This window comes from Neptunomonas phycophila, from assembly GCF_001922575.1.
Classification (GTDB): Bacteria; Pseudomonadota; Gammaproteobacteria; order Pseudomonadales; family Balneatricaceae; genus Neptunomonas; species Neptunomonas phycophila.
In genome coordinates this window covers 57,672-173,014 of the sequence record NZ_MRCI01000001.1, presented here as the reverse complement: position 1 = coordinate 173,014, position 115,343 = coordinate 57,672, and the positions used below count along the sequence as shown (strand labels likewise).

The window sequence follows — 115,343 nt, the reverse complement described above, 5'->3', positions numbered from 1 at the left end:
GCTCCAAAAAAAGCACCCGTCCTTAGATACCCTTTCTATGGGGATGTCTAACGATATGGAGATAGCAATTCAAGAAGGTGCTACCATGGTGCGCATTGGAACTGCCTTGTTTGGACCCCGTTCTTAAAGAAGAAACGAGGCTCAAACACCGCATATCTTTATTTTTAATGAATAACCGGCTTTAACAGCCATGAGGTATTTTTTGTGACTCAGCCAGCAAAGCAACCTACTCTTGCATTTATCGGCGCAGGCAATATGGCACGCGCTATTATTGGCGGCCTACTTAAAACAGGTTTCCCCGCTGATCGTATATGGGCCAGTGAACCAACCTTAGACCGTATGGATGACTTAAAAGCACAAGGGCTGAATACCACTGACGATAACGCTGTAGCCGTAAAGAATGCTGATTTAATTGTGTTGGCCGTCAAGCCTCAATTATTGAAAGAGGTCTTACTTCCCTTACAGTCAGCCGCTAGCACTGAAGACAAACTTTTTGTATCCGTTGCGGCTGGCATTACTTGTGACAGCATCAACCAATGGTTAGGGGGACAACAAGCCATTGTTCGTTGTATGCCAAATACCCCAGCATTAGTGGGTATGGGCGCGAGTGGATTGTATGCAAACGCCCAAGTATCTGAAGAGCAGAAAACTCAAGCCGACTCTGTTCTTTCGGCTGCCGGCATAACCGCGTGGGTGGATGAAGAGTCGTTACTACACGCTATTACCGCGGTATCTGGCTCTGGGCCTGCTTACTACTTCTTATTCATGGAATCCATGATTAGTGCCGGTATAAAACAAGGATTATCACGTGAGGTGGCGACGCAGTTAACACTGCAAACGGCACGAGGCGCCGCTGAAATTGCGTGCACAAACGACAGTACGCCGGCTGAGCTATGTCGCCAAGTGGCGTCTCCTAAGGGGACAACCGAGCAAGCCATTCTGTCTTTTCAGTCACAACAGTTAGACCAGGTGGTAGAAAACGCAATGGCCGCTTGTGCTGATCGCTCGCACGAATTGGCTAAACTATTAGGCGAGTAATCTTGTCGTTTGAGCCGTAATGCCAAGAAAACTTGCTTACGGTTCATTCATCCCCATAAAGACACTATACTGCGAACAACTCAGGCCTATTTAAAGGATAGATCCAGCTATGGGAACCGATCCAATATCATTGATTATCAGTACATTCGCTCAACTTTACATACACATCATGTTGGTGCGTTTTTTGTTACAAATTTCTGGAGCTGACTATTACAACCCACTATCCCAATCGATAGTAAAAATTACGCAGCCGGTACTGACTCCGCTGCAACGCCTGCTGCCAAAAGTAGGACGGATTGATATATCGCCTCTTATTACCGCCTTTGTCTTAGTTGTGGCCCTTTATTGTGTTCTTCTACTCATTAAAGGATATGCTTTGCAAGAAGGCTTAGGAATCGTCCTGCTTTCGAGTGTTGCTTACACCATTAACGCTATCCTTAATATTTATTTTTACGCTGTGATTGGCTCAGTCATTATTAGCTGGATCGCACCGGGTAGCTACCACCCAGCCCCACAGTTAATTATGCAATTAACCGAGCCTCTGTTTAAGCTTTTCCAAAAAGTCATTCCACCCATTGGGGGCCTTGACCTATCGCCTATTTTTATATTTTTGGCTATTCAGCTTATTCAATCTCAACTAGCGCAATTAATTATTCGTCTGTATTAAGTGATGGCTGCCGTGAATGCTTATCTTAATATAGACAATACAAACCAAGCTTTAACGTTGAGCCACCCCGTTCAGCGTAGAGCGTTTTGCAACGAGCGCCATGTGCCGCTGCCTACCCGGCGGTGCAAGCTCCTTATATATGAGATGTGATGTCCGACTAATTCACTTTTTATTTTTTAGTCGAGGAGCACTCTGATGCCACAAAAAATACCAACAGACTCTATTGGTTACGTCATTCCCCAAGCCATTGATTTTACCGAACCCCTAGCGCTAGCATGCGGGCGAACGCTTGATGCTTACCGTTTAATGATTGAAACCTACGGCACTTTAAACGCTGACGCCTCTAATGCCATTTTGATTTGCCACGCCCTATCAGGCCATCACCACGCAGCCGGATTTCATGAAGGTGATAGCAAACCGGGTTGGTGGGACAGCGCTATTGGCCCAGGAAAAGCCATTGATACTAATAAGTTTTTTGTAGTTTCGTTAAACAATTTAGGAGGCTGCCATGGCTCAAGTGGGCCTAATCAAATAGACCCCGCCACAGGGAAACCTTATGGCCCCGACTTTCCATTGATGACGGTTACAGACTGGGTTGAAAGCCAAGCGCGATTAGCCGACCGTTTAGGCATCCAACAGTGGGCAGCCGTTGTTGGAGGAAGCTTAGGGGGTATGCAAGCATTACAGTGGGCTATTTCTTACCCAGAACGCTTACGTCACTGCTTAGTTATCGCCTCAGCGGCTAAACTTTCGGCGCAAAATATCGCGTTTAACGAAGTAGCACGCCAGGCCATTTCAAAAGACCCGTGTTTCCACAAAGGGCGCTACTATGATGTGGACGATGTCCCGCGCACCGGACTCATGCTGGCCCGTATGGTTGGCCATATTACTTACCTTTCTGACGACGGCATGCGTGATAAGTTTGGCCGCGAAATGAAAACAGGTAAACTCATGTTCGACTTCAATCCGCAGTTTGAAGTTGAATCATACCTGCAATACCAAGGTGAGCGCTTTTCGACGTCATTTGATGCTAATACCTATCTTTTAATGACAAAAGCATTGGATTATTTTGATCCAGCAGCCGAGGCTCAGCACGATTTAGCCAGAGCGCTAGCCCATGTAAAAGCAAAATTTTTATTGGTATCTTTTACAACAGACTGGCGGTTTTCGCCGGAGCGCTCACGTGAAATTTTAGATGCGTTAATCGACGCCGGAAAAGATGTGAGCTACGCCGAAGTTAATGCCCCTCAAGGCCATGATGCCTTTTTACTACCTATTCCTCGCTACATGGATATTTTAAAAGCTTATATGTCACGTGTAGAAGCCGACATACCCGCAACATCCTCCACAACCGCTGAAGTAGAGGCCTAATCATGCGTGCCGATCTTGATATTATCCGTGAGTGGATTGCTCCGTCGACCCGAGTCTTAGACCTAGGCTGTGGAGATGGGGAGCTATTGCACCATCTAATCCAACAAAAGCAGGTAAGAGGTTACGGTCTCGAAATTGATCACAGCAATATAACCACGTGTATATCCCGTGGAGTCAATGTGATCGAAAAAAACATAGACGAAGGCTTAGCCACACTGCAAGACGGTAGCTTTGACTCAGTTATCATGACTCAAGCGTTACAAGTCATGAACCACCCAGATTTGATTGTTGAAGAAATGTTGCGCATCGGCAAAGAGTGTATTGTCACCTTTCCTAACTTTGGCCACTGGCGGGCCCGCTTCTATCTTGCTTTTCGCGGCCAGATGCCTGTATCGAAGTTTCTACCGTACACTTGGTACAACACACCTAACATTCATTTTTGTACCTTTAAAGATTTTGAAAAGCTGTGCGTTGACCAGAATATTCGCATTCTTAACCGCACCGTGGTAGACAATGAGCACCGTGACCGTTGGTGGAACCATTTATGGCCCAACATGCTCGGTGAGATTGCGATTTACCGTATCACGCGTTAATGCGTGAATAACGGTTCATCAAGGCAGACCGAGGATACCTACATGAAAACAATGATGACCTACCTTACCCTTGCGCTAACCGTGGTGATATCCAGCGTTATGCCAACGGCACAGGCTGAACAAACCATAGAAACTGAACAGTACATCATCCATTACAATGCCTTTAACAGCACCTTTATAGCACCCGAGGTAGCTCAGGCAAACAATATTGTTCGCAGTAAATATTCTGCCATGCTCAACATTGCTGTCATGAAAAAAGACGCAAACGCAGAACCTAAGCCCGTTAAGGCACTCATTAATGGCGAGGTTACGAACCGCCTCCAACAGCTTCAAGCTCTGCGTTTTTCTCTCATTAACGAAGGGGATGCAGTGTATTACCTAACTAGCTTCACCTTTGCAGATGCGGATACTCTCGATTTTACGATTACAGTGCAACCGGACCCGAATAAAGAGGCGATCACGCTGCGCTTTGATCAACAGTTTTTCACCGATTAAATAGGCCAAATTTATGACTGACCGTATCGTACTTGCCAGCGGCAACCAGGGGAAACTTAATGAATTTAACGAAATTCTGAGCCAGTTCCAGATTGAGGTTGTTCCACAGTCATTGCTGAATGTTGATGATGCCGATGAAACCGGCTTAACCTTTGTCGAAAATGCCATCATCAAAGCACGCCACGCCTGTGAGGCAACGGGGCTGCCTGCATTAGCCGATGACTCGGGCCTAGAAGTGGATGCACTTAACGGTGCCCCAGGCATTTATTCTGCTCGTTTCTCAGGCCCAGGCAAAGGTGACCAAGCCAATAACGCGAAATTACTCGAATCTTTAGCCAATGTTGCCGAACCTCAACGAACGGCCCGTTATCGTTGTGTTTTGGTGTATATGCGTCACGCTAAAGACCCAATGCCACTTATCTGCCAAGGCACGCTTGAAGGCCGTATTTTAGAAGCCCCTCAAGGCTCCTTTGGCTTTGGTTATGATCCATTATTTTTGGTGGCAGGCACCGATCAAACGGCGGCACAATTATCTCCGCAGGAGAAACACCGCATCAGCCATCGCGGTAAAGCTGTTAAACAATTTTTAGCGCAGATCGATAGTTACCTGTAAGCTGTAACCTTCCCGTTTAAGCCTTTTGAAGCCCTATATGCACACACTACCACCTTTATCTTTATATATTCATATTCCGTGGTGTGTGCGTAAGTGCCCGTATTGCGACTTTAACTCGCATGCCGTTAAAGAAGAAATCCCCGAAGCCGCCTATGTCGACGCCGTGCTTAACGACCTACGCGGCGAACGAGCAGCCGCTCAGGGGCGCTCAATTAGTACTATCTTTATAGGGGGCGGCACACCTAGTCTCTTTAAGCCTGAGGCGATAGATCGCATCTTAACCGCAGCAGATCAAATTATCCCGTTCCAAAACAACATCGAAATCACCATGGAGGCGAACCCGGGCACGTTTGAACAAGCACGTTTTGAAGGCTTTAAGCACGCGGGGGTTAACCGCCTCTCTGTCGGTGTACAGAGTTTTAATACTAACCATTTAAAAGCCTTAGGCCGTATACATAGCAGCACTGAGGCCCGCACGGCGATCAGCGCCGCAAAAGACATGGGGTTTGACCGCCTCAATATCGATTTAATGCATGGCTTACCCGATCAAAGTACCGAGCAAGCCTTATTGGATTTAGAAACCGCCCTCGCATTACAGCCTGACCACCTATCTTGGTACCAGCTCACAATTGAGCCAAATACCGAATTTCATGCCCGCCCGCCCGTCGTCCCTGAAGACGAGCAATTATGGGATATTCAGCAAGCGGGGCAAGCTTACCTAGCCCAACACGGGTTTACGCAATATGAGGTCTCGGCTTACGCTAAACAACCCGCTTCGCGAGCACAACATAATCTGAATTATTGGCAGTTTGGCGACTATTTAGGGATTGGCGCAGGCGCTCACGGCAAGATTACTTACCCACAGCAAGATAAAATTGTGCGGCGCTGGAAGCAACGCTCGCCCAAAGCCTACTTAAACGCCATCACACCGTTAGGGGGAGAGCATGAAATTGCCCATGAAGACCGCCCCTTTGAATTTATGATGAATGCATTAAGGTTAATCGATGGCGTTGACGAAGGGCTGTATAGTTCTCATGCCTTACAGCCTATTGAAACCATCAAAGCACAACTCAATCAGCTTCGTCAGCAAGGCTTACTAGACAAACAACGGTTGCAAACAACGCATAAAGGCCAGCTCTTCCTTAACGACGTTTTAGAAAGCTTTCTGGTCTAGCACGACCTTGATTATCGGCGCCTTCAGCCTGTTACAAACAGGCTCGGCGACGCTGATTAATAGACGCAACCGCGGCGGGGATCTGTGACAAACATGTCACATCGGCAGTTGCTTTGGGGCCACCAGGCCACTTTTCACCTTTGAGATTCACCCAAATAGTCCACATCCCTACCTCAGCCGCTCCTTGAACATCGGCTACCGGGTTATCACCAATATGGATGACCTGCTCTGGACGCAAGTTCTGCGCCGCTAAAACTTGCTCAAAAATATCAGGATGCGGCTTTTCAACACCGGCCTCATCAGCATTGAGCTGGAAGTCCATGCAATGGCCTAAGCCCACTTTATAAATGCTGGCATTGCCATTGCTAATAGCACCTACTTGATACCCCTCCTTTTTGAGACCTTCTACCATGCTTAGTGCATGCTCAAAAAAGCTGACCTCTTGGCGCGCATCGTAAAATACGCGAAAGCTAGCCTCGACCAAATCCACTACTTGCTCCTTCGGATAGCCTGCTTCAAGAAAGCCAGCTTCCAGAGCCGCAAGGCGAACCTGAGTAACACTGTGAGCAATATGCGGAGACGCTTCTACAACCTTAGTCCGTAGCCTGCCCTTTATATCTTCAACGCTGTGGCGTTCAACAAATAACGGCGCATTAGCTTGCATCCAACTAAACAAACGCTCATTAGCCACTTCAATGACAGGGTCAACAGCCCACAAGGTATCATCCAGATCGAACGTAATACATTTAATCATCTTTTTTCCGTGCTCTCGGGTGTGCTTTTTCGTAAACATCCATTAAGTGTTGAAAGTCTAAATGGGTGTACACCTGTGTAGTAGAGATATCTTCATGGCCAAGTAGTTCCTGTACTGCACGTAAATCACCACTAGACTCCAACACGTGGCTGGCAAAACTATGACGTAAACGGTGTGGGTATACTTTACCCTGCGTATGCATACGCTTAGCCCAGTGATCAAACCGCAATTGCACACTGCGCACTGTTAATCGCTGGCCTTTTTTAGCAATAAACAGCGCATCTTGATCTGGCCCCGTATAACTGGCCCACGCTTGTCGATGGGTGATCCAGAGCTGTAATGCACTGACCGCCATGCGGCCCACGGGTAACATTCGAGTTTTATTGCCCTTACCGGTAACAACTAAGCTACCCGCTCGTAAATCGACATCATGAATATTCAGGCTTACTAACTCTGACACCCGCAAACCAGACGAATATACCAGCTCAAGCATGGCTTTATCTCGAGCCGATATAGCATCCTCAACAGGGAAAGACAGCAGATGGCTTAGCTGGTCAGTATCGAGTGTCTCTGGCAAGTGCCTGCCCGCTTTAGGCGCTTTAACTCCCAAAGCAGGGTTAGCATCACTGAGGCCTTCGGCTACTAAAAAGCGATAAAAGCTACGGATAGAAGATAGCTGACGCTGAATACTCTTTGCACTGAGTTCATCACGATGAAGCTCAGCAATAAACGCCCGAATATGACGCTCGCTGACTTGGCCCCATTGGTCTATTCGGCTGTCGGCAACAAAGTCCATCAAACGCTCTAAGTCTCGTCGATAATGGAGTTGAGTATTAGCTGCTAATTGACGTTCACTGTGTAAGAACGTCATAAACTGATCGATTAGCGGCGCTAGGCGGTCAGAGAATGACGTGGAGCTTATCATGCCGGTTCTTCGTGCAGAATCCGACTAACAACGCGGCTTAATACTTCACCGACATAGCTTAGGAATAATGTACCCTGGCTACGTTGGAAATAGTACGGGTCGTGACTACCTATTGCCAACAACCCAATCGCGTCGCCTTTAACTAATGGCACTACTGCCGCCGAATGAACCTCATTGGCCTCATCACCAAATAAAAAACGGTTTTCAACTAACTGCAGTTGTCCACAGGTAGGGAGGTTAGTTTTAATCAAAGACTCGACAACGCCCGCCGTTGAACGAGGGATCATTGTTAAGTTATTTACATTGAGAGGCTGATCGGCAAACAATACCAATGAGGTGGCATCGCCATAAAAATCACGACACAAGCTTTCTTCCAATGCGACCGCTACATCATCTAACGTAGCCGAATCCAAAAGAGCAAGAACCATGCGTTTAGTCTTTTCAAACTGAGAGTCATTATGGCGAGCGATATCAATCAGATCTCCCATATGGAGTGTCAACTGTCGGTTACGTTCGCGTAATAAAGATGTTTGACGCTCTACAAGAGAAACGGCCTTACCCGCGTTATGAGGGACACTCATCACCTCTAACAAAGCGGGATGACTCATGAAGAAGTCTGGGTTCTTGCCCAAGTAGTCAGCCACTTGTTCAGCATCTATTGGCATAACTTCGGCGGCGGCCGTGTCGTTCGTTAAGTGATCGTCATTTGGGGTGTTGCGCGTGTCATCTTGGCTCATAGGTAAATTTGTCCTTCAAAAACACTCGTCGCGGGACCTGTCATTATAACGGGGTCGATTTCGCTGCCTTTCCAAGAGATTTCTAAATCTCCACCTGGTAAGTGCACAGTGACATGGTTATCAAGAATACCTTGAAGCCGCCCGGCTACAACAGCCGCGCATGCACCTGTGCCACAAGCTAAGGTTTCTCCTGCTCCTCGCTCAAAGACACGCAGGCGTATCTCCGAACCGGAAACGACCTGCATAAATCCAATATTAGCTTTCGCCGGAAACTGAGGGTGCTTCTCCAATAATGGTCCTAGCGTTTCAACAGGCGCGGTATCGACATTATCCACGACCAACACGCCATGAGGATTGCCCATGGAAACAGCCGATAGCGATACAGTCTGACCGTCAACATCAACCTCATAAACAGCACGCTTTGTGTCTGCGATAAAAGGGATTCCTGACGGGGACAGCACGGGAGGCCCCATATTGACCTCAACCAGATTATCATCACGTACATTTAAAATGGCACGCCCTTGCGCTGTTTCTACCACAATTTCTCGCTTGCAAGTTAATCGCTTATCCAGCACAAAACGAGCAAAGCAACGAGCCCCATTACCGCAATGCTCCACTTCCGAGCCGTCGGCATTATAGATGCGGTAGCGAAAATCAACATCGGGATCACTGGGCGCTTCTACAATTAGCAGTTGATCAAACCCAATACCAGTATGCCTATTCGCTAGCCATTTAACTTTTTCCTCACTGAGGCGCACGCGCTGTGTAACGAGATCAATCACCATGAAATCATTACCTAAGCCGTGCATTTTCGTAAAACGTACCAACATAGCTTACAACTCGTCTCAGTTACCCGCAGGCAATGTTTGTTCACCACGCATAATGTCGTGCAGTGTCTCACGGGCACGTACTTCGTATACGTTATTATCGTCAACCATAACTTCAGCGGCGCGGCCACGAGAGTTATAGTTTGAGCTCATTACAAAACCGTAAGCACCCGCTGAGCAAACCGCTAGCAAATCGCCCGCTTCGATCGTAAGCGCACGATCTTTTCCAATGAAATCGCCTGTCTCGCAAATAGGGCCAACAAGGTCATAGGTTACTGGTTTGCCTTCCTCTCTAACTGAAACCGGTATGATCTCTTGGTAAGCGCTGTAAAGTGCCGGGCGGATTAAATCATTCATAGCCGCATCAACAATCGCAAAGTTTTTACTCTCGTTGCACTTTAAAAATTCCACTTGGGTCAACATCACCCCAGCATTAGCCACAATAGAGCGCCCTGGCTCAAAAATAAGCCCCAGATCACGGCCCTCTAGCTTTTTGAGCACAGCGCTGATGTAATCTTGCGGCGAAGGCGGTACTTCGTCGGTATAACAAACGCCTAAACCACCTCCCATGTCTAGGTGCTTTATTACAATTCCAGACGCTGCCAGTTTATCTACCAGCACCAACAGCCGATCCATAGCATCCATAAAAGGAGCTATTTCTGTTAACTGGCTACCTATGTGGCAATCCATTCCCACGACATCAACATGTTGCATAGCGGCTGCTTTCGCGTAGATACGCTCAGCTTCATCAATAGCAATACCAAATTTATTATCTTTTAAACCCGTAGAAATGTACGGATGTGTTCCGGCATCAACATCAGGATTAACACGGAACGAAATCGCGGCATTAATACCGCACTGGCCCGCGACATCATTCACACGATCAAGCTCTGCTTCGGATTCTATATTGAAGCAGTGAATTCCGACTTTTAGTGCACGCTCAATCTCGTGAGCTTGCTTACCGACACCAGAGAAAACGATTTTTTCAGGTTTACCGCCAGCCTTTAGTACTCGCTCTAGTTCGCCCAGAGAGACAATATCGAACCCTGCACCCAAGCGCGCTAGCACATTTAGCACCGCCAAATTACTGTTTGCCTTAACGGCGAAACACACTAATGCATCGTGCCCTTCCAATGCTTGTGAATATCCCAAAAAGGCACGTTCAATTGCATCACGCGAATAAACATAAACGGGTGTTCCGAACTCTTTCGCTACGTCTGCAAGGGCGACGTCTTCACAAAAAAGCTGGTTGTTACGGTACTCAAAGTTATCCATCATATTTCTCTACTGCGACTAGACAGCGATCAAGCGTGATTGCGATGATATTGCCGGCTAGCTACTGGTTGATCGTGGCCGCTTCGCGTAACCACTCAAAGGGTCGTTAATTACATTAACTAAATACTATTCGGCGACAGCTTTGCTTGTCGCCTCAAGAGGCTGCGTCTCTTGCCCTTCTGGGGCTTTTTCCGCTTCAGCTTTGGGTAGATACAAAGGCCCTTTTTGGCCACAGCCTGCTAGCAAAAGTATACCTACGAATAAAATACAGCGCTGTTTCACGTTGAGGCCTGCTCATTCAAAAAAATTACTCTGATTATACCCTGTAATCTTGTCTAACTTGAACCTTATGAGCAGGCTAAGCCTCGGATCATTCCGGATTTTGCTGGTATACTAGCAACTACATACTTGCTCTTCGTACTTTTAGGACAGACTCCCGCCATGATGACAGAAAGCGAATTTTACGCCCTCGTAGACGAAACCCTGATTAGCGTAGAAGAAAAACTAGATGACGCTGAAACCGACTTGGACTATTTGATTAGCGGTGGCGTTCTAACCATTAAATGTGAGAATAAAAGCCAAATAATCTTCACTCGCCAGACTCCCGTCCGACAACTATGGCTAGCCACTAAAACGGGGGGATTCCACTTTGACTATGATGCTGAGCTTAAAACGTGGGTACGCGACAGCGACAAAGCAACTATCCGTTCTGTGTTTGAGGCGGCTTTTTTAGATCAAGCAGGCGAGTCACTGAGCTTTGATATTTAAGCGGCGATGAATAAAACAAAGCGCTTGTTCAGACCGGCGGGTTAATCAAGCGCTTTTCCACCTGTAGAAATAACCGGTCTAGCGCACCACGCTGAGATTCGGCATAGGCAAAAGCTGACGCCCCCATGCCCAACAACGGAGCGGGCTCAACCATCATAGAAGCCGTCTTTTCAAGCGCCTGGGACATCGATTCCACATAGGCCATACCACCAGATTCCACCATCGCATCGCAAATAACAGCAAAATTATGATGAAACGGCCCCATAACAACAGGTGTTTTCACGGCTGCAGGTTCAACAGGGTTATGCCCTCCTACATCGATAAAACTACCTCCCATCACCACTACATCAGCGGCCGTATAGAACAATAGCATTTCACCTAATGTATCACCGACCACAACACGCGTGTTGTCAGTAACAGACGCAGGCAAAGAGCGCCTCGCCACGGCCGCCATCCCCAACTGATCGACAAAGTATTGATACACAGACTCAAAACGTTCGGGATGCCGCGGGACTACCAGCAACAACAATTGAGGAAACCGAGCGAGCATCGACTGGCTCGCAGCTAAAAATTGAACCTCCTCATCTGAGTGGCTGCTGGCCAACATGCAAACAAAGCGCCCTGTAAATCGCTGTTTTAATAGCTCTCCCTCGCGCCGTTGGACAGGATCCACATGAATATCAAACTTGATACTGCCAGAAACCGCTATTCGCTCGTCAGGTACACCTAATTGACGAAAACGATCGGCATCAGCATCACTTTGTGCCACTAAATAGCTAAGGCGTCGCATCATAGGATAAGCAAGTGACTTTACACGATGATAGCCGCGTGCAGAACGAGCAGACAGTCGCGCATTAGCCACCATGAGAGGAACTTTCTGAGCTTCGCAGGCAGCCACCATATTCGGCCACAGTTCCGTCTCAACCACTAAACAGCCAAGCGGATTGAGCCGTTTGATAAACCGAAACAGCGCGTCAGGCAAATCATAGGGGCAATAAAAATGCTGTATATGATCACCAAATAACGATTCTGCGCGAGCTTTCCCGGTGGGAGTCATGCTCGTCATTACTATTGGCAAATCGGGATATTGATCCAACAAACGCTGAACCAAAGGAGCTATCGCAATTGTCTCACCCAGCGAAACTGCATGAATCCACAAGGGCGGTCCTGAGCGAGACGAGACTTTAGGAACAAAACCAAACCGTTGCCACCAGTTTCGACGGTAACCAGCAGACTCTCGCCCACGCCACCACAGACGTACCAAGAGTATTGGCACTGCAATATAGAACAAGCACGTATAAACGTATCTTGACCACTCACGCATGCTCTGGCGTGTCCTCAAACTGCAAGTTATGCAACTGCGCATAAGCACCATGTTGAGCAAGCAACTCATCATGGGTTCCTTGCTCAACAATCTCACCCTGATCCATAACCACAATAAGGTCGGCTTTTTCAATAGTAGAGAGTCGGTGAGCTATGACGAGAGTTGTTCTATTTCTCATCACGTGCTCCATCGCCGACTGAATATGGCGTTCTGACTCAGTATCCAGCGCCGATGTGGCCTCATCCATAATTAAGATCGGAGCATCTTTTAAAATAGCACGAGCAATTGCAATACGCTGACGTTGGCCGCCGGAGAGAAGTACACCGTTTTCCCCAACCATGGTGTGAAGTCCATCAGGCAACTTATCCACAAACTCCATCACATGCGCCGCTTTCGCCGCTTGCTTAATCTCTTCTTCGGGTTTGTTCGCTAAATCGCCATAAGCGATATTATCGGCAATTGTTCCGTTAAAAAGTACAACCTGCTGATTAACCAATGCGATCTGGCTGCGCAAACTGGCTAACGTATAGCTTTGTAATGACTGATTATCTAACGTAATTTGCTCTGCATTTGGCACGTCATAGAAACGCGGTAACAAACTCGCTAACGTTGACTTACCACTACCAGAGCGACCAACAAGCGCGACATTCTGGCCGGGCTCAATTGACAGGTTAATATGGTTTAATACATCTTTATCCGTATTCGGATAGCGAAACGACAGATCATTAAATGCAATAGCGCCGGCAACGTTCTTCGCAACCAAGGTACCATTATCATTTTCTGGAGATTCATCCAGTACTTCAAACAAGCTTTGCGCAGCCGCTATACCGCGTTGAATGACGCTATTAACATCCGTTAATTGGCGTAACGGTTTTGTTAACATGCCAGCCGCGGTAATAAATGCAATGAACTGACCGGTATTCATTGTCGACATAATAGACGGCTCCATTGCAAGGTACAGCAATAGAGATAACGCACAAGCCACCATCAGCTGTACAGCTGGGGTGCTTAATGATTGAGTGATCACCAATTTCATATGTTGATCACGGTTCTTTTCACTTACTTCAGTGAAGCGGTTCATCTCAAAATCTTGACCGCCAAACGTACGTACTACTTGATAACCCTTGATTGCCTCCGATGCCGTATTCGTTACATTACCCATTGAGTGTTGTAACTTCTTACTTAAGCGGCGAAAGCGCTTAGAGACAAAAGACACTAAAAAACCAATAAATGGGCCTAAAAATAAGAAAATTAGCGTCAACTTCCAATTCAGCCACAACAAATACCCAAACAAACCAATAACAGTTAACCCTTCTTGAATAACAACTTTCACGGCGTTGGTAGCCGCCCCTGTTACTTGTTCGACGTTATACGTTAGCTTAGAAAGCAGAGTACCCGAGCTATTAGCGTTATAGAACGTGCTCGGTAACTTTTGCATGTGAGCGAAAAGCTCTAAGCGTAAGCAGTGCACCAAGGTACGCGCAATACGTGTGATGAAATAGTTACCCATAAAGGTGCCAAGCCCTCGGATGACAAATAATCCAAGCACGCTTAGCGCCAGCCAACCACGATGCTCTATAGCGTTGTTCTCTATAGCTTGGACAACCGTTTCCATCCACTTAGCGAAGCCCGCTTGGGTGCTGGCATATAAAGCAAAGCCTGCCACACTAAGCAAAAAGAGTGGCCACTGGTGTCTTATGTAAGTCAGTAAGCGCAGATAAAGACGAAGACCACTAATTTCTCGGGTAGTTTGTTTTTTCATTATTCGCAACGTATTGAAATCAAAGACTGCATTGTACACCATAGCGATATCAAATCGCTGGCACTTGTTAGATCATACCTACGCAAATGATCGGTTATAGGGATCTGCTGCAAAACAGATTAGAATAGGCACCGAACGAGAACAATAGGTTAGTAAAAATAGTTGTTATGAAACAAAAGCGCCCAGAAAACTTATTGCATCCAACTTATTGGCCCACCTTCTTAGGACTTGGACTAGTTTGGCTTATTAACAGATTACCGCTACCAGCCCAACATAAGATCGGGCGGTTGCTGGGGCGCATATTGATGTGTATTGCTAAAGATCGTAAACACATCGCTGATACCAATTTATCACTCTGCTTTCCTCATTTATCCCCAAAAGAGCACAACCAGATGCTGAGTGATGTCTTTAAAGACCAAGGTATCGCGATGATCGAGTCTGGAATGGCATGGTGGCCTCAGCCAGAAAAGCTTACACCGCTGGGTGATATTATTGGCTTTGAGCATGTTGAAAAAGCTCAAGCAGAAGGGCAAGGTATCCTTTTCTTAAGCGGCCATTTTACCTGTTTAGATGTAACAGGCGGGATTTTAGCTCAACATATGCGCTTTGATGGAATGTATAGAAAAAACAATAACCCTGTTATCGAAGAGCTAAGCAAAAAGGGTCGCGAAGTATTTTTCGAAGAACTGATCGAGCGTGGCGATATCCGCCGTTTAGTTCGCCGCCTTAAAGACGGGAAGGCCGTATGGTATGCACCGGATCAAGATATGGGTATGAAGCTGTCTGTTTATGCGCCATTTTTTGGCGTGCCTGCCGCAACAATTACCGCAACGGCACGCATAGCTAAAATGTCCAAGGCTGCTGTTATCCCACTATCAATGAGACGCAATGATCAAGGTCGCTACATTATTGAAATGCTTCCGCCATTGGAGGACTTCCCTACTGGCGATGATGTAGCAGACGCCACAAAAGTGAACCAAGTAATAGAAAGCATGATCATGAAGGCACCTACACAATACATGTGGGTGCACAGACGCTTTAAGACACACCCGAAGGGCAAAGCCTTCCTTTACAAATAAGTAAGGCTTTACTCTAAGGCTCACTTTGGAATGGATAAGCCTAACTACGCTCTTTTTTTTCTTTTATTAATGTTTCGAATAAATTTTTGTATTTATTAACAATAACATCCATTGAGAAATTGTTATTAAACTCTGCAAAGCCGCTTTCCGTTAGCTTATCCGCTAAAGCAGTGTCAGACAGCACTCGATTAACCTCGGATGCACAAGCATTTACATCATCTATATCAAACAATAGTCCGTTTTCGTTATGCGTTATTAGCCAGGCAGGGCCGGTACTCGACGCCGCTACAATAGGCGTATTTGTTGCCCATGCCTCTAAAACCACATTACCTAGAGGTTCAAATCGCGATGGGAAAACGCATACATCGGCTAAATCAAACAATTGACGTATATCTTTTCGCAAACCTAAAAACTTAACGCGCTCGGATACACCTAATGAGTCGGCTAGACTTTTTAATTCGTTTTCTAACTCCCCTGTACCCGCTATCAGCAGTGTGGCGTCTGGGATCATAGGTAGTGCTTTAATAACAGTGTCGTGCGCTTTCTTTTGATGCAATCGACCTAAAGCCAAAAGCACCTTATGTCCTGTGGGTATTTCTGGAAGCGAGCTTGATATCTCTAACGTTTCGGGCAGATCACCAAAATTACTAATCATGCTCACTTTCGTTTCTGGCCAGCCATTTGAAACAACGTGATGAACTAAATCTGGCGTATTAACAATTAAATGATCACATTTTTTATAATTCTTTATGTCGTAATAGCCGCCTAGCCGCCCAACAACGACCGCACTTGTTGAAGGGCACTTTCTAGAAGCCCTATTTACCCAAGTAACAATAAGATCTGGCTCAAACTCTTTAACATGCTTTTTTAAAGAGTAATTATAAAACAGAGGCTTTTTTACTTTCCCCATAGGTAAAGTACTAAAATCCACACCAGAAGCTTGAAGCCTTTTCTCACGAGAAGGCTGCTCTTCAATAACAAGTCGCTGAGTAATACTGGCATCTTTGGCAAGCGCGGCTGCAACTTTTTCAAAATAAGTTTCGGCTCCAGCCTCTGATTGAGACAAAAGCATTTGCATTAATTTCATATTATATAGCCATCTCTAAGTTCTTGTTGTATTGCAAAATCAGCCCACAAGCTACCGATAATTAAGCATTCCTACTTTACTCGGCGCTTTCCCACTTTCACACTTAGCAACAAACTCATCTATACGATATTTAAAGCGTTCCACTTTGTTTGATACTGCACGTTTTTTTACAAATGTTGGGAATATCTGAAAAGGAATCGCTGATGCTGATCCAAGGCCGTCTATTACAACTAACCGCTTTATATCCTGATGAGCGCCTTGCTGTACGAGAACATTGTGGGTCAAAATATCTCGGGAAGGTATTAAATTGTGCTCCCAAAAACCGATCAAATCAGCAACCGCCTTCTTACAAGCATCAGAATAGCCATACTCCCAAATATACTGCTTGAGCGATAATGAAATACGCCCGTCATCATCTAAAACAAGCTCCGTTTCTAAGCCAGCCCCTAAGTCTGTTTCAACAAAGCCAAAGCATTGATAAATATGGCTAAATAAATCCCCACCAATCATTTTATGTAGGTCGGTAATAACTTTGAACTCTTCAAGGTTGTCATCAAAAGATGATAGAGGCTTTAAGTTTTTAGGAAAACCTTTCTTTCTACGGCAATCCTCTAGCGTAAAGTCAGGTCTTCTAACCTTGATACACCGGTTAGGATTATCCGGATGAACAAAGCACTGCCTGTTTCCTCCCTGAGCAAACGGGGTCAACTCTTTCAAATATAACGTCATACTTTACAGCTCATCCATAACACCCATAATCTTTCAAAACTCAACGCATCAAAAGCTGTCAGCTACTACAGCAATTCTTTTAATACTACTTCTTCATTACCAAAAAGGACTTTCTTTGCTCGCTTATAAGTACCAGGCATTTGCCCAAAATCAATAGCTTGGTATCCGTCAAGAGCCAAGTCATAAGCCATTACAGTAGCTGTAGGGCCAAGCACAATCAAAATCAGATATTCATCTTTATTATATTGCTTAACCTTATTAACTATTTCATCATATACTTCAAAAGCATTTTTTGCAGGCGCATAAACATAGTCTACACTTTCAACATTATTGAATAGCTCTTCTTCAAAAGTAAATCGGCTATTTTCACCTACAACCAATAAAATTTTACGGCCTTCCCAAAGTTTCTTAATTTTCAGGATACGATTAACCAAATTTTCTTTAGTGTTTTTTGGCAAACCACGAAACACTCCCATTGAAGGGTAACTTCGGTTGCTATCTAGTAAATTTAATACGGGTGAACCGATGCGGATAATAAACTTTTGCCAAATACGTCCCAAACTATCAAAGTCCCTGACGGGGTGAATGGCAACAAGAATATTAGGAACATTACTATTCAACACTTCAATTAACCGACTATTGAGTGAGTGGTTTACATCTTGAAATGACTTATGTTTCTCACCGACCATAAGCTTAAGCTCACCATCACCAAAACGGCAGATGCTACTTTTGTTTTCTAACAAATGTTGAATAGTCTCTTCTTCACTCCAAACTGCAGGGTATCGATCAACAAAGACTTGTATTTCATCTTTGTATAAACCAATTATTTTATCATCAAAAAACTCTCTACATTTCGCCCTTCTTTTTTTACTAAAACAGAAAATAGAAACAACCTGAGATGTTCGTCTTAAAAAAAAACGAGAGATTTTTCTAACCAAAATTTTCATATTAAACCTTCTCGCTCCAGCCCTTACAATTAACAATCAATCCAACAACAAAAACAGCACAATTATCTGCAGATATACCTTTGGAAAAATAAAAAAGCAGAAACCTATTCATTTAAATAAAAAAGTCTGACTGAATCGGAAATTTTTTCAACATCCCCCTTTTCAAGACCATACCAGATAGGTAACCGCACTAAACCAGAGCTCAAAGACGTAGTATATTGGTCAACTCCATTGAAACGACCAAACGAGCTACCTGCTGTAGCCGAGTGCAAGGGAACATAGTGAAAAACAGCCAATATATCATCATTTTTTAGATGTTCTATTAGCCTTGTCCGTTGCTCTAGATCCTTTGTTTTAAGGTAGTACATATGAGCATTATGGGTAAGGTTCTGCGGCACCGTAGGACGTTCAACATATCCTTTCTTTTCTAAATCTTTAAACGACTCATGATAGCGAGACCAAATATCCAAACGAAAGTCATTTATCTCTGTTACCCTTTCCAATTGCCCCCAAAGATAAGCGGCTTGCAGATCACAGGGCAAATAGCTGCTACCTAAGTCGACCCAACTGTATTTATCAACCATTCCTCGAAAAAACTGACTACGATTAGTCCCTTTTTCACGAATTATTTCAGCACGAGCAGAAAACTGTTGGTCATTAATAATTAGCAGCCCTCCTTCACCACCACTGGAGTAGTTTTTAGTTTCATGGAAACTAAAAGCGCCAAGATGCCCAATAGTACCCAAAGGTTTACCTTTATACGTAGACATCATTCCTTGCGCAGCATCCTCTATAACAAACAGATGGTACTTTTCAGCTATTGTCATAATCACATCCATTTCACAAGCAACGCCAGCATAATGAACAGGAACAATTGCCTTTGTTTTAGGAGTTATAGCTGACTCAATTAGATTTTCATCTATATTTAGCGTGTCCGGACGTATATCAACGAAGACTATTTTTGCACCCCGAAGGACAAAAGCATTTGCAGTACTGACAAAGGTGTAGCTTGGCATGATAACTTCATCGCCTGGCTGTATATCAATTAGCAATGCCGCCATCTCTAAAGCATGAGTACATGAAGGTGTTAGCAAAGCCTTTTCACACTTTAATTCTGTCTCAAACCAAGATTGGCAACGCTTACTAAATACCCCATCGCCAGAAATTTTATCGCTATGCATGGCTTGCAATACGTACTGGTCTTCATTACCAGTGTACGGGGGCTTATTAAATGGAATCATTGAGCTTCTCGCTTAAAAACTTTTTTTCGAGCTGCAGTAAACTTTTCTTTCTATCCTTTAGCCGCTTTGCAGGGCTTCCAACATAAATACCCCAAGGCATAGTACTTTTTAGAACCAAAGATAACGCCCCTATAGAACAACCTTCTGCAACTGTGACGCCGGGCATTATTATCGACCCGGCTCCTACTATAACATGCCTTTTAAGGAGAATTTTCGACTTAAATTCATGCTTATATTTTTGCGGCACGGTCGAATTCGTCATCGTCTCGCCCGAGTAATCGTCTGATTGAGTAAACACTTGTACTCGATATGCGAGTGCTGAAAAATCTTCTATGACGATTCCTTTCTCTCCACCCGCCAACAAACAAAATGGTGTGATGTGAACATAGGAACCTATTTTTATGTTTCCTGACACGACACAAAAATCATCAATTCTTGAGCTATCACCAATTTCTATGAGTTCAGGGTCGTAAATGCTAGCTTTATCGCTAATTTTTACATTTTCCCCTAAAAACTTAAAACCCATCTTCTCTAAAGAAGATCGACTGTAGTAAGCCATTTTATCCCTCAAATATAACTTTCAGCTGATCTGCCAACTTTTCTCGGCTGAAGTTTTCTCTAATTATTTTTTTATTAGCAATACGCTCATCATCCGTCAATAGATCTACCGAGAAACTACTAACATCATAAATATTTAACCCCAAAGAGTCTAAAACTTCCCAGGAAGTCACATCGCTTCTAAAATAAACTTTCTTCCCCATACCTAATAGCGAAATAATATTCCCCATACCTTGCTGCCTTTTATGGTTGAAAACTGCAATATCGATATCACCAAGGAACGCCAAGTATTTCTCAAAAGGCATAAAATCGAGCATAGGAAAAAACTTATCACCAAACATGTTATGCCCTGCTTCTATAATAGATGCAGCATGCTTTTTATTCCCATAAGACAATGGCGCATATATAGCTATATTTTCATCTTTATAGGGTTCTAGCATATCCAAAATATCAAAGTGATTATTACTAGGATCAGCTGAATTTCCTATTTGAATATTAATTTTTTTATTCGACTTTTCAGGAACCACAACCTCTGAAAAAAGGTTTGTAGTATACATAATACAGTTAAGGTGCTTTCCTTTAGCTCCATACCATTTTCTAGCCAACTCCACATCACCGTTAACGTAAGTAACAAGAAAACCTAAATCTCGTATAACCTTTCTTCTAAAAAATTCTAGGCGTCTCCATTTACTTCCTTTCTTAGGATCTTGGTACGTATATAAATCCTTTCCCCAGATCACCCAGTAACACTTTTTTAAAGACCATGGCTGAAAAAAAAGACAATAAATAACACGTTTATCGAATAGTCCATGTAAAACAACCCGATCAGCGCGCATCATTTTGCAATAGAGAGCAAATATTGAAAAAAAGTAGCTAATCAGCCCTTTTCCATAATGACTAATATTAGTCCTATCTTTATAAGGATATTTCTTTGAATTCCCCAGAAAAAAAAACTGTTGATTAGGGAAAACAGCTGGCATTTCGTCTGCAACGAAGTCGACAAACGGCGGTATAAATTTATTCAACTTCGCCACATGCAAAATATTTTTACTCATAAACAACCTAAGATAAAAGTTAATTTATATGCCGATAACTATCGACTCGGGCCCCGAATACTCCCATAAAGACACCAGCGTACCGACACATTTTCAAGAACGACTGGTTCCTTGCGAGCCCCCGCATCAATAGCGCCATCAGCAGCATTTTCAAAGCCGAAGCAACTACATGGAACGATGCTGACATGACAATACTAGTTTTGGAGCGACCTCGCTGAGACTTTCGCCAGGCATCCGTGATACCGGCCCTATATTTGCGTTTGGCCAGCCACTTAAGGGTTGCGCGTTGTTTTGGGATTGTTTCATACACAAGCGCTTCATTGCACTGGAAAATTTCAACCCCTTTTGATGTAGCCTGCGTAAAGAAAATAGTATCAGTTCCTCCTGCCAAGGGATTGCTTTCGTCAAATCGCAACTCAAGCTCCGTTACTAAATGGATAGGAATTAATACATTATCGGTAGCACAGGCACTCAGCGCTTCACCCGAAAATCGTTTTCCTCCTTTATAAAGACCCTGTATAGAAGGCGGCAAGTTATCAGGTAGTCGCTGTGAAACCTTTCCATGAACAACAGCTCTCCCACCTTTTTGAACACTGTAATTGTATAAATTAACCAGCCAGTCAGCGGTTACTATTTCATCATCATCAATAAAGACTATAAAATCAGCCCCATGTTGAATGCTCTCTTCAATGGCACGATTTCTTGCGCATGGAATACCTCTCTTGGCCTCCTGCATGTAACGAACAGTGAAAGGTAACGCTTCTGCTGCACGACTCACGCAACCCTCTGAGCTGCCTGATGCATCATTATCAATAACACTGATCGTCACAGTCACTTCATCTGGTACGTTAACGGCCACTAAGCTTTGCAAACAATCTGATAACATTTGTTCACGCATATAAGTACAAATACAAATATTAACGATGTGCATGACGTATCCAAACCCTTTGTAAATGATGCTTTTTCTGAGTAAACATATTAACTACTGATTTCTTAAAAAATAAAACAGGGACAAACTACCATAGTATCAACCTATTCTTTAGACAATCTGGGTAACTCCTGTAATAATTTCTCAAATTTTTGTTTCTAGAGATGCCTCATGACACTCAGCAAGCCATCATTGCACGTTTTACAAGTGTTACCCGCTCTCAATTCGGGTGGGGTGGAACGTGGAACGGTAGAGTTCGCTAATGAGCTAGTTTTAAGAGGCCACCGCTCTACCGTCATGTCAAATGGTGGGCAGTTAGTAAAGGAACTAGAAAATAATGGTTCGACTCATCTGCTTGTACCTGTGCATAAAAAATCACTAACCTCGCTCCTACAGGTTAGACGCGTACGACATATACTTAACGAACTTAAACCCGATGTTATTCATGTACGCTCACGTGCTCCAGCATGGATTATTTGGCTCGCATGGCGCAAGCTTCCCAAAGAAAACCGCCCTCGCTTAGTGAGCACTTTTCACGGTATGTACTCGGTCAATAAGTACAGCGCTATTATGGCAAAAGCAGAGCACTGTATTGCTATATCCAACTGCGTGCAGGACTACATGCTTACGAATTATGAGATTCCCCCGTCCAAAATCACAAGAATTTACCGCGGCCTTGATCCTAAATCGTTCAATTCCAACGCATGTAATCCGCAATGGAGAGCATCTCTTTTACAAGAGTGCCCAGAGCTTGAGAATAAAAAAATTATTTTGATGCCCGGCCGCTTGTCTCGCTGGAAAGGGCAAGAAGCTTTTATCAAAATGATGCATCTACTGATACAAATAAGGCCCGATTGCCATGGCGTTATTGTCGGTTCTGCTGAGCCTCAAAAAGAGCATTACCAATCTGAACTTCTCTCACTGACATCAAGTTTAGAGCTCGAAAATAATATAAGCTTTATGGGGCACCGCTCAGATATCCAAGCTTTCTATGGCTTTGCAGATGTGACCTGCCATATGTCTAATAAAGCGGAACCCTTCGGGCGCACAGTACCTGAAGCCTTGGCATGTGGTTGCCCCGTCGTCGCATTTGATCGAGGAGGTGCTAGCGAATCGCTCAACGCGGGTTTCCCTAAAGGCCTAGTGGAACCAGACAACATCCAAGCCTTTGCCCAACGTATAGCGGAACTGCTTGATACGCACCCAGAATTCTATTTACCCAAAGAGTTTTATCTCAATCAACAAGTAGACAACACATTAGGTGTCTATGAAAAGTTGCTCTCGAACGATGAACAAGCAAACTAAACGCAGACCTTCGAGCCTATTTGCTATACCTTAATTACATCAAATACACTGTAGTCAATTTCTAACAACCACCTATGGCTTACACTGTAGCAGCTACGGAACTTTAAATGAGAATTCTCCATATCGCCTACCAGCAACTTAAACGTTACGGCAAAACTCGCGTTAGCTGGGCTGAAAAAATGACATTTGGTTTAATCAAAAACGACCATTATGTTAAAACCTATAGTGATCGCGATGTTGCCTCGAATGAAGCACCTTTTAAAATTCGAGACTTAGGCAAAAAGGCGGCCAATAAATACCTATTAGAAACGGTTGAATCCTTTGATCCGGATCTTATCATCGCTGGCCATTGCGATATGATCACCAACGAAACATTAGCCGCTATAAAAAAAGCAGCCCCACACAGAGTCATTGTTCATTGCAATAATGACCCTTTATTTGTTCCGTCCAACGTAGAGCGAATCAAAAAACGTGCCGAAGTAGCCGATGCCATTTTTGTTTCTACGGGCCGCAGTGAGCTATCTATTTTTGAAGGATTGGGAACACGCGTGTATCACATGCCAAACCCAACAGACCCTTCCATTGAGACACTCGACAACTCGACTAAAACAGATCTCGATATCGACTTACTATTTTGCAGTAACAGCAACGACTTTACCGAACGCTTGGCAATGGTGGGACGCTTAAAAGAAGCACTGGCCGATGACGTGCGCTTCAGAACATTTGGTAGTTTCGGGGAAGACCCGGTATGGGGGCGTGACTATGACCGTGCTCTATCTCAAACTAAGATGGGTTTGAACCTTAACCGACAAGAAGGAATGTATTGGTATTCATCCGCTCGCATGGCTCAACTAGCAGGGAATGGCATCTTACAATTCACCCACGAATCCCCTCGATTCGACACACTTATGCCAGAAGAAAGCCTTGTATATTTCGCGAACGAGGACGATTTAAAATCGAAAATTCTTGAATTCCAACACGACGACGCTAAACGCCGCTACTGGGCAAGCCGAGCTCGCACGTTCTTCCATCAAGAAATGAACTCAAAATTATATGCACAATATATTGTTGAAGCCGCCACTCAAACCGCATTTAGTCATGATTACGTATGGGCGCGGGACATCCACTTAGACGGCTCAATGAGGTAATGCGCCTATCTTTGTAAGGGGCGCAACTCGAGCAACACGTCTAACTTTCCGTGATGGCTAACGTTCGTCATATAACAGTAAAAAACGAGATGTAATCAACATGGCCTCGAATCCAATCAAAGTAGCTCAAGTACTCGCGGGTGCAGCTAATGGCGGCGCCGAAAACTTTTTTGTGCGCTTAGTCAGCGGTTTAAATGAGCAACCAGAGCTACAAGAAAAAGCATTTATACGTAACCACCAGCACCGCTTAGATGCCTTAAGAGGCAACGGCGTAGACGCCCAGGGGTTCTCCTTTGGTGGCAAGCTAGACCTGTTAGGAGCCTACCGTTTCAAGAAAGCTCTCAACGCTTTTGAACCAGAAATAGTCATGACATGGATGAGTCGTGCCAGCGGTTCCACCCCTAACTCGAGCAAATACATTTTAGTAAACCGCCTAGGCCATTATTACAATCTCAAATACTATAAACACTCTGACTACTGGGTTGGTATTAGCAAAGGCATTTGCCAACACATGATTGATGGCGGCTTCCCTAAAGAGAAAATTGTACATATCCCCAACTTTGCTGATGAGACTCCCGTTACCGCTATCCCACGGGACAGTTTTAACACTCCAGCGGAGCAGCCACTCATTCTGGCAGCGGGTAGGCTCCATACCAACAAAGGCTTCGACACATTACTTCATAGCTTAGAGCGCATACCATCAGCTACCCTATGGTTAGCTGGCGCAGGGCCTGAAGAAGCCAATCTAAAAGCTCTTTGTTCACAATTAGGGTTGGATCAGCGCGTTCGGTTTTTAGGATGGCGCGATGATGTCACCACGCTAATGAAAACCGCAGACCTGTTCGTATGCCCTTCGCGCCATGAAGGTCTGGGATCGATTGTAATGGAATCATGGGCGCATCAATGCCCCATAGTAGCGACTAACTCTCAAGGCCCGGGCGAGGCTATCACTCATGGCGAAAGCGGACTCATCACGCCAATTGACGACAGCAAAGCGTTAGCGGATGCTATTAATGAGGTGTTAGGTAGTGATGATTTACGAAACGAACTGATTCATGGTGCATCACGCGTGTATGCAGAACATTACTCTAAAAAGCGCATAGTAGAGCAGTATATTGATTTTTATCAGAAAATTACTCGCTAGAGACTATCACTGTTTACCTAACCAACCGTAGCCTAAGATAATTTCAGCGCTACGGTCAGCCTCAGCTAACGCTATAGGGTTCTGGCTCGACGCCGGCTTGCTCAAAGAACCAACAAGCTCATCCGTTTTGAGACGCTCAATACCTTTAACAACTCGGCTTTTCTCCGCTGGCAATAGGTTGATTAAGTTAACCACGCAGCCGGCTGTCAATGCTTCATAGGTCATCGAGATACTATCTTCAGTTACCCAACACGTCTCAGTGATAGCGATTGTATTCGGCAGCCAATCACTACTCGTATCCTCAGCCAAAACCAACGTAAATACGCTATCAAGGCCACTCAGGGCTTTTACTAGCGAGTCAGGCGTGCGCCGCGACGTCGCCAATGTCCATTGAGTATCTGGAAAACCAGTTAACACACTTGAGATCTGATCAAGCACTTGCTGATCGTGCCATTCATAATGCTTGGAAGGCCCACCTAAAAGAATCAGACCTGTCCCATGTTGCTTTGGCTGAGCAACCACGCGATTGAGCGCACCTCGCGTCTGAATTACGTTGGCCGGCAATTGGTCGACATCCAATAAATCATGCTCAGGGATAACGCACTGATCAAACCAGCTTATTGGCAAGGAAGGTTTCATAAGCACCACTGTTTTGGCCTTAAAAAAGCGCCCTAGCGCTAACGCTGTCCAGTGTGTTTTGTGTCCAGCGGCCAACACAAGAGCAGTAGGCTTCATGGAAGGCGATGCCCCCCCAAAAAACATACTTTTTATAAGTAGGCTCAGCGCGTTAAATACAGATAAGGGTGGTCGAACTTCAACCGCCAGTGCTGGGTTACGTCTCACTAGCGCCTCAGCCAGCCCCTTGCTTTGATTCACATGACCCGGCTTGCCATCACTGATGATAAGAATATCTGACACCACACTTAACCACTTTTCAATATTTCTCTTTATGATACTCCAGATCACTGACGCACCAAAAAAAGAAACAGATTATTCCATCCTAGCCGCAGCAAACAATTCCATTTTCTGAATAGGGTGATTACAATTTAACCTCTTGGGCCCTCTGCTTTAACAAGCTTAGTCTTATCAGTTTCGCTCACGACTGTGTAATAACGGCTCTCTACATTATTTTTACTACTTTACTTATTAGGAGTTCGCATGGCTGCGTTCGGTACAGTTTTTATGCCTGAAATGGCAATTTCTTGGTTTGACGGTTCTAGCTGGAGCACTCCTGAACTCGTCGCGAGCGACAGCCTACAACTCCACCCCGGCGCGCACGTCTTACACTACTCAAGCACCTGCTTTGAAGGCCTCAAGGCGTTTCGTCATGCTGACGGTTCTGTCAAAATTTTCCGCATGGACAAAAATTTAGACCGTTTTGAGCAAAGTAGCCATTTGCTAGCGCTCCCTCCTATTGATAAAAACGCAACACGCGAAATGATCATAGACACGGTTCGTCGCTTTGCGGCTGATGTTCCTGAAGCGCCTGGCTCCTTGTACATCCGACCAACTCACATTGGTACTGAAGCGGCTATCGGTAAAGCAGCAGCGCCTTCTCTGACCTCTTGTCAGTATATCCTCGTTTCACCTGTAGGGGATTATTTTGCGGGCGGAGTAGCGGCTTTACGTGTACTCATCGAAGACGATGGAATGCGCTGCGCAACACATATGGGCATGATTAAAAGTGGTGGCAACTATGCCAGCGCCTTACTGCCAATAATGAAAGCACGCGCTGAAGTGCAAGCCGATCAAATCTTGTTTTGCCCTAATGGCGACGTTCAAGAAACAGGAGCAGCAAACTTTTTATTGATCGATGGTGATGAAATTATTACTAAAGCGCTTGATGAAAGTTTCTTACACGGTGTTACCCGCGATTCGGTCTTAACTATAGCTCGCGATATGGGCATGCGCATTTCTGAGCGTGACATCACCGTTGATGAGCTATTAGAACGTGCCGCTAAACCTAATTGCGAAGCGGCGCTTTCTGGCACAGCTGCCGTTCTAACACCGGTGGGAACATTTATCCATCACGGAAAAGAAATCAGCATCGGGAACGGCGGCATAGGCGAAACCACGCTAAAACTGCGCAAAGCACTGAATGATATTCAATGGGGCAACAGCGAAGATAAATATGGCTGGCTTACTGAAGTTTAAGTAGGGAGTATTCAGCAGGAGGGGCCAAGCACAAACCTATGCCCCTCCTCTTATTAGCCCCTTCTCAACTTTGTGGCTCATCCACTTTTATAAAACGTTTCCATATGTGAGTCACAGCGGCTCTCAACTCGGTCATTTCAACATCATTCATTGCCTTAGAGCGCTCTTGCAAGGCCAATCGATGCCCTACAGCACGATAACGTTTATAGGCTTCCTGCAAAGTAACCGCGTCGTCTTCTGGTAGCAAACCTTCTGCCTGTAAAACTTCTAAAATCCGAATATTATCGGAATACGTGCACAAAGCAGGGTGTTTATCTGCGTGTGCTAACACGAGATACTGAACCAAAAACTCAATATCAACGATTCCCCCCTCATCTTGCTTTAGATTAAACAAGCCGTCTTCAACATCTTGGGAAGAGGAGCCCAAATGCGTACGCATTTTTTGGCGCATATCGGCCACTTCTTTTTGCAATACCTCGAGATCACGCGGCTTCGCTAAAATTGTTTGGCGCAAGTTGTTAAAATCGCCACTCAACCCAGAAGCGCCGGCAATAACACGAGCACGAACTAGCGCTTGGTGTTCCCACGTCCAAGCGCTGTTATTCTGATACTCTCCAAAAGCTTTTAAAGAACTAACCAGCAAGCCTGAATTTCCCGAAGGTCGCAGCCGCATATCCACCTCGTATAACTGCCCTCCGGCCGTAAACGTATTGAGGATATGTATCATTCGCTGACCTAAGCGCGTGAAGAAAACAGCATTAGCAATCGGCTTCGCACCATCCGTCATAAGATCGGTTTCACAATCATGAATGAACACCAAATCCAAATCTGAGCCATAAGATAACTCGATACCACCCAGTTTGCCGTAGCCCAGCACAATAAAGTCAGGGTCCGCAGGTACGCCAGCCGTTTTCATCGGACGGCCATGTTTTTCTAGCATTAACCGCCACGCTATATCTAACACACTACTTATAATAACTTCTGCAAGCCAAGTCAGATAATCACTGACTTTCATCAGCGGCAAAACGCCGGTAATGTCGGCCGCCGCTACGCGTAAAAGATGTGCACTTTTGAAATAGCGTAACGCTTCCATTAATTGCTCGATATCATCCTCAGGTATGCGTAATAGCTGCTGACGCAACTCGTTGGCTAACGCGGCTTTATCAGTTGGCGCATAAAGAGTACGTGGATCAATGAGTTCATCTAGCAAAACTGGCTTTTTCGCTAACTGGTCAGCAAACCACGCACTGCTAGAGCACAGTTTCACCAGTTGCTGTAAAGCCGCTGGGTTTTCATGCAATAGCACCAGATAAGCAGAACGCCTGAGGATTGCATGAATGAGCATCATTATCCGATTTAAAGTTTGTGTCGGATTCTCGACCTGACTAACTTCTTCTAGTAGCACAGGTAAAACACGTTTAAGCCTTTCAACGCCACCTGGCTGCAACACTTGTACAGTGCGCGAATCACGTAGTTCACTAATCAGTTTCAGCGCGGCTTCTGGGTCATCACTGTATTTATCGCTAATAAACGCTAACGACTCAGCCTCATCAAGATGCCCATTCCACAATGCCAACCAATTACCTTCTTCCTGTTGCTCCTGATCGGCGGACTCTGTTGAAGAGGGAGCAATCACTTCCTCAAAATGAGCCCTAACAATTTCTCGGTGATACTTAAGCTGCTCACTGCATTGCTGCCATGAATCAAACCCCATACTAAATGCCAAGCGTGCTTTGCCGAGATCATCAGTGGGCAGTTCTTGAGTCTGTTTATCGGCTATGGCTTGGATGGCGTGCTCGATATTACGTAAAAAGATATAGGCGGCAATTAGCTCCTCTACAGCTTCTGGAGTCACATCCGATAATTCGGGCAATAAGGGTAAAATTGTCAATAACTCACGTTGCTGCAAACGACTATCGCGCCCGCCCCTGATCAACTGGAATGCTTGGGCTATAAACTCAACTTCGCGAATCCCACCTGGGCCTAATTTAACATTAAGCTCCATCCCTTTGCGTCGCACTTCGCGATTAATCATCTCTTTCATTTCGCGTAATGACTCGAAAGCGCCATAGTCCAGGTACTTGCGGTAAACAAACGGCTTTAGCATTGCCATCAATTGAGCGCCCTGCTCTTTGTCACCCGCGACCACTCGCGCTTTAATCATGGCATAGCGTTCCCATTCACGCCCTTGATCTTGATAGTAGTGTTCCATTGCTGCAAAACTTAATGCGAGCGGGCTTGCTGAACCAAAAGGTCGGAGGCGCATATCCACACGAAACACAAAACCTTCGCCATTCATGGTGTCTAAAGCATGGATTAACTTTTGCCCTAGACGAATGAAAAATTCTTGGTTTTCTAAGGTACGCTTAGCTCCCTCTGTTTCACCTTTCTCAGGGAATGTAAAAATCAGATCAATATCCGATGATAGATTGAGTTCATGTGCTCCGAGTTTCCCCATGCCCAACACGACCATGCGTTGCTGCTGTTTTTCTCCGGTAGTTTCACAGACATGCATGGGTGTACCCCAACGATCGCAAGCTTGCTGATAAAGCACTTCAAGCGCACCATCAATGAGTGCATCAGCCATCCAGCTTAACTCCAACACGGTCTGCTGCATGGTGGCTCTTCGCGTTAAATCGCGCCAAATCAGACGCACCATGGATTGCTGCCTAAGAAGACGCAAAACAGATAGTAAAGAAGGCTCGTCTGTAACCTGCTTTAGCGCCTCCTGAACAAGCGTTTTATATCCGTTTAATGACTGATTTTGATCCAACTGTTCGGCATTGCATAATGAAGCGCCCCATTCAGGATGACGAGCCAATTGGTCAACCACAAAATCACTACCAATCGAAACGGTCAGTAACTCATTGTAGCGACTCGCCGGCCAGTGCGGCTTTACTGATTCCAACAATGGGGATAACCGGTCCCACTGCTTCTCAGCTAATGGAATAAGATCACTGGGTAGCGCGGATAAATTAGGCGTCATAGTTTTCTCTTTTTAAACGGTATAAATAATCAGACACTTATCATGATGGGGAGCTAAAACAACATCTAATCAACACCGGTTCGCCTGATGAAAAAGGCGATAACCTCGTTCTGCTTTACTAATATCACTGGTGACCAAGCACCCAAGTTCAGCTTGCAACTGGTCTTTAAGCATCAGCAAGTCTTCTACCGCTCCTGACTTTAGCTCTAATTCTAACTCGCAAATAGCATCTTTTAATAACTCACCATCGCGCGCGCACTGATAACTCACATCACCTTGATCGAGCGCAACTTCTATCTGCGTGTCGTTTACAGTAACCCACCACACAAGCCGATCAAAATTAGTGGCGAAAATAGGTAACAGTTGACCTTTAAGTTTTTCTACAGGTAATGCATCCGGCCATTGAGCTTGCGCGAGCAAGGTTAAATCTAGATCCGGCTTGTCAAGCAACCACTCCCATTCACCTCTCTGATGCAAGCCATTCATGCTGTGCCCACGCGTTTTAACCGTTTGAATAATATCCTCACCTTGCTCTCGGATACGCAGAGCCACTTTATGCTGCGTGAGAGCAAGCTCGGGCGTATCGTAATACCGATTTACTAGGTGATTTTTACCTTTAAAATCGGCACCTTGCAGTACCTTAAGCGCTAAAACTTGTTCTAGCTTATCGGCAGGAAAAGTCAGCTTCACTTCCGTTTCATTTGCCACTCTATTCATTCCCCATGCAATGTTAATCTCTATTACCTGATCTTTTTTAACATTTAGTTACAATTAGATGATATTTTTACTACAAATACAGGTATCTCACCCTTATACTTGCGCGAAAACTCAATCCTAAACAGGTTTTGGTTATGATTACTAACAATCCGATTATGCAAATGTTTGCACGTTCACCGTTCAAACCGATGCAAGAGCACATCGTAAAGGCACAGGCCTGTGCAGAACAGCTAATCCCCTTCTTTAATGCTGTTATAGCAAACGACTGGGAAACTGCCCGAACAACCCAACATAAGATTGCGGTTTTAGAAGGCGAAGCTGATCGATTGAAAAAGGATGTTCGTCAACACCTACCTAATAGCATTTTCCTTCCGGTACCACGTACCGATCTCTTGGAATTGCTGCGTATGCAGGACAAAATCGCCAACCGCGCCAAAGACATTGCAGGGATAATGTTAGGCCGCGAAATGCCAGTCCCTGAAGTCATACAGCCCATTATGCTTGAGTTTGTTCAATCTGCCTTAGCAACATCTGGACAAGCCGTCACTGCATTATCCGAACTGGACGAACTCGTCAGCGCAGGATTTCGCGGCCGCGAAGTAGAGGTCGTAGAAAAAATGCTAATCGAACTCGATCAACTTGAGCACAAAAATGATGAGTTTGAACGCACGATTCGCTCTCAACTCTTTGCTATTGAACGCGACTTACACCCCATCGATGCTATTTTCCTCTATCAGGTCATTAGTGGCATAGGTGACTTAGCTGATCGCGCCCAACAAGTCGGCAGCCGTTTACAACTTCTGCTAGCACGCTAATCTCAACAAAAAGGCATTATCATGAGCATTATTGCGCAATACGGCGATATCATCGTCATACTTGCATGTGTGTTTGGTTTTTTCATGGCGTGGGGTGTCGGCGCAAACGACGTTGCTAACGCTATGGGTACGTCAGTTGGTTCCAAAGCGCTGACAATGAAACAAGCGATTATGATCGCTATTCTTTTCGAGTTTGCAGGGGCTTATTTAGCCGGTGGCGCCGTAACCGCCACTATTCGCAAAGGTATTATTGACCCCGGAATTTTATCCGGCAATCCTGAACTTCTCGTTTTTGGTATGCTCTCGGCACTGCTCGCTGCAGGCTTATGGTTACTCATCGCTACACATTATGGGTGGCCAGTTTCAACCACCCACTCTATCGTCGGTGCCATTGTAGGCTTTGCTGCCGTCGGCATCTCAGTTGATGCTGTCCATTGGGACAAAGTCTCTAAAATCGTCGCTAGCTGGGTCGTCTCGCCCGTCACCGCAGGCATTATTGCTTTCTTCTTGTTTAGGAGTGTGCAAAAGCTGATTTTAGATACGGATAAACCATTCGAAAATTCTAAAAAGTACGTGCCCGTTTATATCTTTTTAGTAGGCTTTATTATCTCAATGGTGACATTCACCAAAGGGCTAAAGCACATCGGCCTTGATATCAGCTTTGCAAACAGCGCGTTCATCTCGATAGGTGTGGCTGCTATTACCATGTTCATTGGTATCATGATGCTAAAGAAAATCAAAGCAGACCCTACAGCAGATAAGGACTATCATTTCGCGAGCGTCGAGAAGGTATTTGGTGTTCTAATGATGTTCACAGCCTGCGCCATGGCCTTTGCTCACGGCTCTAACGATGTAGCTAACGCCGTAGGCCCTTTAGCGGCCGTCGTAGGCGTTATAAGCTCTGGTGGTGAAGTAGCGCAAAAAACAGCAATGCCTGCTTGGATACTGCTCTTAGGTGGCGCTGGTATCGTAGCTGGCCTCATCATGTACGGTCATAAAGTCATTGCTACCGTAGGTAATAATATTACCGAACTTACCCCAAGTCGCGGTTTTGCTGCCACCTTGGCTGCAGCCACAACGGTTGTCGTTGCATCTGGTACGGGGTTGCCAATTTCTACCACGCACACGCTTGTAGGAGCCGTACTCGGCGTCGGTCTTGCTCGCGGCTTAGCGGCACTCAACTTACGCGTTGTCGGCACCATCTTTGTGTCCTGGGTAGTTACCCTACCTGCAGGCGCACTATTAGCGATCATGTTCTTCTTCATGTTTAAGGGTATGTTCACTTAAGCTTTGTGCTAATACACTGAAACACGCCCACTAAGAAGGCTCGACCCGCTTCCCGAAAGCCTGCACAATAGAGAAAAACTTGTGCAGGCTTTTTATTATGTCTAAATCTATTCCAAGTCTGATCGACATGCTGACGCAGCTCATAGCCACCCCTTCTGTTAGTTGTACAGCACAAGAGTTGGACATGAGCAACCGCCCCGTTATTGATCTACTAGCCACCTGGTTATCAGCAATCGGTTTTGAGATTGAGGTGATGCCGGTTCCCGGCTATGCAGGCAAATACAATCTTATTGCCACACTTGGCCAAGGCCCCGGCGGTCTAGTTTTATCTGGCCATACAGACACAGTCCCTTTCAATGAAGAGAAATGGAAAAGCAATCCGTTCACACTCACAGAGAAAGACCAACGCCTATATGGATTGGGCAGCTGTGATATGAAGGGCTTTTTCGCACTCGCCATAGAGGCCGCCAAGCAGTTTGTAGACCATCCTTTTAAGTCGCCTTTAATCATTCTAGCGACTGCCGACGAGGAGAGCTCCATGTCAGGCGCCCAGGCCTTAGCCGATGCTGGCAAACCCAAGGCTCGTTATGCAGTTATTGGCGAACCCACCAGCTTGCGCCCTATTCGCATGCACAAAGGCATCATGATGGAAGGCATCAAAATCACCGGACGTTCTGGGCATTCATCCGATCCATCATTAGGGGCTAACGCACTCGATGCCATGCATAAAGTATTGGGCGAGCTCATGAGTTTTCGTCAAGAAATGCAAAGCAATTATCGTAACAGCGCGTTTCGTGTTGATGTGCCCACACTCAATTTAGGTTGCATTCACGGAGGCGACAACCCCAACCGGATTTGTGGACAATGCGAACTAGAGTATGATTTGCGCCCGCTTCCTGGAATGGATATGTCGGTGCTACGCGAAGGCATTTATAAACGCGTAAAACCTTTAGAGGCCCAATACGATGTTATTATCGACTGCGCACCCATCTTTAATGGCATTCCATCATTTGAAACGGCTGCCAACGCTGAGCTAGTTCAAATGGCCGAAAAGCTTACCGGCTATACAGCCGACGCTGTCGCCTTCGCAACAGAGGCGCCTTTTCTACAATCGTTAGGCATGGAAACGATTGTGATGGGCCCCGGTAGTATTGACCAAGCCCATCAACCAGACGAGTTCATAGCGCTGGACCAAATCCGTCCAACCGTTGATATACTGAGCCACATGATTAAGCGCTACTGTTTACAATAGCGGACTGAATTTTTTAAGAGGAAACCTCGTTGTCTGACCCAACCGCCACTGACTATGTAAATTGGTTCCGTCATTCATCGCCTTACATTAACGCACATCGCGGTAAAACATTTGTGCTAATGCTAGGTGGCGAAGCGATTATCGACCCTAACTTCGATAACATCATTCATGACATCGCCTTGATGACCAGCTTGGGAATTCGACTCGTCATTGTTCATGGTGCACGACCACAGATTGAGTCACGTCTTGAAGAGCGTGGTTTAGAAACTCGCCTGCATCATGACATGCGCATTACAGATAGCGAATCCTTATTATGTGTTATGGAGTCCATTGGCGTAATTCGTAACCTATTCGAATCCAAACTATCCATGGGACTCGTCAATACACCCATGCATGGTGCTGAAATACGTGCCGTATCGGGTAATTTTATTACAGGCCGTCCCGTGGGTGTCTATGAAGGCGTCGACTTATGCCATACAGGAGAAGTACGACGCATTGATCACAAAGGTATTTGCGCTCAACTTGATAGCGGAAACATCGTGTTGTTATCGAACCTAGGCTTTTCCCCAACAGGAGAAATATTCAACTTATCAGTCGAAGAAGTAGCTGCCCAAACAGCCATTGCATTACAAGCTGACAAGTTAATTTTATTTGGCGGCGAAAGCGGCATTATAGATAGTAAAGGCGAGGTTCGTTCTGAGTTGCTTGCCAAGACAGCTGAGCGCTTCCTAAGCCAGTACCATCAACAACTCGAAAGTACCGACGTTGCGCACTCCGAAGTCTCTAAGTTGCTGTATATGGCAACTATTGCATGCGCTGGAGGCGTCCCGCGTAGCCATTTAATTAGCTACAAAGAAGACGGCGCCTTACTCGCTGAGCTCTACACAAGAGACGGCGCAGGCACAATGGTTATCAAAGAGTCTTATGAACAAGTCCGCGCGGCCACCATTGAAGACGTTGGCGGCATTATCGAACTAATTAAACCCTTAGAAGACAAAGGCATTTTAGTACGCCGCTCACGCGAATTACTGGAGGCGGAAGTCGAGCAGTTTTTTGTGGTAGAACGAGATGGTGCCATCATTGGTTGTGCAGCACTCTACCAGTATGAAGAGTCGAAAATGGGTGAGCTAGCTTGCGTTGCTATTGCTAAAGAATATCAAGGGGGTGACCGGGCAGAGATGTTACTCGCGTCGATTGAAGAGCAAGCGAAAGAGTTGGGTCTTAACGCTTTATTTGTACTAACAACGCGTACAGCCCATTGGTTCATTGAACATGGTTTTGTTGAAGTGGCAATCGAGCAACTGCCTAGCAAAAAGCAAGCGCTCTACAATTTCCAACGTAATTCAAAAGTGTTCTCTAAAGCGCTGCGATAAATACAAAAGCGCTCGGGATTAAATCCGAGTGCTTTTTAACAACCAGTGCTAGCTATTACTAGCCGGTTGGCAAAATTATTTTAAAGCTAGCGCCACCCAAAGAAGACTCACCCACTTCTAGTTGGCCGTCATAACTACTCAATATATCCACAGCCACTGCCAAACCAATCCCTTGCCCTGGCGCTGCGGATGTATCTACACGGGCACCACGTTGCAAGATAATATGCCGCATTTCAGGCGAGACACCAGGCCCATCATCTTCAAGCTCCAAATGCACGCCGTCATCATCACACACTAACGAGACCCGGACCTTTGAGTGGGAATATTTAAAGGCATTTTCAAGCAGATTACCCAGCATTTCCATTAAGTCGCGCTCATCGGCGCCAAACAGAGCTGTTTCGTCCAGCAAGAGAGAGTAATCCACACTTTTCTCTCGGTACACTTTACTTAACGCTGAGGTAATTCGCTTTATTAAGGGCGCTAAAGCTATTGCATGCACAATCGTATTATTTTGGCTACGCACAGCCCTCGCCAATTGATACTGAACTATTTGATCCATCCGACGTACTTGCTCATCCACTACGGATCGGTAACTTTCGTAGCTCAGCTTTTCGTTTCCCGCCCCACGAACAACCGCTAGTGGCGTTTTAAGACTATGCGCTAAATCACCTAATGTGTTGCGATAACGCTCCCGTTGGTTACGTTCACTATGCAAAAGGTGATTCAAGCTATCAGTCACCCCTTGCACTTCTTCTGGATATTGACCAGCTAAACGCGTTGTCTGACCTCGTTCAATTTCATGCAGATCAGCCACCAACTTGCTCAATGGCTGCAAACCCCAGCGAGTCACTAATGTCTGAAGAATTAACGCCAAAATAGTCACGGCAAATAACCAGCCCCACAAGTGGGTGCGATAGCTATTTAATTGCGTTTGCAGGGTGCCGCCTGGCTCTAATAATGAAAATAAATAGCGACGAACCACCCCTTCGGTTTCCCATTGAACAGGGTATTGATAGAGGTAGTAGTTCTGATCCGCCAAGAACTCAAAACGAGTCTCACCGGTTTTCAGCTGAGTACTGAGCAGCTGGGTACGTAACGGCTTATCAATGAACTTGGCCGACGGGGACTCCCACTGCAACTGTCCTAGTTGAGAATGGATAAATGCATACCCGTAACCATCATTTGGGATGGATAAATAATCAGGCACTTTCAACTGATTATCTTTGTAACGTACTTCGCCAATCATGATATACACCTGCAAGCGCATCCTATCTTCTAAGGACGCTTGCAAACTGTAGGCGTAAGAATTCTGCAGAGCATAGCCCGCTACAGTAATAATAACGGGCAACAACAGGAAAGAAGCGATTAATAAGCGCGCTTTAAGGGATCGAGGGTACCAGCGTCCTAGCCGTTTCATCAATAAAGCTTAACGCCGCACTATGAAGATTGCATATCAAAACGATACCCAAGGCCTCTCACCGTAGTAATAGGATTGAGTGTCTGGTCGGGATCCAATTTTTGACGTAAGCGACGTATAAAGACCTCTAATACATTACTGTCCCTATCAAAATCCTGGTGATAGAGATGCTCGGTTAGCTCTGCTTTGGATACTGTCTTACCGGCATTCAGCATGAGGTATTCAAGGGTACGGTACTCGTAACTGGTGAGTTTGATAGGCTTGTCAAAACAAGCAACAACGCGCCCAATCGTGTCTAGGCTTAACGGGCCAAACTCAAGCAACGGTTTAGCATGACCTGCAGCACGGCGCAGCAGCGCGTTTAAACGGGCCAATAACTCTTCCATGTGGAACGGCTTGACCAAGAAGTCATCCGCTCCCGCTTCGAGCCCTTCTACTTTGTCTTGCCAATCACTGCGTGCCGTTAAAATGAGGATCGGAAAGTTTCTTTCTTCTGCACGCCACCGTCTGATCAGCTCAACCCCTGACAACGAGGGCAAGCCTAAATCAACAATTGCTAAGTCATAAGAAAATTCAGAACCCAGGTAAAGAGCCTCTTGACCATCCGCTGTCTCTTCAACAGTATAGCCACGAGATTCAAGCCCGCTGACCAACTGGCGACGTAAATCTGCATCATCCTCAACGACCAACAGCTTCATTCGTTACTCCTGTTATATTTACCTAAATCCAAATCTACCTGCCTGTTTCTGGCGAGTAACTTGCTCACTCGTGGCTGAATGAACCCGTTCCTCAAACTTATTGCATGCAATTTAAGACACTTAATCACAAACAATTCGGCGCGCTTCGCATAACTTACACGATGAGGGTAAGTTTGCAATATATACCGAGTTTTTCAATATTATAATATGTTGTTTATCATCATCTTAGCCTACAAAGGCTGCGAATCGTTGTCATTTCTTGGGTGGCGATGCTTTGTTAGCTTCTTGCTTTTGCAACCTAACAGCTATCATCACAAAACGAATATTGTAAACAAAACCAATCACGAGAACGATAGGCATGGTTACAATAAAAATCTGCCCTAATGTCGGATTAGCAAGCCATTGCCCTGCCCATAAGGATAGTATACTTATCACAAATAAGGGTATGCCTACCCATCTCATTCGTCGTAGCCAATCGTCTTGTTTAATCTGTTTTTTATTCACAAATGACCTCAATCAAATAGTACGAATATTACCGTTAAAACCTTCAAGCATACATCAAGCCACCGAACTTCTATTAGCTCAGCCTGAATCTGTTATAATATCGGCCTAAAAATGCTACTAATAACGCTGTTGAGGGTCTCCTGATGCCTGTTTATCGTTCTAAAACCTCTACCGCTGGCCGCAATATGGCGGGTGCTCGTGCACTGTGGCGTGCGACGGGAATGAAAGATGATGATTTCCACAAACCGATCATTGCCATTGCTAACTCCTTCACCCAGTTTGTACCTGGTCACGTCCACCTTAAGGACATGGGTCAGCTCGTAGCGCGCGAGATCGAAAAAGCGGGCGGTGTGGCGAAAGAATTTAACACGATCGCCGTTGACGACGGTATTGCGATGGGACATGACGGCATGCTGTACTCCCTACCGTCACGCGATATTATTGCCGACTCAGTTGAGTATATGGTCAACGCTCATTGTGCTGATGCACTCGTGTGTATTTCTAATTGCGACAAAATCACTCCGGGAATGCTAATGGCTGCGATGCGCCTAAACATTCCAGTTGTGTTTGTATCTGGCGGCCCAATGGAAGCCGGAAAAACCAAGCTGTCTGAGCATAAGTTAGACCTAGTCGACGCAATGGTTGTCGCGGTTGATGACTCAGCATCTGATGAAAAAGTAGCTGAATACGAACGCTCTGCCTGCCCTACCTGTGGCTCTTGCTCTGGTATGTTTACAGCGAATTCCATGAACTGCTTAACCGAAGCCTTAGGCTTATCATTACCCGGTAATGGCACAACACTTGCGACACACAGTGATCGTCGCCGCCTGTTTGAAGAGGCTGGACATCTCATTGTAAAAATCGCTAAAGATTATTACGAAAACGATAACGAAGCAGTGTTACCGCGTAACGTTGGTAACTTTAAAGCATTCGAAAACGCCATGACGCTCGATATTTCGATGGGCGGCTCAACGAATACCATTCTGCATTTATTGGCCATTGCTTTAGAAGCCGAAATTGACTTTACAATGAAAGACATAGATCGGCTCTCACATACCGTACCGCAGTTGTGTAAAGTGGCACCTAACTCGCCGCTGTACCACATAGAAGATGTTCACCGTGCGGGCGGCATTTTTGCGATTTTAGGCGAACTAGATCGCGCAGGAAATTTACACACCGATATCCCTACTATTCACAGCCCGACCTTAAAAGACGCTCTGGATCAATGGGATATAATGCGCAACCCTAGTCCGGAAGTGATTAACTTTTTTAAAGCCGGACCGGCAGGTATCCCAACACAAACAGCCTTTAGCCAATCGACACGCTGGCCTTCACTGGACGGCGACCGTGAGCATGGCTGCATACGCTCAATTGACCACGCGTTCTCATTAGAAGGTGGTTTAGCCGTGTTATATGGCAACATCGCGCTGGACGGCTGCGTTGTTAAAACAGCAGGCGTGGATGAGTCAATTCTTGTGTTTGAAGGTCCAGCCCATGTAACTGAATCCCAAGACGAAGCGGTTGCTAACATTTTAGCGGATAAAGTTAAATCCGGAGATATCGTCATTGTTCGCTACGAAGGCCCTAAAGGCGGCCCTGGTATGCAAGAAATGCTTTATCCAACGTCGTATATCAAATCGAAAGGATTGGGCAAAGAGTGCGCTCTCTTGACTGATGGTCGCTTCTCTGGAGGAACGTCCGGGCTCTCTATTGGCCATGCGTCTCCTGAAGCCGCCGCTGGCGGGGCGATCGGCCTAGTCGAGAATGGCGACCTAATCCGCATCGACATCCCTAACCGCACTATTAACTTACTCGTTTCAGACGAAGAGTTAGCGCACCGTCGCGCAGCGATGGAAGCAAAAGGCAAAGATGCTTGGAAGCCCGTAAAAGACCGCCCTCGCAAAGTATCTGCTGCATTAAAAGCTTATGCGCTGTTAGCTACTTCGGCCGACAAAGGCGCGGTTCGCGACTTAAGCAAGCTAGATTAACCGCACTATTAATGGGCCGCCTACTTGCAGCGGCTCATTGACACAAACGGAAAGCCTAGGCTTTCCGTTTTTTCTTTGCGCTACACGCTGAGTTAGCCAATCACGATTCTTTGATCACTGGAATAATGGCCCCTTTAGCACTTTCTTGAGTCGCCCCCGGCACTTCAAGTAAGGACACCAAATTCTCGTAAGTCACTGGTCTGCTAAACAAATACCCCTGCCCAACATTACAACGTTGTTCCTCTAAAAAACGACGCTGCACATCAGTTTCTATTCCTTCAGCGACCACCGTCAAATTTAGACGATGAGCCATCGATATAATAGCGGCCGTAATTTCCATGTCATCTTGGTGATTAGGAATGTCCTTAATAAATTCTCTATCGACCTTTAACACGTTGATAGGTAATGTTTTAAGGTAGTTAAAGGACGAATACCCGATGCCAAAATCATCAATGGCTATCGTAAGCCCCAATGCTTGCAGCTCTGTTAGTGTTTCAATAGCCGATGAAATATCTTGCATGAGCAAGGATTCAGTAATTTCCACTTCAATCCAGCCAGGATCAACCTGATATTCTTCAATAATATCTCGAACCATATCAAGTAAGCCTGGATCTCTAAACTGCCGAGATGACAAGTTAATTGCTATCCGTATAGGTGTTTCAGTACGGCTGTTTAAGCGATGAATCATCTCGCATGCTGTGGCAAATACCCACCGCCCTAAAGTCACAATAAATCCGGTTTCTTCGGCGACGGGTATAAACTCATTCGGCGATACTATACCTAGCTCTGGATGCTCCCAACGAATCAACGCCTCGACACTCACGATCGAACCTGTACTCAAATCAACCTGCGGCTGATAGAGCAGGCAAAAATGATCTGCTTCAAGCGCTTTAGGCATTTCCCGCGAAAACTGCAAGTAAGTTTGCAATTGATCATGCAAGCTTTCTGTAAAGCTCCGGTACTGGTTCCGGCCCATTTCCTTAGCTTGGTACATGGCCAAATCCGCATGTTTGAGTAAGGTTTCTGATGAGTTCCCATCTTTGGGTAAACACGCCATCCCTAAGCTCGTACTAATTTGTAGCTCTAAGCCATTAATAAGAAAAGGCTGTGAAATAGCATTTAAGATTTTGCGGGCCACTTTATCAATATGATTGGTGTCTTTAATGGGGTGCACAATAATGGCGAATTCATCCCCCCCCAACCGTGCTGCCACATCATCGTCATGTAAGGTATCTACTAGACGTTGAGCAACCTGAATCAACAATTGATCCCCCACATTGTGGCCTTGGGTATCGTTAATTGTTTTAAAGTAATCAAGATCCAGAAGCATGACTACAGCGGGATCTTCTGGGTTTGCAACATCAATAAGCTCTGACAGCTGCCTAAAGAAGAACCGGCGGTTCGGTAAGCCTGTTAGCTCATCGTATAACGCTAAGCGTTCCATCTGTGCATGAGCGTCTTTCAGCTCGCTAACGTCTTCACACACTATGACAAAATGAGTGAGTTCTTTATATTCATTATGGATAGGAGAAATGGAAACCAGTGACCAGAACATTTCGCCATTTTTACAGCGGCTTTGCAATTCACCGCGCCAGTGCTGCCCTGATAGCACGCACTGCCATAAGGCCTCGTAACGATCGGCACTGATCCACTTACGACTTAATAAGTCTGGCTGCGTCCCTTTTAGCTCGTCTAGTGTATAGCCTGTGGACTCGGTATATTTTGGATTAACGTACTCTATAGCACCGATAACATCGATGATGATGACGCTTGAGCCACTGTAAGTGATAGCACTTGATAACTGCTGAAGTGAGGACTCGATTTGCTTGCGATAGGAGAAATCCTGACAGGTGCCGGTTACCTTAATAATTTTTTGGTTTTCTCTGAATGCCTGAGCGACCAAGTGTATATGGCGCGGAGACTCATCTTCGCTCATCACTCGAAAGTTTAAATCTAGGCGGCCACCAACAGTCAAAATCCCCTCAAAGCGCTTGTTCAATTCATAACGGTCAGCAGGATGGACATGATAAAAAAATTGATCAAGCGTCTCAGGCTCTGGCACTTGAGGTCTCAGCACATCCATGAGGCTTCGCGAACACCAAAATTGGCGTGTGGTTGCATCCCACTCCCAACACCCTAAACGTGCTATTTCTTGCGACTCTTCGAGGCGACTTTCCACTGCACGATACAGGTTGTTTTGCTCTTCAAGCTGTTGGCGCTGATGCCCGAGAGATTCTCGTAGTAACGAAAAAGTCGATGACATCGGCTTTAAAACTAAGCGCTGAAAAACCACAACGCCCAAAAGCCCAAAAATAAGCAAAGTGCCTACTACTGCTCCCTCCACTATCCATACGTAGTGCCGAGCTTTTTTTAAGATAGGCTCTCTATATACCGGGCTGCTTAACTGAAAAGGCGTATCCTCAATGGGAATAATCACCAGATGATAATCATCCGATAATGAGGAGTACGTATCACTACTGCCATCATTAGTGCGCCTTTCCACGGCCATATCCAAGGCAGGATTTAAAGCCGACTCAGTGAGCAGCTCATCTAATGGGACTCCTTCGGCGGTTTTGTGCAGTTGGTCAATATAGCGCACCATTAATGAGCTCAACTGCTCATCATGTTCACGTATTAATGACTGTTCCACATAAGGCAACACTAACCACTCAACAACGACCGCTAAGATGACGCAAACTAACAACAAAGGCGCTAACAACCTAACCAAAGCAAACTTAATGTGTTGCATTAATTAACACCTAAACCTGCCACCAACAGCAATGTCATACGAGGGTTCCCATCACATTATCAGACCACTTCAGGCTGTGACGATACGCTACTTCATAATAAGGCTGCGGCAAGGCTCCACTTAACTGGTTAAACTCACCTCGTTCATAATGCACTACTTCTTCTAGCACAGAGCCAAGTACGCCTTCATGCTTGAGAATAGCTTGTTTAATCTCTTTCTGAATAGGAATGCCTTCTAACAAATCAGGCATTGCCTGATCAAACAGAGCATCTATTTGCGACAGCAAGCCCACCACAAAAAAGTTGAGTGAATCATCATAACCTTGCATTGATGCCAGCAGCTCGCACATACGGCCACGCACCAATAAATTGCGTGTCAGCGCATTAGGGGTTCCGTCTTGAGCTGTCGTAAGGAACAGAAGAACCCAACGTCGCATTTGCTCCATGCCCAAAAGCATAATGGCATGCGATAACGAGGAAATTTCTTTTGGCGTTTTGAATGCAGCAGAGTTGACCACTTTTAAAATTTTGTAAGTTAACGCCGCATCATTAATAGCTATTTGCTCCAAACTATCGCCCGTAGCGCCCTCACGGTTTAGCTCGGCCAGCATTTGCAGCAAAATGACTTTATTACCGCGGATCTTTCGCCCTTTAACGGGTTCGGGGCGGCTCAAGAAATACCCCTGGTATTGAGAGAACCCTATCTCTAAGCACTGTCTAAACTCTTCTTTTGTTTCAACTTTATCCGCTAGCAAATCGAGTTGATAAGGGCGCAAACGTTGAACAATACTCGGTATGTTGGCCAACCCTAATAATTGGATATCAAGCTTGACGACATGGACCGTATTTAACAGAGGATCGAAACGAAGATCACTCGGGTCATAGTCTGCGAGTACAATACGGTAACCACGCTTGGCGTAATCACTTACCTTCTGAATAAATTCCGGTGTAATTGTTGAGCGCCCCAAGATCTCTAGCACAAATAAGTTAGGCGGCAGTTCAGGGAGCTGATCGTTCAACAGTATTTTGTCGGTAACCTTGATGTAACAAGGCAGATGTTGATTTTGTTTACCGACAGAAAGGCTCGCATAACTGTTTGTTATAACATCCAGCGTGGCAGCATCATCACCAATGCTCGCGATGTCAGTACCGTTCGCACTTCTAAAAAGCAGTTCAAACGCAATGATATCCTGATTTTTAGAATAAATAGGCTGACGAGCCATCAGCACATCAAGTGTATCGTCTGCATCCAGACCAGCGGGCGTAGTTAACACAAATATCTCCAAATAAATCTAACGCTTGTACGAGTTATCGACCTTAAAGTAACTAAATTGAGCGATCAATGTTACGTGTTCAGTTGACAGTTTTTCAGCTATCTAGCACTCTCGTTGCATGTACAGTTCAACAAAGGAATCACCATGAGTCAGCAACAAGGAAGTGCAGGCAATGTAATCGCCGCACTTTGTAATGTTTTTGTTCCCGGTTTAGGGCATCTAATCCAAGGGCGATTGTTAGCCGCTATTATGTATTTCATCATCATCTCCCTTGGGTATGCATTTTACATTTTAGTCATTCCTGCAATTTTCGCAGCGATTATTCACTTGATCTGCATCATCAGTGCTGCTCGTTACAAGCCCGCTGAATGACCTGACACCCATCTCTGAATGATAACTTAACAAAGCTAAACTATACTCATAGTGTAATAAAAAAATGAATTCATAACGAAGGAGGCTTGCATGTCAAGCGAGTCGTTATTTAGCTTTACGCAAGAAGATAGCACGCCAAGGCACTCCAAAACGGATCATTGGAAAATCCTGAGCGTCGAAGACGATTCGGCGTATCAAGCGTCGCTCGCTTTTGCTCTAGAAAATCAGCGAATATTCGATCGCTCTATTGTGCTATTGAAAGCCAACTCAGCAAGCGAAGCGGCTGATATCATAGCGACTAATCCAGACCTAAGTGTGATTCTATTAGATGTGGTCATGGAAACAGACGATGCGGGGCTCAAACTCGTTGGTACTATTCGCGAAGTGTTGGGCAATGCCAACGTACGCATTGTTTTACTCACAGGCCAGCCAAGCATGGCTCCTCGTAATGATGTAATGAAACGCTACGATATCGATGACTACTGGTGTAAATCGGACCTTTCGAGCGACTTTCTGCAAACCATTATTGCAGGCAATATTCGAACCTGGAACCACCTCCAAGAGCTAAACCGCGCAAAACAAGGTTTGCAGATGGTTATTGACGCCAGTCAGCAGCTCAGTTTCAAACGTAACTTGCAGGAATTCACCCAAGTTTTACTTGAAGAAATTAGCCGGCTGCTTGGTGTCGAAGATGAAGGCATTGTGTGCAGCCTTATTAATCGCAGCAAAGTACCTTTGGATAAAGCGTGTATTTTGGCGGCGACCGGTAAATACGCCATTTATCAACAGCAGCCTCTATCGTCGATTACCGACAAGCCCCTCTTAACGCTATTCCAAGCGGCCTCTTGGCAGAGGCAGCATATTTTTGGCAATAATGTATCCATTCTTTATTTTGAGAATAAGCAGATACACGATAAAGCCTACATTATTATGGTAAACACGGAACGTGCGTTAAGCGAACATGAAACCTATTTACTTGAAGTCTTTAGCACCAACATCAGCAATGGTTTCACAAATCTCGCGCTCAATAGTCGGCTAAGCGAGCTTGCCTATACCCATGCAACATTGGGGATTCCTAACCGCAATCACTTTTTACGATCAATCGACAATACGAGCGAACAAGACAAACGAACAGCGATCATCGGCGTTGTGAAGATTGATGACTTCAACGACCTTACCCTAACCTTTGGCGAAGAATTCTGCAGCGATCTATTACGCAGCATTTACGAACGGTTAAAATCCACTACTCGTCCCTTAGAACCCATTGCTATTATTTCCCAAGATAGCATTGGCTTATTGCTCAACAATACATCACCCCATGATGCGGCTTTCTTTGAACAACTGCTTACGCCTTCATTTACCATAAGCGGAGCCGGACACAGCTTATCAACCACCGTAGGCATTCTGGATGTTAGCGTAAATAGTAACCAGCCAATACGCGAAGCAGATCGGTTATTACGCCTCGCAGAAGGGACCGTATTAATAGCCAACCGAGAAAAGCTTAATTATCTGCGCTTCGAATCACATATGGAAAGTGATATTTCTACGCGCGCTAAACTACTAAGCGAACTACGCAACGCGATCCATCAGCAGTCCATATTTATAGAAATCCAACCCAAAATAAATTTACATTCCGGCTCAATCACAGGTTTTGAAGCACTAGCCCGCTGGGAGCTTAACAACGAAAGGATTCCTCCTGATACCTTTATACTCTTAGCAGAGACTTCTGGCCTCATAACGAAGCTGGATTTACTGGTTGCCGAAAAAGTGGCCCAAGCTATCCAAAAAATGACGAAAGCAGGCGTAAGTTACCCTATTGCTATTAATGCTTCAGCCCCCGATTTACTCAACAACGATTATCGTCACAAACTCTTTGAAATACTCGATGAATATCACATAAACCCCAACCAAATAGAGCTTGAGATAACAGAAACCAAAGCAATGCGGGACTACCATGTCATAGCACCGCAACTGCGCTCAATGATAGAAATGGGCATGAAAGTGAGCCTCGATGATTTTGGCACTGGCTACTCATCGCTCGCTTACATTACTGACCTAGCAGCCACAGGCCTAAAGATTGATCGCAGCTTTATTCAAAAATTGACACTATCTGAAGCCGACGAAAAAGTTGTGGATATGATTCTTCACCTAGGTCGCTTTTTTGATTTAGATGTAATTGCTGAAGGCATCGAAACGCCAGAGCAAGCTGAACGCCTCAAACAGATGAACTGTCCCTCTGGCCAAGGCTATTTATTTTCACGTCCCATGTCTGTAGACAGCGCCATACAATGGGTCAAACTTCATAACAAACAAGCACCAAAAGGGTAGAAGGGTGCAAGAGCCCAAACGGTTTTCGGCTTCTTTGATTCTGATGGCTATCTTGTTATTAGCCGTGAGCATCGTGGGCAGCTTTATTATCTATCAGAGTCGAGTTCAAGCTCAAATTCAACAACTTGAAGGACAGCTAACGCAACAAGTCTACAATACAACCAAAGCGTTGGCCTATGAATTTGGCAACATCGAAAACATAACCCTATTACTCAAAAGAAGGCTGCTTACCCAAGATGGGCTATTGAATACAACCCCTATCAACCAAAAGCATGTGCTTAAAGAATTTGCCCATTTCCAAAGCATCTCACCATTTATAACCGAAATAACCTGGTTAGCTTCCGACGGGCAAGTACAAATCCATCTAAACGCCACCTCTACCCAAGAAAACAATACCCCTAATGATAGGTATGGCGACGCTTTTATGTCTGCAGCCAGACGCGCGCCAACCACCATAGCGCCGGCCATATTATTAAATGAGGAAAACCGCTATTACATCCTATCAACAGTTACCTCAACCGAATCAGAAGGGCTTCATTCCGGCCTATTTATTATTAGGTTTAACCTAACCCCTCCCACTCAGAACCTACTGAGCGCCCAAAGCGAACGCTTCGATACGTTTCTTATTACGGGAGCAGGAAAACGCAAACTAGTCCCTCCCCCTGAGATCAACTCAGAAGATAAGCATGCGTTTCATTTCTCAAAGAAATACCCTCAAGCGTGGAACAAATTAACACTCGGCCCAGCCGAAGGGAGCTTCGTTCTCAACAACCAACTATGGCAATACCTAAGAAGAACTGTTGCCCTTAGAGAGCACCAAGAGACATTTAACCGAGAAATACTCACAATTGCTGTCGCGTCAAAGCCTGAAGTGCTTTCCAACATAAAATACTCTCAACAGATCATGATAGGGCAGTTTGCTTTTGGGGTTCTCGGCATTGGTTTATTTATCATTTACCGTCTCTATAAAAACAATCAATCCTTCCAGATGCTGCATCGCACTTTACAGAAGGAAAAAAGTAAACTTGAAACTACTTTCCAAGCACTACAAGCTGCTCATGAGCAACAAAACCTATTGATAGAAGAACTTGCCGAAAGCCAAAAACTCTCTTCGCTTGGAATGATGGTTGCCGGAGTAGCCCATGAATTAAACACACCTACTGGCGGCGCGTTAATCTCGGTCAGTACGCTGCAGCGCCAACTTCACGAGCTTCAAGAAGCCATCAATTCAGGGCTTAAACGCAGTGATTTAGACCAATACGTCAACAACGCCGAATCAGGCTTGCAACTAACTGAACATAATTTAAAGCAAGCATCTAAACTCATTAAAAGCTTTAAGCGCTTAGCCGTGGATAGGAATTCTGAAGACATCACTGAATTTACGCTGGATGAGCCTATTCAAGACTTGCTTACCAGCTTACATTCTTTGATTAAAAACGCGAATATCGAGCTAATAACAGACTACCCAGCCCAACTAAAACTTTACAGCCACCCAGGGATTCTATCGCAGGTTATACAAAACTTTATCGAAAACGCTATTAACCACGCTTTTAGTCATCAAACGATCAGCCGTAAAACCATTCGCCTTTGTGCAAAAACCGAAGCCAACCAGCTTATTGTTAGCATCTCAGACAATGGCCAAGGCATTGCGCCCCATGTCTTGCCAACTATATTCGACCCTTTTGTCACAACACGTCGCGGTGAAGGCCATACAGGTTTAGGGCTGCATCAGGTGCACCAATGGGTGCAAAAAATTCTACAAGGCTCCATCAAAGTCAAAAGCACGACCAATGAAGGCACCGAATTCATCATCGCCATACCAATACGCCTGACAACCGATAAAAATTAGCGCGTTACAAAGGCACCAAATCAATCGCATCGGCGGTAGTATCGATCACCGCATCAGCCGCATTACCCACAACAGGAACCACAGAAACAACCGCCCCGCCGACACGCAACGGCACCGTTACCACCTTCGTTAGAACACACCCGTTCAATACAAGCGCCAACATTAGCACTGCTATCAACTTCATCAATGTCTACGCCTTAATATATCACCGTATTAATGCAAAACAGCATAGTGCAGATCTCACAAATGGCAATACAAGACAATGAATAACAAGAACTTAATATACAGCTAGGAATGAAAATCGCTTCGCTCGACTCATAGTTGTCGGGGGGCTATCACCCTCCCGTTCGAGCAATCAATAAGTGACTATATGAACAGAGCAGAAAAGGAAACTAGAAGTGGCGCGCCTGGAGGGATTCGAACCCCCGACCAACAGGATCGGAAACCGGGCAAAGAATGCTGTCAGATGCCGTCTAAGAGACGATCTCCAGACCTCATCATACTTAGGCTGTTACAGTGAATACCGGTGGAACAGCAGCCACAGTGAATTATGCTGTGGCACTGTGACCTGATAGTGTCGTCCATAACACATTAGAAGGTGCCTTATGTGGGAAGCTATGCAACTTAAAATACTTGAGGAACTTATTCCTAGGTTCTAGACTTGATGTGCTGCTCGATCCTGCTATCAAACGAATGCCAGCCGAGACAACACGATACTGCGCAAATGTAATAAGGAAGTTAATATGAAGTTGCAGCTCAACAGCGACCTGGCATCCACTTTTTCACTAGCGGCGCAACAAAACGCCTACTCATTACTGAATCGAGTGCTCCTATCAGCACCGGTTGAAGTCGAAGTTGAATCTTCACAATCTTTCAGAGATATACGTGTTCGTCTCACCAGCTCTCCCATCTACTTTGAGCCTGAAGAGTGGCTAATAGATCGCCTTGAAGCAGGGCAGTCCACAAAGCTACAGGAACGACCACTAAAACCAAACTTCGATAAGCTATCAGGTTTAACGGAAGAAATGCTGGTTCAGCTAACGTTCGCTGTGTCTTATATTGATGGTAATGGGCAAACGCATGAACTCTCGTCACATCATGAAATCAGTTTCTTACCTGCCGATTACTGGGGCGGTGAGTCACGCCAAGCTGAACTGCTAGGTGCGTTTGTTCAGCCTAATGTTCATACAGTTGAAGTACTAACCGCTAAAGTCGCACAGGGGCTTCGCAACACAAGGCAGAACAGCGCAATCGATGGGTATCAATCCAACACTCGTGAGCGACCTTTTTTGTTCGGTGCCGCACTTTGGTCAACAATTTTTAACGAGCGCCTAACCTACTTGTCACCACCAAACGGATGGGCCGAACGTGGGCAGCGTATCCGCCCTGCAGCCGATATATTGGAGCATAAGACAGCAGCCTGCCTCGATACCTCGGTCCTGTTTGCCAGTTGCCTAGAGAATATGGGGTTGAACCCCGTCATCGCTTTTACGAAAACACATGCGTTCGCAGGTTTTTGGTTGATTGATGAATGCTTCCCTGTGCTCACCAATGACGATCCTATTGATCTCCGTAAGCGTATGGATACGTCCGACATTGTGATGTTCGAGACAACACTGGTCACCAATGATTCGCCCGTTACATTCAAACAAGCGATCGAACGCGCTAAGACTTTGCTGGAAGAGGATCAGGAATCTGAGTTCGTGATGTTAATAGACATCACACAAGCACGAGCTCGTCGAGTAAAACCAATTGGAGTCATCGAAGATAACACCAATGGAGAAGCGGATAACAATAGCGAAGATAGTGAGGCAGGCGTAACCATCGGTATAGACTTGCCACCACCTTTACCACCGGTGCGTGCAGGTGATTGGATCTATGAAGAAACCCCTGATACTCGCGTAGATATGTGGCAGCGTAAGCTACTAGATTTAACGAAACGTAATCCATTACTTAATGTAAAAAGCTCTGCTTTGAAGCTCTTCTGTCCGGATTTAGGCAAGCTCGAGGATATGCTAGCCGCCGATCAGGTTTTTAGCTTTGTTTCAGCGGACGAAACACCGATTGTTGATAAAGAGCGTAGTACCGAAGCATTTCGGCTCAGCACAGGCGATGACCTACACAGAGAGTTTGCATTACAACAGCTCGACAACAAAAAGCTCATTGTTAACGACACGTTAAAACGCAAAGAAACGAAGCTCGTTGAACTCCTTCGTAAGGCTAAGAATGATTTGGAAGAAGGGGGCACAAATACTCTATTTCTAGCGATCGGTATGCTTCGCTGGAAAGAGACAGTAGATAGTGAAAAATCATTTCGTGCGCCACTGATTCTATTACCGGTAAAACTAGAGCGTCGTAGCGCACAGGCTAAGGTTATGCTACGCCAGCTCCCTGATGAAGAACCGACCTTTAACCTAACACTCATTGAAATGCTTCAGAGAGATTACGATATTAATCTCGAGCAGTTACGCCACGAACTCCCAGAAGATGATTCTGGCGCTGATGTAGAAGAGATCTGGAATATCGTTCGAGCTGCGATCCGGGATCAACCAGGCTTTATTGTTGTTGAAGAGATTGTTCTTGGCTCGTTTTCGTTTGCGAAATACCTTATGTGGAAAGATCTTCGCGATCGTACTGAGCTCCTTAAACAAAGTCCGTTTGTAGACCACCTTGTAGAGCACCCATCTGATGCCTTCAAACAGGATAGTTCCTTCATAAAGCGTGACGAAGTTGACGACAAGATAACCCCAGAGTTTTTCTACGCACCGCTAAACTGCGATTCCTCTCAGATGGTCGCAGTAGAGGCCTCTTCCCACCCTCAAGACTTCGTCCTTGAAGGACCACCGGGTACAGGCAAGTCAGAAACGATTGCGAACATCATCTGTCAAAACTTAGCACTAGGACGGAAAGTACTCTTTGTAGCCGAAAAAATGGCGGCACTTCAGGTCGTATACCGCCGTATGGAAAAAATCGGATTAGAACACCTCTGTTTGGAGTTGCATTCAAACAAAGTAAACAAAAAGTCGGTACTTAATCAGTTGGGTGCTGCATGGACGCAGCGAGAAAGCGCTAGCCAGAGCGAATGGATAGCGAAGGCGCAGAAGCTAGAAAAAGTCCGTCACGGATTGAATAACTATGTATCAGAGCTACATAGGCAGCATGCGCTTGGACTGTCTGCCCGTGATGCAATGGCAAGGGTAGTTCGCTTCTCGTATGAGCATCCATTACGCTTAGAGTGGCCAGAAGATCAAAGCCAAGCTCCGGTCAGAACAGAAGCAGAACTAGATCCATACTTAGAAACGGCGAGAGAACTGGGTATCGCCTTTGGTGAGATCGAAGATCTCGACCCTGCTAATTTCAACTCGATCCGCCAATTAGAGTTTTCAAACCAATGGCGTACTTCTGCTGTCTCGTGTGCAAATCGAATACACACCGCAGCAAATAAAGCACGCTCGAGCGTAGAAGCTTTGGTAAAAGCCCTAGACCTCCCGCTTGAGCACATATCACCGGCTAAGCTACCCCATATTTCTGGGCTGGCTGAATTATGCGATCTAGTGCTAAATGGGGATGTCGATTTCGCGCTTCAAGGCGGCGGACCGTCTCGTGTTAATGCATTGAGCAACTGCATACCTTTACACACCGAGCTGCACGACCAAATAAAAGAATTTGGTCACGGTCTTAAATGGGTGATGCTCGATGAGTGTGATTGGGATCAATGGATTCATCAGCGCAACGAAGCTACCGGGCTCTTTGGTTTTTTGAAGCGCCATAACCTACGTAAAGTGATGAGTGCGAAAGGGCTTGACAAGATCGAAAATCTTGGGATTCTTGATTCAGCACTCACTGCACGTGAAACACTTAAGCAACTTAAAAGCAGTGCGGCAGAGCTCGAAGGAACGGCAATTTGGTCCGGTATTGATTCAGATCCACAACAACTCAATAGATCCTTTACGAATGGTACCCGTGCATTAGAGCTCTTTAAAACGTTTATCGGATCTTTTGCGGATCCGACACTTCCTGTTGGTACGTTACGCCGACACCTAGTGGACGGTCGAGACTTCCTATCCGATAGCTCGCAGATCGTAGACCTGGCCCGCCGTGTAGCCGAGGAAGCAGCTAACATGACAGCGCTTATTCACGATGCTGAAAACCTCAAAATCACCATTAACGTTGATGATGACCTTCAAAAAATTGCAGCTGACTTTGGTGTTATGGCGGATCAGAGTGAACGCTTAAGCCGTTGGTGCCGCTGGTTGGCGGCCAAGAAACATGCAGCTCAATACCAGCTTGAGCCACTATCGTTGTTGTTGGAAAAGCGCGCCATTGCTCCACGAGACTGTGAGGCTAATGCGATGACTGCGTTATGTGTCTGGTTAGCACCTAAACTGATCGATCAGAGCCCTTCCCTAGTTCAATTTGCAGGTGCCTCTCATGAATCCACCATTGAGATGTTCCGTGAGCTTGATGCTGATGTCTCAGCAACGACGGCCGAGTATATTTTGGCTAAAACTGCTGGGGGCGTGCCTGATCGAAACTCCCCTGATACACCAGCAGAGTATAGTGTACTCGCACGTGAACTGACGAAAAAAACTAGACATAAACCTGTGCGTGCATTGGTGAGTGACATGGGAGACGCTCTCACAGATCTGACACCTTGTTTTATGATGTCACCGTTATCAGTCGCGCAATTCTTACCTGCCGATTTTGCATTTTTTGATCTTGTCGTGTTCGATGAAGCTTCTCAAATCACTACTTGGGATGCAGTTGGCGTAATCGCACGTGGAAAGAATGTCATAGTCGTTGGTGATCCAAAGCAGATGCCACCTAGCAATACGTTTGGGCGCAAAGAAGAAGAAGACTCAGATGAGGGTGATTTAGAATCCATATTGGATCAAGCGCTAGCGGCACGCTTACCGCATCTTCGCTTAACGGGGCATTACCGTAGCCGCCATGAAACACTGATAGCATTCTCTAACTCGCACTATTATGAGAATCAGCTCACCACTTTCCCTTCAGCAGAAACAAAAACTAGCGCTGTAACGTTGCACCGCATTGACGGTGTGTATGCTAAAGGTCGCGGTCAGACCAATGCCATCGAGGCACAAGCAGTAGTAACGGAGGTCGTTCAGCGCCTGACAGACATGCTTAACGGTGCGCCAGAACGTTCAATGGGAATCGTTACAATCAACTTACAACAACAACGTTTGGTTGAGGATTTGATTGATGAGGCGCGCCGCAAAAATCCCGAACTCGAACATTTTTTTACTGCAACGGATAACTACGATCCGTTATTTGTTAAAAACCTTGAGTCAGTTCAAGGAGATGAGCGTGACATTATTATCCTATCGCTAACCTACGGCCCAACTGAACCTCGTGGCCGTACCATGAGCATGAACTTCGGCCCTCTAAACAAACAAGGCGGTGAACGCCGGCTAAATGTTGCAGTTACGCGAGCAACAACTGAAATGTTGGTCTTCTCTAGTTTTGATTCATCTATGGTTGACCTGTCTAGGACACAAGCGACGGCCGTAGAGCACCTTAAAAACTACCTTGAATTCGCCGAGCGTGGGCCAATTGCGTTAGCTGAGTTTAGTTCGGCTAATTACGGTGTTGACCAATTTGATTCAGACTTTGAACAGGCTGTAGCCATGACTCTTCGAGAGAAGGGCTGGAAGGTTCAGACACAGGTGGGAGTATCTAAATTCCGCGTAGATCTGGGTATTATTCATCCAGATAAGCCCGGCGAATATCTAGCAGGTGTTGAGTGTGACGGTGCTACCTACCACAGTTCTCCCTCAGCACGCGATCGTGATCGTGTGCGCCAAACAATCCTTGAGAATCTTGGCTGGCGCATCGTTCGCTTATGGTCAACTGATTACTTCCAAGAGCCAGAGCATGCGATAAAGAAAATCCACGAAAGGTTGGAAGCACTATTAATTGAAGATCGTGAAACTGAGGACGTTGTAGTGTCAGAGCCTGAGATAATATCAGCCTCAATGCCCGAGCAAGAACCAGAGGCAGATCAGATTTCTTCCTGTACACCTAATACAAACTCGAGTGAGAATGATATTCAGCTCGACAGCAAGCGCGAAGAAGCCAAAACCACATCGATTCATCTTCAAGCATCACCGTCTAATTCTTTGCGTGATGTACTTGCAGACCTTCCATGCTATGACAGCGATAAATACTTTGATGCAGATCACTGGGTGAATCTAAGCAGCCTAGCCAAATCTATATTAAAACTCAAAAATGGGATTACGCTTCACGAGCTGACTCTCGATATTGCACTCAAGCACGATTTGAGTCGTAGCTCTCGTAAACAACGCCAGCATCTACGCAATGTAATTAAAGGCTGGGCTGGTTTCTGGCGAGAGGGCGAAGAAAAAACAACTGTTTGGCTATCACCGGATGATGTGTGCGATGAGATCCCATGGAGAGGCCTTTATGCTTTTGGCCTTGAGCGCGACTGGAAGAATTTATGTTACCAAGAAAAAATTGGTATAGCTCGTGCTGCGCTTGCTGCTCAACCTAAAGACCCAATTGACTGGCTATTTAGTGAATTTAAGATGAGTCGTCGCCACAGCTCGACAGCTGAAATTTTCCAGACATGGATCGATAATGTTCAGAATATTGAATTAAGTAACTGATGGGCCGGCAAACTAGTAATTATTGCATGGCTAGTTTACCGCCTTAGCAAAATAAAGCCTTTACGGTACTACCACCCTGCGTTTGGGGCAGTGAATGACGGCTGCAGTCACTTTAGCTTCTGCAACTGGTTCAGAGCGCCTCTGCACCTTTCTGCGAGCATGCGTGAAAGCTCATCACCATTAATCAGCGACAGAGCTTTACCCTCAGCGAACGCCTTTGCTCTTCATTCGCTCCCTGCCGTTTTTTAGCTGAATTGCTGTAGAGCACACTTTGGGCAGAAGAGCCTGCTAGAGGTAGTCAAAATACTGCATTGCACATGCAATAACACATCTACTCGAATTGGAAGTTATTTCATATAGAAAATTTAAACTTATTCTTTATAAAGTTATTTAAATTTTACCTTTAATTTCAACATGCTAGCAAAAAAATCATCTATGAAAGCATATCATTTCATGCTTTAACTCATACAACAGAATCACAACTAATGAAATGAAATCAATTCACCACAACCCCAAACTAGAAAAATTAATAGCAGTGGCGCCAAGCATTACCAAAGGTTTGTGGCTAAAAGAACCAGAATTAGCTCAGAAAAAATGGCGCGCCTGGAGGGATTCGAACCCCCGACCAACAGGATCGGAACCTGCTACTCTATCCAGCTGAGCTACAGGCGCTTACTCATTCATGTGGGCGCTAATAATACGTAGCTAACGTGGCTTTGCCAAGCTGAAAAGCCAAAAAGTGCTTTTCATTGTCTAACCTCAATACTTTATGTTGTTATACGCCTTAAGACCAATATATAACCCCTTTTTTGTTAGGTGCTTTTATCGGTATAATTTGCGCTATTAAAATTAATGATGCTCTTAAGCATCTAATGAACCGTGACGAGGTCTCCACTGTGAAATTGATCGCTAAAGTGACATCAATCTTAAGCGCATTGGGTTTAAGTTTAGCCCTGGCTAGTTCGGTAGGTGCAGCAACCTCCGATGAAAAAATTATCGAGCGTATAAAGCCAGCGGGCAACGTATGCCTAGAAGGTGATGACTCTTGTGGCGGTGCCGCAGCAGCAGTCGCTACAACAGCCGGCGGTGCTCGCTCAGGTGAAGAGGTATATAACAGTGCTTGCGCAGCGTGCCACTCTATCGGTGTTGCTGGCGCGCCTAAGTTTGGTACGAGCGAATGGACTGACAGAGCTGCTAAGGGCATTGATAGCCTTTTAGCCACAGCCATCAGCGGTATTAATGCCATGCCACCAAAAGGAACATGTGCCACATGTTCTGACGATGAGCTGAAAATTGCTATCGAATACATGATCGATAGCGCCCCTTAATAGCCCTTATCACTTTCAATAAAAAACCTCGCACTGCGAGGTTTTTTATTGGTTTACGATGCTCTTAACGTATAGCGTCCACAAAAAAGCCCTCATAAGAGGGCTTTTTTTAATCGACTATCAGCGATTAGCCTTCAACAGACTCATCTTCAATCAAGTCTTTCATAGACAACTTAATGCGCCCACGTGGATCAACCTCAAGTACTTTAACTTTAATCACATCACCCATGTTGATGTAATCAGTCACTTTCTCAACACGCTTGTTAGCAATCTGAGAAATGTGAACTAGGCCGTCTTTACCTGGCAATAAGTTAACAAACGCACCAAACTCTTCGATACGTACCACTTTACCTTCGTAAACTTTACCAACTTCCGCTTCAGCAGTGATTTCGATAACCTTATCAGTTGCCGCTTTTGCAGAAGCTTTATCCGCTGCATAGATACGAACCGTACCATCATCATCGATGTCGATCATAGCACCCGTTTCTTCTGTCAACGAACGGATAGTCGCTCCGCCTTTACCGATAACGTCACGAATTTTCTCAGGGTTGATTTTAATCTGAGTCATCGCTGGTGCATTATCAGGAAGCTCTGGACGTGCATAACCGATAACTTTAGCCATCTCTTTCAAAATATGGGTACGTGCATTGAACGCTTGCTCCAATGCAATCTCCATAATTTCTTCGGTAATACCTGTAATCTTGATATCCATCTGCAGTGCTGTAACACCTGCTTCAGTACCAGCTACTTTAAAGTCCATATCACCTAGGTGATCTTCGTCACCCAAGATATCAGTTAAAACAGCGAACTTTTCGCCTTCTTTAACCAATCCCATTGCGATACCTGCAACAGGGGCTTTAAGCGGCACGCCAGCATCCATCATAGCTAGTGAAGCACCACAAACAGAGGCCATAGAGCTAGAGCCGTTTGATTCCGTGATTTCAGATACAATGCGGATGGTATATGGGAACTCTTCTTGTGATGGTAGCATTGCCGCTACGCCACGACGCGCTAGACGGCCATGACCTATTTCACGACGGCCTGTTGCACCCATACGTCCTGCTTCACCAACTGAATAAGGAGGGAAGTTGTAATGCAACATGAACGGATCTTTACGCTCACCTTCAATCGCATCAATGATCTGTTGATCACGTGCAGTACCTAACGTACAAGTCGCAATGGCTTGCGTTTCACCACGCGTGAATAGTGCAGAACCGTGAGTACCTTTCAGTACATCGATAGCTACTTCAATTGGACGAACCGTTTTAGTATCACGGCCATCGATACGCGGAGCACCATCAACAATACGCTGACGAACGATCTGCTTCTCAACCGAGCTCACAACACCCGACACTTCTTTAGCGCTAGGCTGACCTTCCTCACCAGACAAAGCCGCAACAGCTTGGTTACGCAACTCACTCAACGCACCTTGACGCTGCATTTTATCAGCCACTTGGTATGCATCGGCAATACCTTGACCTACAAGCTCTTTAACTTGAGCAATCAGCGCTTCGTTCTTAGCAGCTGGCTGCCAATCCCACATTGGCTTACCGGCTTCGGCTTTTAGCTCATTAATTGCATTAACAGCTACTTGCATCTCGTTGTGCGCGAACAATACCGCACCCAACATTTCATCTTCGGTTAGTTCTTGGGCTTCTGACTCAACCATCAAAACCGCATCAGACGTACCTGCAACAACCATGTCTAACTCTGAAGTAGCTAGCTGCTCATAGTTAGGGTTTAGGATATAGCCATCAGCTTCTGTAAAGCCAACACGTGCAGCACCGATTGGGCCTACGAAAGGAATGCCCGAGATCGACAAAGCCGCTGATGTACCAATCAATGCAGCAATATCCGGATCGTTTACCTTATCTGCAGACATGACCGTACAGATAACCTGTACTTCGTTCATGAAGCCTTTTGGAAACAATGGACGAATTGGACGGTCGATCAGACGTGATGTTAGTGTTTCTTTCTCTGATGGGCGCGCTTCGCGCTTGAAGAAACCACCAGGGATACGGCCTACGGCGTAGTACTTCTCTTGATAATGAACCGACAACGGGAAGAAATCTTGACCGTCTTTGGCTTCTTTAGCGCCAACAACCGTACACAATACTTGGTTGCCGCCCATAGTAACTAATACAGCGCCTGTTGCTTGGCGAGCAACACGACCCGTTTCGATTGTGACTTCTTGGCCACCAAATTGGAACGTTTTAGTAATCGTTTGAAACACGATTAACTCCTTTAAAAAGACAAAAAATATACCTGCAGGAGAGCGCGTTTCGACACCATCTTTAAGCCAGTACTCATTTGTATTTCTTATAACACAGCTATCTTATTGAATAGCAGAAACACAAATGAGTACAGGCGGGTTGAAATCGCATCCACTCAAACAGGAGGCTTATAAAACAGAGGCCATACATTGTATGGCCTCTGTAGAGTTCAGCTTAACGACGCAGACCTAGACGGCCGATCAAAGCTAAGTAACGATCCGCATCTTTCTTTTTCAAGTAATCAAGCAGCTTACGACGCGAGTTTACCATGCGGATCAGACCACGACGTGAGTGGTGATCGTGCTTATGTGCTTTGAAATGCTCTTGCAGACCAGTAATGTTAGCGGTAAGCAAAGCAACCTGTACTTCTGTACAACCTGTGTCTGCTTCACCACGACCGAAATCTGCAACGATTTGCGCTTTTTGTTCAACTGTTAACATCTGTTTAACTCCAAAAATAATATGCAGACAATCATGCACCTTTGGTGTCACGTTGCCGGTTAAATGTCACGGTATACCGAGCATATTTTCAGTAAACCGTCTAACGCAAAAGCACAAAAGAGCGCTTAAGCGAAACAATCAGAATAGGCAAAACCTCTAGCTAAGATGCAGCTTGAGTACTCAACAAACGAGTCGGCTTAAGGCGTCGATCATCTGTCACTTCACCTATCCCTAAAAAAGTATTTGAGCCTTTTTCGTGTATTCGAATCAACGAAACCGGCCTGTGCTCAACCGATACTTTTTGCCCTTGGCGAATCAACTGGCAATGCTCTGCTGTTAACTCAATCACTGGTGTATCTTCTATCGCTGACCACGGCGCTAATAATAGCGCATCAAGACGAGTTTGTATGCTTTCCTGAGACTCATCAGGCGCTTTAGGCTCAGCTATTTCACGCAATTCGTCTAAGGTAATCATATCTTTGGCGAGATAAGGCCCCGAGTCCAAGCGACGAAGCCTTTTCACATGGGCCCCACAACCTAGCAACAGCCCCAAATCCTCAACGATTGAACGAATATACGTTCCTTTTGAGCAACATATATCCAGATCAACCTCATCCCCGCGAAAGGCCATTATTTCAATCGAAAAAATGGTGACTCGACGCGGCTTGACTTCAACTTGAACGCCCTGCCTTGCCAATTTATAAAGCGGCTGCCCGTTATGCTTTAAAGCCGAGAACATTGAAGGGACTTGTTCTATCTCTCCAGTAAAATGCTCAACGAGCAAACTGGCGATACGGGCTTGCGTTATATCATCACCCACATTAGCGGTCGCGATCACCTTTCCATCAGCGTCACTGCTATCGGTTCGGATGCCTAACTTAGCCATGGTCTGATAACGCTTATTAGCATTGAGAAGAAACTGTGAAAACTTAGTAGCCTCACCAAAGGTGAGTGGCAACATACCTGTTGCTAATGGGTCAAGAGCGCCGGTATGGCCAGCCTTTGCCGCGCCAAAAAGACGCTTAGCAACCTGCAGCACATGATTAGAACTGACGCCTTGCGGTTTATCTAATAATAAAATGCCGTCCACAGGACGGCCTTTTCTTGTTCTAGCCACGCTTATTCCTCGTCAGAGGCTTCTTTATCCCGCAGCTCGCGCGCTGCTTTTTCAATCAAGCTATGTAATTGGCGACCACGTTCTACACTCTCATCGAAATGAAAACGCAACTGTGGCATTACACGTAGCTTAATTTTATGGGATAACTCATGACGTAAAAAACCAGCTGCCTTACGCAGCACATCTAACGATACGGCGATCGACTCTGCTTCATCTTGGTCTCCTAACGGTAAAACCGTGATGTAGACATCGCAATAACCTAGATCTTTAGCGACTTTTACGTGACTAATTGTCACCATCCCCATACGGGGATCTTTAATTTCAAACTGAATCACCTGAGCCAGATCCCTTTGGATCTGGTCAGCGATTCGTTGTGTACGACTAAACTCGCGTGCCATACGACTCCGTTTACAGTGTCCGTTGGACTTCAACAGTCGAGAATACCTCGATCTGATCGCCCTCTTTCACATCATTGTAGTTTTTAACGCCGATACCACATTCCATACCTTGGCGAACCTCAGCAACGGAATCTTTAAAGCGACGTAGCGACTCTAATTCGCCTTCATAGATAACAACGTTATCACGTAGTACACGAATCCGCTTGTTACGGAAGACCGTACCTTCAGTTACCATACAACCAGCAACCAAGCCCAATTTAGGCGAACGGAATACATCACGTACTTCAGCAATACCGACAATTTCTTCACGGAATTCTGGAGATAGAAGCCCCGTCATTGCCTGCTTAACGTCATCAATGATGTCGTAAATCACACTGTAGTAGCGTAATTGAATGCCTTCACGATCAATAATAGCTTTGGCTTGTGCATCAGCACGAACGTTAAAACCTATCACCAATGCAGAGGAAGCCAACGCTAAGTTCGCTTCTGTCTCAGCGATACCACCTACACCACTAGAAACAATGACGACTTTTACTTCGTCTGTCGACAAATCTTCTAGCGCGTTAGTTAACGCTTCCAGAGAACCACGCACGTCCGCTTTTAGTACGATATTCAGAGACTTAACATCGCCGGCTTGCATGTTTTCAAACAAGTTTTCAAGTTTCGATGCTTGTTGACGCGCCAACTTAACCTCGCGGTATTTGCCTTGACGGAACAATGCAACTTCACGCGCTTTCTTCTCATTGGAAACAACAGCAAACTCATCACCCGCTGCAGGCGTACCATCCAAACCAAGTATTTCAACAGGGATAGACGGGCCAGCTTCTTCAACGGCTTTACCATTCTCATCCAACATCGCACGGATGCGTCCGTAATGCAGACCGGCAAGAACAATATCACCTTTACGAAGCGTACCGTTTTGTACTAACAACGTCGCAACTGGACCACGTCCTTTATCCAAACGAGACTCAACGACTACACCTTGACCCGGTGCTTCTGGAACAGCACTCAATTCTAGAACTTCGGCCTGTAACAGCACCGCCTCTAGCAGGTCATCAATACCATGACCGGTTTTAGCCGAAACTTCGATAAATTGAACATCACCACCCCAGTCTTCAGGGATAACATCACGCTGAGCTAACTCGTTTTTAACACGATCAGGATCAGCGTCTTCTTTATCTACTTTGTTAACGGCGATAACAAGAGGAACACCAGCCGCACGCGCGTGCTGAACCGCCTCCTCTGTTTGAGGCATAACACCGTCATCAGCTGCAACCACAAGGATTACAATATCAGTCAGCTTAGCACCACGTGCTCGCATAGCCGTAAACGCAGCGTGTCCTGGAGTATCCAAGAAGGTAACCATGCCATTGTCTGTTTCAACATGGTAAGCACCAATGTGCTGCGTAATACCACCAGACTCACCGGCAGCAACACGTGTGCGACGGATGTAATCCAGCAGCGATGTTTTACCATGGTCAACGTGACCCATAACCGTAACGATTGGAGCACGGCCTTGACGATCACCTTCGTGACTTTGCATGCTTTCCATCAAGGCTTCTTCAACAGCATTTTCTTGCATCGGCTTAGGTACATGACCCATTTCCTCAACAACAAGTACCGCTGTGTCTTGATCAATTACTTGGTTAATGGTCGCCATAGCGCCCATTTTGAACATAACCTTGATCACTTCTGCCGCTTTAACTGACATTTTCTTAGCCAGTTCAGCAACCGTAATACTCTCTGGAATGGCTACATCATGAACCTTTGGTGCCTGTGGCTCAGTGAAGCCATGCTCGTTATTACGATTAGACTGCTGCTTACGCGGCGTCTTAGAGTTACGAGACAGTTTGCCACCACGACGATCATCACGATTATTAAAATCGTTACGTCCACCTCGGCCTTTTGCTGGCTTTTTATCTTCACCACGGAAGCCTTTTTTAGGCTCGGTGGTACGATTAGGCTCGGCTGGTTTAGCCTTAGTAGGTTGTTTTACTTCCACCGGTTTCTCTTTTGCAACGGGTTTGGCTTCAGCAGGCTTAGGTGCTGGAGCTTCTGTTTGCTGAGGAGCCGCGGCTTGTTTCTCTTTAGCTGCTTCCGCCTGTTTACGAGCAGCTTCTTCTGCTTCGAGACGTGCCTTTTCTTCAGCTTCTTTCTTGGCTTGCTCTGCAGCAACGCGTGCTGCTTCTTCTGCTGCCAAACGTGCTTGCTCTTCAGCTTGTGCTTGCTGAGCAGCCTCATCCGTATCAACATCTGAACGCTTAACGTATGTACGAGTTTTACGCACTTCTACATTAACGGTTTTTTTCTTACCGGAAGCACCAGCTACTTTAAGCTGAGATGTTGTCTTACGCTTTAATGTGATTTTTTTCGGGGAATCGCCATCACCGTTTTCATCACCATGAGATCGTTTTAAATGACCTAACAATGATTGACGCTCGGTTTCAGAAACCATTGAATCTTGGTTCTTACCAGCAATACCCGCTTCCTGCATCTGCGTTAATAAACGCTCAACGGGAACACCAACCACATCGGCAAGTTGTTTTACTGTGACTTCTGCCATATTGGTAAATCTCCTCCGTTGACTTTAAGCTTCATCCGCAAACCAGGGCGCACGTGCGGTCATTATAATTTCCGCCGCTTTTTCTTCAGTCATATTTTCAATTTCCAGAAGCTCTTCAACTGATTGCTCAGCAAGGTCTTCCATTGTAACAACACCACGAGCGGCTAACAGGAACGCCAAGTGACGATCCATACCTTCCATCGTGAGTAGGTCTTCTGCAGGCTCAGCATTCTCTAGCTGTTCCTCATTTGCTAACGCCATATTTAACAGTGCATCTTTGGCGCGCGAGCGAAGCTCATTAACGATGTCTTCATCAAAGCCGTCGATTTCTAACATTTCATCAACAGGCACATAAGCGACTTCTTCTAACGTAGTGAAACCTTCTTCCACTAAAATAGAAGCGACATCTTCATCCACGTCTAAGTGCTTAATAAACACATCCATAACAGAGCCCATTTCAGACTGCTGTTTTGCCTGCGCTTCATCTTCAGACATGACATTGAGTTCCCAGCCAGTCAGCTCAGATGCCAAGCGAACATTTTGACCGCCGCGACCGATAGCCATAGCTAAGGCTTCTTCCGCAACAGCAACATCCATAGAGTGGGACTCTTCTTCGATAACGATCGAAGCCACTTCTGCTGGTGACATCGCGTTAATAACTAACTGTGCAGGATTATCATCCCACAAAATAATATCAACTCGCTCACCGCCAAGTTCATTGGAAACCGCTTGCACACGAGCACCACGCATGCCCACGCAAGCACCAACAGGGTCTATGCGACCGTCGTTTGTTTTTACGGCAATTTTAGCGCGCGATCCAGGATCTCGAGCAGCGGCACGGATATCAATAACTTCTTCTGATATTTCGGGTACTTCAATACGGAAAAGTTCAATCAACATCTCTGGGCAGGTGCGACTTAAGATCAGCTGCGGGCCGCGGCCTTCAGAACGAACCTCAGTTAAAACGGCACGCACACGGTCGCCCATACGAAATACTTCACGCGGCAAAACATTTTCACGAGGTAATAACGCTTCAGCGTTGTTACCTAGATCCACAATAATGTTGTCCCGTGTAACTTTCTTTACACTAGCCGAAATCAACTCGCCAATTTTGTCGCGGTACAAATCAACAACTTTAGCGCGCTCAGCTTCACGCACTTTCTGCACGATAACCTGTTTAGCGGTCTGCGCGGCTATGCGGCCAAAGGCAACCGACTCAACCTGTTCTTCATAGGTATCGCCCGGCTGCAATTTGCTATCAATTTCTTCGGCTTCTTGAAATGTTAACTCAGTGCCTAACATTGGCACCACGTCATTAGTTACAACCAACCAGCTACGGAAAGTTTCATAATCACCCGTGGCACGGTCAATAACGACGCGAATTTCTGCTTCTTCGTCGTAACGTTTTTTAGTCGCTGTTGCTAGCGCCAACTCAATGGCTTCAAAAATGACGTCTTTAGGTACGTCTTTTTCATTAGAAACTGCTTCTGCAACCAGTAGAATCTCTTTATTCATGCTGCTGCCTCGCTCTATCCTCGATAGTACTTTTAAAACTGTGGGACAACTTGTGCGCGATCGATCAAATCAATCGGAAGCAAAAACTCTTCGTCATCCACAACCAGCAATATATCTTCGCCTTCGGTGCCATTTAGCAACCCTTTAAAATTTCGGCGACCTTCAAATGGAATACGCAGCTTTACCTGTACGATGTTACCTGCATACTCTGTAAACTGTTCAAGCGTATACAGAGGGCGATCCATACCTGGGGAAGATACTTCAAGCGTATATTCTCCGGAAATTGGATCTTCGACATCAAGCACACCACTAATTTGATGGCTCACTGCCGCGCAATCATCCACAGACACACCACCCTCTTTTTCGATATAAACACGCAACATGCTGTGTTTACCTTGGGTAATATATTCCATACCCCACAGGCTACAGTCTAGAGACTGCACGACAGGCTCCAGCATCTCCTGAATTTTTTTCAGCTTTGCTGACACTTATTAACCTCTGCTAAACCATTCGGAAACAAAAAATGGGTCTCTTAGGACCCATTTCTGCGAATACATTGAAAACCACATTTACGAAAAAGCCCCTTGATAGGGGCCAATTCATAATAAGTGGTAGCGGGAGCTGGATTTGAACCAACGACCTTCGGGTTATGAGCCCGACGAGCTACCAGACTGCTCCATCCCGCATCAGAAACAGGTGCATAACTATACACATTATGCACTTGCATTGCAAATTATGGTGCCCAAGGCCGGACTCGAACCGGCACAGCCATAAGCCACTACCCCCTCAAGATAGCGTGTCTACCAATTCCACCACTTGGGCAAAAACTAACTACTCACCTGCTGAGGGAACATCAGCATCAACCGGAGCTGATTGCTGTTGCTCAAGTACAGGTAATTCAGGAACAGCATCTACAGACTGAACCTCTTCGATGCTAGGAATACCCGCATCTGAAATACTTGATGCCTGCTGCTTAGCATAAAAAGCCAAAACAAAACTGGTCACAAACAAGCCAGCAGCAAGAATAGCCGTAAAGCGCCCTAAAACATTTCCAGAGCCCTGACTACCAAAAACAGTTTGCGAAGCACCAGCACCAAAAGCTGCACCAGCTTCTGCGCCTTTACCTTGCTGCAGCATAACAAGAGCAATGATACCTGCCGCTAAAATCACATGTACCGCTAGAACTACAGTTTCCATTATTTAGACCGCCTAGACATTATCTGCAGCTGCGCTGCATATCGTCAAAAATTCGTTAACCTTCAAAGATGCTCCACCAACAAGGCCACCATCTATATCCGGCTGGGCAAACAATGCGCCTGCACTCTTCGCATTGACACTCCCACCGTAAAGTATCGACATTTCATCCGCTACTTTACGACTATATTCTTCAGCTAAAACTTCACGCACACTTGCATGAACATTTTGCGCTTGTTCTGGCGTTGCTGTCCGGCCTGTACCAATAGCCCATACAGGTTCATATGCAAGGGTTACCTTTTCCAGCTCAGCAATCGATAAACGACTCAGACCCAATACCACTTGGCTTTTAATGACCGCAAGGTAATCACCCGCTTCACGCTGCTCAAGTGTCTCACCAACGCACAGCATCGGCATCAAGCCATTATCTACAGCCGCTTTAACTTTTGCCGCCACAACATCATCTTGCTCGCCAAATAAAGACCGGCGCTCTGAGTGCCCTACCAACACATAACTACAACCTGCTTCTTTAACCATTGAAGCAGAGAGTTCACCAGTGTAAGCACCCGAAGGCTCGCTGTTAATATTTTGAATCCCAGTTTTGCAACCAGAACAATCCACAAACGAACCAGCCAAGATAGAGGGAGGAAAAACCACGACGGACACATCAGTAGGTAAGCTGGCTTCTTTTAGTGCATGGACCATATCTGCAGCAAGCTGCTTTGTCCCATTCATCTTCCAGTTACCTGCGACAATTAACTTCCGCATAGTGACCCTCCATTCAAGAGGCGCAAATATTAACGAAGTTACTCTTGGCTTACAAGAGCATACAAAGCATTTTCTACATCTTTAGCTAATTCAGCACACAATTTTTCAACCAAGGATTTATCTTTACCTTCCAGCATCACCCGAACAAGAGGTTCCGTGCCAGAAGGTCGCAGTAAAACCCGACCATTTCCACCGAGTGCGGCTTCTGTACGCTGCACTGCTGACTGAATTTCCTCCACCGAACGAATATCAACACGCTTATGCATTCTTACGTTAATCATAGTCTGCGGCATTTTTTCCATTGCCTTTTTTAACTCGTGCAATGTCAAACCCGTATCTTTTATCGCTCGCAAAACCTGCAGTGCGGAAATCGTGCCATCACCTGTTGATGTCAAATGTTTACATACAATATGTCCCGAGCTTTCACCACCGACAGACCAACCCCGGTTTTTAAGCTCTTCCATAACATACCGATCACCAACGTTAGCTCGCACAAAAGGCACACCCATTGCCGAAAATGCCTGCTCTAACCCAAAATTGCTCATCAGCGTCCCGACAACACCACCTTCTAGCTCACCGCGGTCTTTCATTTGCTTAGCAATAATGAATAACGCCTCATCTCCATCAACGACCTCACCTTGGTGATCCACCAGAATGAGCCGGTCGCCATCCCCGTCCAACGCTATGCCAAGATCGGCTTTCTCTCCCACTACAACTTTTTGTAAACGCTGAGGCGCGGTAGCCCCACACGCCTCATTGATATTGACTCCGTCTGGCGAGGACGCTACTTCAACAACTTCTGCTCCCAGCTCCGATAAAACTTCCGGGCTGACATGATAGGTCGCCCCGTTAGCGCAATCTAATACGATCTTCATGCCCTGCAAGTTAAACCCTGTTGGCACAGAAGATTTACAAAACTCGATATAACGCCCCGGCGCATCAGGTACCCGCTTAGCCTTGCCTAGGCGCGCAGAATCTACCGTCGTCATCACAAGGTCCATTTGCGCCTCAATGGCATGCTCGATCTCATCGGGCAATTTCGTGCCTTGCGCCGAGAAAAACTTAATCCCGTTATCCCCATAGGCATTATGAGAAGCCGATATAACAATACCCGCATTCGCTTGAAACGTTCGCGTAAGATAAGCAATAGCTGGAGTAGGCATTGGCCCTGTAAGTAAAACATCGACACCTGCCGCCGATAGACCCGCCTCTAGAGCGGACTCGAACATGTAGCCCGATATACGCGTATCCTTACCAATAAGAATTTTGCAGCGCCCATCACGAGCAAAGACTTTACCCGCAGCCCAGCCCAGCTTGAGCATAAAATCAGGGGTGATTGGAAACTTCCCTACCTGACCACGAATACCATCCGTTCCAAAATATTGCTTACTCACATCCATACTCTCTTGTTAAACACGCTTTGCGTTCAAAATCGCTTCGGTCATTTTAACCACATCCACTGTTTCGCTTACATCGTGAACCCTGACTATCTTTGCTCCTTTCATTACCGCACATGCAACGGTAGCTAACCCTCCCGACAAGCGTTGATCGACAGGCTTGTCGAGCACCCCATCGATCATACTTTTTCGGGACGTCCCCACCAGCAAAGGCAAATCATCCAACAGCACATTCTCCAGACTGTTCATTAACCAGAGATTATGATCAAGCGTTTTTCCAAATCCAAATCCAGGATCTAAACAAATCCTCTTCGCTTCGATACCAGCAGCCTTACATAAAGCAACACGTTCACGCAAAAACACCAACACTTCATCTACGACCGAATCATACTTAGGCGCTTCTTGCATCGATAAAGGAGCCCCCTGCATATGCATTAAACACACCGCCATTGATGATTTAGCGACAGCATCAACCGCCCCAGGACGCAATAATGCGCGAACATCATTAATCATACCCGCACCCAAATCACCGGCCGCTGCCATTAAAGTGGGAGTGCTCGTATCAACTGAAATAACAACGTCCATTTCTTGCGCGATTCGCTCCACTACAGGCAAAACTCGATCCATTTCCTCTTGCTCAGAGACTGGTGTTGCTCCGGGGCGCGTAGACTCACCACCGACATCGATTAAAGTAGCGCCCTCATCGAGCATAACTCGTGCTCGTGCTAACGCCTTATCTAAATCGTCCCTATGGGAGAAATAACGCCCGCCATCCGAAAAAGAGTCCGGCGTCACATTTAAAATACCCATGACGTGAACACGGGACATATCCAAGGTTCGGGAACCACATACCAACTGTTTCATACTAGACCACATACAAAAAGACCGAATACTGCACCAGCATCCGGTCTATTAAATCAACGACTAAGCGCAATAATTAAGCAGGTTTTCCGTCTTCGCCAATCACCCCATCATCCTCGGGCTTTGACTGATCATTAGCGACTGGCGCATCCGATTCGGCAACAGCCTCCCCCGAAGAAGGAGTCGATGTCGGCTCATCTCCATCATCAACCCAACCTTCTGGCGGAGTAACGGGTTTACGCGCCATTAACTCATCTATTTGATCACTATTAATCGTTTCGTATTTAATCAATGCTTGAGTCATCGCTTCTAAAATATCGCGGTTATCTACCAGCAGTTTGTGCGCTTGCTCGTAACAACTGTTGATAATAGAGCGAACTTCAGCATCAATACTACGCTGCGTTTCTTCAGCCAATGGCTTAGCTCCTTGGCCGTAACCATGACCAAATGGGTCGCCATCTTCATCATCATACAACAACGGACCTAACGCTTCCGATAAACCCCACTTGGTTACCATATTACGAGCCAACGACGTCGCACGTTGAATATCATTTGACGCGCCAGTGGTGACCCCTTCTTTACCCAAGGTCATCTCTTCCGCTATACGGCCACCGTATAGCGAGCAAATATTTGAGATAATTGTCTGACGGCTGTGACTATAACGATCTTCAGCAGGCAGGAACATTGTCACACCTAACGCACGACCACGCGGAATAATCGACACTTTGTATACTGGGTCATGCTCAGGCATTAACCGACCAACAATCGCGTGACCTGACTCATGGTATGCTGTGTTAAGACGCTCTTTGTAAGCCATAACCATCGACTTACGCTCAGCACCCATCATGATTTTATCTTTAGCGCTCTCAAACTGCTCCATACCAACGGTACGCTTATTACTGCGCGCCGCGAACAAAGCAGCTTCGTTCACAAGGTTAGCTAGATCAGCCCCGGAGAAGCCTGGCGTGCCACGCGCAATAAGCTCGGGCTTTACATCATCAGCCATTGGCACTTTGCGCATGTGTACTTTAAGGATTTTTTCACGACCACGAATATCAGGCAGTCCGACGTTAACTTGGCGGTCAAAACGGCCTGGGCGAAGTAACGCTGGGTCTAGAACGTCAGGACGGTTGGTTGCTGCAATAACAATGACACCTTCCGTACCCTCAAAACCATCCATTTCAACCAACAACTGGTTTAATGTTTGCTCTCGCTCATCATTACCACCACCCATACCTACGCCACGATGGCGACCAACGGCGTCAATCTCATCGATAAAGATAATACATGGCGCGTGCTTTTTAGCTTGCTCGAACATATCACGCACACGAGAAGCACCCACACCGACAAACATCTCAACGAAGTCGGAACCAGAGATACTAAAGAAAGGCACTTTCGCTTCACCAGCAATGGCTTTTGCCAGCAAAGTTTTACCCGTACCTGGGCTACCTGACATTAAAACACCGCGCGGAATATGACCACCTAAGCGCTGAAACTTGCCCGGGTCACGTAGATAGTCAACCAGCTCTTTAACGTCTTCTTTTGCTTCTTCAACACCTGCCACATCATCAAATGTGGTTTTGATTTGATCTTCACTCATCATTTTGGCTTTAGATTTACCAAATGACATTGGGCCGCCTTTACCGCCACCGCCTTGCATCTGACGCATAAAGAACATAAATATGGCGATAATGATGAGGATAGGGAATGACGCCACTAATAACTGCGACCAAATGCTTTGCTGCTCAGGCTGCTTACCTTCCACAACAACATCATGCGATAACAAATCATCCACTAGTTTAGGGTCTTGCAGCGCTGGGCGAACCGTTTTAAAGGTTTCACCATTAGTACGGGTCCCTATAATGTTGTACCCGTCGATGACCACTTTAGAAACACGATCAGATTGCACTTCTTTAACAAATTCAGAGTAGTTCAACCGGCTAGTTTCCGTCTCAGTACTGAAATTATTAAATACTGTTAGCAGTACTGCAGCGATGACCAACCAAAGCACTAAATTTTTAGCCATATCGTTCAAAAGACAACCCTCAATAAAATTCTCTACAAGCAGAGTAGAACTATATCAGTTTACTAACCGTTACACATAGATCACTTAAGCCCTATGCCTACTATATACACTTCTCGTGATCGCGCCCGCGATGAATCCGGTTTACGTGTCACCACTTTTTTGAAGTGTGTACGCACATCGGCCATATACTGATCAAAGCCTTCGCCCTGAAACACTTTAGCAACGAAGTTACCGTTTGGCTTTAACACCTGCTTCGCCATATCTAACGCTAATTCGACTAGATATATGCCAGCTGGTTGATCGACACCGCTATTACCACTCATATTGGGGGCCATATCAGAAATTACAAGGTCTGCTAGCTCGTTTCCCATAACATCTAAGATTTCATTAAGCACAGACTCTTCCGTAAAGTCGCCCTGAACAAACTCAACACCCGGTAATGGGTCCATCTCAAGAATATCAGAAGCAACAACCCTTCCTTGGTCCCCCACCAGTTCGGCAGCCACCTGCGACCACCCACCTGGCGCTGCGCCAAGATCAACAACAGTCATACCTTTACGGAACAATTTATCTTTATCTTGCAGTTCTAATAATTTAAAGCTCGCACGAGAGCGATAACCTTGTTCTTTCGATTTTTTGACGTACTGATCATCAAAATGTTCCTTCAACCAACGACCGCTACTTTTAGATCTTGACACAAATAAATCTCTGTTGTTTTACCGAGAGCAACTCTCAGGTAAAATTGTTTTTTTAATGTGGCTTTGCCACCCAAAAGAGAACACTATTCTAGTATGGCCCTGACATCTGATCAAAAAAAGCAGTTTCGCACAATTGGCCACAGCCTCAACCCCATTGTTATGGTGGCAGGCAAAGGCTTAACCGAGAACATTCAACTTGAAGTGGACCGCGCACTTGAAGACCACGAGCTGATTAAAGTTAAATTTGCTGTGGGTGATCGAGATATCAAGAAGCAGCTCATACAAGAGCTTTGCTCTGTAGTTGAAGCAACAGTTGTGCAAGAAATAGGCAACATTGCTCTTATCTATCGCGCATCATTGGATCCGAACCCGAAGCTGTCTAACATTCTACGTTAAAGCCGCTTCCACGCTTTACAAGCAACCCCTTGGCGGATATCTCCGGCAGGGGTTACTTCGCCTTCATATACTACCCATTACAAAACAAAAAGTTTTTAATCAGCTCTTTTCCGCCTTCAGTTGCGAAGGATTCGGGATGAAATTGAATTCCATAGATAGGAAATTCTCTGTGCTGAACCCCCATAATTTCAAACTCACCACCCTGACGAACTTTTGCTGGGTTCTCAAAATCAGATAACTGTAGATCACCTACCACAGCTGTCACTTTCAGTGCTTGCGGGAAACTCTCCGATTGTGCAATCAAAGAATGATAACGCATCACCTCTAACTGATCAGGAATCTCATGGAACATCCCCTCACCATCGTGACTAATAGGGCTAACTTTACCGTGCATCGGCAGCGGCGCTTTAACCACCTTTCCGCCAAATACATGAGTAATACCCTGCATCCCCAAACACACACCTAACAGCGGCGTAGATTTACCCAGTTCTTTTATAACCTGTGCGCACACGCCAAAGTATTTCTCATCATCCGGTGAGCCTGGCCCAGGGGAGATAATGATGCGGTCTGGATTCTCAGCTTTAATCTGCTCCAAGGTGACTTCATCGTTACGCTTTACGATGATCTGGAAGTCATCCACACGCCCTTTCGATTTTTCAGATGTCAGAATTTCACCAATGAACTGATACAGGTTGTAGGTAAAGGAGTCGTAGTTATCCACAATAAAGACTTTCATGATGACACCTCCGCCTTAATAAACTGATCTAATACTTTTTTAGTACCGGCAAATTTACGGCGAATCTCTTCATACTCATCTTCAGCATTGGAGTCGTACACGTTACCGCCGCAGGTTTGTACATACGCTTGTTCACCATTGGCAAATACTGTACGAATTGGGATGGCGAATGTGCAATCACCATTAAACGAGAAGTGCCCAACTGCGCCGCCGTAAGGGCCACGACCATCCGCTTCAAGATCATCAATGATCTTCATTGCTTCAATTTTAGGTGCACCCGTTAACGTACCGGCGGGGAAGTTACTGGCTAATGCAGAGAACATGTCGTGTTCTTCGGCGATAATCCCAACAATCTCACTGGAGATATGCTGTACATGACTAAAGCGCTTGATGTCCATCAAGCTACGCACTTTAACGGTACCAAACTGGGCAACACGGCCAATGTCGTTGCGGTGTAGATCGACGATCATATTGTGCTCGGCAATCTCTTTAGGGTCATTGAGTAGCACGCGCGCTAATTCGCGGTCTTCTTCTTCGTTTTTGCCACGCATCGCAGTGCCGGCCAGCGGGAAGGTTTCCATCTCGCCTTGGCGTAGACGGAACAGCAGCTCTGGGCTTGCACCAATGAGTTTTTGATCTCCAAATTTCACGTAATACATCTGCGGCGATGGGTTTACTTCACGCAGTTGCTCGTAAATATTGATAGTGTCGCCTTCTAACTTGAAACGCTTTTTAAAACCGACTTCTGTTTGGAATATTTTGCCGTCGATGATGTCTTGTTTCACCTTCATCACCGCATCGGCATGCTCGCTTTGGGACATGGTATCGCCCAAATTGGTGATGCTTAAGGGGCCATTACCTTCGTACGGGCGAGCGATAAGTTCGTTGATCAACTCAATACGATTATCGGTGTAATAGAAGTAAAAAATTTCACCGGTCATTTTGTCTAGGATAAGACCGTCTTTAAACAGTCCAAATTTGAACGCATCAAAATGCTCGCTGGTTTGCAGGCTCAGGCTAGGCTCAAAGTAATTCATGCTGTCATAGCCTAGGTAACCGGTTAAGCCACCCGCATACTTACGAGAGATCACATTTTGCGGAATGATATCGCGCAGTAAGTAGTATGGATTATCGCTTTCGTAGGTCTCGCTGCTGCCATCCCGTTCTTGAATGGTGAGCGTTTTACCGTTCGCATATAAAATCTGTTCTGGGTCAAACCCGATGATGGAGTAACGCGAGATAAAGCTCTCTTCGCCCAAAGACTCCAACATAAAACAGGTATCAAACTGCTTTTCGATCTTTTTAAAGAGTGCGAAAAAATCGCAATCGGCTGCCACCGCAACATAATGCGGCTTGCGGGGCAGTTTTATCGGTTCAGGTTTTTTGGCCATGATGATCTCTATAATTGGTTATCCGACGAACACAGATCGCCATATCTATGGGTTATTCACCTTTAAGCGCGCGTGATCCACGCGTCACTGTAGCAATACCCACGCCTAACGTTTCTGCTATCTGGCGCTGCGGTATGCCCTGCTCTAGCATGCGAAATATCTGCAGACGCTTAGTCACTTCCGTAAACTCAGACGGAGTCAACAAGCTGCGCAAAGCACTTTCCATCGACGCTTCTGAGTCAATCGCCAGCAAGTGCTGCACTAAGGCGGCAATATGTTCGTTTTCAGTATTCGTTTTATCCATAGCGAGCAGTGTAATGTATTTGCGTACTAGTATGCTAGTGCAATTATGTATTTTAAGTAGAAAGCGAATGCTGGTTAGAGTGTGTCTACGTTTCTCTATTCTGCTAAAATCCTGTCTTTAACTATCCACTGATCTTTAACCTGCTCTTGAGTTTAACAAAGGACACTGCGCATATGAGTCTTGCCGATAAAGTACTGGCTGTTAACAACGATCTACCTATTCGTACCGACAAGCCGGTGCACAGCGGTAAAGTACGCTCTGTTTATTGGCTAACAGAGGCCGACAGCCAGCGCCTTATCAAAGAAAAGGGCTACAATGTGGCACCTGATGCGCCATTAGCTATCATGGTCATCAGTGACCGTATCTCCGCATTCGATTGCATTTGGCATGGCGAGGGCGGCTTGAACGGAGTGCCTGGTAAAGGTGCAGCACTTAACACTATCTCAAATCAGTGGTTTAAACTGTTCCGCGAAAACGGTCTAGCCGATAGCCATATCCTCGATATTCCCCACCCATTCGTATGGATCGTGCAAAAAGCTAAACCCGTTATGGTTGAAGCAATTTGCCGCCAATACATTACCGGTTCTATGTGGCGTGCTTACAGCAAAGGCGAACGGGAGTTTTGCGGAATCACTTTGCCTGAAGGTTTACAGAAAGACCAAAAACTCCCTGAGTTGCTGATTACCCCTTCAACTAAAGGGATTTTGCGCGGTATTCCTGGTGTGCCAGAAGCTGATGATGTGAACATTACCCGTCAAAATTTAGAGGATAACTTCGAAGCCTTTAACCTGCGCAGCAAAGACGATATTGCACAATACGAAAAGCTGCTAAAAGAAGGCTTTAACGTGATCAGCGACGAGCTAGCAAAACTGGATCAGATCTTTGTCGATACTAAATTTGAGTTTGGTTACGTTACTGATGCGGCCGGCAACGAAAAGCTGATCTACATGGACGAAGTGGGCACACCAGACTCATCACGTATTTGGGATGGTGCAGCCTACCGCGAAGGGAAAATTGTTGAAAACTCTAAAGAAGGCTTCCGCCAGTGGTTACTGACTAACTTTCCTGACCCTGATATCTTGCTTAACAAAGAGCGTATGCCTGAGCGTGAAGCCTTAGCGCGTGACAATGCATTACCTGAAGAGGTTATGATGGATATTAGCCGCACGTATGTCGGTATTGCAGAAAAAGTGATTGGTGCACCGTTATCGTTATCTGATAACCCTAAACAAGAGATTATCACCATCCTGCGTGACCAATACGGCTTAATCGATTAATTTTACCCTTTAAAGCAGCCTGATATTTGTTATTCAGGCTGCTTTTACTAGTTTTGATATAAGAGCAATAGCATTCTTACATACAGTAGCTCTAGATCAGCGATAGTTTTAGCTATCAAAAATGACATATAAAAACGATAGTAAGCCAATATGCCAAATCATACCCAACCTGCTTCGACAAGCTATATTTTTTGTTTGACCAAGCCCCTTCTCTGCTTGGCGGCTATTCTGTCCGTCCCGCCAGCATTTGCGGAGGTGTACAAGTGGAAAGACGCCAACGGCAAACTTCATTTTTCAAGCGTTCCTCCTAAGGTATCCGAAAGCAACAAAACCACACCTAACGTAGAAAAAATGGAGCTAAAAGTAGCGCCCCCTGACCGACAAAACGCCTATCGCCAACAACGGTTATTAGATCAGGCGTCCTACGAGCGTGAACGAGAAGAGCGCAAAAAAGACAGGCTGTTGAGCCGAGCTGATTCCGCAAGAAAGCGTGATGCATCGGAAGAAGAATACCGTGAAGAACAATGCGAGCACTACAAAGAGCAATACGCAGACATTCGCGACAAAGACACGCTCAAAGCGATCCACCCCCTCACAGGTAATACCATGAAGTTTTCAGGGCAGAGTGCCGAAGAGATTCGCGACAGTATCAAACAAAAACGTGATGAATATTGTGATTAGCGTATCCTAGCCACCATCATTATCACTACTTATTGGTCTTACCGATGAATCGCAAGAAAAAGATAAATCAGATTCTAAAAAGCAAAGCAAAAAAAGCGAATGCAAAATTAAATCCCAGCAACAAACCGCGCTATATTTCTAAAGCGGAGCGCGCCAAGTTAGATGCAGAACTAACAGAAAACAACCAAGCGGAACCCTCACAATAATGAGCGAACAACCCAACAACCCGCTGCACGGCATAACGTTAAAGCAGGTAGTAACGGAGCTAGAGGCGCGATACGGCTGGAATGAGTTGGCCAGATTAATCCCCATTCGATGCTTTGAGAGCAACCCTTCTATCAAGTCGAGCCTCAGCTTTTTACGAAAGACAGAATGGGCACGCACCAAAGTTGAAGCGCTTTATATTCGCACCTTCAGAGAGTAATACCTCACTCACTACAAGCAAAATACCGCTAGCACCACAAGCACAGCGTGCGGGAAGGCAACCGTAGGCCGACATGCTTGGCAGCCGTATTCTCTTATTAATCCTATTAACGATGGCCGCTGCTCAGCAAACGCACGATTATATTGGCACGCGATAACAGTAGTAGGCTCTGATTCGTTCGTAGAAAATGCTTCACCATCCATCGCCAGCCCCTGTTCAACAAGCTGTAACCGCCCATCAATGCGTGATTGATAAGTTTTCCAAATGGCATCTTGCAACCAAATAACAAAAATAATGGCGACAACACTAACGCCTAATGCTTCATTCCCAAGCGCGAGGGTTAATATGCCTACATTAAACAACTTTATAAATAACGAGCACTTTTCGTAGCTATCAAACTGATTTTGCAAGACCTGCCATTCAAGCGTTAACGCGGAACGATCCATAAAACATCCTTGTCATTTTATTCGCGCAGTCATCTGCACGAACTTAGTGAATAAAAATTAGCTTGGCAATGTTACCAGCGGCTCATCGTCTAAGCTCAGCAGCGTTGTATGTTGCAAACAGATCACATCGGCGACTTGAGAGGCAACTTGCTGCTCATTCATCAAGAATGTGAAACTCACATCAAACTCGCGGCTTTCATTAGCACCAATTGTCGGGACTAACCCCAGCGCCCGCTGATATCGACGGTTATAAGCAAAGCTAGTACCGGGCTCAATCCCGACCACATACCCTTGCTTGGGCGTATCAAGGTTTTTCCAAATAGTAAGCACCGGTAACTGGCTCGTGTTATAGCCTACCGCCACCCCTTTATTAGCTTGAGCGTTATGCAACACAGCCGTGGTATTCCCCTGTTCATCACTAATAGGGAACACGTTAAACACCATTTCATCAAACCCTTTGCGAGGAGGATCAATGCTATCCCAACTAGCCAGACCTTGTTTGGCATACTCATTAAACGGCGAAACACTCTTAGCAGGCACATGTAATTGCCCGCCAGCGTCTAAAACCGGGGTCCCAAAGTTATTATGATAGATAACTTGGTATTCACGCTCGTAGTCGCCACGGTTAATCAGCTCATCGCGAATAACTAATTTATTCTCACCCGGTGTGACAGACACATGCATCCAGACTTCAAAGTCTGATCTTTTGAAGCATTTCTCATCAACCCGTGCTGACAAAGTAATGTTATGCGGAGGTGACTGATCCACTGTCAGTTTCACAAACGAAGCCGGCGTATTCTGTATACGACCATGCAAAGTCAGCATCTCTTCGCCGTCTACCCCTGGATGCCCAGCCCATTGATAGCCGCAGCGAACGACCATCTCGTTAAACCCTTCTAACCAACCTAAACCGCCAAATGCTTCTTGGTTAATAAATGCCGGATTCACGACCTCTTTAACCGACGAGTCCCACCCAAAGCGAGTACCAGCCACCACGACGTCTAAGATGGCCATGGCACGTGTAGGCACGAACCGAATGGTCATATCACCTTGCGTTAAAGTAAGCAGCTCACTACCTTGCTGCTTACCTCCAGATAGTACTTGATGCGTCAAACTAAAAGGCGCCGTGCAGGTAATACCGAACGAATCATTCGTGAGATGAAAGTCCACCTCATGATGATTATTCTCACTATCCGTAATAATGTGCTCAAAAGTAGACACAACAAAGCTCCTTTATTCTTATTTGCACGGGACAACCCTGTGCTCGACGCATGAATGAAAACACCTGATGTATTATGCCGACCAATCGCCCGTTACACGACTAAATAACTCACTTTGACATTGCGTACAAGGCACCAAAAGCCCTGTTTGTTTTAGCTCCTGCTTCTTACCACACGCTAGGCACTCAAATGTACCACCGGCAGTAATTTCCCCTGCCATATACTGATCAGCGCCATGATCCAGCTGCTCACGTAAGCGCTCATAATCTAACCGCGTCTTATCAGCCAGACCTTTTAGACGCTCCACGAATGTGTCTTCTAGATAGTTCAGATCAAAATTCAACCACGCAGCAACACCTTCACCCGTTTCATGCGCATAATGACCTAGTTGTTGCAGGTCACGCACTAGGTAAGCTTTAAGTAGATCTAACTCGTCACGCGTCATCTCTTCGGCTGTTTGCTCAAGCTCAATGGCTTCATCGATCTTCGTTTTGAGGTAATCCCATGATTTATGCTCAGCTTTATCAAGCGTTGCCTCTAAACGAGCCAAGACTCGATCGTATAAACGAACCTGTTCAGTGGGCGTGGTTTGCTGTTTTTTATCGTGCTTATCCATGTTTCCCCCTATGTCTGACGAATTAGCATTCCATTCTGCTGTAGTCAGCTCTGCTTATATTGTATCCTATGCAGCATATTCCTAACTTACCAGTAGACCATTAACCGGCATCAATGTTGCCGCTTATTTGTCAGAGATTTCAAACGATTATAATGATGAACGAACAATACCAGCCCCAAGAGATAGAAACCCAGGCACAGCAACACTGGGAAGCGAACGACAGTTTTAAATGTGTGGAAGATACCAGTAAAGAAAAATTCTACTGTCTCTCCATGTTCCCTTACCCAAGCGGCCGCCTGCACATGGGCCACGTTCGTAACTACACTATCGGCGATGTAATCTCTCGATACCAGCGCACACAAGGCAAAAACGTATTACAGCCAATGGGTTGGGATGCTTTTGGCCTGCCTGCTGAAAATGCTGCCATGAAAAACAACGTACCTCCGGCAAAATGGACGTACGAAAATATTGATTACATGCGTAACCAGCTACAGCAAATGGGCTTTGGTTATGACTGGAACCGCGAGCTTGCCACTTGCCATCCAGAATATTACCGTTGGGAGCAATGGTTCTTTACCCGCCTAATGAAAAAGGGCTTGGTTTACAAAAAAGAATCCGAAGTTAACTGGGACCCAGTCGACCAAACCGTACTCGCCAATGAGCAAGTTATCGATGGTCGCGGCTGGCGCTCGGGCGCTCTCGTTGAGCGTAAAAAGATCCCACAGTGGTTCCTAAAAATTACTGATTACGCTGACCAATTACTAGACGACCTTGATCAACTGGATGAATGGCCTGAGCAAGTTCGCACCCAGCAACGCAACTGGATTGGCCGTTCGCAAGGTGTCGAACTAAAATTCCAAGTCGCCGGTGGCGAAGATCTCGAAGTCTTTACAACACGCCCAGACACTCTAATGGGGGTCACTTACGTGGCCGTCGCCGCTCAGCACCCTCTGGCACTTAAAGCCGCTGAGACCAACCCAGAACTCGCCACATTCATTGACGAGTGCAAAAACGTCAAAGTTGCAGAAGCTGACATGGCAACGATGGAAAAACGGGGTATGGCACTGGGTATCGAGGTTAAACACCCGCTGACAGGAGAAATGATCCCTGTATGGACAGCGAACTTCGTCTTAATGGATTACGGCTCAGGTGCTGTCATGTCGGTGCCGGCTCACGATCAACGCGATTTTGAGTTCGCCAAAAAATATGGCTTAAACATTAAACAAGTTATCCAGCCTACTGACAAAAACATCACAGTCGATCTGGAGAAAGAAGCCTTTACCGACAAAGGTATTTTGATCAATTCTGGCGACTTTAACGACCTCGACTTTGACGTGGCATTTAAAGCTATTTCTACCGAGCTGGAGCGCCAGAAAAAAGGCAAAGTTACCATCAACTACCGCCTACGTGATTGGGGAGTATCGCGTCAGCGTTATTGGGGTACTCCTATCCCTGTGATCAATTGCCCAAGCTGCGGTGCTGTGCCTGTTCCTGAAGATCAGCTGCCTGTTCGCTTACCCGAAAATGTAGAGTTCGATGGCAGCGGTTCACCAATCAAGAAGATGGACAGCTTTATTAACACCACATGCCCAAGCTGTGGTGGTGCTGCAGAACGTGAAACAGATACATTCGACACCTTCATGGAATCAAGCTGGTACTACGCGCGCTATGCAAGCCGTCATACTTCCGATGCGATGCTTGACCCTGCAAAAGCGAACTACTGGCTACCTGTTGATCAATATATTGGCGGTATCGAGCACGCTATCCTTCACTTATTGTATTCGCGCTTCTTCCATAAGCTAATGCGTGATGAGGGCTTAGTAGACTCTGATGAACCATTCAAAGGCTTACTATGCCAAGGCATGGTATTAGCCAACACCTATTACCGCGAAGATGAAAAAGGTGGCAAGGATTGGATTGCACCTACCGACGTTGTCACTGAAACTGATGACAAAGGCCGCATTATCAAAGCCGTACATAAAGATGACGGCTTACCTGTCGAGCAGGCAGGTGTGACTAAAATGTCTAAGTCCAAGAACAACGGTATCGACCCCCAAGTCATGATTGATAAATACGGTGCCGATACTGTTCGCTTGTTCATGATGTTTGCTGCGCCACCAGAGCAATCTCTAGAATGGTCTGATTCCGGCGTAGAAGGGGCTAACCGCTTCCTGCGTCGTCTTTGGAAGCTAGTACACGATCACCTAAACGTCAGCGGTGATATTGCGGCATTAGATACCGACCAGCTAACTGACGCGCAAAAAGATTTACGTCGCAAGGTTCACGAAACGATCAGCAAAGTGACCGACGATATTGAGCGCCGCCAAACGTTTAACACGGCAATTGCAGCCGTAATGGAGCTATTGAACAGCCTATCTAAATTCTCCGACACTAGCGCGCAGGGTCTAGCAGTCATGAGAGAAGCAATAGAGTCTACAATCCAGTTGCTCTCCCCTATCGTGCCGCATATCACTCACCAACTTTGGAAAGAGCTAGGTCACAGCGAAGATCTACTCGTTGCTCCTTGGCCAGTTTGTGATGAGTCAGCATTAGTGCGCTCTAGTATAGAAATGGTTGTTCAAGTAAACGGTAAAGTACGATCTAAAATTCAAGTAGCGGCTGATGCAGACCAAGATATTATTTTGCATACCGCGTTAGCTGATGAGAACGTGCAAAGGTTTATGGCCGATAAAACCTTGCGTAAAAAGATTGTTGTACCTGGAAAGTTGGTCAACATTGTTGTCGGTTAATAACTGACTAACCGGAGCACTGCTGTGATACACATGAAGCGCGTTACTTGTCTGTTTTTACTGTTAGCCTCCTTGTTAGGTCTAACGGCTTGCGGCTTTCAACTAAGCGGTTACCAACCCTTACCGGAATCGGCACGCCACGTTTCTTTAATCCTAACGAGCGACACGCCAGCAAACTTGGAACGCGCTTTAAAAACCAGCTTGCGCAAGCAAGGTGTATTAATCACCGCCGATGCTCCGTATACCCTAGCGATTCGGAATGTCCAACAGAACCGTCGATCAATCACAATTGATAGCAACGCTAACGTTGATGAATACGAAATGCTAATGCAGGTAACCTTTGAGGTTATGAATCGAGATCAACAGTCGGTATCCGGCGAGTTAAGCGCCTTTACCGAAAAAATCCTCGACTATGATGCCGACAAGGAGACAGCCAGCGCCACGCTGCAACGCACAATCAAACGCGAAATGTGGCAAACATTAGCGGACCGGATTGTGCGTCAATACATCGCGCGAGCTCAATAAGATTTCTCAAATGAAGCTTTCACCTGAGCAACTACACGGCCAACTACAAAAAGCGCCTTTACCCGTTTACTTAGTAGCAGGTGACGAGCCTCTTATTGTTGAAGAAAGCTGTGACCAAATCCGCAATCAGCTACGTACTCACGGCTTTTCAGAACGCGAAGTACTGCATGTTGAAGGCCAGTTCAAGTGGGATTACTTACTTGAATGTGCCAACGCGTTGTCGCTGTTCGCCGAACAAAAGCTCATCGAAATTCGCTTAGGTAGCCATAAAGTTAACAAAGCGGCCAGCGAAATAATCCAAGAGTATATTCGGCACGCGCCCCCCGAAAATGTCTTACTGATCATTGCCGACAAACTCGATGGTGGTACTAAAAAGTCCGCATGGGTTAAACAAATTGAAAAGGCTGGCGCCTACGTGGAAATTTGGCCTGTTGAGATCACGCAGTTACCGGGCTGGCTTAGACATCGCGCCAAGTCATTACATATGCAACTCGACGATGCCGCCGTTCAATTACTGTGCGACCGCGTAGAAGGGAACCTATTGGCCGCCAAGCAAGAGCTCGACAAACTGCATCTTCTCTACCCAACAGGGTCAATCACGGCAGACCACATTATTGATGCGGTATCAGACAGCTCTCGCTACGATGTTTTTGGCTTGATGGATGCCATCGCTGCCGGTCAAGGCGAGCGATGTATCAAAATTCTCAACGTCCTAAAACAAGAAGGGACTGAACCTCCTATTGTGCTATGGGCTCTCACAAAAGAAACCCGCACGCTTTTTGCCATCAAACAAGGCTTAGAACGGGGTTTAGCGTACGAAACCATCTGCCAAAAAGAGCGGATTTGGGGAAAACGCAAAAGCACATTACGTCGTAGCGCTGATCGCTTATCCACACAAGACCTTGAGCACGTATTGCGTGAGAGCCAAGCGCTAGACAAAGCTATTAAAGGTATCGGCGCAGGCAATGTGTGGCTTATGCTCTGCGACATCAGTTTAACACTGTGTGGAAAATCGCTTGGCTTAGCGGTTTAAAGTATTTCAGCAAGAAACAGCAACTAAGACTACACTGAAACTAAAACGGTGGTCTTATGCGAAACACACCTGCAGTGCTTTTACTCACTATCATTTGCTTAACTGGCTGCCAAGAGAAGCAAGTGCCTCTCAAAACAGCTGAGCAACTGTACGACTACTATTGCAAGCAATGCCATCAACAAAAAGGGGCCGGGGCCTACTTAGAAAATATCCCACCGCAACAACGTACCATGCAAAGCTACCAAGTTATTCTCATGATTCGCTATCACGAGCCGGGATCACACCCCATGGCAAGTTTTACACAACTGGATGACCAACAAGCTGATTTATTAGCAGAATATGTAGTCAAATTAGGCCGCTAGCTTATAAAACCCCATTAAAAAAGCCGACGCATAAATGCATCGGCTTATTGCCACAGACAAAGCCGTTAGCCGACTTTTTCACCTTTCGCTTGCAGATCAGCATGGTATGAAGATCGAACCAGCGGCCCACTGGCTACATGAGAGAATCCTAGCTCTTTTGCAATGCGCGCAAACTCGTCAAACTCAGCCGGTGTAACAAAGCGATCTACTGGCAAATGGTTACGGCTAGGCTGAAGGTATTGACCTATTGTGATCATATCTACTTGGTGCTTACGCAGATCCTTCATCACTTCAATGATTTCTTCATTCGTTTCACCCACACCTACCATTAAACCTGACTTAGTTCGAATGGAAGGTTGGCGATCTTTAAACCCGTTGAGCAGGTCTAACGACCATTGATAATCAGCACCAGGGCGAACCTTTTTATACAAACGCGGCACAGTTTCTAAGTTGTGATTAAACACATCAGGCGGCGTAGCCGATAGAATTTCTAAAGCCACCTCCATCCGGCCACGGAAATCAGGTACAAGCGTTTCTATCTGGATAGTAGGCGCTCGTTCACGAGTCTCACTAATGCAATTAGCAATATGCTGAGCACCGCCATCGCGCAAATCATCACGGTCAACAGACGTAATAACCACATAACGCAACCCCATATCCGCGATAGCTATCGCCAATTCGCGAGGCTCGTTTTCCGCTAGCGCGTTAGGGCGGCCATGAGCCACATCACAAAACGGACACCGGCGGGTACAAATATCGCCCATCACCATAAAAGTCGCCGTACCATTGGTAAAACATTCACCAAGGTTAGGGCAACTGGCTTCTTCACAAACCGACGACAACTTATGCTTGCGCAGCTTCTCTTTGATCCGTTTTACTTCGGTATTCGAACCCATACGTACACGAAGCCAATCTGGCTTACGCGGCATGTCTTCTTTTTCAGTCGGGATAATCTTTACTGGGATACGCGCCACTTTCTCCGCGCCACGCAGTTTTACACCCTGTTCGACTTTCCCCGGTTTAACGGTTTTAACTGAGCTATCAGCCATAAGTTCTATCAGTCCAAGCCTGTTTGATGAGAGACGGAAGTATACCCTATTTTATGAGTCAGGTAATCGACCAGAAAACGTATCGCCTCTTGTGGGTCAGCGTCAGGCACCAAATCGACCAACTGTGTCATTGGCATACCGGCATAGCCACAAGGATTAATACGGAGAAACGGAGACAAATCCATATCTAAATTAAACGCCAGTCCATGGAAAGTGCAACCACGGCGCACTCGCAAGCCTAAAGAGGCAACCTTAGCCTGCTCGACATACACACCTGGCGCATCCGGTTTAGCATAAGCGTCGACTCCAAAGTGTGCCAATGTCGCTATAACCCCTTGCTCCATCATAGTCACGACATCACGAACACCCAACCCGTTGCGGCGCAGATCAAGCATAAGGTAGACAATCAATTGTCCGGGGCCATGGTATGTGACTTGACCGCCTCGATCCGCTTGCACGACGGGAATATCACCCGTTTCCAGCAGATGTTCAACCTTCCCTGCCTGCCCTTGCGTAAAGACTGGTTGATGATCTAAGTACCAGATTTCGTCAATCGTCTCGGCATTACGGTTTTCGTTAAACGCCTTCATGCGCGCAAATACAGGCTCATAAGGCTGCAAGCCTAACGAACGGACAATCAAAGACCGCTCTTGCTGAGTGGTGGCTTGCGACATCGCTTATAAAACCAAATGAACTTGATCAGACGCAATCAATTGCTCATGAAGATCTTTCAGCTGCTGCTCACCCGTAGCCGTAATAAACATACGCAACGAGCAATACGTTCCCTTGCTGCTGTCTTGTATCGTAATTCTTGACTCATCAAAGTCAGGAACATGAACGTTAATAATCTCAACAACAAGCGACTGAAACTGGTCTGACTTTTTACCAATGACCTTGATGGGATAGTCAGGGCAAGGGTATTCGATTTTAGGAGGTTCCATTGTCTTAGGGGGTGTTTTTTGACTCATCATTTGCTCCCGTCATCAGATCGTGCTGATAACGTGTAAAAATTTCGAAAAAGCGTTTCCACAACGGGCCTTTCTTCCCATTGCCTATTACCTGATCATCAACCTGTAATACAGGGACGATGGCACGAGTTGAGCTTGAAATCCAAACCTCATCTGCATTAATTAAACGCGTATAATCTATAGGGCACTCTTGGCGCGGGATACCTTGCAAATCCGCAATTTCAAGGATTAACGCGCGCGTAGTCCCACTCAAAATACCCGTGTCTAACGGGGGTGTATAAAGCACGCCTCGCTCAACAATAAAAAAGTTACAGCTTGCCCCTTCCGTGAGGTGACCGTCTCGCTGCAATAAAGCCTCTTGGGCATGATGCTCTTTAGCTTGCTGCAATACTAAGATATTAGGCAGCAAACCGTTCGACTTAATATCACAACGCCGCCAACGTAAGTCAGCGGTTACTATCACTTTAATCCCTGAAACAGCCTCACTACCGTCAGTATAGATGTCACGGATTGGCTGGCAACATGCAAACACCGTGGGCGTTAGGCCCTCTGTAATTACATGGCTACGCTTTTCAGCTGCGCCACGAGTGATCTGCAAATATACCGACATATTGCCGCCACCATTTGACGCGACTAATGTCGAGAGCACCCCTCGGATATCGATATCTACCGAAATACGTAACGCGCGCAGACTATATTCTAAGCGTTGCAGATGCTCATCTAAACGAAAGCCAACCCCTTGATAAAAAGGGATAACCTCGTAAACACTATCACCGAACAAAAAGCCTCGATCAAAAACCGATACTTTCGCCTGATCCGACGGCAGGAATTGACCATTAAGATAAACAATATCAGGTGTCATAAATGCAAATGCCCACACCTCTCGATGTGGGCATTTCTGCTCATTTCAAGAGGCGCTAGTGGTTTAGCTAATTAAGCCCATAAAAAACAGCATAATGGCATGCCATATCCGTTTTACAAGGCCACCTTTCTCTACGTTTTCCATAGCAATAAGAGGAACAGTCACCACCTCTTCATCGTTTAGTGTCACACGGACGACACCATACTCCTGCCCTTGTACGACAGGCGCTTTAATGACTTTATCAACATCCATAGTCGCTTGCAGCTGATCCGCTTGACCACGTGGAATAGTGACAGCCAAAGGCGCCGTTAACCCTAAACTCACTTCATCACGCGTACCGCCCCACACTTTAGCGGTGCTCAGCACTTCTTCGCCACTGTATAACTTGTGTGTACGGTAATAACGGAATGCATAAGCTAGCAGTTTTTGTGTTTCCTGAGCTCGGGCTTCTTCGCTGCTTGTTCCCATAACGACAGAAATAAGACGCATACCGTCACGCTTTGCAGAAGCGACCAAGCAATAACCAGCTTCATCAGTATGGCCTGTTTTTACCCCATCAACCGTATGATCACGCCATAGCAACTTATTGCGGTTAGGCTGGCGTATTTGGTTGTAGGTAAAGTATTTCTCAGAATAAATTCCATAGTGGTCTGGGAAGTCTTGGATAATAGCTTTAGCCAGTGTTGCTAGGTCGAAAGCTGATGAGTAATGTCCATCAGCGGGCAAGCCTGTTGCATTGGCAAAGTGTGTATTCTCCATCCCTAACAAGCCTGCATGCTGATTCATTAAATCAGCAAACGCCGACTCACTACCGGCGATATGTTCTGCAACAGCAACGGACGCATCATTACCCGACTGAATTACAATACCACGCAGCAAATCACCCAATTTTACTTGAGTACCTTCTTTAATGAACATGCGCGAACCAGGCGTGCGCCATGCCTTTTCACTGACAAGCACTAGGTCATCTTCGCTGATATTGCCTTTATTGAGCTCGTACTCAACGATATAGCTTGTCATCATTTTAGTTAAGCTAGCAGGAGGAAAGCGCTCATGGGCATTTTTTTCGACAATAATCTTTCCCGTATCAGCATCAATAACGAGGTACGAGGTCGCCGCTACCTGAGGTGCCGCGGGGATTAACTCGTCAGCAGCAGATACCTGAGTGATGGTGGTAAAAAGTAAAAAGATAGACAAAAAGGCTGTTTTCAGTCTTTGCACAATGATTTCCCGGCACGTTTACAAATTTAAAATTGATCTAGATAGACGCTACAAACCATAAATAGTTCTGTCGCGGATATTACTCTAATTAGGCGATTCAGGGAAAGTCCACCGGATGCGCTCCCGGATAACCACTTTGACCTAACTGGTAGATCATCCGTTCCATTTCATTCACAGAGGCGAAAGGCCCTACCAAGACTCGGTAAAGAGTTTGGCCGGTACGTTCCACGTCTGCTACTTTAGTAGGTCGACCATACAGGTCCGATAGCTGTCGAGCAACACGATTAGCCGAACCCGCCTGGCTATAGGCTCCAACTTGGATAAAGCGCCCTGAAGTCAAAGCTGTAGGTACAGCGCGTGCAGCACTGACATCAGATGAAGGAGGTGCCGCTATCGCGCGACTCGCCGACTGCCAAGCCCGAGGGTTAATCGCCTCGACTTCAACACGCGCAGTCCCTTTAGCTAACATCCCTAATTTTGATGCGGCCGCATAAGACAAATCAATGATACGCCCAGGGTGGAAAGGACCACGGTCATTAACACGCACAATAACTTGCTTGCCGTTATCTAAATTTGTCACTTTCACATACGTGGGTATAGGCAATGATTTATGCGCTGCTGTCATTTTATACATGTCATAGGTTTCCCCATTCGATGTTAAATGCCCATGAAACTTATTACCATACCAAGAAGCCCCACCACGCTCACGGTAGCCGTCTGAATCATCAAGAATACTATAAGTCCGGCCTAACACGGTGTACGGGCTGCGATTTCCACCACGGCTTTTTGGTTCATCAATTGGAACTGCGTCTTTCACATGAGAAACATCAACCGGGGATGAAGGACCATGATCATGCTTAATGCTGTAACGGCTGCCATTACCGCCGCTCGATGCACCCTTCTTACTCGCGCACCCCGTAATCACGAGGGCAAAAGCCACCACCGGCAAAACCATCCACTTCATTGTTAGGACCCTTTCAATTCGTCAGCACGGGCTTGAGCGATAGCCTCGGCTAATCGGTATACTGCATTAGCATACAAGCGGCTTCGGTTATAACGTGTAATCACATAATAGTTATTAAAGCCTAACAAGTACTGCACATTATCCTTATCTTTCATTTTTAATAACACGGCTGGCTGACTGGTATCGGCCAACACCCCGCTATCAAAACTGACACCTAACTCTTTCCATTGAGCAACCGTCTTAGTTGGAACTTCGCCCGTATTAATGAGCGACTCATCAGAAATATCCGTACTGACTGTCACCGGTATAACAACGGGGCCACCCGTTTTCCACCCAAATGCTTTAAAGTAGTTAGCCACACTGCCAATGGCATCATCAGGGCTACCCCAAATATCACGGTCGCCATCACCATCGAAGTCAATTGCATAATCGAGGTAGCTTGATGGCATAAATTGCCCATACCCCATTGCACCGGCATAGGAACTTTTCATGCGAGTAAGGGGACGAGTCTCTTGCTGCGATATAGTTAGCAGGTTTGTTAATTGGCCTTGGAAAAACTCGGCTCGGCGCGGATAATCAAAACCTAAGGTTGCTAATGCATCCATGGCTCGATAACTTCCCATATTACGACCAAAATACGTTTCGATACCGATAATTGAAACGATAATCTCCTCCGGCACACCGTACTCAGAAGCCGCTCGCGCGATAGAAGCCTCGTGTTCAAACCAGAAAATCACACCGCGATTAATACGCTTAGGTTCTAAAAACAACTTTCGATAGCCGCCCCAATCTAACCGCTTTTCTGCCGGACGATCCATAGCATTCAAAATGGATTGCTGCTTTTTAACGCCGTTAAGCAATGCATCCACATCCGCAGCAGGAAAGCCCTGGGCTTTCATTTTTTCTGCCCATTTAATAGCTTCCGGGTGTTCGCTGTACCCTGCCGCTACAGCCGATGATACTGAAGCCGTTGAACACAAAGTGACAACAAAAGCAGATAGCAAATAGTTAAGACCGCGCATAACTCTCCCTGAGTTTTCCTAATAATTACGTTATTTTTATCGAAGCGACATTTGCTTGTGGGTAAAAACAGACATCAAAATACCAAAGCCTGCCATCAGTGTAACAATCGATGTACCACCATAACTTACCATCGGTAGTGGCACCCCAACCACCGGCAATAAACCACTGACCATACCAACATTTACAAAAACATAAACGAAAAACGTTAATACAATACTACCGGCCACTAACCGTCCAAATGGATCTTTCACCTGAGTTGCCATCCATAAACCACGACCAATAATTAAAACATAGATGCTCATTAAGATGGCGACACCTATAAACCCTAACTCTTCGGCAATGACCGCAATAATAAAGTCAGTATGCGATTCGGGTAAGAAATCAAGTTGGGACTGTGTACCTGACAACCAGCCTTTTCCGGAAATACCACCAGATCCGATGGCTGTTTTCGACTGAATAATATTCCAGCCGGATCCAAGCGGGTCGCTTTCAGGGTCTAAAAAAGTGAGTACTCGCTGACGCTGATAGTCTTTCATGGTCATCCAGAGTCCTGGCAATGCGGCCCCCGCCACCCCCAAGGCGCCAAAGATATATCGCCAACGTATGCCGGAAAAAAGCATCACAAAAACACCAGAAGCAGCGATCAACAAAGAGGTTCCAAGGTCAGGCTGCTTCATAATAAGTAAGGTAGGAATCCCTATAAATGCCAAACTAAAACAGCAATGTTTAAACGAGGGAGGCAGTGACCGTTTAGCCAGATAGCCTGCTATCATGAGCGGTAGAATCAGCTTCATGATCTCTGAGGGCTGAAAACGAAAGCCCGGTAATGCTAACCAGCGCTGAGCGCCTTTCGCCCCGACCCCCACAAGGATAACCGCGACCAACAATAAAACCCCAGCCGCATAAATCCACGGTGCCCAGCGAGCGATCATACGAGGAGTGAGCTGAGCTAAAACAATAAGCACAAAAAATGCAGCCCCCATTCGAACTGCCTGGCGTGATACATAACCCCAGTCTTGGCCCGACGCGCTATAAAGCACAAACAACCCAAAGCAACACAGAACAAAAAGAAAGAACAGCATCCATGCATCTAGGTGCGTATAACTCCACCAGCCAGGCTTGCGGCGTAGATGATGGCCTGATTCAGGCATTGAACGTTCAAAATCGCGACTATTCATGTCGGTGTCCTACATAACCACTAGACGCGGCTGAATCCATAATACTGTAATCAACAATCGAAGCTTGTTGCAGCTCTTCTGGCGAAGTGGGATCAATACCCAACAGGTAAGCATCCATTACTTTACGCGCTACAGGTGCGGCATTCGTCGATCCACCGCCGCCATTTTCGATGACCACAGCTACCGCTATTTTAGGGTCATCAGCTGGGGCAAACGCGATAAACAGAGCATGATCGTGAAAGCGCTTTTCTAGTTTATCGGCATCGTAGCGCTCATCTTGTTTGATACCAACCACCTGAGCCGTACCTGATTTTCCAGCTATTTTATAAGGGGCATCCAATCCAATTTTACGGGCGGTTCCTCGGCTGCCATGCACTACGCCCACCATATCATCCACAATGAGCTCCCAGTATTCTGGGTGATTCAATTCTATATCTTCAGGGATAGGGCTAGCGTTCTCGATTCGATCCGGCATGGTTACGGTAACCGTGCCATCAGGTTGCGTTTCACGGATGCCTTTTAACAACTTGGGCTGCACCCACTTACCGCGGTTAGCAAGGACCGTAGCCGCGGTTGCCAACTGCAAAGGCGTTGCTACCAAAAAGCCTTGGCCAATGCTTAAATTTAACGAGTCCCCTGGATACCAAGGCAGCTTTCGTGTTCGACGCTTCCACTCTCTCGATGGCAAGAATGATGAAAGCGCTTCTGGCAAATCAAGGCTCGTCACTTGTCCAAACCCAAAACGCCCTAAATAGTCGGACATCGGGTCAACGCCCATTTTGTAAGCAACATCATAAAACCACACATCACAAGACTGAGCGAACGCTAACGACATATCCACTTTGCCGTGACCGCTGCGCTTCCAGTCCCGATATTTTCGACCGCCTTTAGTCAGAGTATAAAATCCCGGATCCCAAACCGTATGGCTAGGCTGTACGGCATCTGAGTCGATCGCCGCTAAACCGGTAACGGGCTTTACCGTAGACCCTGGCGGGTAGCGACCACGAATAGCACGGTTAAAAAGCGGAAGGTCATCTGAATCACGTAATGCGCTGTAATCTTCGTTGGATATACCGGTGACAAACAAGTTAGGGTCGTAAGCAGGCGTAGAGACCAACGCCAGTATTCCGCCGGTTTTCGGATCAATCGCCACAACGGACGCTTTTTCATCAGCAATGAGCTTTTCGGTTATTTGTTGCAAGCGTAGATCTAAGCTGAGCTCTAGGTCTTTACCGGGTTCGGGGTCTATACGCTCTAAAATACGCATAACACGCCCCCGCGCATTGGTTTCTACTTTTTGCATACCGACCTTGCCATGCAAGATAGGCTCGTAGAAATTTTCAATACCTAGCTTTCCAATATAATGAGTGCCTGCATAATTTTGGGCATTGACCACTTGGAGTTCTTGCTCGTTGATCCGACCTACATACCCCATAGCATGCACTAACGATGAACCATACGGGTAATAGCGGATGAGGTCAGCTTCAACCTGAACGCCGGGCAAACGATGGTAATTAACCGCCAGCTTAGCGATTTCTTCTTCAGTCAAACGAAATCGAACTGGTATCGTTTCATAAGGACGGCGACGCTGATTCAAGCGTTTTTTGAAGCGCTCTATTTCACGATCATTAATATCAATGATAGAACGCAGCTCCTCCAACGTCTCATCTAAGTGGCTACCCACTTCTTCTTTTAAGATGGTCACGCTATAGCTGGGACGATTATCAGCTAACAAGACACCATGAGTGTCGTAAATCAGCCCCCGTGTTGGAGCCACTGGCTGTAACTGCACTCGGTTATTTTCAGACATCGCGGCAAAGCGATCGTACTCTATAACCTGCAGAAAATATAAGCGCCCCATCAGTACGCCGATAAGCACTAATACCAAAAAAAAGGCAATAAATGCTCTGAACGTAAAAGTACGGTTTTCTGATGAGTGATCTTTTATCGGGTCAAAACGAGACATAAGCTAATTATTCGATAACCCAAAATATAAAAAAGAAAGGCGATTTATCATTTGTGGTACGGATGCCCTTTTGTAATAGTCCAAGCACGATAAACCTGCTCAGCTAACAGAATTCGTACTAAAGGATGCGGCATAGTTAAACCTGAAAGCGACCACTTTTGATCAGCTAATTCAACACATCGCCGATCTAAACCATCAGGCCCGCCCACTAGCAGCGACACATTACAACCATCCATTTGCCAGTTTTGCATTTGCTCGGCTAACTGCTCGGTAGACCAGTTTTTTCCATTCACTTCCAAAGCAATAACGCGGTCGCCTTTAGGAATAGCCGCTAACATGGCATCCCCCTCTTGGCGAATCGCTTTGGCAGGGTCACTACTTTTACCTCTATGCCCTAGCGGCAGCTCAATTAACTCAAATGCCATTTCATTGGGTAGGCGCTTAACATACTCGTTAAACCCCTGTGTTACCCAATCTGGCATTTTTCCACCGACCGCTAGTAAACGTACTTTCATCGATTTACAAGCCTACTTCTTCTTCAACCGCTTCATCTACTGGATCAAAACTCCATAGACGCTCTAAGTCATAGAAGCTACGCGCATCAGGCATCATGACGTGTATCACCAAATCGCCCAAGTCCACTAACACCCAATCACCAACGCCTTGGCCTTCTGTACCTATTGGCTGTAAGTTGTTCTCTTTCATTTTCTCTATTACGTCTTGGGCAATCGACATCACATGTCGTTTTGAAGTGCCACACGCAATCATCATATAGTCCGTCACGCTGGACTTACCACGAACATCGATAACATCAATATCACGCGCTTTCATATCATCCATCGTGGTGCGTACTAATTCGATCAGTTGCTCAGTTTGCATTAGCCAGTATTTACCTTTGTTGTTAAACCCATATTTTTGGGTTGAATCATGTATTCATTAATTAAAGCATCGATTCGTTAGTCTGATGCTTTATACAGTTGCATTTTTTCAATGTAATCAAGAACAGCTTCAGGCAGCAAATATCGTGGAGACAGCCCCTTCTGGAGCAACGACCGAATGTCAGTCGCCGATATGTCCAGCGGCGTCAATTCATGAATCACAATATGCCCATGCGGCTTACCTAATAATGCCTCACGAGCCGTTGCCTGATGCTTTTTCAATAAATCCGCTAATACCTTGTTGGGTGTTAACGCATAACCAGGGCGAGCGACCACAATAATGTGGCATAAACTCATAATATCTTCATAGCAATGCCATGAATCCAACCCAAGGAACGCATCCATACCAAGCACCATACAGACCGGCTGGTTAGCTCCGAGTTCCTTACGTAAGCCTGCCAATGTATAAACAGAATAAGACGCTTGGTCAGAGTCAATCTCTCGAGAATCACAGCGTAATGCAGGCTCGTTGTGTACCGCCAACTCAACCATTGCCAAACGGTCTTGCGCTCGACAGCCTGGAGCTTCTCTGTGCACAGGCCGTTTTGAGGGCATGAGGTTTACGTAATCAACCCCAAGCCACTGTTGAATCTCTAATGCCGTTCTCAAATGACCATTATGAATCGGGTCAAATGTTCCGCCCATAAAAACATGAGCGGCCATCAATGATGGCCTGCTATGTTGGGTATCATGCTATAAACCACTTATTTACGGATTTGCCCGTCACCTAACACCACGTATTTTTGTGACGTTAAGCCCTCTAACCCTACGGGGCCACGCGCATGAATCTTGTCGGTAGAGATACCAATTTCGGCACCTAAACCATACTCAAAGCCGTCGGCAAAACGAGTCGATGCATTTACCATGACAGAGCTAGAATCAACCTCACGAAGGAAACGGCGCGCCAAAGAGTAATTTTCAGTCACAATTGCATCCGTATGGTGCGATCCATACTGATTAATATGCTCAATCGCTTCTTCCAAACCTGAAACCACCTTTACAGACAGCACTGGCGCTAAATACTCTGTTGACCAATCGTCAACGGACGCCGCTATCATCACAGGAGCTAACTTGCGCGATTTATCACAACCGCGTAATTCCACCCCGGCTGCCACGTAACGATCGGCCAAATCACGTAAAATAGTCTCCGCGATTGACTCATGGACCAGCAAGGTTTCCATGGTGTTACAGGTGCCATAACGGTGTGTTTTAGCATTAAGCGCTATGTTTTCTGCTTTCACGACATCGGCTTGAGCATCAATATAAACATGGCAAACGCCATCTAAATGTTTGATCACGGGCACCCGGGCTTCTTGACTCACACGCTCAATCAGCCCTTTACCACCCCGAGGTACGATAACATCAACATACTCCGGCATAGTAATTAGCTTGCCGACCGCTGCACGGTCCGTTGTTTCCACAACTTGAACCGCTTCTAACGGTAAACCCGCTGCTTCCAACCCCTGTCGAATGCAATCAGCGACAGCTTGGTTAGAGTGGATGGCTTCAGAGCCTCCGCGTAAAATCGTCGCGTTGCCAGATTTTAAGCAAAGACTGGCTGCCTCCACTGTTACATTAGGGCGTGACTCATAAATAATGCCAATAACGCCCAAAGGCACACGCATTTTGCCGATTTGAATACCGCTGGGGCGATAGTTCATATCCGTGATACCGCCAATAGGGTCAGGTAACGCGGCAACCTGCTTTAAGCCTTCGATCATCGTGTCGATAGTAGCTGGTTTTAACGCCAAACGGTCTAGCATGGCGGCATCTAAACCGTTCGCTTTGCCATTTTCTAAATCTTTTTCATTCGCCTTGGCCAGTGCTGAGCGACTTGCATCCAACGCTTCTGCCATAGCTAATAACGCTTTGTTTTTCAAGCCAGTATCTGCACGGGCAACCACTCTAGATGCCTCACGCGCTTTTTGACCTAACTTGTTCATATATGCTTCAACGTTCATCACTTACTCTTTATATGCGTTGACGTGAACACAGCATTATACATGGCTATTGCACAAGGGTCATGAACTGTGTAATAAGCCGTGACCCTAATTACTACAAACTGGTATGATTTCCCGATTTACATTATGGATCATTCCATCAAACGGACGACCTGTACCCCATGTTTAAAGCTGCGCCATCTTCTTTCGGCTCTATATCACGCCCAATATTGATTATCGCCTGTGTTCTTTTAGGTGGATGGTTACTGAGCTCAATTTACTTACTATTTGCGGCCGATCGATTAGCCACTCATCAAGCTGTCATCGATGGAAAACAAACCGCTAAGCAAACCGCCTTGTCGGTGCAGCCATTTATCATGGCCGACGACATCATCAGCCTAAATTATATACTTAATACCATTACTAGCTCAGAGCAGGTTAATGGCATTAGTGTTTATGACAACTCTAATCATTTGATTGCGAGAGCAGGCGAAGAAACAGGCAATGAACAACAAGTCATTCTTGGTAACAAGCAAAGCACCAATGGCAAACTCAAGCTCTTCGTAAATACAGGCCCACAATACAACCTACTTGTCTCTTACCTTTGGCAGATGGGGATATTGTCGCTTATTGTGATAATCCTTACGCTGTTCAGTGTGTGGATTTATTTACGACAAGCCAAAGCCAATGCACTTGCTGCCATCGCTGCCGAAAATGCTCCCTGCTTCTCAATTCCAGAGCCCACTCTTGAACCAACTCAAGATGTTTCTAACGTTACACCGCTACAAACCACCGAGGATTTAGGCGCCAACGACGCTAGCACCGCTAGCCGCGACCCGGAAACGACTGCCGATATCAAAACACCGGACACCTCATCAGATGCTGACAATATCCAAGAGCCTGCAAGCTCAACAATAGCGCCTCCGACTGAACCATTGCCTTCCGACACCCAGACATACAGCGCACAAGATATTGAAAACGCCTCGCATATATCGCCGCCGCTAGAGAACGAAGCCCCCTCTTCAGCCTATACTACCGCCGTCGAAGAAGAGCTCAACAATGATGAGCTAGTCGCCTTATTGAAGCCTGACTATCAAGTGCGTATGCCTCATTTTGTCCCGGCTCCGGCAGACGATGAAGCACAGGAGCTCGCGCAAGTAACAGATCATGCGTCGACTTTTTCAACCACCAGCAACGAACTCGACGATAGTAGCCCAATTGAAAATTCGCGTCCCTTGTACTCTGTAACCGCTAAAATGACAGAGCCTAGCGTACCTTCTGCCAACCCATTACGAGAAGCCCGCCCCGAAGAGCAATTGGACTTATACTCTCTAGAGCATCAGCTAGAGTTATCTTTAGCTCCTACCGAAGCGGCCTACCTAATCTACATTGACGCAACAACCGGCCACAGTGATTACATAGAGCCCGAACTGCACGAGTCCCTGCTCGACACATATGAACAGCTGCTGCGCCAGGTCGCCACCATTTATGGTGGTGAAATAACGGTACAAGCAACGGGCGACATGGAGTTATTTTTTGATGATCAGGATGCAGAAGATAGCCACGGCATTCATGCGTTATGCGCCGCAAAGCTTTTCGTGCTTCTTTATCGTGCCTTTAACCAAAGCCGCATCCGTCAAATGCAACCAGCACTTAACCTTCATATTGCTCTCGTGCGTGGAAACAGAACCAAACTGTCACTCATCAAAGAAGAAGCTCTGTTTCTAACACGCACCACTCAATCGAATGAGCTGATTAGCCACACAGCCCTCACTGAAGCCCAACATTTAAAAACTGGACTATTACAGCACGCAAACATTCAACGCGAAGAAGAAGATAAGGTCCTTATTCTCGCCATGAGTAATAGTTATCAGGACTTACTCAAAAAACAATCTGAACACCTGTTATCAAAGCTTAATACCGCTGATTAGAGCTTGTTCTACTTAGCCATTGTCTATCTCGAAAAATAGGTACACTTAACGTACAAAAAAGCCGAAGCGGTATTCTCGCTTCGGCTTTTTTTATGAGTATGCAGAACTAGTCTTGCGATGAAGCATCCGGCTTGTCATTTGCCACCACTTCCAGTTGGTCTACTCGCTGATAGCCTCGTGGCAACTTGTTACCGCGTCGCCCTCTCTCTCCTCGATAATGCTCCAAATCAGAAGCCTTCAAGTTAAGATGCTGACGTCCAGCATGCACCTTTAGCGCCGCCCCTTCTGGAAGCACTGCTAATGCCGTGACGACCTCCTCTCGAGTTGAGGCTCTCACCGACGGAATGTTAATGATTTTATTTCCTTTGCCTCGCGCCAGCTCGGGCAACTCAGCTACTGGGAACACTAACAAACGCCCTTCAGTGGTAACCGCTGCTAACCAGTGCCCTTCAACATAAGGCACCCCAACAGGAGGCAACACTTGTGCGTTTTTAGGCAAAGTTAGCGCCGCTTTACCATTTTTGGTTTTGCTGGATAAGTCTTCCACCGTTGTTATAAAACCATACCCAGCATCAGACGCCAGTAACACCTTGTCTGAAGGTTTACCAGACAAGGCGGTTTCAATCGTTGCGCCAGCGGGTAGGCTGATCTTACCGGTTATTGGCTCTCCCTGACCTCTGGCAGAAGGCAGTGTATGTGTATCAAGCGTGTAACTGCGCCCCGTAGTATCTAATAGAATTAACGGTTGGTTCATCCGCCCAGGGCACGCAACTTTAAAGCCATCACCCGCTTTGTAGCTTAAACCTTCAGGATCAATATCATGCCCTTTCGCTGCACGAATCCATCCTTGCTTAGAGATAACGACGGTAACAGGATCAGCCGATAGCAAATCTTTCTCACTAAATGCTTGCGCTTCAGCACGCTGGACAATCGGCGAACGGCGATCATCACCGTAGGTGTCCATGTCTTCTTTTAGCTCTTTCTTGATCAATGTGCGCATACGTTGATCCGAGCCCAAAATAAGCTCTATACGCTTACGCTCTTCTTCTAACTCATCCTGCTCACCTTTAATCTTAAACTCTTCGAGTTTAGCCAAATGGCGCAGCTTCAAGTCTAAGATAGCGTCGGCTTGTAAGGCTGATAAATTAAAACGGCTCATCAATTCCGCTTTAGGCTCATCCTCATTACGAATGATAGCGATCACTTCATCAATATTCAGATAGGCCGTCATCAAACCTTCAAGGATGTGTAAGCGATCTAACACTTTAGCCAAACGGTATTCTAAACGACGGCGTACAACACTGGTTCGCCAACTGAGCCATTCGACTAAAATTTGACGCAAATCTTTAACCTGAGGACGTCCATCAATACCAATCATATTCATGTTGATACGATAAGTTCGCTCAAGGTCGGTCGACGCGAACAAATGAGCCATCAACTGCTCGATATCGATACGATTCGAACGAGGTATAATGACTAGGCGCGTCGGGTTTTCATGGTCTGATTCGTCGCGTAAATCAGCAACCATTGGCAGTTTTTTCTGCTGCATTTGTTGAGCAATCTGCTCAAGCACCTTGGCGCCGGACACCTGGTATGGCAGAGCGGTCACTACCACATCACCGCTTTCAACGGTATAAACAGCCCGCATCCGCACAGAGCCGCGACCGGTTTCGTACACTTTGCGCAAATCCGATGGCGAGCTGATAATTTCAGCATCCGTCGGCATATCTGGGCCAGGAATGAATTCACATAACTGAGCCACATCCGCTTTAGGGTTATCCAATAAATGGATGCACGCACTGGTCACTTCGCGCAAGTTATGCGGCGGAATATCCGTCGCCATGCCGACAGCAATACCCGTTCCGCCATTCAACAATATATTTGGTAAACGGGCAGGTAGCACCATAGGCTCATTAAGAGAGCCATCAAAGTTTGGCTGCCACTCAACCGTTCCTAGCCCTATTTCTTTCAACAGGACTTCAGCATATTTAGCTAAACGAGACTCGGTATATCGCATTGCGGCAAACGATTTAGGATCATCTTGCGATCCCCAGTTACCCTGTCCATCCACGAGCGGGTAGCGATAGCTAAACGGCTGCGCCATCAAAACCATCGCTTCGTAGCACGCACTATCACCATGGGGATGAAACTTACCTAATACGTCCCCCACTGTACGTGCCGATTTCTTGTGCTTAGCGGCCGCTTTCAAACCCAACTCAGACATCGCGTAGATAATACGACGCTGTACAGGCTTCATGCCGTCACCGATATTTGGCAGCGCACGGTCTAGAATGACATACATGGAATAGTCCAAATACGCCTTTTCAGTAAACGACTTTAACGAGAGGCGCTCGATACTGTCATCAATGTTTATTTCACTCATGGGTTTTTTCTATCCATTCAATCTTGTCGTCAGCAACCCGCTGCCAGCTATCTCGATTGATAACCGGGCATGTCACATCCTAAATATCAGCAAGGTCGCCTTTAGACTCTAACCAGACTTTGCGGTCAGCGGCGCGCTTTTTAGCCAGCAGCATATCCATGGTTTCATGCGTATTATCGTCTGCATCCAAGGTGAGCTGCACAAGACGGCGCGTATCGGGATCCATGGTCGTTTCACGAAGCTGCATTGGGTTCATTTCCCCCAGCCCCTTGAATCGTTGCACTCCAATTTTCACATTCTTGCGCTCAGCACGCAGACGCTCTGTGATACCGTCTTTCTCTGCATCATCAAGTGCATAGTAAACTTCTTTACCGGCATCAATGCGGTACAACGGCGGCATAGCCACATAAATATGACCGGCATCCACCAGCGGTTTGAAGTGGCGCAAAAAGAGCGCACAAATCAACGTCGCAATATGCAATCCATCAGAGTCAGCATCCGCTAAAATACAGATTCGGCCATAGCGCAAGCCTTCTAGGTTGTCAGACCCGGGCTCTACACCGACCGCCACGGAGATATCATGAATCTCTTGGGAGGATAAAATGTCACCGGACTCGACTTCCCATGTATTTAAGATCTTTCCGCGCAAAGGCATAATGGCTTGGAATTGTCGATCACGTGCCTGCTTTGCGGAACCGCCTGCGGAGTCACCTTCGACGAGGAACAACTCAGAACGCATCGTTTCAACACCGGAGCAATCTGCTAGCTTTCCGGGCAATGCGGGGCCTTGAGTCACCTTTTTACGAATCACTTTTTTGCTTGAACGCAGACGCTTCTGAGCGTTACTTATCACCATATCGGCAATTTTTTCGCCTTCTTCTACGTTACTGTTGAGCCACAGCGAAAAGGCATCCTTCGTCACGCCAGAGATAAAGGCCGCTATATGCCGCGATGACAAACGCTCTTTTGTCTGCCCTGCAAATTGAGGATCATGCATTTTTGCTGACAATATGTAGCAACACCGCTCCCAGATATCATCAGGCGTGAGTTTGACGCCGCGCGGTAAAAGGTTACGAAACTCACAAAACTCTCGCATGGCCTCTAAAAGCCCTGTTCGAAAACCATTGACGTGCGTACCTCCGACAGCTGTCGGTATCAAGTTAACAAAGCTTTCACAGGTTTGTTCGCCGCCTTCCGGAAGCCATTGAACCGCCCACTCAACAGCGTCTTCTTCGCCCTGCAAGCTCCCCGTAAAAGGCTGTTCAGGTAATGTTTCATAAACCTGAGTGCTGCTTTTGAGGTAATCACATAAGCCGTCTTCGTAATACCACTCTTCTTTTTCGCTTTTACCGCTACTTTGATCATTAAAGGTAACTTTCAAGCCGGGGCAGAGAACAGCTTTGGCTCGTAAGTTATGTTTAAGCCTTGATACACTGTACTTAGGTGAATCAAAATACTTAGGGTCGGCAAGAAAACGTACCGTTGTCCCTGTATTTCGCTTACCACACGTGTCTATCACCTCCAGTTCGGAGACCTTAGCACCGTCAGCAAACCCGATGCGGTACACTTGACCATCACGTTTGATCTGCACCTCAAGTAATTTTGATAACGCATTTACCACCGATACACCAACACCGTGCAAGCCACCCGAGTATTGGTAATTATCACTGCTAAACTTACCCCCAGCATGCAGACGCGTCAGGATCAGCTCAACACCGCTCACCCCTTCTTCTGGATGAATATCAACCGGCATGCCCCGGCCATCATCACTAACCGACAGGTATCCATCTTTATGTAGCACCACATCAATTTGTTTAGCGTGGCCTGCTAACGCCTCATCCACAGAGTTATCGATGACTTCTTGCGCTAGGTGATTGGGTCTATCCGTATCGGTGTACATACCCGGTCGTCGTTGTACCGGTTCTAGGCCACTTAAGACCTCTATCGATTCAGCGTTATATTGCTTCGTCATTGTTTACGTCAATCCTTAAAAAGAAGCAGGCAGTGAGACGGGTTCAGGAAGATCTATTTTATTGTTAGCAAAGGCAACAATAGCGGGAATAAGGTCTTCAAATCGATCGAAGCCATGAGATCCACCAGGTTGGACAAACTGGGGCGAGCCGGCAAAAAATGCAACGGCTTCTTGATAATCGAGTGTCGTATCGCCCGTTTGTACTAACAATAAATATCGACTGGAATCCTTAACGCCACCCAGTGCAAATGACTCTAATTGATGAAGATGTTCAGGGCTTAGCGTGTAATGCTCAGCCGTATAAATGTTTTGGTTTTCACCAAGCCAATCCGCCAAGAGACGATACGGATAAACGGCCGGATTCACTAAAACTGTACGACAATTTTCGTGCCGCTCAGTTAGCCATGTACTGTAATAACCACCAAGTGAACTGCCGATGAGCACTATCCGACGATCAGCATGCTCAGTAATAATTTTTTCTAACTGCAACACAGCTTCTGCTGGCCAATGAGAAAGCGCGGGTACACAATAATCTCCCAGTTCTGGATGCGTTTTCATATACGCCCCTAACAACCGCGCTTTAACCGAAGAAGGCGAGCTATTAAAGCCATGAACATAAATAAATAAGGGAGACTGCATACTGGTTATCCTTACAGCTTTTTACAAAAGTTACCGGAGCTTTGCTTAGCTTTCAAGCTAAACGTCAACACGTACTACATCCGTTGTTAGCTCTCCATTATCCGACAGCGTGAAAACACGATAACCAGGTAATGACAGTCGCTTATCGAGCTCGTCCGTGGGCTCGCGAGTCCTTGCTTTGTATTGCGGTGCTGTAGCAGGTGTTACCCAAAAAGGAACCCCTCCTACAAAGAGGTCGTGCTGCTGATGTAAATGCCCGGATAAAACCCCTTTAACGCATGAGGACGCTTTAATAATGTCGAGTAGCGCATCAGCATCACTGAGTTTTATCTGATCTTGCCATTGGCTCCCCACATCCAGTGCAGGATGATGAAGGGCGATAAGCACCCAACGGTTATCCTGTTGTAACGCCGCTAACTGGTCCATTAACCATTGGCGTTGCTCTTTTCCTAAAGCCCCAGAACCCCGCCCATCAGCTTCGTAAATGGAGTTAAGCGATATAAACGCCCAAGGAGTTAAGTCGGGAACCCAAACAGGCTGACATAGCTCAGGATACGATTGCATTTGCAACCAATCATCGTGGTTACCAGGCAGCCAAATAGTGTTCTTAGCTATGCCTGACACCTTCGCCGCCAAGCGCCGATAACTGGATTCATAGCCGTGGTGTGCTAAATCTCCCGTCAGCCATAAAAGATCTATATTACGCTCACAACCTGTCAGGTGGCTTAATACGGCATCGAACCGATCCTCAGTAGACATCCCTCTATGCAGCTGACTAGGGCTTTCTTGAAGATGGCAATCGGTCACTTGGACAATGCGTGTCAGCGCCATGACTAAAACGTAAGGACAGGCTCAACCTGTTGACCATGTTGAAGACAGTGGCTCAGCCACTCACCCAAAAAATCATTTAGCTGCACTTTTTCATCAGGCTGATGCATCTCACGATTAGGATAAGGATAAACGCCAGACAGCTGCTTACGGCTCTTCATGCAAATAACTTCAGCCATCGCCGCATCATGATATAAGCGTACGACTAACGTGGGCGACTCCAACCAATTCAGTGAACGGCGGCTCTGCTGGGTAATTTGAAGGGTAGCGGTATATGTAAAACGCTCGACAACATTAATGCGTATATGCGCCGAGTGCTCGGCCATAGACACTCGAAACTCCCGTGTGTCCATGGTGTCCAAATCGGGCATTAACTTTAAGATACGCATATAATTGGCTTCACAAATAGCCATTTGACGCGTTAGATCGGGCACATACTTACGCTTCATTAAACTCCTTCGCACTCCACTTCTCACATAAACGATCTTTGTTTAATTGTAGCCACTGAACAGCAATAATGGCAGGAGCGTTATCAATATCCCCTGTTTGAATCATACGGAACACCTGCTCAGATGCAAAGTGTTGTACTTTTATGTCCTCACCTTCATCTTCTAAGCCATGTACGCCCGAGATTAAACGGCTATCGACACACCCGCAGTACAGGTCGATGTATTCCCTTGCCCCACCAGGGCTAGGTGTGAAGCGACTGATATGCTCTAAGCAATGAATTCTCGCACCTGCCTCTTCAACGGCTTCACGGTAAGCCACCTGTTCGGGCGACTCTCCCGGCTCAACTAAACCGGCCACCAGTTCTAATAGCCAAGGGCTACGCGGGTGATCAATAGTCCCCACGCGAAACTGCTCGATAAGCACTACCGCATCTTCTTTAGGGTCAAAAAGCAGCACGCACACGGCATCTGGACGCCAAAATAAGTCGCGAGTGATAGTTGCTTCCCCGCCCTCAAATCGCTGATGGCTAACAGTTAGGCGGCGCATTTGATAAAAGCTATCACAGATAACCGTATCTTCTTCGATACTAACGTTATTGTGATTAAATAGCGGGTTCCAGTCCTGACTCATAGCGTACTCCTCTGCTTAAGCAGCACACTATACCACGACTTTTATGGCAGAAAATGGTCATTAAGATGATAAACAACGAGCCTTTAAACCGGCATGGCCTTATGGGCGCTGCCCATGTTAGCTAATGATTCGGTGTTTGCGACGACGAGAAATAAACAGCGCATTACCGCCCATTTTTTTGGATTGTTTTTTCGCTTCGGCAGCTAACTCCACGACCTCGTGATAGCTTTCACATGCATAACTATCTGGATGAACGACTCCAATCGCCACACTCAGCAAAGAGAAGAACTGTTGCTGTTCAGCGCGATTTTCTAGCCAAATACCGCCTTCTTGTAACTCTTTGGGCGCATAAAGGTCACGCACCTGCTCTTCAAAGGCGGCCAATACGGCACGACAGCGCTCGGCCCAGTCTGCACATGAGAAGATAACCACAAAATCATCGCCACCGATGTGCCCTAAAAAGTTTTCGGCACTGGTTAAGTGATGCTTGATAAGCCGACCTAACAGCTGGATGACTTCATCACCCTTGGCGTAGCCATAAAAATCATTAAATGGCTTAAAGTCATTAAGATCAAAATAAGCGACATGAAAATCCATGGCAGCGTGCAATCGACGATCAATTTCTCTATTAATCGGCACACTGCCGGGCAGCAAGGTTAACGGATTTGCATAGGTTGCATTATGAATTTTTAAGTCCGTTATTCGTTTGAGCAAATCACGTAAACTACCCACCCCCAAAAAAGCCCCGTCTTGCACAATAATAATTTCATGATTGAGCGCAGACTCGGCCTGTTGAGTGAGCTGTTTAGATACAGACGCAAGACTAATAAAACTCTCGACTATTAAGACATCTTTTTTAAGCAGCTTTGATACCGGTTTAGTCTCATACAATGCCCGGCCATATTGAGAAGAGAATAGTTCTAATAAATCATGACGACGTACCACACCCTTGGGGATACCTTGATCCAATACAGGTAACGATAACAGGTCAGGGTGATCCCTCAGCAACTCAGATACAGTTAACAGCGTATCGGTACTGTTTACCGTAGGCACGGTACGGCATAACGAGTGAACCGTTTCTCCCTCATCAATATTACGATGTTGAGATACGCGTCGAGCACGTTGCGCCAACTGTTTATGCGCAAAAACCTGTGGGTTTGGATCAGGACGGCCCAAGTAAAAACCTTGACCCCGCGTAACGCCTAACTCCATCAACAACTCTAACTCAGTAAGGTTCTCTATCCCTTCGGCAATGACATCACAATGCAAACTTTGTGCTATTGCAATAATGGAGCGAACAAACTCCCGCTTCACTGGGTCCTTATCGATTTGGTGGATAAAGTATTTATCGATTTTCACACTACCCGGCTGCACATCGGACCATAAACGTAGACCGGAATAACCCACGCCAAGGTCATCAATGGCGATACTAAAGCCCATTTTTCGATAATACTCTACAGACGCTAACGTCAAACCACAGCTGTCGTACGGTTGTTGTTCTGACAGCTCAATGACAATCCTATCTTGCTCAATGCCAAGCTGCTTTAATAACGCTAAGGTCATACCTTTCTGATGATTAGCTGAACTTAATAACGAAGCGCTGACATTCAGAAAAAGCTTCCCTGGTAATGCCAGCTCAGCAAAACGTTGTAACGACTTTTCGCGACACAATAGCTCTAGTTCATGCAAGCGCCCAGCACTAATGGCCGCTTTAAATAATGTGTCAGGCATATGCAGCCGGCTTTCAGCAGGGCCACGGCTCAGGGCTTCATGCCCAATAATTTCCCCCGTCAGCAAATCAAAAATGGGCTGAAAATAAGGCGTAATTACTTTGTGTGTAAGTACATAACTTAGCGAATCTATATCGGTAGAGGATGTTGTGTCAGTAACATTGGGAAACGCATGAACCGGCATAAAAGGTATACCAAACTGTGTAAAAGCGAGGCCTTTAGCTTAAACAGGCTCTATGACAGAGGTATGACACTCAGTAAGGTTACTTGGCTCTAGCCTGCATCATCAACTTCGACATCTAACCGCGCAATCAAATCATCCAAAGGCGCAGGTTTAGCTAACAAATAGCCTTGCCCCATTTCACAATCATTTTCACGCAAAAAGGCCAATTGTTCGCTCGTTTCAATCCCTTCGGCGATGACTTTAATACCCAACTTATGGGCCATAGCAATAACCGCCGACGTGATCTCCATATCATTTTTATCATGGGGTATATCACGAACAAACGAAGCATCTACCTTCAGGTAATCAAACGGAAGCTTTTTCAGATAACTAAGCGATGAGTAACCTGTGCCAAAATCGTCTATGGCTAAAGAGACACCCAGTGCTTTTAGTTTATGCAGGGTATCGATCACCGCTTGCACGTCATCCATGATCATGGATTCGGTAATTTCAAGCTCGAGCTGCTCGGCGGGTAAACCGCTCTCTTTTAATGCTGAGCTAATTTTAGTTAACAGATCGGGATCAAAAAACTGACGCATGGATAAATTCACCGCAACACGCAAATGATGCCCCATATCCAACAGTACACGCCCTTGTCGACAAGCCTCACGCAGCACCCATTCACCCATTTCCACTATCAGACCTAATTCTTCGGCAAAAGGGATGAACTCCGCCGGCGATATACGCCCTCGAACCGGGTGGTCCCAACGAATCAAGGCTTCTAAGCACACAGGCTGCAAAACACTGAGGATGGAGTATTGAGGTTGATAATGTAAGGTAAACTCATCGTTTTTAAGTGCCTGGATAATCTCCAACTCCATAGTGGCACGCGCAACAACTTCTTCATTCATTTCAGGCATAAAGAATTGAAAATTGTTACGCCCCAGACGTTTAGCTCGGTACATTGCTAAATCAGCGTTTTTCATCAAAACGGGCCAGTCTTCACCGTCTTGAGGGGCCATTGTGATCCCCAAGCTGACAGTTACTTTAACTTCACTACTCCCCAACATAGTTGGATGTGATAAGGCCTTAAGTAACTTTTCAGCTACGACTCCTGCTTCTTTAGGCCCGCTAATTTCTGGCAACAACGCAATAAACTCATCGCCACCGAGGCGAGCTATCATGTCAGAATTACGCAATGTTGTTCGCAAGCGATCCGCAATAGACTGTAATAAACGATCACCGACATCATGACCTAAGGTATCGTTTACCTGCTTAAAGTTATCCAAATCCAAATAGAACAGTGCTAACGAGGTGTTGTTACGCTTTAATTTTTTAATTTCACTTTCTAGTTGCTCACGAAATAATCGACGATTTCCCAACAAGGTAAGCGGATCATAAAATGCTAGCTGCTCGATCTGAGCCTGCGTGTCCTTTTGCTTGGATATATCCTCACTGACACCAATATAATGCGTAATAACATTGGACTCGTCCAAAATGGGGGAAATAGACAGGGTTGTCCAATAGGGCTGCCCCGACTTTGTTCTGTTACGCATTTCTCCGTGCCAATCTTCACCCGATTGGATCGTACGCCACATATCTTGGTAAAAATCAGGGGCTGTTTCTCCTGCATTTAGGATTGACGGTGTTCGACCTCTCACCTCCTCAAGCGTATATCCAGTAACCTCTGTAAACTCTTCGTTGACATACTCAATCGCGCCGGCGGCATCGGTAATCAACACCATTGTAGGGCTTTGCTCGACCGCCCGGGAGAGCTTTTGCAGATTCCCTTCAACCTGCTTGCGTTCAAGAGCCAAACTCACTAAGCGCGCGGCTTGCTCCAACAATGACAACCAGACATCATTCATGGGGGTCGGTTTATTGTGGTACATCCCAAATGTACCAAGAATATTTTGATCAGAATCGAAAATCGGCTGCGCCCATCCAGCCACAAAACCGGCGCGTTTGGCAACGTCCCGGTAACGTTCCCAGAAAGGGTGACTAGACACATCATCAACAATGACTTGCTGCCCTGTCGATGCGGCAGTTCCTGAAGAGCCAGCACCAACCTCAACTTCAACTTCTTCGATGGCTTTTATAAAATAAGGCGGTAAACTCGGTGACGCACCTAACCGGATACGCTTTCCTTCTTTATCCAATAAGAGAATCGAACACACAGATCCAGAACAGATATTCTCTATCCCTTTCACGATTTCAGTGAGTATATTGTTTAGCGACACACCCCTGATAATCATGTCTTGTATACGACCATGATGGCGCAGCAGAGACGTTTCCATGTGCCGATGGGTCATATCTCGGTTTAAAGCAACGATACCTATGACTTCATCATTACGATCCAGCAGTGTGGTTTTAAAACTTTCGAGTAGTTGTGCTTGACCTTCTCTATTATCGACCCAAGCCTCCCTTAAAACAGGGCCCTTCTTGGCATAAACAGCACTGTCGTGTTCATGGATAATATTTTGTATTTTTGCCCCAAAGCAGTCTTCAATGCGCCGCCCAATAATTTTTTCTCTTGGTAAGCCCATGTAATCGCACAATGCTTTGTTCGCCAGTAGGTAACGGCCATGGGTATTTTTTGCGTAGATTTGATCGGGGTTAACATCTAACAATGTTTGAAGGATGTCATTCTTCTGTTCCAATTCGGACAGCTGACGACTCATAGCACGAATTTTACCTTGTCGGGTAAATATCTGCCGAAGAAGAATAACGACAACGATCATCGCTACCAAGATAATGAGCAAGTTATCCATTTATTTATAGCCACTGTCCATGGGAAACATAAAGCCTTAAACGCCTAGCTTTTTAGATAATTAATTGCGCGGTGTGTACGTTAGCTATATCGACCACGCATTAAAAAAGCTTAATGATTTACATAAACGTTGGCGTAATTGACAGTATAGACAGATATTACAGATTAAGTGGCTAAAATTTGTACATATGAGGCAAAAGCCATCTCCACATGTAGCGGGAAGACTAGACCCAGTAGCGGCGCAGAATAGCGCCGCTGAATCAACTCAAGCGGAACGCGCTTTTAAATGAATTTATAGTTTACACGCACCGCCTGCACAATCATCAAAGTCCATACTTTCTAACTCTTCTCGTTCAGATTGAGCAACCTTTACACGGTCAAACAGCGCATTTGCTTGCGTTTCCGTTGCCGCTAAGCCTGCGCGATTAAAAACATCAACCAACACATTTAACTCGTCTAACGTAAAATCATTCATCACTACTCACCTGTTCGTTCAAGAGGCTCAATGTAATCCACCATTAACTGGACGTTACGCTGACCTCTAAATTCATTAACATCTAATTTATACACGGCTCTGACTGACACAATTGCCTGGTCAGGCCAACAATCCATATCCGCATTAAAGTGAATAGCATCCACACTAATGCCGGTTTTTGCATCCATCAGCACCAGCTTAAGATGCCGTTGCCCTACAATTCTTTGTTGTAAAACACTAAACTGACCATCGAATAATGGTTCAGGAAAGTGATGCCCCCAAGGCCCCGCTTCACGCAGCCTTTCAGCCAGTTCTAGACTCATTTCGCTGGCTGACAACTCGCCGTCAGTTTCGATGCGCTGGTCTAAATCATCAGCACTCAGCTGTTCACGAACCGCCTGATCAAACGCAACTTTAAACTGATCTAAAGCCCCCGAATTTAGGGTTAATCCAGCAGCCATTGCATGCCCTCCAAACTTGCTAATCAAGCCTGGATGACGAGCGTTCAATGTCGCTAAAGCATCTCGAATGTGTAAGCCTGGAATCGAGCGAGCCGACCCTTTAATATCCCCGTTATCGCCTCGGGCAAAAGCAATCACCGGTCGATGAGTGCGCTCTTTAATCCGCGACGCTAAAATACCTACCACACCTTGATGCCATGCTTCGTCATATAAGCATAAACCATAAGGTAGTTGATTCTCGTCTAACGGTATTTGATCCAACAACTGCAAGGCTTGCTGCTGCATTTCTTGCTCTATGCCGCGGCGCTCTAGATTTAATTGATCCAAACTTTGAGCCAAATCTCGCGCATAATCAGCATCGTCAGACAATAAGCACTCGATACCAATCGACATATCTTCTAAACGCCCCGCCGCATTAAGACGCGGAGCAATCGCAAAGCCTAAATCACTCGCGACTAAACGTTCTTTTTGTCGGCCTGATATTTCAATCAGGGCCAATAAGCCCGGGCGAGCTTGACCAGCGCGTATACGTTTAAGCCCTTGATGCACCAGAACTCGATTATTATGCTCAAGTGCAACAACGTCCGCGACCGTACCTAAAGCCACTAGATCCAGCAAACTAGCCAAGTTAGGAACGGCCAAGCCCTGTTGTTCAAACCACCCTTGTTGTTGTAGCGCCCGACGCAGCGCAATCAACACATAGAAAATAACCCCGACACCGCACGTCGACTTTGCAGGGAAGCCACAACCGGGCTGATTTGGGTTAACAATTGCGGCGGCATCCGGTAGTTGATCTCCCGCTAAGTGATGGTCTGTTACGACTACATCCATACCTAATGATCGCGCCCTAGCCACGCCTTCCACACTGGAGATGCCATTATCAACCGTGATTAATAATGAGGGCGACTGCGTATGCGCTACTTCAACAATTTCTGGGCTTAAGCCATAGCCATACTCAAAACGATTTGGCACTAAATAATCGACCTGAGTAGCCCCCATCATGCGCAATCCCAGAATAGCAACAGCCGTGCTAGTCGCGCCATCACAATCAAAGTCACCCACTATCAACATCGATTCGTTAGATACAACAGCGTGAGCTAACCGCGCAACCGCTTCATTCATCCCTTTCATTTCAGAGTCTGGGAGTAATTCTTTTAAATTACGCCCTAACTCTGCTTGGGATTGAACCCCGCGCGATGCATAAATCCGTGCGAGTGCATGAGGTACTTGCGAGAATATAGGCAATTGCTCAGAGCCCGGCGCTCGGCGTTCAATGGACACTCGTTTCACATGTTAACCTTAGGTGATCTTTCAGTTTTAATCACACATCCACATTAAAGCAGTCAATTCTAGCAGCATAAAAAAAGGCCCGATCAGAATCGAGCCCTTTCTGTGCAACAGCTTGTTGACTGTTGCTTAAGGCGTGACATTATCCGCGATAAAAGCTTGTACGCCAGCAATGTCATTATCTAGAACCGTCATACGTTCTTCACGATCAAACAAATCGGCCATGTGTTCAGGTAATGCTGGGGACTCTAGGCCCGCTTTTAATACAGCATCCGGAAACTTAACTGGATGTGCCGTTGCTAAAGTGATCATGGGCACCGCTTTATCACGAATGCATTCACGAGCCGCTTTAACACCAATCGCCGTATGAGGGTCTAGTAAGTAACCTGTTTCGGCATGCACATCAGCAATAGTTTGGCACGTTGCCTCGTCATCAACAGCATAGCTATCAAACAGCTCGCGAACCTTCTCCCACTTAGCAGGATCCAGTTGAACAGATTCTGTTTTAAATCGCTTCATCAAGTCATCAATGGACGCGCCATCTTTGTCGTAAACGTCAAATAGCATACGCTCAAAATTAGATGACACCATGATATCCATTGATGGTGACAAGGTGTGCACTAAACTCTGCTTGGACATATCGTTACCCGAAATCACCCGGTGCAATATATCGTTGTGGTTAGTTGCTACAACCAGCTGGCTGATGGGTAGCCCCATTTTCTTCGCCAAATAACCAGCAAATATGTCGCCGAAGTTGCCAGTAGGCACTGAAAAAGCAACCGGACGATGAGGGCCACCTACCGCCAGAGATGCTGAGAAATAATAAACGATCTGGGACATAATACGTGCCCAGTTAATCGAATTCACCGCACCTAATTTCATCCCCTTAAGGAATGACTGATCTGCAAAACTCGCTTTAACCATCTCTTGGCAATCATCAAAGTTACCTTCGAGCGCGATATTATGCACATTATCAGCTAACACCGTAGTCATCTGCTTACGTTGCACCTCAGATACACGGTTGTGTGGATGCAGGATAAAGATATCAACATGCTTGGAATGACGGCAGCCTTCAATGGCAGCGGAGCCTGTATCGCCAGACGTAGCCCCCATGATCACCAAATGCTCATTGCGCTTTACAAGCACATGATCCATTAAGCGGCCTAGCAGCTGCAATGCAAAGTCTTTAAAGGCCAATGTAGGGCCATGAAACAACTCAAGCACCCATTCATTAGTACCAAGCTCTTTTAACGGTGCTACCGCCGTATGATTAAAGCCTGCATAGGTTTCATCGATCATGACTTTAAGATCGGCATCCGCGATACAGTCATTGACGAACGGAGAGATCACTTTGAATGCCAAATCGGCGTAAGACAAACCTGCCCAACTTGCTATCTCTTCCTGACTAAATGTCGGCAGCTCTTCAGGTACGTATAAGCCACCATCACTAGCTAATCCAGCCAGTAAAACTTCTTCAAAATTAAGCGCTGGAGCTTGGCCGCGTGTAGAAATGTATTTCATGTCTTTTCCTTTAGCCTTGTAGCTGCTCAACACGGATACGTGTTACCTGCCCAATGATGTCATCTAGCGCTTCGATAGCTGCGATCGCATCATTCATTGTTTGCTCTTTAACGCGTTGCGTTAGCAAAATAACAGGGACTTGGTATTCGGCTGTTTCCTTTTGGATGATCGCCTCAATATTGATGCCGTTATCACCTAATATTTTAGTAATGCTAGCCAATACGCCCGGCTTTTCAACAGCGTGCAGTCTTAAATAATACGATGTCTCAGTCTCAGTCATCGGCAAAACAGGCGTTGAAGATAGCTCGTCTTGCTGGAACGCCAAAGGCGGTACACGCCCTTCGTTTTCAGCCGCTAGATTACGTACCACATCGACAATGTCCGCTACCACAGCAGACGCCGTAGGCTCTGCTCCTGCACCTGCGCCGTAATAAAGCGTTTGCCCCACAGCATCGCCATCAACCATAACAGCGTTCATTACGCCATTTACATTGGCGAGTAGCATTTTCTCGGGGATTAAGGTTGGGTGAACCCGCAACTCGATGCCATTTTCGGTACGACGGCTAATGCCTAAGTGTTTTATGCGATAGCCTAGCTCTTCTGCATACTGAACATCTTCAGCCGTAATTTTGCTGATGCCTTCGGTATAAGCTTTATCAAACTGTAGCGGAATACCAAATGCGATCGATGCAAGGATAGTCAGCTTATGCGCTGCATCAATCCCCTCAACATCAAATGTAGGATCCGCCTCGGCATAACCTAAAGCCTGCGCTTCTGCTAGCACATCAGCAAAGTCACGGCCTTTTTCGCGCATTTCTGTCAGGATGAAGTTACCTGTACCATTAATGATACCGGCTAACCAATTAATACTGTTTGCAGACAAGCCTTCACGGATAGCTTTAACGACAGGAATACCGCCAGCCACCGATGCCTCATAAGACACCATGACGTTGTTACGCTGAGCGGCTTCAAAAATTTCGTTACCATGGACGGCAATTAGGGCCTTATTAGCCGTCACTACATGCTTACCATTCTCGATTGCTGTCATAACAAGCTTAAAAGCTACGTCATAGCCGCCGATTAGCTCAACCACGATATCAATATCAGGATTAGTAGCCACTTCAAAAATATCACGGGTAATGGCTGTACCATGGGTATTGCAGGCTGGGTTATCACGACGAGCGCCAATTTGCTGCACAATAATCTGACGTCCAGCTCTGCGCGCAATCTCATCTGCATTACGCAGAAGAACATTAAAAGTGCCGCCACCGACGGTACCAAGACCACAAATTCCTACATTT

Annotated in this window: 102 protein-coding genes and 3 tRNA genes (2 of these 105 cut by a window edge); 34 read left to right on the top strand and 71 right to left on the bottom strand. The window is 46.1% G+C overall.

Going from position 1 to position 115,343, the window contains the following annotated elements; genetic code table 11:
- The 8 genes from BS617_RS00805 to hemW all read left to right on the top strand — a co-directional run.
- Nucleotides 1-127: the end of a YggS family pyridoxal phosphate-dependent enzyme gene (locus BS617_RS00805; RefSeq protein ID WP_075171031.1), read on the top strand. The gene continues 557 nt to the left of window position 1, outside the view; the window shows 127 of its 684 coding nt (coding positions 558-684); its start codon lies beyond the left edge, outside the window; the stop codon is at nt 125-127.
- 77 nt (nt 128-204) lie between these two features.
- Entirely contained in the window at nt 205-1,038 is an 834-nt protein-coding gene (gene proC, locus BS617_RS00800) for a pyrroline-5-carboxylate reductase (RefSeq protein ID WP_249263556.1), read from the top strand.
- A gap of 109 nt (nt 1,039-1,147) precedes the next feature.
- Complete coding sequence (locus tag BS617_RS00795) at nt 1,148-1,705, top strand: YggT family protein (protein ID WP_075171030.1); 558 nt, start codon at nt 1,148-1,150, stop codon at nt 1,703-1,705.
- Between the two features lie 195 nt (nt 1,706-1,900).
- The gene (gene metX, locus BS617_RS00790) at nt 1,901-3,076 is read left to right on the top strand and encodes a homoserine O-succinyltransferase MetX (RefSeq protein ID WP_075171029.1); all 1,176 of its coding nucleotides are present in this window, start codon (nt 1,901-1,903) and stop codon (nt 3,074-3,076) included.
- A 2-nt stretch (nt 3,077-3,078) separates the two neighbouring features.
- Entirely contained in the window at nt 3,079-3,669 is a 591-nt protein-coding gene (gene metW, locus BS617_RS00785; RefSeq protein ID WP_075171028.1) for a methionine biosynthesis protein MetW, read from the top strand.
- Nucleotides 3,670-3,711: 42 nt separating this feature from the next.
- Nucleotides 3,712-4,164: a DUF4426 domain-containing protein gene (locus tag BS617_RS00780; protein ID WP_075171027.1), complete on the top strand. Its 453-nt coding sequence runs from the start codon at nt 3,712-3,714 to the stop codon at nt 4,162-4,164.
- A 13-nt stretch (nt 4,165-4,177) separates the two neighbouring features.
- Nucleotides 4,178-4,777, top strand: coding sequence for an RdgB/HAM1 family non-canonical purine NTP pyrophosphatase (gene rdgB, locus BS617_RS00775; protein WP_075171026.1), 600 nt, complete (start codon nt 4,178-4,180; stop codon nt 4,775-4,777).
- 37 nt (nt 4,778-4,814) lie between these two features.
- A complete protein-coding gene (hemW, locus tag BS617_RS00770) occupies nt 4,815-5,951 on the top strand; it encodes a radical SAM family heme chaperone HemW (RefSeq protein WP_075171025.1) in 1,137 nt (378 codons plus the stop codon).
- Between the two features lie 31 nt (nt 5,952-5,982).
- Here hemW and BS617_RS00765 read toward each other — a convergent pair whose 3' ends face one another.
- The 6 genes from BS617_RS00765 to lptM form a co-directional block, all read right to left on the bottom strand.
- The gene (locus BS617_RS00765; protein ID WP_075171024.1) at nt 5,983-6,705 is read right to left on the bottom strand and encodes an HAD family hydrolase; all 723 of its coding nucleotides are present in this window, start codon (nt 6,703-6,705) and stop codon (nt 5,983-5,985) included.
- Entirely contained in the window at nt 6,698-7,630 is a 933-nt protein-coding gene (gene xerC / locus BS617_RS00760; RefSeq protein WP_075171023.1) for a tyrosine recombinase XerC, read from the bottom strand. Before xerC ends, BS617_RS00765 begins: the two co-directional genes overlap by 8 nt.
- On the bottom strand, nt 7,627-8,367 hold the full coding sequence (locus tag BS617_RS00755) for a DUF484 family protein (RefSeq protein ID WP_083609880.1): 741 nt from the start codon (nt 8,365-8,367) through the stop codon (nt 7,627-7,629). Before BS617_RS00755 ends, xerC begins: the two co-directional genes overlap by 4 nt.
- Nucleotides 8,364-9,197 (bottom strand): diaminopimelate epimerase, encoded by an 834-nt coding sequence (gene dapF, locus BS617_RS00750; protein ID WP_075171022.1) that lies wholly within the window; start codon nt 9,195-9,197, stop codon nt 8,364-8,366. Before dapF ends, BS617_RS00755 begins: the two co-directional genes overlap by 4 nt.
- Before the next feature lie 15 nt (nt 9,198-9,212).
- On the bottom strand, nt 9,213-10,469 hold the full coding sequence (gene lysA, locus BS617_RS00745; RefSeq protein ID WP_075171021.1) for a diaminopimelate decarboxylase: 1,257 nt from the start codon (nt 10,467-10,469) through the stop codon (nt 9,213-9,215).
- A gap of 126 nt (nt 10,470-10,595) precedes the next feature.
- The gene (lptM, locus tag BS617_RS17965) at nt 10,596-10,751 is read right to left on the bottom strand and encodes an LPS translocon maturation chaperone LptM (protein WP_083609879.1); all 156 of its coding nucleotides are present in this window, start codon (nt 10,749-10,751) and stop codon (nt 10,596-10,598) included.
- Nucleotides 10,752-10,910: 159 nt separating this feature from the next.
- On the opposite strand from lptM, the gene cyaY reads away from it, so the two are divergent.
- On the top strand, nt 10,911-11,237 hold the full coding sequence (gene cyaY, locus BS617_RS00735; protein WP_246283303.1) for an iron donor protein CyaY: 327 nt from the start codon (nt 10,911-10,913) through the stop codon (nt 11,235-11,237).
- A gap of 28 nt (nt 11,238-11,265) precedes the next feature.
- On the opposite strand, the gene waaA is transcribed toward cyaY, so the two are convergent.
- Together waaA and msbA are read right to left on the bottom strand one after the other, a co-directional pair.
- Nucleotides 11,266-12,561, bottom strand: a complete 1,296-nt coding sequence (gene waaA / locus BS617_RS00730; protein WP_075171020.1) for a lipid IV(A) 3-deoxy-D-manno-octulosonic acid transferase — start codon at nt 12,559-12,561, stop codon at nt 11,266-11,268.
- Nucleotides 12,554-14,323, bottom strand: a complete 1,770-nt coding sequence (gene msbA, locus BS617_RS00725; RefSeq protein ID WP_075173369.1) for a lipid A export permease/ATP-binding protein MsbA — start codon at nt 14,321-14,323, stop codon at nt 12,554-12,556. Before msbA ends, waaA begins: the two co-directional genes overlap by 8 nt.
- A 167-nt stretch (nt 14,324-14,490) precedes the next feature.
- Here msbA and lpxL point away from each other — a divergent pair, with 167 nt between their 5' ends.
- Nucleotides 14,491-15,402 (top strand): LpxL/LpxP family Kdo(2)-lipid IV(A) lauroyl/palmitoleoyl acyltransferase, encoded by a 912-nt coding sequence (lpxL, locus tag BS617_RS00720; protein ID WP_075171019.1) that lies wholly within the window; start codon nt 14,491-14,493, stop codon nt 15,400-15,402.
- A 40-nt stretch (nt 15,403-15,442) separates the two neighbouring features.
- On the opposite strand, the gene BS617_RS00715 is transcribed toward lpxL, so the two are convergent.
- The 7 genes from BS617_RS00715 to BS617_RS00685 all read right to left on the bottom strand — a co-directional run bounded on the left by BS617_RS00715 (nt 15,443) and on the right by BS617_RS00685 (nt 21,950).
- Complete coding sequence (locus BS617_RS00715) at nt 15,443-16,489, bottom strand: glycosyltransferase (RefSeq protein ID WP_083609877.1); 1,047 nt, start codon at nt 16,487-16,489, stop codon at nt 15,443-15,445.
- 51 nt (nt 16,490-16,540) lie between these two features.
- Nucleotides 16,541-17,218, bottom strand: coding sequence for a YrbL family protein (locus tag BS617_RS00710; protein ID WP_075171018.1), 678 nt, complete (start codon nt 17,216-17,218; stop codon nt 16,541-16,543).
- Between the two features lie 65 nt (nt 17,219-17,283).
- Complete coding sequence (locus BS617_RS00705; protein ID WP_075171017.1) at nt 17,284-18,165, bottom strand: GT-D fold domain-containing glycosyltransferase; 882 nt, start codon at nt 18,163-18,165, stop codon at nt 17,284-17,286.
- Nucleotides 18,166-18,269: 104 nt separating this feature from the next.
- Nucleotides 18,270-19,406, bottom strand: coding sequence for a dTDP-4-amino-4,6-dideoxygalactose transaminase (rffA, locus tag BS617_RS00700; protein ID WP_075171016.1), 1,137 nt, complete (start codon nt 19,404-19,406; stop codon nt 18,270-18,272).
- Entirely contained in the window at nt 19,393-19,965 is a 573-nt protein-coding gene (locus tag BS617_RS00695) for an acyltransferase (RefSeq protein ID WP_075171015.1), read from the bottom strand. Before BS617_RS00695 ends, rffA begins: the two co-directional genes overlap by 14 nt.
- A 1-nt stretch (nt 19,966) precedes the next feature.
- Complete coding sequence (locus tag BS617_RS00690; RefSeq protein WP_075171014.1) at nt 19,967-21,019, bottom strand: TDP-N-acetylfucosamine:lipid II N-acetylfucosaminyltransferase family protein; 1,053 nt, start codon at nt 21,017-21,019, stop codon at nt 19,967-19,969.
- A gap of 19 nt (nt 21,020-21,038) precedes the next feature.
- Nucleotides 21,039-21,950 carry a glycosyltransferase family 2 protein gene (locus BS617_RS00685; RefSeq protein ID WP_075171013.1) on the bottom strand — a complete coding sequence of 304 codons (912 nt, stop codon included), beginning with the start codon at nt 21,948-21,950 and terminating at the stop codon, nt 21,039-21,041.
- Nucleotides 21,951-22,118: 168 nt separating this feature from the next.
- On the opposite strand from BS617_RS00685, the gene BS617_RS00680 reads away from it, so the two are divergent.
- The 3 genes from BS617_RS00680 to BS617_RS00670 all read left to right on the top strand — a co-directional run bounded on the left by BS617_RS00680 (nt 22,119) and on the right by BS617_RS00670 (nt 25,544).
- Nucleotides 22,119-23,252 carry a glycosyltransferase family 4 protein gene (locus BS617_RS00680; protein WP_083609876.1) on the top strand — a complete coding sequence of 378 codons (1,134 nt, stop codon included), beginning with the start codon at nt 22,119-22,121 and terminating at the stop codon, nt 23,250-23,252.
- A gap of 107 nt (nt 23,253-23,359) precedes the next feature.
- Nucleotides 23,360-24,400, top strand: coding sequence for a glycosyltransferase family protein (locus BS617_RS00675; RefSeq protein WP_075171012.1), 1,041 nt, complete (start codon nt 23,360-23,362; stop codon nt 24,398-24,400).
- Nucleotides 24,401-24,500: 100 nt separating this feature from the next.
- Nucleotides 24,501-25,544, top strand: coding sequence for a glycosyltransferase (locus tag BS617_RS00670; RefSeq protein WP_075171011.1), 1,044 nt, complete (start codon nt 24,501-24,503; stop codon nt 25,542-25,544).
- 6 nt (nt 25,545-25,550) lie between these two features.
- Here the strand turns inward: BS617_RS00670 and BS617_RS00665 are convergent, their stop codons facing one another.
- Complete coding sequence (locus BS617_RS00665; RefSeq protein ID WP_075173366.1) at nt 25,551-26,462, bottom strand: mitochondrial fission ELM1 family protein; 912 nt, start codon at nt 26,460-26,462, stop codon at nt 25,551-25,553.
- Nucleotides 26,463-26,702: 240 nt separating this feature from the next.
- Between BS617_RS00665 and BS617_RS00660 the strand changes: the two genes are divergently transcribed.
- The gene (locus BS617_RS00660) at nt 26,703-27,698 is read left to right on the top strand and encodes a branched-chain amino acid aminotransferase (protein ID WP_075171010.1); all 996 of its coding nucleotides are present in this window, start codon (nt 26,703-26,705) and stop codon (nt 27,696-27,698) included.
- 64 nt (nt 27,699-27,762) lie between these two features.
- On the opposite strand, the gene glnE is transcribed toward BS617_RS00660, so the two are convergent.
- Together glnE and BS617_RS00650 are read right to left on the bottom strand one after the other, a co-directional pair.
- Nucleotides 27,763-30,684 carry a bifunctional [glutamate--ammonia ligase]-adenylyl-L-tyrosine phosphorylase/[glutamate--ammonia-ligase] adenylyltransferase gene (glnE, locus tag BS617_RS00655; protein ID WP_075171009.1) on the bottom strand — a complete coding sequence of 974 codons (2,922 nt, stop codon included), beginning with the start codon at nt 30,682-30,684 and terminating at the stop codon, nt 27,763-27,765.
- A gap of 69 nt (nt 30,685-30,753) precedes the next feature.
- A complete protein-coding gene (locus BS617_RS00650) occupies nt 30,754-31,392 on the bottom strand; it encodes a CYTH domain-containing protein (protein ID WP_075171008.1) in 639 nt (212 codons plus the stop codon).
- 143 nt (nt 31,393-31,535) lie between these two features.
- Between BS617_RS00650 and BS617_RS00645 the strand changes: the two genes are divergently transcribed.
- From BS617_RS00645 to argA, 4 genes are all read left to right on the top strand, one after another.
- Nucleotides 31,536-32,216, top strand: coding sequence for a TIGR00153 family protein (locus tag BS617_RS00645; RefSeq protein ID WP_075171007.1), 681 nt, complete (start codon nt 31,536-31,538; stop codon nt 32,214-32,216).
- 21 nt (nt 32,217-32,237) lie between these two features.
- Nucleotides 32,238-33,503, top strand: coding sequence for an inorganic phosphate transporter (locus BS617_RS00640; protein ID WP_075171006.1), 1,266 nt, complete (start codon nt 32,238-32,240; stop codon nt 33,501-33,503).
- 97 nt (nt 33,504-33,600) lie between these two features.
- Entirely contained in the window at nt 33,601-34,755 is a 1,155-nt protein-coding gene (gene argE, locus BS617_RS00635; RefSeq protein ID WP_075171005.1) for an acetylornithine deacetylase, read from the top strand.
- Nucleotides 34,756-34,784: 29 nt separating this feature from the next.
- On the top strand, nt 34,785-36,128 hold the full coding sequence (argA, locus tag BS617_RS00630) for an amino-acid N-acetyltransferase (protein WP_075171004.1): 1,344 nt from the start codon (nt 34,785-34,787) through the stop codon (nt 36,126-36,128).
- Between the two features lie 58 nt (nt 36,129-36,186).
- On the opposite strand, the gene BS617_RS00625 is transcribed toward argA, so the two are convergent.
- The 3 genes from BS617_RS00625 to BS617_RS00615 all read right to left on the bottom strand — a co-directional run bounded on the left by BS617_RS00625 (nt 36,187) and on the right by BS617_RS00615 (nt 38,747).
- Nucleotides 36,187-37,545, bottom strand: a complete 1,359-nt coding sequence (locus BS617_RS00625; RefSeq protein WP_075171003.1) for an ATP-binding protein — start codon at nt 37,543-37,545, stop codon at nt 36,187-36,189.
- A 20-nt stretch (nt 37,546-37,565) separates the two neighbouring features.
- Nucleotides 37,566-38,243: a response regulator transcription factor gene (locus tag BS617_RS00620; RefSeq protein ID WP_075171002.1), complete on the bottom strand. Its 678-nt coding sequence runs from the start codon at nt 38,241-38,243 to the stop codon at nt 37,566-37,568.
- A gap of 252 nt (nt 38,244-38,495) precedes the next feature.
- On the bottom strand, nt 38,496-38,747 hold the full coding sequence (locus tag BS617_RS00615) for a hypothetical protein (protein WP_075171001.1): 252 nt from the start codon (nt 38,745-38,747) through the stop codon (nt 38,496-38,498).
- Between the two features lie 143 nt (nt 38,748-38,890).
- Between BS617_RS00615 and ilvD the strand changes: the two genes are divergently transcribed.
- Nucleotides 38,891-40,735 (top strand): dihydroxy-acid dehydratase, encoded by a 1,845-nt coding sequence (ilvD, locus tag BS617_RS00610; RefSeq protein WP_075171000.1) that lies wholly within the window; start codon nt 38,891-38,893, stop codon nt 40,733-40,735.
- A gap of 100 nt (nt 40,736-40,835) precedes the next feature.
- On the opposite strand, the gene BS617_RS00605 is transcribed toward ilvD, so the two are convergent.
- Complete coding sequence (locus BS617_RS00605) at nt 40,836-43,484, bottom strand: putative bifunctional diguanylate cyclase/phosphodiesterase (protein ID WP_075170999.1); 2,649 nt, start codon at nt 43,482-43,484, stop codon at nt 40,836-40,838.
- Between the two features lie 34 nt (nt 43,485-43,518).
- Nucleotides 43,519-44,757 (bottom strand): EAL and HDOD domain-containing protein, encoded by a 1,239-nt coding sequence (locus tag BS617_RS00600; RefSeq protein WP_246283302.1) that lies wholly within the window; start codon nt 44,755-44,757, stop codon nt 43,519-43,521.
- Nucleotides 44,758-44,901: 144 nt separating this feature from the next.
- Here BS617_RS00600 and BS617_RS00595 point away from each other — a divergent pair, with 144 nt between their 5' ends.
- The 3 genes from BS617_RS00595 to BS617_RS00585 all read left to right on the top strand — a co-directional run bounded on the left by BS617_RS00595 (nt 44,902) and on the right by BS617_RS00585 (nt 49,306).
- Nucleotides 44,902-45,129 carry a hypothetical protein gene (locus BS617_RS00595; RefSeq protein WP_075170998.1) on the top strand — a complete coding sequence of 76 codons (228 nt, stop codon included), beginning with the start codon at nt 44,902-44,904 and terminating at the stop codon, nt 45,127-45,129.
- A gap of 90 nt (nt 45,130-45,219) precedes the next feature.
- Complete coding sequence (locus BS617_RS00590) at nt 45,220-47,457, top strand: EAL domain-containing protein (RefSeq protein WP_075170997.1); 2,238 nt, start codon at nt 45,220-45,222, stop codon at nt 47,455-47,457.
- Nucleotides 47,458-47,461: 4 nt separating this feature from the next.
- Nucleotides 47,462-49,306, top strand: coding sequence for a sensor histidine kinase (locus tag BS617_RS00585; protein WP_075170996.1), 1,845 nt, complete (start codon nt 47,462-47,464; stop codon nt 49,304-49,306).
- A 4-nt stretch (nt 49,307-49,310) separates the two neighbouring features.
- On the opposite strand, the gene BS617_RS00580 is transcribed toward BS617_RS00585, so the two are convergent.
- Nucleotides 49,311-49,490 (bottom strand): DUF6726 family protein, encoded by a 180-nt coding sequence (locus tag BS617_RS00580; protein WP_170870304.1) that lies wholly within the window; start codon nt 49,488-49,490, stop codon nt 49,311-49,313.
- Nucleotides 49,491-50,049: 559 nt separating this feature from the next.
- Between BS617_RS00580 and proA the strand changes: the two genes are divergently transcribed.
- Nucleotides 50,050-55,953, top strand: a complete 5,904-nt coding sequence (gene proA / locus BS617_RS00575; RefSeq protein WP_075170994.1) for an anti-phage protein ProA — start codon at nt 50,050-50,052, stop codon at nt 55,951-55,953.
- A 595-nt stretch (nt 55,954-56,548) separates the two neighbouring features.
- Here proA and BS617_RS00570 read toward each other — a convergent pair.
- Nucleotides 56,549-56,625, bottom strand: a tRNA-Arg gene (locus BS617_RS00570).
- A gap of 224 nt (nt 56,626-56,849) precedes the next feature.
- Here BS617_RS00570 and BS617_RS00565 point away from each other — a divergent pair.
- Entirely contained in the window at nt 56,850-57,281 is a 432-nt protein-coding gene (locus BS617_RS00565) for a c-type cytochrome (protein WP_370052942.1), read from the top strand.
- Between the two features lie 127 nt (nt 57,282-57,408).
- On the opposite strand, the gene pnp is transcribed toward BS617_RS00565, so the two are convergent.
- The 15 genes from pnp to rlmE all read right to left on the bottom strand — a co-directional run bounded on the left by pnp (nt 57,409) and on the right by rlmE (nt 72,532).
- On the bottom strand, nt 57,409-59,514 hold the full coding sequence (pnp, locus tag BS617_RS00560; protein ID WP_075170993.1) for a polyribonucleotide nucleotidyltransferase: 2,106 nt from the start codon (nt 59,512-59,514) through the stop codon (nt 57,409-57,411).
- Nucleotides 59,515-59,728: 214 nt separating this feature from the next.
- Nucleotides 59,729-59,995, bottom strand: coding sequence for a 30S ribosomal protein S15 (rpsO, locus tag BS617_RS00555; RefSeq protein WP_075170992.1), 267 nt, complete (start codon nt 59,993-59,995; stop codon nt 59,729-59,731).
- Nucleotides 59,996-60,155: 160 nt separating this feature from the next.
- Nucleotides 60,156-61,112 (bottom strand): tRNA pseudouridine(55) synthase TruB, encoded by a 957-nt coding sequence (gene truB, locus BS617_RS00550; RefSeq protein ID WP_075170991.1) that lies wholly within the window; start codon nt 61,110-61,112, stop codon nt 60,156-60,158.
- Between the two features lie 2 nt (nt 61,113-61,114).
- Nucleotides 61,115-61,510 (bottom strand): 30S ribosome-binding factor RbfA, encoded by a 396-nt coding sequence (rbfA, locus tag BS617_RS00545; protein WP_075170990.1) that lies wholly within the window; start codon nt 61,508-61,510, stop codon nt 61,115-61,117.
- A gap of 10 nt (nt 61,511-61,520) precedes the next feature.
- Nucleotides 61,521-64,073, bottom strand: a complete 2,553-nt coding sequence (gene infB, locus BS617_RS00540; protein ID WP_075170989.1) for a translation initiation factor IF-2 — start codon at nt 64,071-64,073, stop codon at nt 61,521-61,523.
- A gap of 24 nt (nt 64,074-64,097) precedes the next feature.
- A complete protein-coding gene (gene nusA / locus BS617_RS00535; RefSeq protein WP_075170988.1) occupies nt 64,098-65,588 on the bottom strand; it encodes a transcription termination factor NusA in 1,491 nt (496 codons plus the stop codon).
- A 32-nt stretch (nt 65,589-65,620) separates the two neighbouring features.
- Nucleotides 65,621-66,076, bottom strand: a complete 456-nt coding sequence (rimP, locus tag BS617_RS00530) for a ribosome maturation factor RimP (protein WP_075170987.1) — start codon at nt 66,074-66,076, stop codon at nt 65,621-65,623.
- 121 nt (nt 66,077-66,197) lie between these two features.
- Nucleotides 66,198-66,274, bottom strand: a tRNA-Met gene (locus tag BS617_RS00525).
- Nucleotides 66,275-66,324: 50 nt separating this feature from the next.
- Nucleotides 66,325-66,410: transfer RNA gene (locus tag BS617_RS00520), tRNA-Leu, on the bottom strand.
- Between the two features lie 9 nt (nt 66,411-66,419).
- Nucleotides 66,420-66,785 (bottom strand): preprotein translocase subunit SecG, encoded by a 366-nt coding sequence (secG, locus tag BS617_RS00515; protein WP_212667398.1) that lies wholly within the window; start codon nt 66,783-66,785, stop codon nt 66,420-66,422.
- A 12-nt stretch (nt 66,786-66,797) separates the two neighbouring features.
- Complete coding sequence (gene tpiA, locus BS617_RS00510; protein WP_075170985.1) at nt 66,798-67,550, bottom strand: triose-phosphate isomerase; 753 nt, start codon at nt 67,548-67,550, stop codon at nt 66,798-66,800.
- A gap of 38 nt (nt 67,551-67,588) precedes the next feature.
- Nucleotides 67,589-68,944, bottom strand: a complete 1,356-nt coding sequence (glmM, locus tag BS617_RS00505) for a phosphoglucosamine mutase (RefSeq protein WP_075173363.1) — start codon at nt 68,942-68,944, stop codon at nt 67,589-67,591.
- Between the two features lie 15 nt (nt 68,945-68,959).
- Nucleotides 68,960-69,811 carry a dihydropteroate synthase gene (gene folP / locus BS617_RS00500; protein WP_212667397.1) on the bottom strand — a complete coding sequence of 284 codons (852 nt, stop codon included), beginning with the start codon at nt 69,809-69,811 and terminating at the stop codon, nt 68,960-68,962.
- A 73-nt stretch (nt 69,812-69,884) separates the two neighbouring features.
- The gene (gene ftsH, locus BS617_RS00495) at nt 69,885-71,834 is read right to left on the bottom strand and encodes an ATP-dependent zinc metalloprotease FtsH (RefSeq protein WP_075173362.1); all 1,950 of its coding nucleotides are present in this window, start codon (nt 71,832-71,834) and stop codon (nt 69,885-69,887) included.
- Between the two features lie 80 nt (nt 71,835-71,914).
- Nucleotides 71,915-72,532, bottom strand: coding sequence for a 23S rRNA (uridine(2552)-2'-O)-methyltransferase RlmE (gene rlmE / locus BS617_RS00490; protein WP_075170983.1), 618 nt, complete (start codon nt 72,530-72,532; stop codon nt 71,915-71,917).
- A 93-nt stretch (nt 72,533-72,625) separates the two neighbouring features.
- Here rlmE and BS617_RS00485 point away from each other — a divergent pair, with 93 nt between their 5' ends.
- Nucleotides 72,626-72,928, top strand: coding sequence for a YhbY family RNA-binding protein (locus tag BS617_RS00485; protein ID WP_075170982.1), 303 nt, complete (start codon nt 72,626-72,628; stop codon nt 72,926-72,928).
- Nucleotides 72,929-72,998: 70 nt separating this feature from the next.
- Here the strand turns inward: BS617_RS00485 and BS617_RS00480 are convergent, their stop codons facing one another.
- From BS617_RS00480 to BS617_RS00470, 3 genes are read right to left on the bottom strand one after another with little or no spacing between them, the layout of a single operon-like run.
- The gene (locus BS617_RS00480) at nt 72,999-73,664 is read right to left on the bottom strand and encodes an anthranilate synthase component II (protein ID WP_075170981.1); all 666 of its coding nucleotides are present in this window, start codon (nt 73,662-73,664) and stop codon (nt 72,999-73,001) included.
- Nucleotides 73,661-75,055 (bottom strand): anthranilate synthase component I family protein, encoded by a 1,395-nt coding sequence (locus BS617_RS00475; protein WP_075170980.1) that lies wholly within the window; start codon nt 75,053-75,055, stop codon nt 73,661-73,663. The genes BS617_RS00480 and BS617_RS00475 overlap by 4 nt, the downstream gene beginning before the upstream one ends.
- A gap of 52 nt (nt 75,056-75,107) precedes the next feature.
- Entirely contained in the window at nt 75,108-75,359 is a 252-nt protein-coding gene (locus tag BS617_RS00470) for a Trp family transcriptional regulator (protein WP_075170979.1), read from the bottom strand.
- Between the two features lie 173 nt (nt 75,360-75,532).
- On the opposite strand from BS617_RS00470, the gene BS617_RS00465 reads away from it, so the two are divergent.
- From BS617_RS00465 to BS617_RS00450, 4 genes are all read left to right on the top strand, one after another.
- Nucleotides 75,533-76,636: a phosphoribosylaminoimidazolesuccinocarboxamide synthase gene (locus BS617_RS00465; RefSeq protein ID WP_075170978.1), complete on the top strand. Its 1,104-nt coding sequence runs from the start codon at nt 75,533-75,535 to the stop codon at nt 76,634-76,636.
- A gap of 150 nt (nt 76,637-76,786) precedes the next feature.
- Nucleotides 76,787-77,317, top strand: a complete 531-nt coding sequence (locus tag BS617_RS00460) for a DUF4124 domain-containing protein (protein WP_075170977.1) — start codon at nt 76,787-76,789, stop codon at nt 77,315-77,317.
- 44 nt (nt 77,318-77,361) lie between these two features.
- Complete coding sequence (locus BS617_RS00455; protein WP_075170976.1) at nt 77,362-77,523, top strand: DUF2986 domain-containing protein; 162 nt, start codon at nt 77,362-77,364, stop codon at nt 77,521-77,523.
- The gene (locus BS617_RS00450; RefSeq protein WP_075170975.1) at nt 77,523-77,741 is read left to right on the top strand and encodes a VF530 family protein; all 219 of its coding nucleotides are present in this window, start codon (nt 77,523-77,525) and stop codon (nt 77,739-77,741) included. The genes BS617_RS00455 and BS617_RS00450 overlap by 1 nt, the downstream gene beginning before the upstream one ends.
- Nucleotides 77,742-77,752: 11 nt before the next feature.
- Here BS617_RS00450 and BS617_RS00445 read toward each other — a convergent pair whose 3' ends face one another.
- The 3 genes from BS617_RS00445 to BS617_RS00435 form a co-directional block, all read right to left on the bottom strand.
- Entirely contained in the window at nt 77,753-78,187 is a 435-nt protein-coding gene (locus tag BS617_RS00445; RefSeq protein ID WP_075170974.1) for a hypothetical protein, read from the bottom strand.
- Nucleotides 78,188-78,244: 57 nt separating this feature from the next.
- Nucleotides 78,245-79,408 (bottom strand): aldose 1-epimerase family protein, encoded by a 1,164-nt coding sequence (locus BS617_RS00440; protein ID WP_075170973.1) that lies wholly within the window; start codon nt 79,406-79,408, stop codon nt 78,245-78,247.
- Nucleotides 79,409-79,480: 72 nt separating this feature from the next.
- Complete coding sequence (locus BS617_RS00435) at nt 79,481-80,023, bottom strand: zinc ribbon-containing protein (RefSeq protein WP_075170972.1); 543 nt, start codon at nt 80,021-80,023, stop codon at nt 79,481-79,483.
- 155 nt (nt 80,024-80,178) lie between these two features.
- Between BS617_RS00435 and leuS the strand changes: the two genes are divergently transcribed.
- From leuS to BS617_RS00415, 4 genes are read left to right on the top strand one after another with little or no spacing between them, the layout of a single operon-like run.
- Nucleotides 80,179-82,773 (top strand): leucine--tRNA ligase, encoded by a 2,595-nt coding sequence (leuS, locus tag BS617_RS00430; protein WP_170870357.1) that lies wholly within the window; start codon nt 80,179-80,181, stop codon nt 82,771-82,773.
- 33 nt (nt 82,774-82,806) lie between these two features.
- Entirely contained in the window at nt 82,807-83,298 is a 492-nt protein-coding gene (locus BS617_RS00425; protein ID WP_075170970.1) for an LPS-assembly lipoprotein LptE, read from the top strand.
- A gap of 10 nt (nt 83,299-83,308) precedes the next feature.
- Nucleotides 83,309-84,331, top strand: coding sequence for a DNA polymerase III subunit delta (gene holA, locus BS617_RS00420; RefSeq protein ID WP_075170969.1), 1,023 nt, complete (start codon nt 83,309-83,311; stop codon nt 84,329-84,331).
- A 56-nt stretch (nt 84,332-84,387) separates the two neighbouring features.
- Nucleotides 84,388-84,693: a c-type cytochrome gene (locus BS617_RS00415; protein ID WP_075170968.1), complete on the top strand. Its 306-nt coding sequence runs from the start codon at nt 84,388-84,390 to the stop codon at nt 84,691-84,693.
- A gap of 65 nt (nt 84,694-84,758) precedes the next feature.
- Here BS617_RS00415 and lipA read toward each other — a convergent pair whose 3' ends face one another.
- The 13 genes from lipA to BS617_RS00350 all read right to left on the bottom strand — a co-directional run bounded on the left by lipA (nt 84,759) and on the right by BS617_RS00350 (nt 96,823).
- Nucleotides 84,759-85,742 carry a lipoyl synthase gene (lipA, locus tag BS617_RS00410; protein WP_075170967.1) on the bottom strand — a complete coding sequence of 328 codons (984 nt, stop codon included), beginning with the start codon at nt 85,740-85,742 and terminating at the stop codon, nt 84,759-84,761.
- Between the two features lie 8 nt (nt 85,743-85,750).
- Nucleotides 85,751-86,416, bottom strand: a complete 666-nt coding sequence (gene lipB, locus BS617_RS00405) for a lipoyl(octanoyl) transferase LipB (RefSeq protein WP_075170966.1) — start codon at nt 86,414-86,416, stop codon at nt 85,751-85,753.
- A gap of 3 nt (nt 86,417-86,419) precedes the next feature.
- Nucleotides 86,420-86,710 carry an HP0495 family protein gene (locus tag BS617_RS00400; protein ID WP_075170965.1) on the bottom strand — a complete coding sequence of 97 codons (291 nt, stop codon included), beginning with the start codon at nt 86,708-86,710 and terminating at the stop codon, nt 86,420-86,422.
- Nucleotides 86,688-87,572: a D-amino acid aminotransferase gene (locus BS617_RS00395; RefSeq protein WP_075170964.1), complete on the bottom strand. Its 885-nt coding sequence runs from the start codon at nt 87,570-87,572 to the stop codon at nt 86,688-86,690. The genes BS617_RS00400 and BS617_RS00395 overlap by 23 nt, the downstream gene beginning before the upstream one ends.
- A gap of 63 nt (nt 87,573-87,635) precedes the next feature.
- Nucleotides 87,636-88,793: a D-alanyl-D-alanine carboxypeptidase family protein gene (locus BS617_RS00390; RefSeq protein WP_428977869.1), complete on the bottom strand. Its 1,158-nt coding sequence runs from the start codon at nt 88,791-88,793 to the stop codon at nt 87,636-87,638.
- 97 nt (nt 88,794-88,890) lie between these two features.
- A complete protein-coding gene (locus BS617_RS18455; protein ID WP_075170962.1) occupies nt 88,891-89,757 on the bottom strand; it encodes a septal ring lytic transglycosylase RlpA family protein in 867 nt (288 codons plus the stop codon).
- 2 nt (nt 89,758-89,759) lie between these two features.
- On the bottom strand, nt 89,760-90,779 hold the full coding sequence (mltB, locus tag BS617_RS00380) for a lytic murein transglycosylase B (protein ID WP_075170961.1): 1,020 nt from the start codon (nt 90,777-90,779) through the stop codon (nt 89,760-89,762).
- 36 nt (nt 90,780-90,815) lie between these two features.
- The gene (gene rodA / locus BS617_RS00375; RefSeq protein WP_075170960.1) at nt 90,816-91,958 is read right to left on the bottom strand and encodes a rod shape-determining protein RodA; all 1,143 of its coding nucleotides are present in this window, start codon (nt 91,956-91,958) and stop codon (nt 90,816-90,818) included.
- Nucleotides 91,951-93,924, bottom strand: a complete 1,974-nt coding sequence (gene mrdA, locus BS617_RS00370) for a penicillin-binding protein 2 (protein WP_075170959.1) — start codon at nt 93,922-93,924, stop codon at nt 91,951-91,953. Before mrdA ends, rodA begins: the two co-directional genes overlap by 8 nt.
- 47 nt (nt 93,925-93,971) lie before the next feature.
- The gene (rlmH, locus tag BS617_RS00365) at nt 93,972-94,439 is read right to left on the bottom strand and encodes a 23S rRNA (pseudouridine(1915)-N(3))-methyltransferase RlmH (protein ID WP_075170958.1); all 468 of its coding nucleotides are present in this window, start codon (nt 94,437-94,439) and stop codon (nt 93,972-93,974) included.
- A 4-nt stretch (nt 94,440-94,443) separates the two neighbouring features.
- Complete coding sequence (gene rsfS / locus BS617_RS00360) at nt 94,444-94,803, bottom strand: ribosome silencing factor (RefSeq protein WP_075170957.1); 360 nt, start codon at nt 94,801-94,803, stop codon at nt 94,444-94,446.
- A 77-nt stretch (nt 94,804-94,880) separates the two neighbouring features.
- A complete protein-coding gene (gene nadD, locus BS617_RS00355) occupies nt 94,881-95,525 on the bottom strand; it encodes a nicotinate-nucleotide adenylyltransferase (protein WP_075170956.1) in 645 nt (214 codons plus the stop codon).
- Nucleotides 95,526-95,566: 41 nt separating this feature from the next.
- Nucleotides 95,567-96,823: a glutamate-5-semialdehyde dehydrogenase gene (locus BS617_RS00350; protein ID WP_075170955.1), complete on the bottom strand. Its 1,257-nt coding sequence runs from the start codon at nt 96,821-96,823 to the stop codon at nt 95,567-95,569.
- Between the two features lie 161 nt (nt 96,824-96,984).
- Here BS617_RS00350 and BS617_RS00345 point away from each other — a divergent pair, with 161 nt between their 5' ends.
- Complete coding sequence (locus BS617_RS00345) at nt 96,985-98,733, top strand: hypothetical protein (RefSeq protein ID WP_075170954.1); 1,749 nt, start codon at nt 96,985-96,987, stop codon at nt 98,731-98,733.
- Between the two features lie 106 nt (nt 98,734-98,839).
- On the opposite strand, the gene parC is transcribed toward BS617_RS00345, so the two are convergent.
- The 12 genes from parC to BS617_RS00285 all read right to left on the bottom strand — a co-directional run.
- The gene (gene parC / locus BS617_RS00340; protein ID WP_075170953.1) at nt 98,840-101,116 is read right to left on the bottom strand and encodes a DNA topoisomerase IV subunit A; all 2,277 of its coding nucleotides are present in this window, start codon (nt 101,114-101,116) and stop codon (nt 98,840-98,842) included.
- A gap of 79 nt (nt 101,117-101,195) precedes the next feature.
- A complete protein-coding gene (parE, locus tag BS617_RS00335) occupies nt 101,196-103,088 on the bottom strand; it encodes a DNA topoisomerase IV subunit B (RefSeq protein ID WP_075170952.1) in 1,893 nt (630 codons plus the stop codon).
- Nucleotides 103,089-103,103: 15 nt separating this feature from the next.
- Entirely contained in the window at nt 103,104-103,727 is a 624-nt protein-coding gene (locus BS617_RS00330) for a YqiA/YcfP family alpha/beta fold hydrolase (RefSeq protein ID WP_075170951.1), read from the bottom strand.
- Between the two features lie 57 nt (nt 103,728-103,784).
- On the bottom strand, nt 103,785-104,558 hold the full coding sequence (locus tag BS617_RS00325; RefSeq protein WP_075170950.1) for a metallophosphoesterase family protein: 774 nt from the start codon (nt 104,556-104,558) through the stop codon (nt 103,785-103,787).
- Nucleotides 104,559-104,560: 2 nt separating this feature from the next.
- A complete protein-coding gene (locus BS617_RS00320) occupies nt 104,561-105,004 on the bottom strand; it encodes a DUF1249 domain-containing protein (protein WP_075170949.1) in 444 nt (147 codons plus the stop codon).
- Nucleotides 104,994-105,635 carry an NUDIX domain-containing protein gene (locus BS617_RS00315; RefSeq protein WP_075170948.1) on the bottom strand — a complete coding sequence of 214 codons (642 nt, stop codon included), beginning with the start codon at nt 105,633-105,635 and terminating at the stop codon, nt 104,994-104,996. Before BS617_RS00315 ends, BS617_RS00320 begins: the two co-directional genes overlap by 11 nt.
- A 117-nt stretch (nt 105,636-105,752) precedes the next feature.
- Nucleotides 105,753-107,549 (bottom strand): bifunctional diguanylate cyclase/phosphodiesterase, encoded by a 1,797-nt coding sequence (locus tag BS617_RS00310; RefSeq protein WP_083609872.1) that lies wholly within the window; start codon nt 107,547-107,549, stop codon nt 105,753-105,755.
- Nucleotides 107,550-107,638: 89 nt separating this feature from the next.
- A complete protein-coding gene (locus BS617_RS00305; protein ID WP_075170947.1) occupies nt 107,639-110,299 on the bottom strand; it encodes a sensor domain-containing protein in 2,661 nt (886 codons plus the stop codon).
- Between the two features lie 291 nt (nt 110,300-110,590).
- Complete coding sequence (locus BS617_RS00300) at nt 110,591-110,773, bottom strand: hypothetical protein (RefSeq protein ID WP_075170946.1); 183 nt, start codon at nt 110,771-110,773, stop codon at nt 110,591-110,593.
- Between the two features lie 2 nt (nt 110,774-110,775).
- Nucleotides 110,776-112,524 carry a single-stranded-DNA-specific exonuclease RecJ gene (gene recJ, locus BS617_RS00295; protein WP_212667396.1) on the bottom strand — a complete coding sequence of 583 codons (1,749 nt, stop codon included), beginning with the start codon at nt 112,522-112,524 and terminating at the stop codon, nt 110,776-110,778.
- A 126-nt stretch (nt 112,525-112,650) separates the two neighbouring features.
- Nucleotides 112,651-114,042, bottom strand: a complete 1,392-nt coding sequence (gene thrC / locus BS617_RS00290; protein ID WP_075170945.1) for a threonine synthase — start codon at nt 114,040-114,042, stop codon at nt 112,651-112,653.
- A gap of 10 nt (nt 114,043-114,052) precedes the next feature.
- Nucleotides 114,053-115,343: the 3' portion of a homoserine dehydrogenase gene (locus BS617_RS00285; RefSeq protein WP_075170944.1), read on the bottom strand. It continues 11 nt past the right edge of the window; 1,291 of the gene's 1,302 nt are visible here — the last part of the coding sequence; the start codon falls outside the window, past its right edge; it ends in the stop codon at nt 114,053-114,055.

Bases quoted from the DNA above. Each gene is read 5' to 3' on its own strand.
- BS617_RS00435 (WP_075170972.1), bottom strand. From the start codon at position 80,023: ATGGATAAGCACGATAAAAAACAGCAAACCACGCCCACTGAACAGGTT.
- BS617_RS00755 (WP_083609880.1), bottom strand. From the start codon at position 8,367: ATGAGCCAAGATGACACGCGCAACACCCCAAATGACGATCACTTAACG.
- BS617_RS00455 (WP_075170976.1), top strand. From the start codon at position 77,362: ATGAATCGCAAGAAAAAGATAAATCAGATTCTAAAAAGCAAAGCAAAA.
- BS617_RS00595 (WP_075170998.1), top strand. From the start codon at position 44,902: ATGAGTCAGCAACAAGGAAGTGCAGGCAATGTAATCGCCGCACTTTGT.
- BS617_RS00590 (WP_075170997.1), top strand. From the start codon at position 45,220: ATGTCAAGCGAGTCGTTATTTAGCTTTACGCAAGAAGATAGCACGCCA.
- BS617_RS00660 (WP_075171010.1), top strand. From the start codon at position 26,703: ATGGCTGCGTTCGGTACAGTTTTTATGCCTGAAATGGCAATTTCTTGG.
- BS617_RS00710 (WP_075171018.1), bottom strand. From the start codon at position 17,218: ATGACGTTATATTTGAAAGAGTTGACCCCGTTTGCTCAGGGAGGAAAC.
- mrdA (WP_075170959.1), bottom strand. From the start codon at position 93,924: ATGTCTCGTTTTGACCCGATAAAAGATCACTCATCAGAAAACCGTACT.
- BS617_RS00690 (WP_075171014.1), bottom strand. From the start codon at position 21,019: ATGAGTAAAAATATTTTGCATGTGGCGAAGTTGAATAAATTTATACCG.
- BS617_RS00445 (WP_075170974.1), bottom strand. From the start codon at position 78,187: ATGGATCGTTCCGCGTTAACGCTTGAATGGCAGGTCTTGCAAAATCAG.
- BS617_RS00795 (WP_075171030.1), top strand. From the start codon at position 1,148: ATGGGAACCGATCCAATATCATTGATTATCAGTACATTCGCTCAACTT.
- ftsH (WP_075173362.1), bottom strand. From the start codon at position 71,834: ATGGCTAAAAATTTAGTGCTTTGGTTGGTCATCGCTGCAGTACTGCTA.
- rffA (WP_075171016.1), bottom strand. From the start codon at position 19,406: ATGATTCCATTTAATAAGCCCCCGTACACTGGTAATGAAGACCAGTAC.
- BS617_RS00705 (WP_075171017.1), bottom strand. From the start codon at position 18,165: ATGAAAATTTTGGTTAGAAAAATCTCTCGTTTTTTTTTAAGACGAACA.
- secG (WP_212667398.1), bottom strand. From the start codon at position 66,785: ATGGAAACTGTAGTTCTAGCGGTACATGTGATTTTAGCGGCAGGTATC.
- thrC (WP_075170945.1), bottom strand. From the start codon at position 114,042: ATGAAATACATTTCTACACGCGGCCAAGCTCCAGCGCTTAATTTTGAA.
- rsfS (WP_075170957.1), bottom strand. From the start codon at position 94,803: ATGCAAACTGAGCAACTGATCGAATTAGTACGCACCACGATGGATGAT.
- BS617_RS00680 (WP_083609876.1), top strand. From the start codon at position 22,119: ATGACACTCAGCAAGCCATCATTGCACGTTTTACAAGTGTTACCCGCT.
- waaA (WP_075171020.1), bottom strand. From the start codon at position 12,561: ATGCGTGAGTGGTCAAGATACGTTTATACGTGCTTGTTCTATATTGCA.
- BS617_RS00395 (WP_075170964.1), bottom strand. From the start codon at position 87,572: ATGACACCTGATATTGTTTATCTTAATGGTCAATTCCTGCCGTCGGAT.
- holA (WP_075170969.1), top strand. From the start codon at position 83,309: ATGAAGCTTTCACCTGAGCAACTACACGGCCAACTACAAAAAGCGCCT.
- rbfA (WP_075170990.1), bottom strand. From the start codon at position 61,510: ATGGCACGCGAGTTTAGTCGTACACAACGAATCGCTGACCAGATCCAA.
- leuS (WP_170870357.1), top strand. From the start codon at position 80,179: ATGAACGAACAATACCAGCCCCAAGAGATAGAAACCCAGGCACAGCAA.
- BS617_RS00475 (WP_075170980.1), bottom strand. From the start codon at position 75,055: ATGGCCAAAAAACCTGAACCGATAAAACTGCCCCGCAAGCCGCATTAT.
- folP (WP_212667397.1), bottom strand. From the start codon at position 69,811: ATGAAACAGTTGGTATGTGGTTCCCGAACCTTGGATATGTCCCGTGTT.
- dapF (WP_075171022.1), bottom strand. From the start codon at position 9,197: ATGTTGGTACGTTTTACGAAAATGCACGGCTTAGGTAATGATTTCATG.
- BS617_RS00450 (WP_075170975.1), top strand. From the start codon at position 77,523: ATGAGCGAACAACCCAACAACCCGCTGCACGGCATAACGTTAAAGCAG.
- BS617_RS00485 (WP_075170982.1), top strand. From the start codon at position 72,626: ATGGCCCTGACATCTGATCAAAAAAAGCAGTTTCGCACAATTGGCCAC.
- BS617_RS00465 (WP_075170978.1), top strand. From the start codon at position 75,533: ATGAGTCTTGCCGATAAAGTACTGGCTGTTAACAACGATCTACCTATT.
- BS617_RS00345 (WP_075170954.1), top strand. From the start codon at position 96,985: ATGTTTAAAGCTGCGCCATCTTCTTTCGGCTCTATATCACGCCCAATA.
- BS617_RS00425 (WP_075170970.1), top strand. From the start codon at position 82,807: ATGAAGCGCGTTACTTGTCTGTTTTTACTGTTAGCCTCCTTGTTAGGT.
- ilvD (WP_075171000.1), top strand. From the start codon at position 38,891: ATGCCTGTTTATCGTTCTAAAACCTCTACCGCTGGCCGCAATATGGCG.
- BS617_RS00305 (WP_075170947.1), bottom strand. From the start codon at position 110,299: ATGGATAACTTGCTCATTATCTTGGTAGCGATGATCGTTGTCGTTATT.
- BS617_RS00645 (WP_075171007.1), top strand. From the start codon at position 31,536: ATGATTACTAACAATCCGATTATGCAAATGTTTGCACGTTCACCGTTC.
- BS617_RS00780 (WP_075171027.1), top strand. From the start codon at position 3,712: ATGAAAACAATGATGACCTACCTTACCCTTGCGCTAACCGTGGTGATA.
- BS617_RS00330 (WP_075170951.1), bottom strand. From the start codon at position 103,727: ATGCAGTCTCCCTTATTTATTTATGTTCATGGCTTTAATAGCTCGCCT.
- xerC (WP_075171023.1), bottom strand. From the start codon at position 7,630: ATGATAAGCTCCACGTCATTCTCTGACCGCCTAGCGCCGCTAATCGAT.
- lipB (WP_075170966.1), bottom strand. From the start codon at position 86,416: ATGTCGCAAGCCACCACTCAGCAAGAGCGGTCTTTGATTGTCCGTTCG.
- BS617_RS00315 (WP_075170948.1), bottom strand. From the start codon at position 105,635: ATGAGTCAGGACTGGAACCCGCTATTTAATCACAATAACGTTAGTATC.
- BS617_RS00400 (WP_075170965.1), bottom strand. From the start codon at position 86,710: ATGAGTCAAAAAACACCCCCTAAGACAATGGAACCTCCTAAAATCGAA.
- BS617_RS00470 (WP_075170979.1), bottom strand. From the start codon at position 75,359: ATGGATAAAACGAATACTGAAAACGAACATATTGCCGCCTTAGTGCAG.
- BS617_RS00670 (WP_075171011.1), top strand. From the start codon at position 24,501: ATGGCCTCGAATCCAATCAAAGTAGCTCAAGTACTCGCGGGTGCAGCT.
- BS617_RS00715 (WP_083609877.1), bottom strand. From the start codon at position 16,489: ATGAAATTAATGCAAATGCTTTTGTCTCAATCAGAGGCTGGAGCCGAA.
- lipA (WP_075170967.1), bottom strand. From the start codon at position 85,742: ATGGCTGATAGCTCAGTTAAAACCGTTAAACCGGGGAAAGTCGAACAG.
- rpsO (WP_075170992.1), bottom strand. From the start codon at position 59,995: ATGTTAACAGTTGAACAAAAAGCGCAAATCGTTGCAGATTTCGGTCGT.
- parC (WP_075170953.1), bottom strand. From the start codon at position 101,116: ATGAGTGAAATAAACATTGATGACAGTATCGAGCGCCTCTCGTTAAAG.
- metX (WP_075171029.1), top strand. From the start codon at position 1,901: ATGCCACAAAAAATACCAACAGACTCTATTGGTTACGTCATTCCCCAA.
- BS617_RS00300 (WP_075170946.1), bottom strand. From the start codon at position 110,773: ATGAATGATTTTACGTTAGACGAGTTAAATGTGTTGGTTGATGTTTTT.
- rlmH (WP_075170958.1), bottom strand. From the start codon at position 94,439: ATGAAAGTACGTTTACTAGCGGTCGGTGGAAAAATGCCAGATTGGGTA.
- rdgB (WP_075171026.1), top strand. From the start codon at position 4,178: ATGACTGACCGTATCGTACTTGCCAGCGGCAACCAGGGGAAACTTAAT.
- BS617_RS00625 (WP_075171003.1), bottom strand. From the start codon at position 37,545: ATGAAACGGCTAGGACGCTGGTACCCTCGATCCCTTAAAGCGCGCTTA.
- BS617_RS00325 (WP_075170950.1), bottom strand. From the start codon at position 104,558: ATGGCGCTGACACGCATTGTCCAAGTGACCGATTGCCATCTTCAAGAA.
- BS617_RS00480 (WP_075170981.1), bottom strand. From the start codon at position 73,664: ATGAAAGTCTTTATTGTGGATAACTACGACTCCTTTACCTACAACCTG.
- BS617_RS00620 (WP_075171002.1), bottom strand. From the start codon at position 38,243: ATGAAGCTGTTGGTCGTTGAGGATGATGCAGATTTACGTCGCCAGTTG.
- tpiA (WP_075170985.1), bottom strand. From the start codon at position 67,550: ATGCGGAAGTTAATTGTCGCAGGTAACTGGAAGATGAATGGGACAAAG.
- metW (WP_075171028.1), top strand. From the start codon at position 3,079: ATGCGTGCCGATCTTGATATTATCCGTGAGTGGATTGCTCCGTCGACC.
- BS617_RS00605 (WP_075170999.1), bottom strand. From the start codon at position 43,484: ATGCAACACATTAAGTTTGCTTTGGTTAGGTTGTTAGCGCCTTTGTTG.
- BS617_RS18455 (WP_075170962.1), bottom strand. From the start codon at position 89,757: ATGAAGTGGATGGTTTTGCCGGTGGTGGCTTTTGCCCTCGTGATTACG.
- infB (WP_075170989.1), bottom strand. From the start codon at position 64,073: ATGGCAGAAGTCACAGTAAAACAACTTGCCGATGTGGTTGGTGTTCCC.
- nadD (WP_075170956.1), bottom strand. From the start codon at position 95,525: ATGGCCGCTCATGTTTTTATGGGCGGAACATTTGACCCGATTCATAAT.
- rodA (WP_075170960.1), bottom strand. From the start codon at position 91,958: ATGAATAGTCGCGATTTTGAACGTTCAATGCCTGAATCAGGCCATCAT.
- proA (WP_075170994.1), top strand. From the start codon at position 50,050: ATGAAGTTGCAGCTCAACAGCGACCTGGCATCCACTTTTTCACTAGCG.
- msbA (WP_075173369.1), bottom strand. From the start codon at position 14,323: ATGAAAAAACAAACTACCCGAGAAATTAGTGGTCTTCGTCTTTATCTG.
- BS617_RS00685 (WP_075171013.1), bottom strand. From the start codon at position 21,950: ATGCACATCGTTAATATTTGTATTTGTACTTATATGCGTGAACAAATG.
- BS617_RS00675 (WP_075171012.1), top strand. From the start codon at position 23,360: ATGAGAATTCTCCATATCGCCTACCAGCAACTTAAACGTTACGGCAAA.
- BS617_RS00640 (WP_075171006.1), top strand. From the start codon at position 32,238: ATGAGCATTATTGCGCAATACGGCGATATCATCGTCATACTTGCATGT.
- BS617_RS00350 (WP_075170955.1), bottom strand. From the start codon at position 96,823: ATGAACGTTGAAGCATATATGAACAAGTTAGGTCAAAAAGCGCGTGAG.
- parE (WP_075170952.1), bottom strand. From the start codon at position 103,088: ATGACGAAGCAATATAACGCTGAATCGATAGAGGTCTTAAGTGGCCTA.
- BS617_RS00695 (WP_075171015.1), bottom strand. From the start codon at position 19,965: ATGGCTTACTACAGTCGATCTTCTTTAGAGAAGATGGGTTTTAAGTTT.
- BS617_RS00460 (WP_075170977.1), top strand. From the start codon at position 76,787: ATGCCAAATCATACCCAACCTGCTTCGACAAGCTATATTTTTTGTTTG.
- lpxL (WP_075171019.1), top strand. From the start codon at position 14,491: ATGAAACAAAAGCGCCCAGAAAACTTATTGCATCCAACTTATTGGCCC.
- argE (WP_075171005.1), top strand. From the start codon at position 33,601: ATGTCTAAATCTATTCCAAGTCTGATCGACATGCTGACGCAGCTCATA.
- hemW (WP_075171025.1), top strand. From the start codon at position 4,815: ATGCACACACTACCACCTTTATCTTTATATATTCATATTCCGTGGTGT.
- BS617_RS00580 (WP_170870304.1), bottom strand. From the start codon at position 49,490: ATGAAGTTGATAGCAGTGCTAATGTTGGCGCTTGTATTGAACGGGTGT.
- mltB (WP_075170961.1), bottom strand. From the start codon at position 90,779: ATGCGCGGTCTTAACTATTTGCTATCTGCTTTTGTTGTCACTTTGTGT.
- lysA (WP_075171021.1), bottom strand. From the start codon at position 10,469: ATGGATAACTTTGAGTACCGTAACAACCAGCTTTTTTGTGAAGACGTC.
- BS617_RS00310 (WP_083609872.1), bottom strand. From the start codon at position 107,549: ATGCCGGTTCATGCGTTTCCCAATGTTACTGACACAACATCCTCTACC.
- cyaY (WP_246283303.1), top strand. From the start codon at position 10,911: ATGATGACAGAAAGCGAATTTTACGCCCTCGTAGACGAAACCCTGATT.
- glnE (WP_075171009.1), bottom strand. From the start codon at position 30,684: ATGACGCCTAATTTATCCGCGCTACCCAGTGATCTTATTCCATTAGCT.
- BS617_RS00415 (WP_075170968.1), top strand. From the start codon at position 84,388: ATGCGAAACACACCTGCAGTGCTTTTACTCACTATCATTTGCTTAACT.
- nusA (WP_075170988.1), bottom strand. From the start codon at position 65,588: ATGAATAAAGAGATTCTACTGGTTGCAGAAGCAGTTTCTAATGAAAAA.
- BS617_RS00320 (WP_075170949.1), bottom strand. From the start codon at position 105,004: ATGAAGCGTAAGTATGTGCCCGATCTAACGCGTCAAATGGCTATTTGT.
- BS617_RS00765 (WP_075171024.1), bottom strand. From the start codon at position 6,705: ATGATTAAATGTATTACGTTCGATCTGGATGATACCTTGTGGGCTGTT.